The sequence below is a fragment of the Mesorhizobium japonicum MAFF 303099 genome, from assembly GCF_000009625.1.
In the GTDB taxonomy this organism is placed as follows: Bacteria; Pseudomonadota; Alphaproteobacteria; order Rhizobiales; family Rhizobiaceae; genus Mesorhizobium; species Mesorhizobium japonicum.
On sequence record NC_002678.2, the window covers coordinates 6,829,558 to 6,943,501 of the forward strand.

The window sequence follows — 113,944 nt, forward strand, 5'->3', positions numbered from 1 at the left end:
GCTGCTCAACACCGCGTCAGGCGCCACCTGGGTGTCGCTGCATCATGGCGGCGGCGTCGGCATGGGTTTTTCCCAGCATGCCGGCATGGTCATCGTCGCCGACGGCACGCCGGACGCCGCCAGGCGCCTGGAGCGCGTGCTGTGGAACGATCCGGCGACCGGCGTCATGCGCCATGCCGATGCCGGCTACGACATCGCCATCGACTGCGCCAAGGAGCATCAGCTCAATTTGCCCGGCATTCTCGGCTGATAGGCTGAAATCATGCGCATTCTTCGTGCCGCCGACTACCGCGTCATGCCGTGGAAGAACGGCGGCGGCACGACAACCGAGATCGCCGTCTTTCCCGACGGCGCCGGCCTCGACGAATTCGACTGGCGCGTGTCGATGGCCCGCGTCGAGGGCAGCGGGCCGTTCTCCAGCTTTGCCGGGATCGACCGGACGCTGTCGGTGCTGGAAGGCGAGGGGATCGTGCTCGATGTTGCCGGCCGTCCGGCGGCGCGGCTGACACCGGCTTCCCAGCCTTTTGCCTTTCCAGCCGACCTGCCGACCAGCGCCGCGCTGATCGCCGGCCCGATCACCGACCTCAACGTCATGACGCGCCGCGGCCGCACCCTGCATTCGGTCGAGCGCCTGGCGATTTCGCGGCCTGTGGACGTCGCGATCCGGGCCGGCTCGACCCTCATCCTTTGTCACAAGGGCGAAGCTGTCTTCCCCGAGGCTGGGTCAATTCGCCTCGGGCCGCTCGACACGCTGCTGATTGGGCCGGATACTCCCGTCCTGAAGATTGAGCCGGCTTGGGGTACGACGCTGTTCGTGGTCCGGATAACCGCCGCCGCCTGACGCTTTCGTGCCAACGGTTACCGCCTGTTTCCAAACATGATCGCGATGCCGGCGAAATATAGCGTAAGCTCCTGCCGGCATCACGAAAAAGCCCGAATCCTCGCCGTCGATCGATCCCGACGGGAGCGAGGGGCGCTCGTCATTGAGTTTGGTCGAAAGATGACGCCCTGTCGTGGTGCGGAAACAAACTTTCGGCATAGGGGTTGATGCAACCAATTGCATTTGAACCGGTTTTAGGGCCATTGCCGTGGCGGTGATGCCGCTGAGTGCCCGCTTACGGAATTTTCAATGAATATACAGACGAATCCTGCCCAGATCGAGAAGACAAGCGCGAGCTTCCCGGCCATTACGGAAGAGCCGATAAGGTCGACATTCCTGCCGGAGGAGCGCCTTCGGCTGCTCGGGGAAAGCCTGGCCAAAGGCGATCTCGCCGACCTGTTCGGCCTGATCCCGTTCGATTTCCAGGCCCGCATCCGCGACAGCGCCAAGAAGATCCTCGAAGTCTACCGTTCGACCAATGCGGCGCAGGCCAAGGGCGAAACGATCACGCCGGCCGCGCAATGGCTGCTCGATAACAACTATCTGGTCGAGGAGACCATTTTCCAGGTCAAGCGCGATCTGCCGCGCCGCTTCTATCGCCAGCTGCCGACGCTGAAACTGCCCGATGGCGGCACCGTGCCGCGCGCTCTAGCGCTGGCCTGGACCTATGTGGCGCATTCGGACAGTTCCGTCTCTGCGACCATGTTCAAGTCCATCGTCCAGGGTTTTCAGTCTGTCGAGCCGCTGAAGATCGGTGAACTCTGGGCGCTGCCGTCGCTTCTGCGCTTCGTGCTGATCGAAAATCTCCGCCGGCTGGCGGTCAGGGTCAATCGCACCCGCCAGATGCGCCAGATCGCCAACGATGTGGCCGACAAGGTGCTGGCGACCGACGAGAGTGCCGACCGGCAGGCGATACTGGCCAATTTCAGCGCTCACGCGCAGGACACCACCTTCGCCACCCAGCTTCTCTATCGCTTGCGCGATGGTTCGCAGAATGCCGGCAAGGCCCTGGAATGGCTGGAAGGCGAGCTTGAAAAGACCGGCTCCGATGCCGAGGAGATCATCATCTCCGAGCATCACACGCTGTCCAGCGGCAATGTGACGACCGGCAACATCATCCGCGGCCTGCGCCTCATCAACGACGTCGACTGGACGGTATGGTTCGAAGGCGTCAGCCGCATCGATACCGTGCTGCGCGAGCGCACCGATTTCGCCGCGCTCGACTTCTTCTCGCGCGACCAATACCGGACCGCGATCGAGGAACTGGCGCGCCGATCGAACCTGTCGGAATACCGCGTCGCCGAAAAGGCGATCGAACTGGCCGGCCAGGCCGTTGTTGAACGCGCCGCCAGCGAAGACGCATCGGCTGGCGATGGCGACGATTCCGCTCCGGCGCCGTCCGCGCATACCGATGTCGGCTTCTTCCTCGTCGGTCCGCGCCGTCTGGAGCTGGAAAAGGCGATCGGCTATCGGCCCACCGTCAGCCAGACGGTCAAGCGAACGTTCACCAAGACCGGATGGTTGGGCATTGTCCTGCCGGTTTTCGCGCTGACCGCCCTGCTTCTCGTCCTCACCGGCAATGCGTTGGCCAATCTCGGCCTGTCGGTGACTTCGATCGTCCTGATGCTGGCGCTGTTTGCCGTGCCGGCGAGCGAGGGCGCGCTGGCCTTCTTCAACACCGTTGTCTCGCTGTTCCTCAAGCCGACACGCCTGATCGGTTACGATTACAGGCACGGCGTGCCGCCCGAGGCGCGCACGCTGGTGGTTGTGCCGTCGCTCATCGGCTCGCGCGACGATGTCGAGGAGAACATCCGCAACCTCGAAGTCCACTACCTTGCCAATCTGGTGGACGAAATCCATTTCGCGCTGCTTTCGGACTGGCCCGACAGCAAGATCGAGATCGATGCGGCCGACACCGAGATTCTCGAATATGCCCGCGCCGAGATCGCTCGTCTCAACGCCCGCTATCCCACGGAAGGCGCGCCGCGCTTCTATATCCTGCACCGCCGCCGCCTCTTCAACGCCGCTCAAGGGGCCTGGATGGGCTGGGAGCGCAAGCGTGGCAAGCTGCATGAGCTTGACCTTTTGTTGCGCGGCGACAGCGACACCACTTTCCTGCCGCTCGACGTGCCGCTGCCGGAAAAAGTCGTCCATGTGATGACGCTCGACGCCGACACACGCACCACACGCGATGCGGTGGCGAGCCTCGTCGGTAAGCTCTGCCATCCGCTCAACCGCCCGCATTTCGACGCCGCCAGGCGTGTCGTCACCGCCGGCTACACGATCCTGCAGCCGCGCATCACCGCTTCGCTGACATCAGGCGACGAGGCTTCGTTCTTCCAGCGTGTGTTCTCGGCCAATCGCGGCCTCGACCCCTATGTCTTCGCCGTCTCCGACCTCTATCAGGATGTCTTCAGCGACGGGTCGTTCACCGGCAAGGGCCTCTATCATGTCGATGCCTTCGAAGCCGCCCTGCAAGGCCGCATCGAGGAAAACACCGTCCTCAGCCACGATCTGCTCGAAGGCGCGCTGGCGCGCGCAGCACTTGTCACCGACGTCGAACTGGTCGAGGACTATCCGACCCGCTACTCGGTCGACGCCTCCCGTCACCATCGCTGGGCACGCGGCGACTGGCAGCTTCTGGGCTTCATCCTCGATCCGCGCTCCGGCGTTCCGGCCCTGTCGCGCTGGAAGATGGTCGATAATCTGCGCCGCTCGCTGACGCCGATCTTCTGGGTGATGGCGGCGATCGCCGGCTGGACTTTGCTGCCCTTCACGCAGGCCGCGCAATGGCAGGCGCTGCTGATCCTCAGCCTGTTCATGGCGCCGACCTTCGATGTCGTCAACGCCATCCTGCCCAAGAGCGGCGACCAGACGCCGCGCGGCCATTTCTCGGCGCTGGCGCGCGACGTCGCCTTCGGCACCGCCATGGTGGCGCTGAAGATCGTGCTGATGGCGCACAACGCCTGGATGATGGGTGACGCCATCGTGCGCACGCTCTACCGGTTGTTCGTCAGCCGCCAGAATCTCCTGGAATGGCGCACCGCTTCGCAGGCGCACAAGGCCGGCGACAATGATGTCGGCTCCTATTACGGCATGATGTATGGCGCCGTGATCATCGGTTTCGTCGGCCTCGCCATTCCGGTGCTGGCCGATTCCACCGGTGCCTTCGTCGCTTTCTTCTTCGCCCTGTTCTGGATAGGCTCGCCGGCGATCGCCAGCTGGATCAGCCGCTCGGCCGAAACCGAGGACCGGCTGCGCATATCGCAGGCCGATATCCACACGCTGCGCACCATTGCGCGGCGCACCTGGCATTATTTCGAAAGCTTCGTCACGGCGGAGCACCACAATCTGCCGCCGGACAATTTCCAGGAAAGCCCGGCACCGGTCGTGGCGCCGCGCACGTCGCCGACCAATGTCGGCGTCTATCTCCTGTCGGTGGTCTCGGCGCGCGATTTCGGCTGGATCAGCCTGTCGGATGCCATCACCCGCATCGACGCCACCATGACGACCATAGAGAGCATGCCGCGCCACCGCGGCCATCTCTTCAACTGGTACGACACCACGACGCTGAAGCCGCTGTACCCGCTCTACATTTCGGCTGTCGACAGCGGCAATCTCGCCGGCCATCTGGTGGCGGTGGCGGCGGCCTGCGCCGAATGGGCGGAAGCGCCTTCTGTGCACCTCCAGGGTGATTTCGAAGGCATTCTCGACACGGTGACCATCCTGAGCGAGAGCCTCGATGAGTTGCCCGACGACCGCCGGCAGCTCAGGCCTCTTCGCCAGCGCCTTGTCGACCGTCTGGACGGCATGCGGCGCGCCGTCGAGACGATCAAGGCGCAGCCGGAAATGGCCTCGATCCGCACCATCAACCTCGCCGTCCTGGCGGGCGAGATCCGCAAGCTGGCCACCGCCATCCACACCGAGGCGGCCTCGGCCCCGAGCGACGTCATCGTCGACTGGGCGGCGAGGCTGGAAGCCACTTGCGAGGCGCATGTCCACGATGCCCACAGTGACGACAACGCCGTCGAAGCGCTGCGCGCCAAGCTGCTGACCTTGCGCGAGCGCACCCGCCGTTTCGCCTTCGAGATGGAATTCGCCTTCCTGATGCGGCCGGAGCGCAAGCTGCTGTCGATCGGCTACCGGGTCGAGGAGCACCAGCTTGACGAAAGCTGCTACGACCTTCTCGCCTCCGAGGCGCGGCTGACCAGCCTGTTCGCCATCGCCAAGGGCGATCTGCCGACCGAGCACTGGTTCCGGCTCGGCCGCCCGATCGTCGAGATCGGCTTCCAGGGCGCGCTGATGTCCTGGTCGGGCTCGATGTTCGAGTATCTGATGCCGCCGCTGGTGATGAAGGAGGCGCAAGGCTCGATCCTCAACCAGACCAGCAAGCTGATCATCAAGCGCCAGATCCAGTACGGACGCCAGAAAAACGTGCCCTGGGGAATATCGGAAGCGGCCTACAACGCCCGCGACCGCGAACTGACCTACCAGTACACCAATTTCGGCGTGCCCGGGCTTGGGCTGAAGCGCGGTCTTGGCCAGAACACGGTGATCGCGCCTTACGCCACCATATTGGCGGCGCAGTTCAACCCGCGCGAAGCCGTGCAAAATCTGGCGCGTCTGCGCGACATCGGTGCGCTTGGCCCGCATGGCTTTTACGATGCGGTCGATTTCACGCCGCAGCGCGTGCCTGAAGGGACCAACCACGCGGTCGTGCTGAATTACTATGCGCACCATTCGGGCATGTCGATCGCGGCAGTCGCCGACGCGATCTTCGAGGGTCGCCTGCGCGACCGTTTCCACAGCGACCCGGTCATTGAATCGGCTGAACTCCTGCTGCAGGAAAGGGCGCCGCGCGACATCCCGACCGCGACCGTCAGGACCGAGGCGGACGAGCGTGCCAAGGACGAGACCGAAACCGAGAGCCCCGACACCCGCATCGTGCTCGATCCCCTGCGGGCGCTGCGTTCGACCAATGTGATGTCGAACGGCCGTTATTCGGTGATGGTGACGGCAACCGGATCCGGCTACAGCCGCTGGGGCGATCTTTCCGTTACGCGCTGGCAGCCGGACCCGGTCGAGGACCGTCTGGGTTCCTACATCTTCCTGCGTGATGTCAGCACTGGAGACTGGTGGTCGGCAACGGCGGAGCCAAAGCGCGCGGCCGAGGAGAAGGCGCAGACCTTGTTCTCCGATGACAAGGCGAGCTTCGTCAAATTGGTCGGCACATTGCGCTCCGAGGTCGAATGCATCGTCGTTTCCGAAGGCAACGGCGAAGGCCGTCGCATCACGCTCTACAATGAAAGCACGTCGGATCGTTTCATCGAGGTGACGTCCTTTGCCGAACTGGTGCTGGGTTCGGAAGCCTCCGACAACGCGCATCCGGCCTTCTCGAAGATGTTCGTGGAGACTGAAATCGCCGCCAATAAAGGAGCGATCTTCGCCACGCGCCGCAAGCGCGAGACCAGCGAGCCCGATATCACGCTTGCGCATTTCGTCACCGATCCGTCCGGACCGGCGCGCGATGCCGAGGCCGAGACCGACAGGCGCGCCTTCATCGGCCGTGGCCGCTCGATCGTCGATGCCGCGGCTTTCGATCCGGGCGCCAAGCTCGGCGGCCATTCCGGCTTTACGCTCGATCCCATCGCCTCGCTGCGCCGCCAGGTGCGTGTGCCCGCCAACAAGAAGATATCGCTGACCTTCTGGACCGTGGTCGGGGCCAACCGCACCGAGCTGGAAGAAGCGATAAACCGCCTCGACCATCAGGAGAGCTTTGCCCGCCAGGCCATGCTTGCCTGGACGCGCAGCCAGGTGCAGACCCGCCATATGGGCCTCAGCCTGACCGATGCCGCCAATGTGCAGAAACTGGCGCGCTATCTGATCTACCCCGACGCGTTCCTGCGCTTGCCGGCCGAATCCCTCGCTTCGGGCCTAGGCAAACAGTCGAGCCTGTGGCCGACCAGCATTTCGGGCGATTTCCCGATCTTCCTGGTCAGGATCGGCGACGTCGCCGATCTGGAAATCGTCGCCCAGGCGCTGCGCTTCCAGGAATATATGCGCACCCGCGGCATGATGATCGACTTCGTCGTCGTCAACGAGCAGGCTTCGTCCTATGTCCAGGACCTGCAGCGCGCGGTGGAGACGCTGTGCGAAAACAGCCGTCTGCGCGGCAAGGAACTCGGTCCCCGCCAGCACATTTTCGCGGTGCGCCGCGACCTGATGGAAGAAACCACCTACAAGACGCTGCTCGCCGTCGCCCGGGTGGTGCTGCATACGCGCAACGGCACCATCTTCGATCAGATCGAACGGGCCGAGGCGGCTGCCTTGCAGGCGCGCGACGGCCTGCCGTCCACCGGATTGCCGGCTCCGCGCGAAATCCCGGCGGCGCATGCCTTTGCCTCGCAGTCAGTGGCGGATGTCAGCGCCGATGGCTCTGGCCTCAGCCAATGGAACGGCTTTGGCGGTTTCGACGGCGACGGACGGCACTATGTGGTGCGTCTGGCTGGCCGGCGTACCACGCCGCAGCCCTGGATCAATGTCGTCTCCAACGCCTCGTTCGGTTTCCATACGTCGGCCGAGGGTGCTGCCTTCACCTGGAGCCGCAACAGCCGCGACTACCAGTTGACGCCGTGGTCCAACGATCCGGTCTCGAATCGGCCGGGCGAGGGCATCTATATCTACGATCAGGCCAGCGGCAGGGCGTTCTCGCCGATCGCCGCCGTGGTACGCGATCCCTCGATGACCTACGAGGCCTGGCATGGCCAGGGCTTCTCCACCTTCCGCGCGAAGCGCGGGCCGCTGTCGATGGACCTGACACATGTGGTCGACCCCGTCGATCCGGTGAAGATCACGCGGCTGCGCATCCAGAATTCAGGCTCGGTGCCGGCGCGGCTGCGCGTCTATGCCTATGCCGAATGGGTGCTTGGCGGGCATCGGTCGCGCACGGCCGCTACCATCGTCCCGTCCCGCGACGGGGCGACCGGCGCATTGCTGGCGCAAAACCCCTATGGGCTCGATTTCAGCGAGCGCGTGGCCTTCCTTGCCGCCGACGCCGCTGTCCATTCGGTGACATCGGATCGTTCGGAGTTCCTCGGACGGCACGGGTCCAGCGAACTGCCGCAGGCGGTGCTGACCGGCGCGGCCCTGTCGGGCCGTGTCGAAGCCGGCGACGATCCCTGCGCAGCGATCGCCCGCGATGTCGAGATCCCGGCCGGCGGCGACGTCACGCTGCTCTGGCTGCTCGGCGACGCCGATACCCCGGCGCAGGCGAGCGCGCTGGTGCAGACGCACCGGGGCAAGGATTTCGACCAGCGCCTGGCCGACAATGAGCGCGAATGGCGCGGTTTCCTCGACACCATCCAGGTCGAGACCCCGGACAAGGCTCTCGATGCCATGGTCAATCACTGGCTGCCCTATCAGAGCCTGGCCTGCCGCATCCGCGCCCGCTCGGCCTTCTACCAGGCTAGCGGCGCCTTCGGCTTCCGCGACCAGTTGCAGGACACGCTGGCGCTGCTGGCGCATGATCCTACACTGGCGCGCGACCAGATCCTCAACGCCGCGCGGCGGCAGTTCCCGGAAGGCGACGTACAGCATTGGTGGCTGCCGCGCACCGGAGCCGGCGTGCGCACCTTGATCTCCGACGACGTGGTCTGGCTGGCCCACGCCACGGCGCGCTATCTCAGTGTGACCGGCGACGCCGCCATCCTCAAGGAGCAACTGCCCTTCATCGATGGGCAGGCGCTCGGCGAGGGCGAGCATGACGCCTTCTTCACCCCGGAAATCTCGAAGAAGACGGTGTCCCTCTACGACCATTGCGCGCGTGCGCTCGATCTGGCCATCAAGCGCAGCAGTCCTGCCGGCCTGCCGCTGATCCTGGGCGGCGACTGGAACGACGGCATGAACCGTGTCGGCGAGCACGGCAAGGGCGAGAGCGTGTGGCTGGGCTGGTTCCTGCTGAAGACGCTGGGCGACTTCGCCGCCGTCGCCAAGAGCGAGGGCGACATCAAGCGCGCGCAGGCCTGGGCGAAGCATGCCGAGGCGCTCAAGCGGGCGCTTGAGAGCACGGCATGGGACGGCGAATGGTACCGGCGGGGCAGTTTCGACGACGGCACGCCCTTAGGATCGCGGACATCCGAAGAGTGCAGGATCGACTCCATCGCCCAGTCCTGGAGCGTGCTTTCGGGCGAGGGCGATCCGGCGCGGTCGACGACGGCGATGCGGCAGGCGACCAGCCTGCTCGTCGACGACAAGCTCAAGATCGTCAAACTCTTCACGCCACCCTTCTCGAAGACGCAGAAGGACCCCGGCTACATCAAGAGCTATCCGCCCGGCGTGCGCGAGAATGGCGGCCAGTACACGCATGCGGCCACGTGGTTCGTCATCGCGCTGGCCGAGATGGGGCAGACCGACGAAGCCTATCGCTGCTTCTCGATGCTGAACCCGGTCAACCACGCATCCGACGAGGCCTCGGCCGAGCAATACCGCGTCGAACCCTATGTGGTGGCGGCCGATATCTATGCCGGAGACGACAAGGGCGGGCGCGGCGGCTGGACCTGGTACACCGGCTCGGCCGGTTGGCTCTACCGGGCGGCGGTCGAAGGTATTCTTGGTATCGAACGGCGCGGCAAGCAGATCACGTTCCGGCCGAAACTGCCCAGTCATTGGGATGGCTACCAGGCCTCACTCAAGATGCTGGGCGCCGAGATCAAGGTTCATGTCGTTCGCGACAAAAAGACCAAGACCATCTCGCTTGAAGTCGATGGTTCGAAAACAAAGTCCGCTTCCTTCGAACCCAAAGCTGGTACCAAGACCGAGGTCTTGGTCAAGATACCCGCGTAAAATCAATATCTTAGATCAATAGATCGCGCGTCCTTCGGGACGCGCGACGCCGCGAATGTTTACTTGCGCGCGATCGCTGACGGCCTCCGCCAGGCGTCGCCTGACAAGTCATGCAAGCCTGCTGTGATTAAAAATGTGGCAGCGCTTGCCTACTGCCATGATTTTGCCGCAAGGCTGGCATTTCACCTTTTATCTCAAACCGTTAGGTGATCACGTCAGATTTCGCATCGTCGTCATCTTTTGTTCGCTAAATGGGAACGGAAGCGATAGACGGGCATTGTTTTGCGACGCGTCAACCGTTACGTGTCAAACAATGGTGCAGTGCACAATATGGCATTGAGCACAGTAGAGAATTGGCGGAGTAGCTGAAGTGTCACTTCTGCAGATCTATTGGAGAGCGCTGGGCTATCTGGCCGCCGACAAGAGGCGCGTCGCGCTGATTTGCGGCGCCAATGTCGCACTGGCCGCTATCGCCATCCTGGAGCCGATCATGTTTGGCCGGGTGATCGATGCCATCTCCGAGCATGGTTCGGTATTCTCCACGCTTGCCGTGTGGGCCGGTTTGGGCGCCTTCAACGTCATCGCTTTCGTCCTGGTGGCGCGCGGCGCCGACCGCTTTGCTCACGCCCGGCGCAGCGAAGTGCTGTGCCAGTCCTTCGAGCGCGTCATCACCATGCCGCTCGCCTGGCATCATCAGCGCGGCACGTCCAATGCCCTGCACACCTTGCTGCGTGCCGTTGAGACGCTGTTCAGCCTGTGGCTCGAATTCATGCGCCAGCATCTGTCCACGGCTGTCGCGCTCGTGCTGCTCGTGCCGACGGCACTCAGCATGGATGTGCGTATGTCGATGGTGCTGCTGGGGCTCGGCGTGCTCTATGTCGGCATCGGCCGTCTGGTGATGAAGCGCACCAAGGCGGGCCAGGCAGCCGTCGAGCGCCATTACCACAAGGTGTTCGCGCATGTGACGGACTCCGTCAGCAACGTCGCCGTTCTCCAGAGCTACAACCGCCTTGGCCATGAGGCCGAGACGCTGCGTCGCTACGTCAAGAACCTGCTCGACGCGCAGAACCCGGTGCTCGACTGGTGGGCCATTGCCAATGCGCTCAATCGCCTGTCGTCGACCATCTCGATGATGGTGGTGCTTCTGATCGGCGCCTATCTGGTGACCCATGGCCAGCTGCGCGTCGGTGACGTCATCGCCTTCACCGGTTTCGCCACGCTGCTGATCTCGCGGCTGGACCAGATGTCGGCTTTCGCCAACCAGATTTCGGAGGCTCGCGCCAAGCTCGAGGAGTTCTACAAGCTTGAGGACTCGGCCGCCGATGCCGCCGAGCCGGATGGCCTGCGCGACCTCACCAACGTCACCGGCCATGTCCGCTTTGAGGATGTCGGCTTCGAATTCGCCAATTCAGGGCAGGGCGTCAGCGGCGTGTCCTTCGAGGTTCAGGCCGGCCAGACCGTCGCCATTGTCGGACCGACGGGTGCTGGCAAGACCACGCTCATCAATCTGCTGCAGCGCGTCTTCTCGCCGTCCACTGGCCGCATCCTGATCGACGGCATCGATACCCGCACCGTAACCCGCAAGTCGCTGCGCCATTCGATCGCCACGGTGTTCCAGGATGCCGGACTGCTCAACCGCTCGATCGAGGACAATATCCGCGTCGGCCGCGCCGATGCGAGCAATGTCGAGATCCATGCCGCGGCCGTCGCGGCTGCCGCGCAGGACTTCATTCTGGCCAAGAGCGGCGGCTACGACACGGTGGTCGGCGAACGTGGCGGCCAGCTGTCAGGCGGCGAGCGCCAGCGCATCGCCATTGCGCGTGCCGTGCTCAAGGATGCCCCGATACTGGTGCTCGACGAGGCGACCAGCGCGCTCGACGTCGAGACCGAGGACCGCGTCAAGGAAGCGATCGACGAGTTGCGGCGCGACCGCACCACCTTCATTATCGCCCACCGCCTGACCACCGTTCGCGACGCCGATCTGGTCGTGTTCATGGACAAGGGCAGGGTGGTCGAAATGGGTGGCTTTGCCGAACTGTCGCTACGCAACGGCCGCTTTGCCAGCCTGCTGCGCGCCGGCGGCCTGCTCAACGATGAGGAAGTCCGCCGCCTCAGCCGCTCCGTGCAGGGCGAGGCCGCGTAACTCTTCTCCTTCTCCCCCAAGGGGGAGAAGGGGGCGCTTCCGCGCCTGCGACACCGCCGCTCGATTGCCCCGATCGCGCCGGCGGTCTATGTAAAGCCGCATGAGCGACACGACTTCACGCCTGAGCGGCTGGATGGACCTTGCCAACCCGACGCGCTTCGTTGGGCTGGCCGACAAGGTCGTGCCATGGCTGGCGACGATCGCCGCGCTCATCCTTGCCGTCGGGCTTTATATGAGTTTTGCTGCGCCGGAGGACTTCCAGCAAGGCATCACAGTGCGCATCATGTACATCCATGTGCCCTTCGCCTGGCTTGCCATGATGTGTTACTCACTGATGGCCGTCTCAGCCCTTGGCACGCTGGTCTGGCGCCATCCGCTGGCCGATGTCGCGCTGAAATCGGCGGCCCCCATCGGCGCGGTCTTCACCGCACTGGCCCTGATCACCGGTTCGATCTGGGGCAAGCCGATGTGGGGCACCTGGTGGGTATGGGACGCGCGCCTGACCTCGGTCTTCGTGCTGTTCCTGATGTATCTCGGCATCATCGCGCTGACCCGTGCGCTCGACGATGCCAGCCGCGCCGCCTGGGCCGCCGCCATCATCACGTTGGTCGGCTTCATCAACATCCCGATCATCAAATTCTCGGTCGACTGGTGGAACACGCTGCACCAGCCGGCCTCGGTGTTCCGGCTCGGCGGCCCGACCATCGACCCAAGCCTGCTCTGGCCGCTGCTGGTCATGGCTGTCGGTTTCACGGCGCTGTTCTTCGCGCTGCACCTGATGGCGATGCGTACCGAAATCCGCCGTCGCCGGGTGATCGCCATGCGGCGTGTGGCGGCGCGGCAGGCTGAGCGGGCTTAACCTTCCCCCTTGTGAGAGAAGGGAAGGCCACTCATCCCATTTTCCCCCGCGCTGCCACCGGCAGCGTTTCCAGCACGGTCTCGCCGTCGATCAGATTGACCTCGTTGAACAGATTGGTGACGACGCAGCAATGGTCGGGCACCACGCGCACGCGCTCGCCGATGCGCAGCTTCGCATCACCGGAAAGCGTGACAGTGCCATGTTCTTCGCTGAGCCCGGTGACCCTTGCATCGGGAGCGCCGAGCAGTTCGCCAAAGTCTTTTAGCCCGAGCGTGTCGCTCGACAGCGCCTTGCTGCCGCTGTCGAGAATGGCGCGTGTTGCCGTTGGATGGCTGACGACGGTGGCGAGCACCGTGAGGGCGCAATCGTCGAGGGTGCCGACGCCTTTGGCGACCTGATAGCGGTCGAGATAGATGTAAGTGCCGGGCCGATATTCGGTGACAACGCTGTCCTCGCCGGAGCGCCACATGTCCGGGGTGCCGCCGCTGGAGATGCGTTCGCAAGCGAGACCGGAAGCGGCAAGCGCCTGCTTGGCATTAGCGAGCCAGGCTTCAGCCTCTGCCGCGCGGCCAGCCGCCGGATAGGTCATCAGCCCGCCGAAGGTTAGGCCACCGGCCTTATCGATCAGCCTTGCCAGCGCAACCGCTTGGTCAGCTGTCTGCACGCCGCAGCGGCCCATGCCGGTGTCGCATTCGACCAGAACCTGGAGAGGATGGCCGGCATCGGTGAAAGTGGCGGCCAGTCCTTCCAGCGTCTCCATGCTGTCGGAAGTGACCGACAGGGTCACGCGACCATGCAGCGTCTTCAGCCGTTGCAGCTTGGCGCGGCCGAGAATGTTGTAGGGCAGAAAAATATCGGACAGCCCGGCATCGGTCATCACCTCGGCCTCGCCGATCTTCTGGCAGGTGATGCCGACGGCACCCGCCGCCACCTGCTTCTTCGCCCAATAGGGCAATTTGTGCGTCTTGATATGCGGCCTGAGCTTCAGTCCGTTTTTGTCGGCATGGGCCTGTGCGCGGGCAATGTTGGCTTCGGCGCGCGCGGCGTCGATCAGGATCGACGGCGTATCGAGGTCATGGACGGTCGGCATCTTCTATCCCTGTAAGAATTCGCAGGGTTTATGAGCCTGAAAGTGCTTGATGTCACGCGGCCAGCGGACCGGATCGCTGGGCCATCCCTGCGTGGCGAAGGGCACGGCAGGCAGTGAGATGGATCGACACCGCAGCGGCGTTCGGCTATGCGATTTGTCGAAAAAAATGATACGAAGGGTTACGATCATGAAACGCTCCGCCATCAACGACATCATCCGCGAAGCCGACGCTTTCATCCGCTCGTTCGGCTACATCATGCCGCCCTTCGCCTATTGGTCGCCCGAGGAGATGAAGGCGCGCCAGGTTGATTCTTCGGCGATCTTCACCTCGCGGCTCGGCTGGGACATCACCGATTACGGCCAGGAGAAGTTCAACGAGCTCGGCCTGTTCCTGTTCACCGTGCGCAACGGCCGCTACGAGGACATGAAGAAGGGCATGGGCATGCTCTATGCCGAGAAGATCATGATCTCGCGCAAGGACCAGCTGTCGCCGATGCACCGCCACAACATCAAGGCCGAGGACATCATCAACCGCGGCGGCGGCAAGCTGGTGCTGGAACTGTTCATGCATGACCGCGACGGCGGCATCGACCCCAAGGCCGAGGTGTCGGTGCCGGTCGATGGAACCATCCACCGGCTGCCGGCGGGCGGCCTGCTGAAGCTCGACCCGGGCCAGAGCGTTACGCTGCTGCCTGGCGTCTGGCATGCGTTCTGGGCCGAGGGCAAGGACGTGCTGATCGGCGAGGTGTCGACCGTCAACGACGATCTCACCGACAATGTCTTCCGCGAGCCGATCGGCCGCTTCTCCAACATCGACGAGGATGTCGCCCCGGTGCATCTGCTGGTGGCCGACTATGAGAAGTGGCTGGGGTAGGGCAGGCCAAACTCGGTTTGGCTCCGTTCTACCGCGCGTACTTATCCGCCTTGCGATTGCCGAGCAGCAGCTTGCGCTCGAGATGCGCCCTCAGATCACCGTAGTAGGCGGTCAAAAAGGTCCTTGAATCGATCGGCTCGATCTTCGCGCCGATCTTGTGACCGATCGTCTCGGCAACAGCTTTCATCGCGAAATAGTCGTCACGGCGCAGCACTTCTTCCAGCTTGTGCAATTCGGCGATGCCATAGGCATCGAGCTGCGCCGGGCTGAAATGGAAGCGCCTGGCGACCGGATCCTTTCGCAGCGAAAGGTCCTCGACCAGCTTGAGTTTCGGCGTCTCCACCACCCAGGTACCGGCAAGCAGGTCGCCAATGCGCAGCCGGTCGCGGTTGAACAATAGAAACAGCGAAAACAGCAACGCCCACACCAGCCCGAAAATCGTCGACAGCGTGTCGGCGACGCCGGCGCCGCCGCGCGCGGCGATGATCGACAGCGGCAGGAAAACCTCGATCTCGCGCATCAGGTTGCGCGCGATGACCTGGTCGATGGTGAGGCCTGCGCCGCTGCGCGAGGCGACCCGCACGCCAACGATCCGCTTGCCGGGCGTCGCTGCCCGCCGCCCCGCCTCGAAGGCGATGAAATAGACGTTGCGCAGCAGGAAGATGAAGATGATCCAGACGATGAAGAGCGGCTCCGCCTCCTTCACGCCAAGGCCGCCGAGGCCGAAGATGACGACCAGGGTGACCGCAATAGCGGCAGCGACGATGATCACCACATCGAGCAGGAAGGCCGAAGCCCGCGTACCGGCGTCCGCCAGCTTGACCCTGAGGTCGACACCTTCCGGCGTGATCAGCGGTCTTATCAGCTCGGCAGGGTTCCTAGCCGTTGCCATGCCGCACCAACCGGAACAGATAGAAATAGGCGATCCATAACGCCAGCATGCCGCCACCAATGGCGTAGCGCGTCGCATCGCTGGTGATCGTCTGCCGGCCGATGCCTTCGAGCAGGCCTGCAAACAGAAGCATCACCATCACGCCGACCATCGCGGTCGCCGCCACCCGCCCGGCCTGGGCGGCGGCGGCCATCCGTGTCAGTTCGCCGGGGAAGGCGATGCGCGTGCCGATCCGCATGCCGGCTGCGCCCGCGAGCGCAATGGCGAACAGTTCGGTCGTGCCGTGGATCGAAAGCCAGCCGCCGAGCTCGAAGCCCAGCCCCTTGGCCGCATAGACCTGGAACAGTGCGCCCAGCATGCATCCGTTCATCAGGATGATCAGCACGCTCGGCACCGCGAAGGCGAAGCCGAGAGCAAAAGCCAGGATCGCCACCTGTGTGTTGTGGGTGAACAGATAGGCGGCGAAGCCCGACAGGAAGTGGCTGCTGCCGCCATCGTAGAGCACGCTGCGCAGCACTTCGACCGACGAATCCGGGTTGCGCCCGCCGGCAAGGGTGGGTGCGATGATGGCGTCGTACCAGCGCTTGTCGGACGCCACCAGCCAGTAGCCGGCAATGGCGCCGACGACAGTCAGTGCGACCGACACCGAGGTCTCGCGCCACAGATCGCGGACTGCCGCCGGCCAGTCACGCAGGAAGAAATCGCCGACGCGCTGCCTCAAGCCTCGTCGCGCACCATAGAGGTAGAAATAGCCGCGCAGGCTGAGCGCCTCCAGATAGGCGATCAGCGCGCTGTCGAGCGACGTCGCGCGGGCCACCGAGAGCGAGGACAGCGCCGAACGGTAGAGCAGGGGCAGCGCCAGCAGCTCGTCTTCCGAAAGCGTGCGGGGCGCGCGTTTTTCGACGCGCGAAAGCAGCGCCTCGAACGCCTTCCAGTCGGCCTCGCGCTCCTGGCGGAAGCTGGCCAGCGACTGGCGTACGGCATCGGTGCCGGCTTGCAGCGTCATAGGAGGTTCTCCTCCTTGAGCTGGATATAACGCTCGACCAGCGCCGGACCGAGCCGCTGATGGTCGGCCTCGATCACATGCGCGCCAAGCAGCCGCAGCCGCCCGATAACCACTTGCCGCTCCCGAAGCAGGCCGCCCGCGGTGACCGCGCGGGCCACATCCTCGGGTTTCGTGGGCTGCATGTCGGCCAGCGTCTCCAGTTCGACATCCTTCATCAGCATGAACAGCACCAGATGCCGCTCGGTCAGCCGGCCGACGGTGCGCAGCATCAGTTCCGCGCTGATCGGGTCGACGAAATCGGTGAAGACGATGACCAGCGAGCGTCGGTCGAGCTTGGCCGCCAATGTCGTCAGCGCCAGGGTGAAATTGGTCTCCGCGCTGGAATAGTCGATCTCGGCCGCGCGCTTCTGGATCATCGTGAAGCTCGGCGAGCCGCGCACCGCGCCGCTCGAGACGCGAGGCGTGGCATCGAAGGAGAACAGGCTGACAAGGTCGCCGCCCTTGAGCGCAATGAAGGCCGACAGAAGTGCTGCCGTTACCGCGCGGTCGACTTTCGGCACGCCGTCGACCGGCTCGCACATCAGCCGGCCGCTGTCGATCGCCAGCACGATGTTGTTGTTCTCCTCGACCCTGAACTCGCGCGCCAGAAGCTTGCCGTGGCGGGCGCTGCGCTTCCAGTCGATCATCCGCCGGCCCATGCCAGGCTGATAGTCCTTCAGCGCCTCGAACTCGCGGCCCTGGCCGGCGCGCCTCTGCGCGTGGCCGTCGGCGAGCGCGGAGCGCTGCAGCAAGGTGATCGCCTCATCGCGGGCGCTGCTGACATCGGGCAGCACCGCCACCTTGCGGTCCATCGGCAGCACGACCTGGTTCCAGGTCAGTCCGAACGGGCCGTTCCAGCGCAGCCAGACCCGGTCGAAACTGGCGATGCCGCGCCTGCGCGCGGTGAATTCGAGGTCGATCGTGCCGCCGTTGGCCGGCAACGCGCCGCCGGTGCGGCTGACCGGCTCCACACGCTGATCGTGGCCGACACGCGCTTGCAGCATGCGCGCCCGCTGGCCGAGGCTGGCCGCGACATGCACGGTAAAGCGCCCGCCGACGCCGACCTGCGGCGGCGCCGAGAGACTGGCGCTGAGCGAGGCGCGCCCGCGCCCGGCCGCCGCGTCGACCGCGAGAAATGCCAGAAGCGCGCAGATCCACAGCAGGCCCAGATACCAGACGTGCGGCAGCGCAAGCGCGATCAGGAAGGCAGGGATCGCCCCGGCCACCGCTGCCCACACCGCTCTGCCGGTCGGGTAGATCAACGCGGCGCCTCCGTCTGGTCGACGAGGTCGGAAACGATCTGCTCGACAAGCCGCCCATCGATCTGCGCGGCCGGGGACAGGATGACGCGGTGGCGCAGCGCCGGTATGGCGAGCGCTTTGACGTCGTCGGGGATGACATAGGCGCGGCCATCGAGTGCCGCCCTAGCGCGTGCGGCCCGCGCCAGCATGGCGCCCGCCCTTGGGCTGGCGCCAACCTCGAGGTCCGGACTTTCGCGCGTGCGGCGCACGAGGGCCGCGATATAGCCGACGACATCGTCGACCAGCGTCACGTCACCAACCGTGGCAAGTGCTGCTTCCAGTGTCTTGCGGTCCGTCTGCGCTTTGATGCCGTATTGCGCGATATCGTGCGAGGCGGTGCCGCCGCCGTGATGCACAATGATGGCGCGTTCCTCCTTGAGATCGGGATAGCTCACCCGGTGCTTGAACAGGAAACGGTCGAGTTGCGCCTCGGGCAGGGGGTAGACCCCCTGATGCTCGATTGGATTCTGCGTCGCCACCACCATGAAGTTCTGGCTGAGCGCATGCGTGGTGCCGTCGAAGGTGACGGCATGTTCCTGCATGGCCTCCAGAAGGGCGGCCTGCGTCTTCGGCGGCGTGCGGTTGATCTCGTCGGCAAGCAGAAGGTCGCAGAAGATCGGCCCGCGCGTCAGCGTGAACTGACCGCTCTGGAAATTGTAGATGTTTGAGCCGACGATATCGCCAGGCATCAGGTCGGGCGTGAACTGGATGCGGCCGTAGGCGACGCCAAGTGCTTGCGCGAAGCATCGCGCGGTCATGGTCTTGGCGGTTCCCGGCGGGCCTTCCAGCAATATGTGGCCGCCGGCGAACAATGCCGTCAGCATCAGATCGACCGTGTCGCGCTGCCCGGTGATCGCTTTCGCCACTTCTTCCCTGATCGCGGTCGCCAGGGCCTTCACATCATCGACGTTCACCGAGCCTCCTTATCGTCCAGTCATGCAGCGCTTCCGCTGCCTCATGCATTTGCGCCAGGGTCCTGGCTTCGCTCGCGGCCTTGAAGCGGCGGCTGAAGCCCTGCATTTCGCCTCGGTCGCGGGAATCGAGCCAGCGGTCCAGTGCTTCGCCCGGCAAGCCTTGCGGCGCGCCGAGCAATGCGCCGGCACGCGCACGCATCAGCGTCGCATACCGATCGCCGAGCTGCCCGAGCCGCCCGGCGCGCTTCAGGAGCATCGCTGTGGTGTCGACCAGCGCCCGCTTGCCGAAGGCAATCGCCCGGGCCTCGGTGCGCGGCGGTCCGAACCGGCCGAGCCCATGCAGGAAGGCGAGGACGGCCGCCGCCAGCACCGACAGCGTCAGCGCCAGGAAGGGCGGCTCGACCAAAAGCTTGGCGAGATCGTATTTCTGGCCGACGCCATGTAGCGTCAGGTCGAACATCACCGCGCCCTTGCCGGGCTCCAGCATCGCGATGATGTCGAGGGCCGCCGCCGCCTTTTGCGGATCCTTCAGCGCGGCGTTGTTGATCAGATCGGGGTCGGTCAGGATGTAGAACGGCTCGTCGTCGAGCTCGGTGAGAACGGCCTTGCCATTGCCCGCCGCGATCAGGGGGTGGTCATCCGCCACCCATTGCAGCTCCTCCGGCGCGGTGACCATGCGGCCTGCGACGTCGATCTGCCCGACCGAACTCTTGCCTTCGCCGAGCTTGGCCTTGGCGATGCGGCCGAGCCAGTCGTTGACGACCGTATCGGGCAGCCGTTCGATCTTCGTCTCCCAGCCTTCATGGTCCTGCAGCGGAAAGGTGAGCCATTTGGGCAGCACGAACAGCGTGGCCTTGCCCGAGCGGAGCTCGATGATTCTTGCCAGCGCAGCCGGATCGCTGTTTGGCGCGATGGTGACGATCAGCAGGAATTCGGACGCCAGGCCCGAGCCGAGAGCCTGCTCGCTGCGGGCCATGGGTGGCGCCTGCCCATTGGCGAGTTTCAGCCACTCGACGAGCCCGGCATAGCCGGAGCCGCCCTTGGAGAGGGGCGTGCCGCCGCCTTCCGGCTGGCGAAAGTCCGGCGCGTAGGTCGACAGCAGGAAAAATCCCGCCGCGGCCAGCAGACTGGCAAAAATGCCCCAGAACAGGGTTTTGCGGCTGAACGGTTCCTGCGCGGCCTCCGCCGCCGGCGCGCTCATGTCCAGGCATCCCGGAAGGCGAAGCGTTCATAGGCGCCGCGCGCCTGCCGCCAGCCTTCGGGGCCGACCGGCCGGCGGGCAAACAGCGCTGCCTCGACGATGCGCGCGATCTCGCTGAAGGCGCTGCGTGCCCGCGCCGGCAGCGATGTGGCGCCGGCGATATCGCGCGCGGTGAGCGACGGGCGCAGGAAGTCGGGCAGCCGCCCGGCAATGTCGGCGACGCTGCGGCGAAGCAGAAGATGCACCGCCTCGTCATAGGCGCCGCGCGCGGCGAGTGCGTCGGCCTCGGACAGCAGGATCTGCGCGGCACTCGCATCCGGACGCCATGCCTCTTCCGCCTCTGCCTGCTTGCGGGCGCGCCGCCACGGCAGGCGCCATGCGACGCCCTTGGCTTCGAGGGCAACGAGAACCGCGATGACCGCGACGCCGATGATCACCGCACCCCAGAACAGGTAGATCATATAGGGGCCGATCTTCGCCAGTGCGTGCAGAAAAGGCCGCAGCCATTCCGGTGGCTCGGGTTGCACCAGCGCCGGCAGGTCAAACTGGATAGAATCGTCCGCAAGCAACTGCTTGTGTATCTTTGCCAGCCATTCGGCGTCCTGCGGCTGTGCGACTGTCACCCGCTGCCCCTCTGCACCTGCGGTTCGGCGCCGACACTGGCAATACGCCTGGACAATTGCAAGTCCACTGGACGAAGCCTTTTAATCTTGGCAGATTTACTTTCGAGGTTGGCCGTTTGGATGTGGCGACGGCTCGGGGGGAAACATCATGACTACTGCGACACTGGGACAACCCGGCCGGTTCGAGATCGGCAGGGTGTTCAACAACACCTTTGCCGTCATCGGCCGCAACATCGGGCTTTGCCTTGGCCTTGCCGCGCTGTTCGCCGGCGTGCCGACGCTGCTTGTCCGGTTGTGGACCCAGCCGCAGATCGACGCGATCTTGCATGGCGATCCGGGCGCGATGGCGGATCCCCATGCGATGTTTCGCGATTCCTACCTCAGCCTTGTCGCCGGGCTGGTTTCCTTCGTTTTCACGCTGCTGCTTCAGTCATCGCTGGTGCGGGCAACCATTGAGGACCTGAACGGCAGGCGGCCGTCCTTCGGCGACTGCATTCAGATTGCGGTCCGCTTCCTGCTGCCGACGCTGGCGATTGGCTTCCTCGTCGCCCTTGGCGCCGGCCTTGCCATGCTGGCCCTGATCGTGCCCGGCATCATCCTCTGGCTCGGATGGTCGATGTCGGTGCCGGTCCTGATCCAGGAGCGGCGGGGCGTATTCGGCTCGATGTCGCGCAGCCGTGCCCTGACAAAGGGCAATCGCTGGTCGCTGTTTGGCTTGTTTCTCATATTGATGATCATAGCGATGGTCATCCAGTGGGGGATATTGCTGGTTTTCGTCCTGTTTGGCGGGATTCTGGCGCAGCTGGGCGCCGCACTGGTGCAGACCGTGGTCGCCATGGTGCTGTCGATCGCCGCCGCGGTCAGCTATGTCGAGTTGCGTCAGGTCAAGGAAGGCGCAAGCATCGACGAACTGGCGCAGATATTCTCATAGCGGACGGCGCAGTTCGTCTGAGGGTGGCAGCCCACTTCAACGATAGCGGCAAGAATCTGGTTTGCGCGCTCGTCCGGCACAGGCATGACGGACTGGGTCGGGGGCGGTCATTCTTGAGGATAGGTCTACCGAGTCCGATGCCAATTGCGACAGCTTCATCAAAATGGATGGCGACTTTCGTCCGCGCCTGTGGTGGCATCCAGCCCAAGTGGAGAGCGTCCTCCCGGAGCAACAGGTGATCCCATCTTCCGGAGTGGCCAACTCCCTCTTTAAGCGGGCCTCTTTATAGGCTCCGACCGAGGACAGTCGATATGTATGATCCTGCCGAGAGGAACAAATGGCCGCCTCGTACCCAACCAGCCGAAGATGAGCGCCTGGCGCGGCTCGAGAAAACAGCCAGGCTCAAGCGGCTTCGGTCCTACGCTTCCTGGCTTGCGCCTGATGCATACGCCCAATTTCATGATGAGATCGACTGCTCTGCGCTAATTGAGGAAAGCCGTTCATTGCGCTTGGCCTGATCGGCTGGTGCCGCCGCGCTGCAGCCACAAAATCCTGATCCAAGGCCGGTCTGTGCGGTGGCGGCTCGGGCTTCCATCTCCTGAAGGTCGGGGTTCGGATAGAAACATCCTCAGATCGGAATTTCAGTGACAGCAGCCGCGCTGCACGCTCGTCCGGCACAGGCACGATGAGCTGATCGCCACATCCGCCTTGGCCAGCGCGGTGGCGAGCCTTGCCTGCAGGGCCGGCAGCTCCCCGCTCTCGCCACGCCGTCTCAAACATTCGACCAGCCCGTGCAGCGCCCAGACATTGTCCGGGTGCTGTGCGCAGCGCTGCACCTTGCCGCTGAGGCCGAGGTCGTCGCGATAGACCTGCTCGGCCTCTTGCATGTGACCCTGGTCGAGAAGCAGCGCCGCCAGCGCATGGCGGGGCGGGTGCATCCACGCCCATGGCTCGGTGTAGGCGAGGTTATCATCCAGCTCGACTGCCTGGCGCAAATGGGCGTAGGCCACCTCGTGCCCGCCCTGATGGTAGGCAAGCTCGCCATCGAGCAAGGCGGCACCGACGGCGAGGGAGGCGCGGGTCGGGTTGCTGAGGAAACGCCGCTCGGCTGGAATGGTCTCCATATGCCGGTGGAACCGGTCGCGCTCGCGCTCGGCCTCGGCGAATTGGCCCAGCGTCGCATGCGCGACACCCTTGGCGTAATGCTGCATGGCCGCCGTCAGCACATAGAGGCCGGGCTCGTCGACCGCCGGTTCGGCGATGATCTCCTGCCAGCGGCCGAAGCGCACCTGCACATGCGATTTCATCGCATGATAGCCTTCCACCGTTTGCGTCAGCTTGGGCCGGTCCTGGATGGCGACCACGTCGCGCGTCACCAGGCTGCGCACCTTGTCTGCGGCCCACAGCGCCGGCCGATACTGGCCAAGGAACATGCAGGTGAACATCATCAGATGCAGATCGTGGCAGCAGCCGAGCAGGTAATAGGTCGGCTCGTCGGCATAGGCGAGATAGAGGTCGTTGGCGCGAACCGCCTTTTCGCTGGCGATCTTCGCCTTCTCATAGTCGCCGCACAGCACGTAGATATGCCCCGGCATGTGGTTCATGTGCCCGGCATCGGGGCACATTTCGCCGAGCCGGTCGGCCGAGCGCAAGCCGCGTTCCGGCATGGTGGACATTTCCAGGAGATGGATGTGCAGATGCAGGATCGCCGGATGTTGTGCGGCACCTGCCTCGTTGGCAAGCCGGATCGACCGCTCGCAAACCTCCAGGGCTTCAAGCACGTCCGAATTCGCTGCCGGTTCACCGGTCTTGAGGTTCCACAGTCGCCGCACCGTGCGCATCATCAGCGCCTCGACCAGCAGCGCCATCACATCATGGTCGTCGGGAAAATCCTGATAGACTCGCCGCATCGCGCCGGCATAGGCATCATCCCACTGTTCGAATTCCTGCGGGCTCACCCGCTGCGGCTTCTGAAAGCGAGAGGCCAACGCCTCGATCAACCGCCGCTCGACCTCGCCAGCGCCGGCCGCATGGGTGCGCGCCAGCTCGACATGCTCGAAACAGCGTTTCGTCGCGCTGTTGGCCTCGGCCTCGCCATGTTCCTTCCAGGTCAGATTGTAGAAAGGCCCGGCGGCATAGGCGATGCCCCAATGCACCATCGCGCAGCCCGGATCCGTCTCCAGCGCCTTCTCGAAGCACTTGATGCCTTCCTCATGGTTGAAGCCGTAGCACCAGTTGAGCCCGATATCGAACCAGCGCTGGGTCTCGGTGGAACGGGTGGAGATGGGGCGGCGGTAGCTGCCGAGGTTGAAGCGGTCCATGGGTTCTCATTCAAGGTCTGGGCGGCCGCGAGCCAAGCTCAAGGCCAGATTCCCTAGCCATCAAAGTGCGCCGAAATTTCCAGGCATGGCAAACGCCAGGACGCGCGGCCTTAGCCTGTCTCTTCGTTTAGCGCCTCGCTTTGCCAGCCGGCCAGCTCCGGCAGGTCGTCAAGCCAGCTTTTCTCGCTCACCAAGGCATCGCTGGCCTGCGGTACGGCCTCCGTGGCGTTTTGAATCAGCCAGTCCACCCACTTCCGATAGGCAACCGGATCAAGCTGGGGCGGCAGCACCTTGGCCTTGGCCAGCATGCGTTTGCGGAAACTGGTTTGCCTGCGCAGTTTGGTCGTCGTGAACTTGATGACCTTGCCTTGATAGTCAACCATCCAGCGGTCGCCTCCAAGACTGACAAGGCTGTCGATGGAGAAACCGGCATCAACCGGTCTATCCCGCCATGGAAGCTCGATGGCATTCTTCCTCAGATCGAGTGCCCATCGCCTATAATCGGACCCGGCGCGCTGCGGCGGCAGCACGCCGGCCTGTTCGAGCATCTTCCTTCGGAAGGTTGGCTGCTTCTTCAACTGGCCGGTTGTGAACTCGACGCGATGCCCACGGGACTCGACGTGCCAACGGATCCGTCCGTTGCCGACATACTTCACCAGCCTGTCGATAAGGAATTCGCCATCGGCAAGCGTCACGCAGCCCTGCTTGATGCCTTGGAGAATGAACTCGGTGTCAGTGACCACTACGCGGCCTCGTTGAGGAAACTTCTACGGAGCTTATCCATTGGAACGCACCAGCGGCCAATCTTTTTTACACTGAAAATCTCACCTGCTTCGGCTGCCACAAGCTCTTCCATCCTGACAAGAATGTGCAAACCGTCGTGTTACTGTCCGATGATGTCACGTCATCGATCTGATTGCGATCGAAGCAAAATGGGAGAGTTCGCCACGTCCAGGATCAACCGCCGCGCCTTGCTTTTCCACTCCGGCAGCGCAGCCGTCGCCTCGACGGTTGCGGCAACGGCACACGGCACAGGATCGCCGGGCCGAGACCAGGAACCGTCCGATAGATTGCGGGAGCTGATTGAGGCGCACAGGACGGCATACGCTGCGTTCGGCAAGGCGCTGCACGACACAGGCGGCGGCGACTCCGACAGAGCCAGCCGGGAGGAGGAAAAGGCGCTGCTCGCCATCTGCGGCTACGCCGCGGTCGAGGAAGGCGATCGCCTGGCCAAGGCCAGATATCTTTTGGAGATTGAGGCGCGCGGCGAACTCGACCTCCCGGAGCATATGCAGGCCGTCCTTCGATCGACGATGTGGAAGGGATGAGGCGACCCGCGCAATCACGACAATGTCATCGCGCTGATGCGCGCGGCGGTCCCGGGCTACATAAGTCATGTCGCGCCGGCAGCCTCGCGGTCCGACTCGAACCTTTTAGCCGGCAGGTTTGCAGCCTGCCCTACGCCGGCTTGGCGTATTGCTCGGCGCTCATGACCTCGATGCAGACGAAGCGTTCGTTGCCTTCCACCCAGGCGTCGTGGCCGGGCGGGATCGTATAGGACGTACCCTTCGTGAACGTTTTTTGAGTTCCGTCATTCATCTTGACGGTGATGGTTCCGGAAACGACGTAGCCGACATGCGATACCTGACAGCTATCCGTCTTGACGACCGGCTTCACGCATTCGGACCATTTCCATCCCGGCTCCATATTGAGCCGTCCGAGCGTAAAGCCTGGAAGCCGCACCACCTCGACGCGTGTCTTGTTGGGCGAGCGAACTTCATCCGGGTTGTCGTGAGATTTGGATTCAAATTTGGTGACATTCATTCCACCATCGGCCATGGCATCCTCCCATACGCGACGCGGAGCCCGATGCTGGCACCTTTCCATTATATTAGCAATTGCTTTTATATGTTGCGAAGGTCGACCACAGCTGCGCTCACCACCTAAACTGGTGCCTACAGCAGGACACTGAATTCTGTATAAGCGGCTGATATTAGTCGGAAATAAAGAATGGCTGGGGAACCTGGATTCGAACCAGGACTAACGGAGTCAGAGTCCGTGGGTCTACCGTTAACCTATTCCCCAGCAAGCGCGGTCATGAACCGCGCGGGCCGAACGGCTGAGCCGCTTGAGCGCTGCCTTGTAGCCGCCAGCGGAAAATAGTCAAGCCTGCTCTGCGGTTCAACGCTACGTTTTGACAGCTGGTTTCATACGTCGGGGTTCAGGTGCGCGGGCACAAAATCCGATCCGCGCCTCAGCTCTCCGTCCGGCTGAACTGCGAACGCTCGAAGAACAGCACCACGCCCAGCCCCAGAATCAGCGGGATGATCAGATAAAACAGCCGGAACACCACCAGCGCCGCCAGCACGCCGACCGGCTCCATGTCGGAAAGGCCGGCCAGGAACACCACCTCGAACACGCCGAGTCCGCCCGGTGCATGCGAGATCTGGGCGACCGAGAAGGAGACGAGGAAAACGCCGAGCACGACGAAATAGCCGGGATTGTGCGCCTCGGGCAGGGCGAAGAAGATGATCGCCGCTGCGGCAATCAGTTCGATCGGGCCGATCAGCAATTGCCTGGAGACGATCGGCAGTGCCGGATAGTGCAGCTGGAAGCTGGCGATCTTCAGCGGGCGCAGATGCAGCCAGCTGCCGAAGATGTAAGCGGCGACGAGGAGCAGCATCGCGATGCCCGCCGCTTCCGACAGGCCATGATGGGCGATGCCAGAAAAGCGGTCCATGATCTGAGGCTCGAACACCAGCACGAGGCCGGAGGCGAGAATCGTCGACAGCACGAAGGTGATCCAGCAGATCGCCACCAACACGCCGACATCCTGGCCGGTCAGGCCCCTTGTGCCATAGGCGCGGTAGCGGATGACGGCGCCAGAAAACACCGAGCCGCCAATATTGTGCGACAGCGCATAGGTGGTGAAGGAACACAGCGTCACGAACAGCCACGACACACGCTTGCCGATATGCAGCAGAGCGATGTGGTCGTAGCCGGCGAGCGCGGCATAGGCGATGACGGAACTCAGCGCCGCCAGCACCCAGCCGCGGCTAGGGATGGCAGCGAGCCCATCCCAGACATCGTCGAGCGAAATGCCGCGCAGTTCGTGCCAGAGCAGCAACAGCGAGAAGATCACCGCGGCGATGCCGACGACCGGCCAGAAATAGCGTCTCCAGTTCATTGCCTGACTGCCATGCGTTGCCTGTCCGCTTCCTTTTCGCTTGATGGTGGGAGGCCGGCTGTCCGGTGACTTCCATTCATTTCAGAAATGCCTCATTGAAGCCGGCTATTCAACAGCGAACACTTGTCGCGCCGGCCGCCGGCAAGATCTGCCCGCAGCGAAGGCGGCGCAAACGGCAGGGATGAGGCATCGGCTTCGACGAGACTCGTCTTCGCCGGCGTCCGCGCTACCAATCCAGCCTTGCGGGTACATTACGCGGTAGCGCAAAAAGGCCGTCCGCGCCCGGCCGGCAAAATTCGGCATGCGGCTCTTGGTGATCGGCCACGGCACTGTTAGTCTGGCGGCAACTTGAAACATGCCAAAGCGCCTGCTGCGTCCTTCACCGGTTCGCGCGGCGCCGGAAGGAACGACAGTGGAAGACCGCGACACCGGCGCAGGCGCGTCGGAGGTGGGCGCGTCCAGCGCTTCCCCAGGGCCACCAGGCTCGGGGACAGCCGGTTGGCAGCAACGCCGCCCGACGGAGCAGCGCTCCGCCGGTGGGCAGGCGGGTGGCGACGCGACCCCTCACCAGAAGGGCAAGCCCAAAAAGCGGCGCAAGCGAAGGCGCGGGCGCAAGGTTTTTGCGCGCGACGAGACGCAGGGCAATCGATCGCCGGTGCCAGGCCAGGCCGCTGTTCCGGCTTTGGAGGCGAAGCAGCCGACGGCGCCAGCAATCTCCGCCACCGCTCCCGCGCCACGCCCCGAACAGGGCACGCGCCGGCCGCCTGTGCATGAACTACCGGTCTTCGCGGCCCTCGACCTCGGCACCAACAATTGCCGGCTGCTGGTCGCCGTTCCCACACGGCATGGCCAGTTCCGCGTCATCGACGCCTTCTCACGCATCGTCAGGCTGGGCGAGGGGCTCACCGCCAATGGCCGGCTCGGCCAGCCGGCGATGGACCGCGCCGTCGAGGCGCTGAAGGTCTGCGGTGACAAATTACGCAGCCGCAAGATCAGGAAGGCCAGGCTGATCGCCACGGAAGCCTGCCGCTCGGCCGAGAACGGCGTCGAATTCCTCGAACGCGTCGAGCGCGAGGCCGGCCTGAAGCTCGAGATCATCGACCGCCAGACCGAGGCGCGGCTGGCGGTGTCAGGCTGCGGCTCGCTGGTCGAGCGCGACACGCAGGGCGTCGTCCTGTTCGACATCGGCGGCGGCTCTTCGGAGATCGCGCTGATCGATCTCACCGGCCGCCGCTCGCCGCGGCTCGCCAACCATATCGTCTCGTGGACGTCGCTGCCGGTCGGCGTCGTCTCCTTGGCCGAGCGCTTTGGTGGCCGTACCGTGACGCGCGAGATCTTCAACGCCATGGTCGACGACGTCGCCGGCCGTTTGGCGAGTTTTGACGGCCGCGACCGGCTGAGCCACCTCAAGGCCAGCCCGAATTTTCATCTGCTCGGCACGTCCGGCACGGTGACGACGCTGGCCGGCGTTCACCTCGATCTGGAGCGCTACGACCGGCGTCGGGTCGATGGGCTGTGGATGGACCGCGACAGCGTCGATCGCATGGTGGAGAGGCTGGTCGGCTGGGATTTCCAGCAGCGCTGCGCCAACCCTTGCATCGGTGCGGACCGCGCCGATCTGGTGCTGGCCGGCTGTGCGATCCTCGAAGCGATCCGCGCCGTCTGGCCGTCGGAGCGGCTGCGCGTCGCCGACCGTGGCCTGCGCGAAGGCATATTGAGCGAGCTGATGGCCGATGACGGCGTCTGGCGCAATGATGGGCGTGGCCGACAATGACCAAGAAACCGGAAAATCCAGGATCGGCCGGCATTCGCGTGCTGAAGACGCGGATCAAGAAAAAGAGTGGCCTGAAGGAATCGTCGCGCCGTTGGCTGCAGCGCCACATCAACGATCCCTATGTCCAGCGCTCGAAGGCTGACGGCTATCGCTCGCGCGCGGCCTACAAGCTGATCGAGATCGACGACAAGCACCATCTGCTGAAGCCCGGCATGAAGGTGATCGACCTGGGTGCCGCCCCCGGCGGCTGGTGCCAGGTCGCTGCCGCGCGCACGAAATCGACGGCGGAAAATCCGCATGTCGTCGGCATAGACTATCTGGAAATGGACGCCGTGCCCGGCGCGCCGGTGCTGTTGATGGATTTCCTCGATCCGGATGCGCCGCAAAAGCTCGCCGAGGCGTTGGGTGGGAACCCGGATGTCGTGTTGTCCGACATGGCGGCACCCACCACCGGCCACAAGCGAACCGACCACATCCGCACCATGCATCTGTGCGAAGTGGCGGCAGATTTCGCGCTGTCGGTCCTGAAACCGGGCGGCCATTTCCTCGCCAAGACTTTTCAGGGCGGCGCCGAGAACGAACTGCTCTCCATGCTCAAGAAGAATTTCCGCTCCGTCCACCACGTCAAGCCGCCGGCCTCGCGTGATGAATCGGTCGAGCTTTATCTGTTGGCGAAGGATTTTAAGGGGCGAGAGGCCGGTCCGCCGTCAGGCGGATCGGAACGTCCGGTGGACGTTTCGAAGGACTTGAGCGCCCGGAGCGATAGCGAAGGGCCGGGCGACGCCGAAGGCTGATCGGCCTGCCAACTTCCGATCCGCCGTCAGGCGGATCGGAACATCCAGTGGAACGTTCCGAAGGACTGGAGCGCCCGGAGCGATAGCGATGGGCCGGGGACGCCGAACCCTAAGCGGACCGCCTACTCGCCTGGCGACCTCGCCGGTTCCAGCGTCTTGGGCGTGGTCAACCGGCCATGGCCGGAGACGGCATTGCCGGCATCGGGCGCCAGCCGCATGAATGACAGCGACGCCGCTGCCGATACCGCCGCCACGATGAAGAAGGCGATGTGGAAATCGCCCAGCATCAGCGGGCCGCCATGGATCGACGTCGAGACTTCCAGAATGCCGCCGGCGAGCGCCACGCCGAGCGCGATCGACAGCTGCTGGAACACCGCCGTGATCGGCGTTGCCTTGCTGGTGTCTTCGGCCGACACTTCGGCATAGGAGAGAGCGTTGACGCCGGTGAAGAACATCGAGCGGATGAAGCCGCCGACCAGCAATATGGCCAGCATCAGCACATAGGGTGTTTCGGGGGTGAAGAGGCCGTAGATGGCGATCGATGCGGCGGCGACCAGCGAGCCGATGATCAGCACGCGGCGGAAGCCGGCAACGCGAAAAATCAGCGCGGTGACGAATTTCATGCCGATCGCGCCGACCGCCGAGACAAAGGTGATCATGCCGGACTGGAAGGGCGTCAGCCCGAAGCCGATCTGGAACATCAGCGGCAGCAGGAACGGCACCGCCCCGATGCCGATGCGAAACAGCGAGCCGCCAAGCACCGATGAGCGGAACACCTGGTTGCGGAACAGCTCGAGCGCCAGCAGCGGATTTTTGGCGCGGCGCGCGTGCATGAGGTAAAGCGCGCCCGACAGCAGCCCGACCCCAACGGTGATGAAGCCGGTCGCCGGCGGCAGATAGGGCAGGCTGACCACCGACAGGCCGAACACGACGCCGGATGCCGCAAGCCCGCTCAGCACGAAGCCAATGAAGTCGAGCGGCGGCGTCTCCATCGATTCGGTTTCCGGCAGGAAGCGCGTCGCCAGCCAGATGCCGACCAGGCCGATCGGCACATTGATCAGGAAGATCCAGTGCCAGGTGAAATAGGTGGTGATGAAGCCGCCGATCGGCGGGCCGACCAGCGGTCCGACCAATGCGGGAACGGTCAGCCAGGACATTGCGGCTACCAGATCGCTCTTGGGCGTGGCCCGCACCAGCACCAGGCGCCCGACCGGCGTCATCATGGCGCCGCCAATGCCTTGCAGGAAGCGCGACACCACGAAGGCCGGCAGCGAACCAGACAGGGCGCAGGCGACCGAACCGACGATAAAGACCGCAATCGCGGCGCGGAAAATGTTCTTGGCGCCGAAGCGGTCGGCCATCCAGCCGCTGATGGGAATGAAGATCGCCAGCGACACCAGATAGGCCGTCAGCGCCAGTTTGAGCGCGATCGGGCTGGTGTGAATGTCGATGGCGATCGCCGGCAGCGATGTCGCGATGACGGTCGAATCCATGTTTTCCATGAACAATGCGACCGCCAGGATCAGCGGAATGGTGCGATTCACGAGCGTGACCGTTTCAAATCTTCTCGTCGGTCGGGGGCGAACCGATATACGGGGCGGTTATCATGGCTGGACACCGATGTCGTGTTAAATTGCTGTCACTTTTGTGCGACCGCAACCACGGGTGGCACAATCAAATGGTCGAAGACGCTGTTGTGCAATGCAACGATCGGCTTTTCATCCGCGCCGCGACGTGTTACCAGCCAGCGCCAATCCTGAAAGGGAAGATGAGAGTCGGCGCTGTCCATTCCGGTCCAGCGCTTTTTCCGCATTCTAAAGGGCTGGCCATGGCAAAAATCATCGAAACGTCCACCGGCGCACTGGCGTTGACCTTTGACGACGTGCTTTTGCAGCCGGGTCACTCCGAGGTCATGCCCGGTGAAACCGATGTCCGCACCCGCATCGCCGGCGACATCGACCTCAACGTGCCGATCCTTTCCGCCGCGATGGACACCGTCACCGAGGCGCGTCTTGCCATCGCCATGGCCCAGGCCGGCGGCATAGGCGTCATCCACCGCAATTTCTCGCCGGCCGAACAGGCCGAGCAGGTGCGGCAGGTGAAGAAATTCGAATCCGGCATGGTGGTCAATCCGGTCACCATCGGTCCCGACGCAACGCTCGCCGATGCGCTGTCGCTGATGCGAACCTATTCGATCTCGGGCATTCCGGTCGTCGAGAATGGCGGCACTGGCGGCCACAAGACCGGCCGGCTGGTCGGTATCCTGACCAACCGCGACGTGCGCTTTGCCTCCGACCCGGCGCAGAAGGTCTACGAGTTGATGACCCGTGAGAACCTGATCACGGTCAAGGAGAATGTCGACCAGGACGAGGCCAAGCGGCTCCTGCACCAGCACCGCATCGAAAAGCTTGTCGTCGTCGACAAGCAGGGCAATTGCGTCGGCCTGATCACCGTCAAGGACATCGAGAAGTCGCAGCTCAACCCGCACGCCACCAAGGATGCGCAGGGCCGGCTGCGCGCAGCGGCCGCCACCAGCGTCGGCGACGACGGCTTCGAGCGCGCCGAGCGCTTGATCGACGCCGGCGTCGATCTCCTGGTCATCGACACTGCCCATGGCCACTCGCAGCGCGTGCTCGACGCTGTCACCCGGGCGAAAAAACTGTCCAATTCGGTTCGCATCCTGGCCGGCAATGTCGCCACCGCCGAAGGCACGCAGGCGCTGATCGATGCCGGCGCCGACGCCGTCAAGGTCGGTATCGGCCCAGGCTCGATCTGCACCACCCGCATCGTCGCCGGTGTCGGCGTGCCGCAGCTCTCAGCCATCATGTCGGCCGTCGAGACGGCGCACAAATCGGGTGTGTCGGTGATTGCCGATGGCGGCATCAAATATTCCGGCGATCTCGCCAAGGCGCTCGCCGCCGGCGCCAGCGCCGCCATGATCGGCTCGCTGCTGGCCGGAACCGATGAAAGCCCGGGCGAGGTCTATCTGCACCAGGGCCGCTCCTTCAAGGCTTATCGCGGCATGGGCTCGGTCGGCGCCATGGCGCGCGGCTCGGCCGATCGCTACTTCCAGGCCGAGGTGCGCGATACGCTCAAACTGGTGCCGGAAGGCATTGAAGGCCAGGTCCCGTACAAAGGACCTGTGTCTGGCGTGCTGCACCAGCTTGCGGGCGGGCTAAAAGCCGCTATGGGTTATGTCGGTGGCCGCGACCTTGCCGATTTCCGCGAGCGCGCCACTTTTGTGCGCATATCCAACGCCGGACTTCGTGAAAGCCACGCCCATGACGTCACGATTACCCGCGAAAGCCCGAACTATCCCGGCGGAGCCTGAACAATACGGGCTCGGGCGGAGCCTGACCGCGGCGATCCTGCGGCTGCCACGCCACGCGGCCGCGCTGTGTTTCCTGTCGGCGGCGGTCTTCGTCGCCATGACGGTGATGGAATTCTTCTATTTCCGCCAGTTGAGCGGCGGCCTGCCGTCGCTCGACATGCGCTATTTCGGTTTCACGCCCGACGAAGGCATGGCCTGGCTGACGGCGCTCGGCCGGCGCGGCGGCGAGATCATTCTGGTCTGGCACTATCTGACCTTCGATCTGTTGTTCCCGGCGCTGCTGTCGCTGACCCTGGTGAGCCTGATCCTGGCCACCGGCCGGCGCCTGCGGAACTTCCGCGAGCTTCCCGGGCAGGTACAGTCGATCTTCGCGCTGGTGCTGGTGCTGCCCTACACGCTCGCCGACTATGCCCAGAACATCGCCGTGGCGCGGCTTTTGTCCGATTTCCTGTCGGCCAACCCGGATTCGCTGTCTTTCGTTTCGGCTCTGATCGTCACCAAATTCGCGCTTCTCGCCATCCCGGCGGTCGTCATCGCCGGTTTCTGGCTGATGGGCCAAAGACGCCAGGCTTGATGCCGGACAGGGCAGGGGAAATGTCATGAACCAGACGACGATCTTCTGGCCGGTTCTGGCGCATGTGGCTCTGATCTACATCGTCTATGTCCAGATGGGCAGGCGCAGATACTTTGCCGTCAAGTCGGGCGAGGCCAGGGTCGGCCAATACAAGGTACGCTCGACCGAGCCGGCGTCCAGTCTCGCGGTCGCCAACAATCTGATCAACCAGTTCGAATTGCCGGTGCTTTTCTACACGCTGTGCCTGACGCTCCACGTCACCAACGGCGTCAACTATCTGACCTTGGCGTTGGCGTGGATTTTCGTCCTGACGCGCTATTTCCACGCCTGGGTCCACCTGACCAGCAACAATCTGCGGCTGCGCAGCCGTTCTTTCTTCGCCGGCGCGGTGGTGCTGGCGCTGGCCTGGATCTGGTTCGCGCTGCACCTCCTCGGCATCGTCTGAGCCAGGGTCACGCGGGGGTTGCAGCCCTCGACATCAAGCGTGCCGCATAGATTTCGATCCTCCGTCGAAACCTATGCTCGACCGTCCACGCGACGAATGCTGCAATTGCGACCACGGTGCAGAACGCTATGCCGATCCGAAGATACGGGGAGCCGATCCACGGAGCCAGCCATCGTATGATCGCAACACCGACATTCTGGTGCAGAAGATACAGAGGATAGCTGATCAAGCCGATGTAACTCACGCTTCGCCAGATCTTGATATCGCGCAGCTGGACCCCGATGACCCCAAGAATTGAAAGCGCGATGACCCAGGCACTGAATGCCGAGTCGCCCCACAGTTTGACAACAACCACCAGGCATCCGGCTGTCACGACCGTCTGCACGGTTCGGGTCGATCGCCTCGCCGCGATGCCCATCAAAAAGAAGAGGCTGTAGGGGAACAGAAAATACGGCATGGCGATCCCCTTGAAGGGAAAAATCAGAGCCTGATGGTCTCTCCACAACCCTGAAAACTGTGCAATTGCCCCCAGAACGGTAAAGCTGGTGAAAAGAACGAGAACGCGATTTGGCCAGAGATAGAAGATGAGGCCGAACACAAAGTAGAACTTTGCTTCGGCAAGCAGTGACCAATAGGCGCCGTCGACAAGCGGCGTTGGAGCAAACAGGGTTATCCAGCTTGCGTTTTTCAGGCCGTCGAGCGCTGAAACCTCTCTGCCCGGAAGACCCAGAGCCGCGACCACAATAAGCGTGATCGCGATACAGGCGATGAGCGCGGGCTCCAGCCGCGTAAATCTCTGCAGCCAGAACATCCACACGGTTCCAGACCGCTCGGCTGTCATCGCGATGCAGTAGCCACTGATAATGAAAAAGAGAAAGACGCCAACTATCCCTTGCCATGGCAGCGTCATCTGATGGTCGAACCCGATGTAATCGGCGGGAAAGCGGGACGTATAGTGGAAGATCAGAACCAGCATCACGGCGATCGCACGCAATGCGTCGATCGCCTCGTATCGCCGGTTCTCGTCCTGATCCGAACGCATCGGCTAGAAAGCCTCTAGAGGTCGAACACCGCTATTTTACGCTTGTCGAACTTTATGCCGATCTCGCCGCGCACCAGCTTCAGTGCCGCTTCGCCGAAGACGGCGCGCCGCCAACCCTGCAGCGCCGGCACGTCGGCATCCTCGCCCTCGGCCGCGATGCGGTCGATGTCGTCGCTGGAGGCCAGCACTTTCGAGGCCACACCCTGCTTTTCGGCGACAATCCTGAGCAGCACTTTCAACAGTTCCGCCGCGGCGCTCGAGCCTTCCGGCGGCTGGAAATTCTTCGGCAGTTTCGGCATCTGCTCCTTGGGCAAGGCCAGCGCGGTGTTGACCGCGCCAAGCAGGGCCGTCGCCGTCGAGGAGCGTTCCCAGCCCTTGGGCGTGGTGCGCAGCTTGGCAAGGGCGGCCGCGTCGCGTGGCGCCTGCTGTGCCACCTCGTAGATCGCGTCGTCCTTGAGCACGCGGCCGCGCGGCACGTCCCGCTCGCGCGCCTCGCGCTCGCGCCATGCCGCCACGGCCTGCACGATCGCCAGTTCCTGCGGCTTGCGCAGCCGCATCTTCAGCCGCTTCCAGGCGTCCTCGGGATGCGGATCGTAGGTCTCGCGCGAGGTCAGCACGTCCATCTCTTCGTTCAGCCAGTGGGCGCGGTTCTCCCGCGCCAGTTCGGCGCTCAAATGCTGATAGACCTCGATCAGATGGGTGACGTCGGCGAGCGCATAGTCGAGCTGCTTGTCGGACAGCGGCCGGTGGCGCCAGTCGGTGAAGCGCGACGACTTGTCGAGCCGCGCGCCGGTGATGCGCTGCACGAGCTGGTCGTAGGAAACGCTGTCGCCGAAGCCGCAGACCATGGCCGCGACCTGCGTGTCGAACACCGGGTGCGGCACGAGATCGCCGAGATGGACTATAATTTCGATGTCCTGGCGCGCCGCGTGGAAGACCTTGACCACGGCCTCGTTGGCCATCAGCCGGAAGAACGGGGCGAGGTTGATGTCGGGCGACAGCGGGTCGATCAGCGCGGTGACCCCAGGCGCCGCCATCTGGATCAGGCACAAGATCGGCCAGAAGGTCGTTTCGCGGATGAATTCGGTGTCGACGGTGACGAAGTCCGACTTTTCGAAAGCGGCGAGAACGGTCTCGAGTTCTTTCTGGGTGGTGATGACGTGCATCAAATCGCTTTTGGCAGGAGTAAGGTCTTCCTAGATTTCAGCCGGGAAGGCTTTCGTCAAGCTTTGGCGCCGCCATCATGCGCTTCCCGGGCCATCGGAATCGCCATTGCGCCTAGCCAGCCGCGCGAAAACGGTCGACGTGCGCAACAGCGCGATGAAGCGGCTGCGCTTGCCCACGGGCACGCCGGAGCGTGCCTGCATGCGGTAGAGGATGACGGCGATGAAGATCGCATAGACGGTTGCGCTGAACACGAACAACGCGCTCGGCCCGAAATGCTGCATCACTGTGGAGGCGGCGAAAGGGCCGCCAATGGCGCCGAAGGAGTAGAACAGCATCAGCGCCGCATTGATCAGCACGAACTCGCCCGAGTCGGCGCGGTCGTTGGAATGCGCTGCCGACAGCGAATAGAGCGGCATGGCGAAACAGCCGAAGATGAAGATGATGATGAAGTTGAGCAGCGGATTGCTGCCGGCGATGAACACCAGCGCCAGGGCCGAAACCATCGCGCAGCAGGTCGTCAGCAACAGCACCCGGCGCCGGTCCCAGCGGTCGGAGAGATAACCGAGCGGATACTGGATGACGGCCCCGCCAAAGATGCCGACGCTGACGAATGTGACGACATCGGCGACCGACATGCCGATCTGTTCGGCATAGACTGGCGACAGTGTGCGAAAGGCGCTGTTGGTGACGCCGACGGCGATGCAGCCGAAGCAGCCGAGCGGCGAAATGCGCCAGACGCGCGCCAGGTCTAGCTTGACCTCCTCGGGTGGCGTCGGGTTGGAGCGGTCGCCGAGCGAGACCGGCACCAACGACAGCGTGATCATGATCGACATGATGGCGAAGATGGTGAAGCCGCCGGCGCCGAAGACCGGAATCAGGAACTGGGCCGATGTCACCGAGCCGGTATCGACCATCCGGTAGATCGCCAGCACGCGGGCGCGATCCTTGTTGGTGACCCCGGAATTCAGCCAGCTCTCGACGATGGTGAACAGGCCGGCGAAACAGAAGCCGCCGGCAAAGCGCACGGCGCACCACATCACCGGATCGAGCACCAGCACCAAAAGCAAGGTGCCGACCGAGGCGATCGCGGCCAGTGCTGAAAACGCCCTGACATGGCCGACCGCCTTCATGATGCGGGTGATGGCCAGGCAGCCGAGCAGGAAGCCGGCGAAATAGAAGGTGCCCATCAGGCCGATGTCGGAAGCGGAAAACCCCTCCTGCGCGCCGCGCAGCGCGATCAGCGTGCTCTGCAGCCCATTGCCGCCGAGCAGAATGCCTGCGGCGAGAAGAAGCGGAATCAGCGGGCGGATGGAGGACATGAAAAGGCGATCACGTATCGGTGATCCCTTCTTGAACCATTACCCTCGTCAATGCCAGCGGCAAATCCAGGCCGGCATTGAGGGGGGCAGGCCATTGCATTCTATGGCGAATTCGTCACGGCTTGGAAGCAGTCGTTCAATCCATGCTGGAATTCAGCAGTTTCAGCGATGCAGCATGTGCGACGAATGTTTCAATCTCTTCCTTTGAGTAGCCGAGAAGAGTGCCTTCGAGTCTCGCCAGATCATTCGACGTGAAGACATCAAAGGCTTCCCCGCTGCGACACATCAGGGAGATCAGCAGGCTGAGCTTGCAGCGCCACTCCTCCGTCGGCAGACAATAGCGGCGCTCTTCCACCGAGGTTCCAGAATCAATGGTGGTGAACCTCAGGATACGGCCGTCTTTAACAAACGGTTCAAAGTCCGCATCGCCAATATCTTCGGTGTCCATGCCCGGTTCGGCCTGGAACAAGGCCATTGGCTTGTCGCCCTGAAGCATCAGTTCTAACTCGCGGCCATTATGTGGCCCAATGCCCGGTGGGAGAGTGCGTTTTGACACTGGGCGTCTCCAGGTCGCTTGATACCAGATCGCTTGATAAGTGCGTTGTCTCAGGAAGCACGTCTAGCGGCAATGCGTTAAGGCCGGCAAAGACTTAAACCCTGGCGGTCGAACCTGGATAAGGCCCGACGTCTCCTTGCCTTGACAAATCCGGCCTCCCATGCGCTTTTCGCGCAAATTTTGGGCCGGGCTTCGATGCTTTGGCCTGCCACCCAGCACCCCGGACTTTACCAATGACAATGCACCGTTACCGCAGCCATACCTGTGCCCAGTTGAGAAAGAGCGACGTCGGCTCTTCCGTCCGCCTGTCGGGCTGGGTGCATCGCGTGCGCGACCATGGCGGCCTGCTGTTCATCGACCTGCGCGACCACTACGGCCTGACCCAGATCGTCGCCGATCCCGACTCGCCGGCCTTCAAGGTCGCCGAGACCGTACGCGGCGAATGGGTCATCCGCGTCGACGGTGAGGTCAAGGCGCGCCTGTCGGAGACGGTCAACGCCAACCTGCCGACCGGCGAGATCGAGATTTTCGCCCGCGAGATCGAGGTGCTGTCGGCGGCCAAGGAATTGCCGCTGCCGGTGTTCGGCGAGCCGGACTATCCCGAGGACATCAGGCTGAAATACCGCTTCCTCGACCTGCGCCGCGACACGCTGCATAAGAACATCGTGGCGCGCACCAAGATCATTGCCGAGATGCGCAAGCGCATGGGCGATGTCGGCTTCACCGAATTCTCGACCCCGATCCTGACGGCTTCGTCGCCGGAAGGCGCGCGCGACTTCCTGGTGCCGTCGCGCATCCATCCCGGCACGTTCTACGCGCTGCCGCAGGCGCCGCAGCAGTACAAGCAGCTGATCATGGTGTCGGGCTTCGACCGCTATTTCCAGATCGCGCCGTGCTTCCGCGACGAGGATCCGCGTGCCGACCGTCTGCCCGGCGAATTCTACCAGCTCGACCTCGAAATGAGCTTCGTCGAGCAGGACGACGTGCTCAATACGATGGAGCCCGTCCTCCGCGGGGTCTTCGAGACCTTTGCCAATGGCAAGCCGGTGACGCAGAAGTTCCAGCGCATTCCCTACGATGTCGCCATGCGCAAATACGGCTCCGACAAGCCGGACCTGCGCAACCCGATCGAGATGCAGGCCGTCTCCGATCATTTCCGCGATTCCGGCTTCAAGGTGTTCGCCAACATCCTGGCCAACGATCCGAAGGCCGAAGTGTGGGGCATTCCGGCCAAGACCGGCGGCAGCCGCGCCTTCTGCGACCGCATGAATTCCTGGGCGCAGGGCGAGGGCCAGCCGGGGCTGGGCTACATCTTCTGGCGCAAGGAGGGCGACAAGCTCGAAGGCGCCGGCCCGCTCGCCAAGAACATCGGCGAGGAGCGCACCGAGGCGATCCGCCAGCAGCTCGGCCTTGCCGACGGCGACGCCGCCTTCTTCGTTGCGGGTGATCCGAAGAAATTCGTCTCCTTCGCTGGTGCCGCGCGCACGCGCGCCGGCGAGGAGCTGAATCTCGTCGACCGCGAGCGTTTCGAATTGTGCTGGATCGTCGACTTCCCGTTCTTCGAATGGAACGAGGAGGAGAAGAAGATCGACTTCGCCCACAACCCGTTCTCGATGCCGCAGGGCGGCATCGATGCGCTGAACGGCGAGGATCTGCTCGGCATCAAGGCCTTCCAGTACGACATGGTCTGCAACGGTTTCGAGATCGCCTCAGGCGGCATCCGCAACCATCTGCCCGAAACCATGGTCAAAGCGTTCGAGACGGTCGGACTGGACCGTGCAACGGTGGAAGAGCGCTTCGGCGGCCTCTACCGTGCCTTCCAGTACGGCGCGCCGCCGCATGGCGGCATGGCCGCCGGCATCGACCGCGTCGTCATGCTGCTGGTTGGCGCCAAGAACCTGCGTGAGGTCACCATGTTCCCGATGAACCAGCAGGCCTACGATCTGTTGATGAATGCGCCGTCCGAAGCTAGCCCGCAGCAGCTTCGCGAACTGGCACTGCGTGTCGCGCCGACCAAGAAAGACGCCTGATCGCGAGTTTCGAGCGGCACTTTAGACAACCACCAGAACCGATTCTTTCGATTCGATAATCCAACAAAAAAGCCCGGCATCGCTGCCGGGCTTTTTTGTAGATCCTGAGGGCGTTCGATCAGTCCTCGTTCGCCTTGACGCTGACGCCGAGCGTCTTCGGCAGGTCGAGCGGGTTGGACATGGCGCCCGCCATGATCAGCGCGAACGGCACCGATGCCGGCGGCTCGGCCGAGATTTCGAGGCTCTTCGGATCGTCGAGATATTTGCTGACTGCGGCCGTGACCTGCGCCGTCAGTTCCGGATTGTTGAGCTGCGCCATGCCGAACGGCACGATCGCCTTGGCCTGGTTGGCGATGTCCTTGGCCGACATGCCCTGTTGCTTGCCGACATATTCCAGCACCTTGCCGGTCAGCGAATCGTCGTCGAAGCGGATCGAGGCGCTGTTGAACGAAAGCTGCTGCAACAGGCCGAGCATGGCCATGCCTTGTGCCGAATTGTCGGCGCCTTCAGGCTGAGCGGCCATCTTCTTCTGCATTTCCTGCATCGACTTGATGAAGTCGATCGTGTAGCCGCCGAGGTCGAAGGTCATGCCGAGCGTACCGGCATTCTCGACGGAGATGTCGTATTTCGACAGTTCCATCTTGCCGTCCGAGGGCTGCCAGGTGCCGGCCATTGCGAGATTGCCCGAAATGTTCTGGTAGCCAAGCGCGTCGATGACTTCCTTGGATTTGGGGTCGTCGACCAGCGAGAGATCGGCCGTGAATTTTTCCGTATTGCCGGTGAATTCCATCGCCTTGCCGTCCGCGGGCGGCGTGATCTGGATCGCAAGCCCGTCCATCGAGAAGGCGGTCTTGTCGGCGACCTTGACCGTCATGCTGGCGAGTTCGGCGGATTTGTACATCATCAGCGAGCCCAGCGGGCCGGTGGCGCCATCGGCCGGAACCGTCATGTCGTGGATGACGAAGGGGCTGAGGTTGAGGGTGACGCCGTCCTTGGCGTGTTCGAAGGCCGAGGTCGAGACGGTGGCGATATCGAAGCCGCCATTGGCCGCGGTCACACCCTCGAGCGTGACGTCGCCGATGGTGAGGGCCTCCTTTTCCGCCGCCGGCTTGATGGCAACGCCCTGCAGCACCATGCTGGTGTTGTCGCCGGTCACCCCGGTCCAGGAGATGTTGACGCCCTGGGCCGCCAGCGCCGCCTTCAGCCGGTCGGCAACCGCCGCGTCCTGGGCAAGGGCCGCATTCAAGGGCAGGGTGAACAAGAAGGTCGAAAGAGCGAATTTCCGGAGAGTTGAGCGTTTGATTGTCATCGCAAGGTCCCTGAGAGTGTCCTGAAATTGTTTTTCAATTCTTCGCGCCATCACCACTCCGTGACGAACTGGACGGGAAAAAGGCGTGTCCCGGCACAATGGTCAAAAATCGCGGCGAAAGGCAAACCCGACCCGAACGCTATTGCAGAATGCAGTGAATTTGGCATGAAGGTCGGGCCATCGAGCATTATAGCGCTTCGCAATAGATGTGGCATGTAACAGATTGATGTTGGTCGGCAAGCGCGGCCTTGCGGTTTCCTGTTGCAGAAAAGCGCACAAGTCGACAGGCCCGATACGCGCCTCTTGCCGCGAATCACCCGCTCGGCTAGTCCCAGCCCATGGGAAAAAGGCTTTTGCCGCCTCAAGATGGCGGTGGCGATCACATTGAACCGGTCGATCTGAAGAAGGCGCTGGAAGAGCGCTATCTCGCCTATGCGCTGTCGACCATCATGCACCGGGCGCTGCCCGACGTTCGCGACGGGCTGAAGCCGGTCCATCGCCGCATCATGCACGCCATGCGGCTGCTCAGGCTCAACCCCGACCAGGGTTTTGCCAAATGCGCCCGCATCGTCGGCGAGGTGATGGGCAAGTTCCATCCGCATGGCGACCAGTCGATCTATGACGCGCTGGTGCGGTTGGCGCAGGATTTTTCCATGCGCTACCCCTTGGTCGACGGGCAAGGCAATTTCGGCAACATCGACGGCGATAACGCCGCCGCCATGCGCTACACCGAAGCGCGCATGACCGACGTGGCGACCGAACTGCTCGCCGGCATCACCGAGGACGCCGTCGACTACCGGCCGACCTACAATGAAGAGGACGAGGAGCCGGTGGTGCTCCCCGGCGCCTTCCCGAACCTCTTGGCCAACGGCTCGTCCGGCATCGCGGTCGGCATGGCGACATCGATCCCGCCGCACAACGCAGCCGAGCTTTGCGACGCGGCATTGCACCTGATCGAGCACCGGGATGCGCCGGTCTCGAAACTGATGGATTTCGTCCAAGGCCCGGATTTCCCGACCGGCGGCATCATCGTCGACAGCCGCGCCTCCATCCTCGAAGCCTATGAGACTGGCCGCGGCGGCTTCCGTGTCCGGTCGAAATGGAGCCAGGAGGACCAGGGCAGGGGCACCTGGAGCATCGTCGTCACCGAGATTCCCTATGGTGTGCAGAAGGCGCGGCTGATCGAGAAGATCGCCGAGCTGTTGATGGCGCGCAAGCTGCCGTTGCTCGAGGACATCAGGGACGAAAGCGCCGAGGATATCCGCGTCGTGCTGGTACCGAAGAGCCGTTCCGTCGATCCGGGCATCCTGATGGAATCGCTGTTCAAGCTAACCGAGCTTGAAAGCCGTTTCCCCCTCAACATGAATGTGCTGTCGCGCGGCAAGGTGCCCAACGTCCTGTCGCTCAAGGGCGTGCTGCAGGAATGGCTCGACCACCGCCGCGACGTGCTGATCCGCCGCTCGAGACATCGGCTCGGCGAAATCGAAAGACGGCTGGAGATCCTCGCCGGCTATTTGATCGCCTATCTGAACATCGACGAGGTGATCAAGATCATCCGTGAGGAGGACGAGCCCAAGCAAGTGATGATGGCCCGCTGGTCGCTCACCGACAACCAGGCCGAAGCCATCCTCAACATGCGCCTGCGCGCCTTGCGCAAACTGGAAGAGTTCGAGATCCGCAAGGAATTCGACGGCCTGAGCGCGGAGAAGAAGCAGATCGAGGCGCTGCTGGCGTCCGATGCCAAGCAATGGTCGACGATCAAGTGGGAAGTCACCAACATCCGCGACAAGTTCGGTCCGGAGACCGAGCTCGGCAAGCGCCGCACCCAGTTCGCCGATGCACCCGAGCACGACCTGACCGACATCGCGCATGCCATGATCGAGCGTGAGCCGGTCACCGTGGTGGTTTCGGAAAAAGGCTGGCTGCGGGCGATGAAGGGGCATCTGGCCGACCTCTCGACGCTGACCTTCAAGGAAGGCGACAGTCTCAAGCTCGCCTTCCACGCGCAGACCACCGACAAGGTGCTGGTCTTCACCACCGGCGGCAAGTTCTACACCATCGGCGCCGACCGGCTGCCGGGCGGGCGCGGCCATGGCGAGCCGATCCGCATCATCGTCGACATGGACAATGACCAGGACATCGTCACCGCCTTCGTCCACGATCCCAAGCGCAAGCTGCTGTTGGCCTCCTATGACGCCAACGGCTTCATCGTGCCGGAGGAGGAAGTGGTCGCCAACACCCGCAAGGGCAAGCAGGTGATGAACGTCAAGGCGCCGGACGAGGCCAAGCGCTGCGTGCCGCTCATTGGCGATCACCTGGCCATCGTCGGCGAGAACCGCAAAATGCTGGTCTTCGCGCTTTCGGAAATTCCGGAGATGGGCCGCGGCAAGGGCGTGCGGCTGCAGAAATACAAGGATGGCGGCCTGCTCGATCTCAAGCCGTTCACCCTGGAGACGGGCCTGTCCTGGCAGGATTCTGCCGATCGCACCTTCACAAGGTCGCGCGAGGAATTGGCCGAATGGATCGGCGCCCGGGCATCGGCCGGCCGCATGGTGCCGAAGGGCTTCCCGAGGACGGGGAAATTTGGTTGAAGCTGCGATCTCCCCCCTTGTGGGGAAGATGGACGGCAAGCCAGAGGGGGGCGCTGCCCCGCCAGCCTATCAAATAAGTCATGGCCCCCAACGCCTGTCTCGGTTCTTGGTCTCAGCATATCAACGTTGGTGCTCTACGGCGCCCTCCTCTGTCCTGCCGGACATCTCCCCACGAGGGGGGAGATTGGCAGCATCACCCAACTCATTTGGAGTATCGTCACGATTGCTGCACTATATCGGTGCATAACGGGGAAAGGTGTTTGGGAGAGACGGGCGTTTGAAGGAATCCAGGGTCCAGAAACCGGAACGGCAGCAGCGCCTGTTCGGCCTGTCGACGCCGCTGCGGTCGGCTGTCATTCCGCCGCTGTCGGCGGCGCGCTGGCTGCTGGTGCTGATCGTCGCCGCCGGCGTCTATTTCTTCCACGGTTTCCTGTTCCCGGTGCTGGCGGCACTGGTCATCGCGTTCGCCAGTTGGCCGCTTTACCAGCGGCTTCTGGCCGGCGTTGGTGGCAACCGCACCATCGCCGCCACTCTGGCCATCCTGTTCATCCTCGCCTTCCTGGTGATACCGATCGCGCTTGCCGGCACCTACGCCATCAACGAAGTGCGCGAGTGGGTCGGCTGGGCGATCGAGACCAACCGGCACGGGGCGGTGACGCCGCACTGGATCGCGACGATGCCTGTCGTGGGCGACTGGCTGAACGAGCAATGGACGACCAATTTTGGTCATCCCGGCGGCATTGGTGAACTGATCCAGCTGATCAGCGGCGCCAATATCGGCAGCATCTATCGCGGTGCGCTCGCCGCCGGCGGCAGTGCCTTTGGGCTGCTCCTTACGCTGCTGTTCATGATGATCGCCCTGTTCTTCGCCTATCGGGACGGCGAGCACTTTGCCGGCCAGGTCGACCGCTTGGGCGAACGCATCCTTCCGACGCGATGGGAGCGGATTTCGCGCGTCGTTCCGGCGACCATCTCCTCGACCGTGACCGGCATGACCGTTATCGCCATCGGCGAGGGGTTGGTGCTGGGCATCGCCTACTGGCTGGCCGGCGTGCCGTCGCCGGTGACGCTTGGCGCCCTGACCGGCGTCATGGCGCTTATCCCCGGCGGGGCACCATTGTCCTTCACCCTCGTCTCGATTTATCTCGCCGCCAGCGGCTCGCCCATGGCCGGTCTGGCGCTGTTTCTGTGGGGCGCGGTCGAACTGTTCATCGTCGACAAGACACTGCGCCCGAAGCTCGTCGGCGGGCCGATTAAACTGCCTTTCCTGCCGACCTTTTTCGGCCTGATCGGCGGCGTCAAGACCATGGGCTTTCTCGGCCTGTTCATCGGCCCGGTGCTGATGGCGCTGCTGGTCGCCATCTGGCGCGAGTGGCTGCGCGAGGTGGAATTGGTCGACGAGCTCGCCGCCGGCTCGGCAGCCGAAATCGAGGCCACCCCACAGATCGAGGTCCTGCCGGAGCCAGGCGTGGCGAAGAAAGCCAGGGCCTGATCCCTAGACCGGATGGTGCACCGCGAGGTCGCCGCGTTGCTTGCGGCCATCATGCAGCTGCCAGAGCGAATGGGCGACCAGCGTGACGATCAGGATCGCGCCACCGATCAGGCTGTTGCGGGTCGGCGTCTCGGCAAAGATCATCCACACCCAGACCGGCGCCAGTACGGTTTCGAGCAGATAGAACATCGCCACTTCCGGCCCCGAAATGTATTTCGGCCCGGCGGCGAGGCAGAAGAACGAGATCGGCATGATGACGGCGCCGTTGAAGATGATCCACCAGGGCGCGTTCACGTGAAAGCCTTCGCCTGACACCATGAAGGCGGCGAGCGCCATCGGCAGAAGCACGCCGACGAGTGAGGTGAAGCCCATGTCCTTGCCGCTGGCGCGCGAGATGGTGATGGCGACAGCGACGAAGAAGGCCGAGCACAGCGCCATGAAATCGCCGAACAGCTTGCCGGTGCCGACCGATCCGCCGACGATGACCAGCACGCCGAGGATCATGATCGCCATCGCCGCGATGGTCACCAGCCGAGGTCTTTCCCGCAGGAATATCCAGGACAATAGCCCTGCGAACACGGTGTTGAAGGCCAGGATGAACACCAGATCGGCGGTCGAGGTGTGATAGACGGCGGTGACGAAGGTGATCCCAGTCAGCCCATAGCATATCGCCACGATCAGGCCGGACCAGCCGGGGATGAGCGGCGGGGCGTTCCGGCTCAACGCTCGCCAGACCGACCAGATGAGCATGGCGGCGACGAATGTGGTGCCGGTGCGCAGCAGTATGATGGTCCATGCGCCGCCATCGGCGAGGCGGATCAACGGTATGTCGACGGTCAGCGTCAGCCCGCCGATGGCGGTTATCAAAAGGCCCTTCTGGTGATCGTGGTGAGGGGACATGCAGGAACTTTCGCAGGAAATGCAGGCCGACGGCTGACCGGTTCAATGGCGCACTCTCTCTCCAGCCGCCCGGCTGAAAGACCAGCATCCCCTGCCTTGAAACTGTTTAAGCGCGGATCGTGGAAAAACTCAGCGTGAAACCGCTTCGTTGGTGTAGCGCTCCCAGCCCTTGGGGCCGAGATGCTCCTGCGGCATGAAGCGCATCTTATAATTCATCTTGCGCGAGCCGTTGACCCAGTAGCCGAGGTAGACATGGGGCAGTCCCATCGCCCTGGCGCGGGCGATGTGATCGAGGATCATGAACGTGCCGAGCGAACGCTCCTCGAATTCGGGATTGAAGTAGGAATAGACCATCGACAGGCCGTCGGCCATTTTGTCGGTGAGCGCCACCGCGATGAGTTCGCCCTGACCCTTGCCGGTGATGAAAGTGTCGGGTCCGCGCCGCCGGTATTCGATCACCTTGGTGTCGACATGGGTATCCTCGACCATCATGGCGTAGTCCAGCACCGTCATGTCGGACATGCCGCCGCGGCGGTGGCGGGCATCGAGATAGCTGCGGAACAGCGAATATTGCTCGGTCGAGGGCTCCGCATTGTGCATGGCGCCGACGAGGTCGGAATTGTGCTGCAGCACACGCTTCATGTTGCGGCTGGCGGTGAATTCCTGGGCGAGGATGCGCACCGAAACGCAGGCGCGGCAGGTCTCGCAGGCCGGCCGGTAGGCAATGTTCTGTGACCGCCGGAAGCCGCCTTGCGTCAACAGGTCGTTCATCTCCGACGCCTTGTCGCCGACCAGATGCGTGAACACCTTCCGCTCGAACTGGCCGTCGAGATAGGGGCACGGCGACGGCGCGGTCAGGAAGAACTGCGGCGACTGGGTCGGATGCTGCGTCATCTAAGTCTTGGAAACGCTCCTTCGAGTCGCTCTACCTTTGGCGCGGAAAGCAAAAAATTCAACAGGATTGTGAAGATGCGGGCATGCCAACGCCTTCACATTTGCGCCGACAAGGTGGGAAAGCCCCCGGAAAACATCTTTAGCGGCCGCTACGGCTGACCACCGTGCCGAGCAGAAGATCGTGCAGCGTGCGCTTGCGGTCGGAGAACAAGGTCACCAGCAGGACCAGCGGCGACAGGATGACGTTGCCGGCCCAGAACAGCACGGAATGGACCACCGCGGTCAGCCCGTCGATCGGCCTTCCGTCGAGACGATCGAGGCGGATACCCATCATCTTCATGCCCGTGGTCGCCTGGTCGGCGCTGCCCAGCGTGTTCCAGATGTAGAGAATGGCGACGGCCGGCACCAGGACGCCGAACAGCATCCAGCCGAGACCGAGGGTCAAAAGCCCGAGGAAGAACACCAATATGGCGAAAGGAATGGTGAGCAGCGCGACGATGATGTAGTCGAGCACGAAGGCCAGGATGCGCCGTGTGCGCACGCCTTCATAGGCCCTGACATCGTCAAGCCGGGTGTTGATGATTTCGCCGTCGAGAACGCGCGCGTTCATGTCATTTCCTCGTAACAAGGCCCGACATAGGGTGCGGGCCGCTCGTAAATGAAATGGTAAAGGCCTGTGCCGGAATCAAGGTCGGGGTCCTCTCCCGGGCGCAAGGCAAGAGCGTCGTGGGACACAATCCGAATCGGTTGAATTTGCCGTGCGGATGGCATTAGCTTGCTGCGGCGCAACAAAGCGCTCAGGGGCAGAGGGACGGGGCACTATGGACTATGACATGCTGGTCATCGGCAGCGGCCCCTCCGGCCGCCGCGCAGCGGTGCAGTCGGCCAAGCTCGGCAAATCGGTGCTGGTGGTCGATCGCGGCCGGCGTCTTGGCGGCGTCTCCGTGCACACCGGCACCATCCCCTCGAAGACGCTGCGCGAAACCGTCCTCAATCTCTCCGGCTGGCGCGAGCGTGGCTTTTACGGGCGCGGCTACCGGGTCAAGCAGGACATTTCCGTAGGCGACCTGATCGAGCGCCTGCACAAGACACTCGACCACGAAGTCGAGGTGCTGCAGCACCAGTTCATGCGCAATACGGTCAAGAGCGCGCGCGCGGCGGTAAAATTTCTCGGCCCCAACAAGGTCAGCCTGACATCGGACAATGGCGACTACAGCGAAGTCGGCTTCGCCAACGCGCTGATCGCGGTCGGCACCAGGCCGCACCGGCCACGCGATGTGCCCTTCGACAAGACCCGCATCTTCGACAGCGACGAGATGCTGGAGATCGACCGCCTGCCGCGCACGCTCACGGTCATCGGAGGCGGTGTCATCGGCGTCGAATACGCTACGATCTTTTCGGCGCTCGACGTGCCGGTGACGCTGGTCGAGCCGCGCAACTCCATCCTCGATTTCGTCGACCGCGAGATTGTCGACGACTTCATCCACCAGATGCGCGATCGCGGCATGACGATAAGGCTTGGCAGCGCGGTCAAGGAAATCCGCTCCAAGCCCGAAGCGGCCGAAGTGGAACTGGCCGATGGCCGCACCATTCGGTCGGAAGTCGTGCTCTACGCCGCCGGCCGCACCGGCAATGTTGGCAGCCTTGGCCTCGACGTGGTCGGCATCGACGCCGACTCCCGCGGCCGCATCAAGGTCGATCCGCAGACGTTTCAGACCAACGTCCCCAACATCTACGCCGCCGGCGACGTCATTGGCTTTCCGAGCCTTGCCTCGACCTCGATGGAGCAGGGCAGGGTGGCCGCCTGCCACGCTTTCGGCGTGACGTTGCCGCCGCCGCCGGAAACGTTTCCCTATGGCATCTATGCGGTGCCGGAGATCTCGACCGTCGGCCAGTCCGAGGAACAGGTGCGTGAAAGTGGGGCCGCCTATGAGGTCGGCGTGGCGCGTTTCCGCGAGACCTCGCGCGGCCACATCATGGGCGTCAACACCGGCTTCCTCAAGCTGTTGTTCTCGATCGAAACGCGCCGCCTGCTCGGCGCGCACATCGTCGGCGAGGGCGCGACCGAGCTCATACACATCGGCCAGGCCGTCATCAATCTCGGCGGCACCGTCGACTTCTTCGTCAACAACACCTTCAACTACCCGACACTGGCGGAAGCCTACAAGATCGCCGGGCTCGATGCCTGGAACAGGATGGGGCGAGGCTGAACCGGCTTCTTTTCCTGGAATTGCTCAGCCGTCCATCTGGTCGGGCAGCGCCAGCATGACGTCGGCCGACGGCATGGCAGTACCGCCTCGATCTCCGCCGGTCTTACGCCGGCGATGGCGTCGGCATCGCCAGCCACGGTGCCGAGCGGCCCGCGAAATCCGTGCTTGGACCAGGCAAGCTTGCTGCAGCTTGGGGCTGGTCAGCGCCTCCAGCAGCCTGTCGACCGCCGGATCGATGACGATCAGCGGATGCGCCGAGTAGACGGTCGGCCGGGGTTAGAGGATTTCGGGCTTGGCGCCCAATGCCGGCCTGCACCCTTTGCCAGCGGGCTGGATCGGCGAGCGCCCATTCGCCAGCTGGTTTTCGTAGCCGATCACCATCGGCTCGGCGCCAAGGCCACCGGCGATATACTGGTCTAACAGTTTTCCCGAAGACGACGATTTCAGGCCCATGCTGCGGAAGATCGCCTTGGCCTGGTCGCCGCGCTGCGCCAGCAGCTCCTGCGTCGCCACGTCGCCGCTCATCAGGCTCGACACCAGGCCGGCGAACATGAAGCCGGAATTGGAGCGGTCGGGGTCGGTGGAGACTATGCGTGCCCGGCCATAAGGCTCATCGATGCCCCCGTCGCGGCCCTTCCCGCGCAAGGTCGGGGAAATCGTGTTGCGTCTCAAGCCGCGTCGTCCGCATCCACATCTTTCAGCCGGCTTACTGTTTCCAGTGGCTCGCTGGGGCGTTATGTGAATGGATAGGGTCGTGGAAGCGTGACGGGAGGTTGGACATGCTGGGCTGGTTCCGCAAGCTGCTGCCGCGCGAAGATCGCTTCTTCGACCTGTTCGAACGGCATTCCCGCACCGTGGTCGGTGGCGCCGAGGCGCTGGAACAGCTCCTCCAGGGCAAGGACATCGATCGCTGTGTCAGAAGATCATCGATCTCGAGGACGAGGCCGATCATATCACCGCCGAAGTCCTATTAGCGGTGCGGCGTTCCTTCATCACGCCCTTCGATCGCGGCGACATCAAGGATCTGATCCAGTCGATGGATGATGCCATCGACATGATGCACAAGACCGTCAAGACGGTGAAGCTGTTCGAGACGAAGGAATTCGATCCTCGGATGCAGGAGATGGGCGGCGTCATCGTCGCCGCCGCCAAGTTGGTCGCCGAGGCGATCCCGCTACTGAGCAAGGTCGGCACGCACACCGTGCGCCTCAACGCTATCGCCGAAGAGGTCATGCGCGTAGAAAGCCGCGCCGACGATTTGCACGAGCAAGGGCTGAAGGACTTATTCAAGCGGCATGGGCGCAGCGACCCGATGGCTTACCTGATCGGTGGCGAGATTTACGGTCAGCTGGAAAAGGTGGTCGACCGTTTCGAGGACGTCGCCAACGAGATCAGCGGCATCGTCATCGAGAATGTTTAGGTGATGGAAGCCACCATTGCCTTTCCTGTGCTGATCGCCCTTGTCGCCGTGGCGCTGTTCTTCGATTTTCTCAACGGACTGCACGACGCCGCCAATTCCATCGCAACCATCGTTTCCACCCGCGTACTGCGGCCGCAATACGCGGTGCTGTGGGCGGCTTTCTTCAATTTCATCGCCTTCATGTTCTTCGGCCTTCATGTTGCCGAGACAGTGGGGAAGGGCATCGTCGACGTCAGCATTGTCACGCCGGCGGTGATTTTCTCAGCCCTTGTCGGCGCCATTGTCTGGAACATCGTCACCTGGATTGCCGGCATTCCTTCGAGCAGCTCGCACGCGCTGATCGGCGGACTGGTTGGAGCCGGCGTTGCAAAGTCTGGGTTCGGCGCCATCGTCTGGACGGGCCTTGGCAAGACGGTCGCCGCAATCATCGTATCGCCGACAACCGGGTTTCTGCTGGCGCTGGTGTTGATCCTGGTCGTTTCGTGGCTATTCGTGCGCCAGACGCCGTTCGCCGTCGACAGCACATTCCGCGTAATGCAGTTCTTTTCCGCCTCGCTCTATTCGCTGGGACACGGCGGCAACGACGCGCAGAAAACCATGGGCATCATCGCGGTGCTGCTCTATTCGCAAGGCATGCTTGGCGAGAAATTCTACGTGCCGCTTTGGGTCGTCCTCACCTGCCAGTCTGCACTGGCGCTGGGCACACTGTTCGGCGGCTGGCGTATCGTCCACACCATGGGATCGAAGATCACCCGGCTGAACCCGATGCAGGGCTTTTGTGCCGAGACGGGTGGCGCGATCACTTTGTTTGCCGCCACCTGGCTTGGTGTTCCAGTGTCGACCACGCATACCATTACCGGCGCCATCATCGGCGTCGGTGCCGCCCGCCGTGTCTCGGCCGTACGCTGGGGCATCGCCGGGAACATCGTCATTGCCTGGATCGTCACTTTGCCGGCGGCGGCCGCCATTTCGGCCCTCACCTATTTTGTCACGCGCCAGTAGTAGGTCAGTTTGAAATTTGAAGCTTCGCTGGCGTCTCGAATTTCATGCATAGCTTCGATAACCAAATCCAATTCGCCGACGTCCATCGGGCAATATTGGTAGTTGCCAGGTGAGATCAGAGCCAAGACCACATATGGCCCATCACGCTCCGTTTTAGGCCGAAGTGAGATTTTCACAGCACCAAGGCTGGCAATGTCAGTGTCAATCTGCTGTGCAACCCGACCAGTGGTAGCCGCCGTATGCCGCGATAAAATCTCTTGAAGTCCATTTTGTGCCTATACGTTGCGCTTCTTATATAGCCGCGAGCGGTCGGTGATCCACTACCCGATCAGGAGCGGCCATTCAGCCAAGTAGCGAAATGTGCTGTGATTCGGCACATGGGAAAGAAAGCAAAGCAGAAGGCCATGCAGGCGATTGATGCGCCGTTAGAGGACGGGCTTGAAGGGGAAGCCGCCTACTATGCCCGCAAGGTCGGCATCACTAGAGATGAAGCCGCCAAGATCATCCGGGAAGCCAACGCGCCGAAGCTGTCTATCGTCCGCAAGGAAAAGGTTAGTTAGCCGCTTAGGCGGTCTTCTTTTTGTACGGGCCGCGCGCCACCGGCTTCTCGGCTTCCTTCGATTCGATCAGCGCAACGATGTCCTGCAATCTCCCTACGCTTTCCGGCGACGTGCCGTAAATCGTGACCAGCATGGCGTAGTCGATCTCGCCGCCGAGTGCTTTGAGGCCGTCGCCGCGCGCTGAGCGGTCAATCCGCCTGTGCAATGGCTATTGGGCCCGCCAGCCATTGCCTGACGATGGCGGCGTCCGGGTCGCCGATGTCATGGCCCGATGGAATGATCCGGGCGTCGACCTCGGCGCCATGCCGGCTGAGCAGCGTCACCAGCGCCGGCACGAACGGTCCGTAGGTCTCGTCGGCGGCGCCGGCGATGATCAGCGTCCGTATGCCCGCGAGATCGGTGGCCGGTACGTGGTCGAGCACCGGCATCGGCCTCAACAGCGCCGCCAGGCGGACGATGCCCGGATGAAGCAGCATCAGGCTGGAAACCAGATTGGCGCCGTTCGAATAGCCGAGAAAAGTTGCGTGATCGAGATTAAGCCCATGGCGCTTGGCGGCCTCGTTTGTGAAGGCCGCGAAAGCCGCCGTTTCGGCAAGGATGCTTTTCTGTTCGAAGCGCGTCGGGTCTATCCGCTCGAACCAGCGAAAGCCGTCTTCCTGGGGGATGCGGCCTCGCGCCGCGACCAGCGTGGCGGTAGGCGCGATCCGTCTTGCCAGCGGCACCAAAGTGGTCTCGTCCACACCCGATCCATGCAGCAGGAACAGGCACTCACGGCTCTCCTTGCCGGCTCCCAGGAGGCGATAGGGAAAGGCCAGATCCGTGAGCAGCGGGCTGTTTTCGATACCGTCGCCGATCATCCCGCATCCTCTTGATTATATGAGGTTCCGCTCAATTTGCCGGCTTCAAAACGCAATATTTTCATGCTCCGCGAAAGTTGATTGAACCAGGCGCATTCCGGCCCGTTTATGCGCCGATATACTCCACGTGGGAGGAATCGAAGCGGTGCGCCGGGGGTCGCATTGCTGGACATGAACAACCAGCTTTGAGGCCTTTTGTCGATGACTACCCCTGTTTTGTCGGATCGCAATTTGCGTATCCCCGATCGCGATACGCGTATCCCCGATCGCGATACGCGTATCCCCGATCGCGATACGCGTATCTCGGATCGCGATACGCGTATCGATGTGCTGCGCGCATTGGCGTTGATCGTCATTTTCATCGACCATGTGCCGGGCACCGCTTTCGAGGCACTGACATACAAGAATTTCGGTTTCTCGGATGCAGCCGAGGCTTTCGTGCTGATTTCCGGCATCTCGGTCGCGCTCGCCTACGGAACGAAGTTCCGGCCGGGTGGCAGGCTGCTCGCGACCTTGAAGATGTGGCGGCGGGCAGGCGTGCTCTACGTCGCCCATATCGTCACGACGATGGTGGTGATCGCCCTGTTCTGCACCGTGGCGGTTCTCACCAGGCGGCCGGAATTGCTGAAACTGATCAACATCGAGCCATTGATGAAAAACACGCCGGAAGTGCTGGTCGGCATCGTCACGCTCGGCCATCAGCTTGGCTACAACAACATCCTGCCGGTCTATGCCGCGCTGCTTCTTATGGCTCCGGCCTTCGTCCTGCTCATCAGCTACCGGCCTGCCGCGGCACTTGTCGCGTCCGGTGCGCTGTGGCTCGTCGCCGGCATCTGGCAGATCGCGCCGCCCAATTATCCCGAGCCCGGCTTCTGGTTCCTGAACCCTCTGTCCTGGCAGTTCCTGTTCAACATCGGCGTTGCCGCCATGCTGCATGTCAGGCGCGGCGGCGTCATTCCGGTCAACCGCTGGCTGGTCGGCGCGGCCGCGGCCTATGTGGCGACGGCGCTGGTCTGGGTGCATAGCCCGCTCTGGGGGCAGATAACCTGGTTCAAGCTTCCCGTGGTGATCGGTGGCTTTGACAAGACTTTCCTGTCGCTGCCGCGTCTGTTGCATATACTGGCGGTCAGCTACCTCATCGTCGCCTTGCCGGCGCTATCGAGCCTGTTCCGCACCAGCCCTGATCATCCCCTGGCGATACTGGGAAAACGCTCGCTGCCGGTCTTCATCGCCGGCACGGTGATCGCGATGGTCGCGCAGGTGATGAAACTGATCAATCCGGGCGGGCTTGCCTATGACAGTCTGCTGCTTTCGGCCGGCATCGCCATGCAGTTCGCGCTCGCCTTCTATCTCGAATGGCTGTCGACGATCGGCGGCTCGGGCAAGGTTCGCGCGCCGCAAAAGGATGTCACGCCGGTGCGTGCGTCTTTCGGCATCTCCGCGGTGGCGAGGGTCAATCGCTGAGGGGCGGTCGGTTCAGCCGCGCGGCGGAGCCGACGAGGCCCGCACGATCAGTTCGACAGGCAGTTGCCGGCGACTTGTCGTGCCGTCGTTTTCCAGGATCGCCTTGACGGCGAGACGGCCGATTTCGGCAATCGGTTGGGCGACGGTGGTCAATGGCGGCTCGGATACCTCAGCTTCCGGAACGCCATCGAACCCGACGACCGAAACATCGTTGGGGACGTTCAGTTTGCGCGCGCTCAGCCATTCGAGCGCCACCAGGGCCATCCTGTCCGACATCGCCAGGATCGCCGTAGGCGGTTCGGCGGCGCCGAAGATCGCCTCGAGTGCCGCGATTGTGCTGGTCGCATCGTTGGCTGTCTCGTAGACGGGCACTTTGGATGTGTCGACGCCAACCCGCGACAGCTCCTGGAAATAGCCGGTGAGCCGGTCTCGCGTTCCCGCATAAACCGCGGTCTGCACCTGCTCGGGGGAAACGGGGCCTGTCCTGTCGTCGACAAACTGCAGCGCCAGAACGGCAAAGCGGCGGTGCCCAAGGTCGGTGAGATGGCGCGCCGCCATGGCCGCGCCAGCGACATTGTCTATGCCGATTGTCGCGACCGACCCATCCTCGGAAGCGAGGTCGAGCGCCACGAAAGGCAATTTGCGCTCGCGTGCCAACTGCACCAGGCGCGAACCGCCTTCGATACAAAAGACGATGAAGCCGTCGACCAGGGCGCTCTGGATGTTCCAGGCAAGCTGCTCGTTGTTGGCGGCCGAGACCAGGGAGATGCCGGCCCCTGTCGCGTCGCAGGCCTGCGAGATGCCCGCCATCATGACGCGCGCGAAGGGGTCGTCGAAGAAGTAGGAGAGGGGTTCTGCCGTCGCGACGCCAATGGCGTTGACCTTGCCTGCCCGCAGCAGACGGCCCTTGGGGTCCGGTCCGCCATAGCCCATCGCTTCGGCCGCCGCCTTGACCCGTTCGCGGACTTCCTCGCGCACGATCTCCGGGCGGCTGAAGACATTGGATGCGGTGCCGTGCGAGACCCCGGCGGCCTTGGCGATGTCGGCCAGCCGGACGGGTCTTCTATTGCCTGCGGTGAGTGACGCCATTGTGCGTGCCTCCTGACATGCATTTAGCACGTTCCGGATGTGCATCTAGCACTTTCGTTGGATCGATTCAAATTTTGCTTGACCGGAAATGCCTGAAGACATACATTTGAATCGATCCAAGCTGCAGATTTGTTCTGCTGAATGTCAAGGGGAGGTGCGCTATGCATCCCGTCAATTATCTCTTCGAGGACATCTATCGCAACCACTGGAGTATCGGGCCGGGCGCCAGCAATTCCGGACGCCGGGGCAGGGCCGGACCTTGGATTCGCGACCTTCGCTTCCTTGTGGAGCGCAAGCGAAGCTGAGAGTTGCTTTTTTGCTCGCTGATTGGATCGATTCAATTCAAGGGGAGAAAAACCATGCATCCCATCAAGCATCTGTTCGAGGACATCTATCGCAACTACTGGGGCATTGCCCCGGCAGCCGAGCGGCCGAAGGTGCGGCGCCTGTCGAAGCCGGCCGCGCGCAATCGCGATCTTTGGGTTCGTACCGAACGTCCCAGGGATTGATGCCTCCGTATTTGGCCTCAGGAACGCGGTCGCAACAGGGCGGAAATCGCTACCCCCAGCCAGCCGGCGATGAGCAGCGTGCCTCCGGTCGGCGCCGACATCGGAAACAGTCTCGATCCGAGGAAATCGCGGGCGAGGAGATCGCCCGCGAAAAGCAGGAGCCCGACAAGCAGGACGAGGCTCGCGATCCGCAGGCAGCGATTCGCGCCGATGAGGCCGATGGCGAGGAAGACCGGCGCGTGCATCAAGAGGAACGACGCGGCCGTGCCGGTGAAGGCACCGCCGCGGTGCGCGGCCGCAGCCGACAGCGCCACGCCCGCCGCTCCGACGAGACCGCCGGCAAACACAAGGATACGGCTGGGTTCGGCGGAATTCATGTCGGCATCCCTCTAAAGCCTCTCAGGACTCTAGCGCTTCTAGCGCCATATGCCGTGTGCGCCGCGACTGGACGATCCAGTTGTAGACAGCGCCGCCGGCCATCAGCACCGATGTGCCGAGAAACACAGCCCTCATGCCGAAATGACCGCCGACGAAGCCCCCCGTCAACGGTCCCGCAACCTGCCCGACATACTGCGCCGAGATCGCCAGGCCAAGCACATTGCCGCCGACGCCGTCCGGAATGTTGTGGCGGATGACGCTGGTGATGCAAGGCAGCAAGCCGCCGAGCGCCAGACCCATCAGGAAGCGCAACCCGATCAGTTGCCAGCCATTGGTGACGAAGGCTTGGGGAATGAGCAGCAGGGCCGAGACGGCCAGCGCCCCGACGACGACGTTCCAGTGGCCGACGCGGTCAGCGAGCTTGCCGAGCCAGGACGCCGACAGGATGGTGCCCAGCGCTGCCGCCGACATCACGACGCCGGCGACCATCGTCACCCGGCTCTGATCCTCGATGAGCTGCTGCACATAGACGGTGATGATCGGCTCGATCGACATGTTGGCGAAGGCCAGCAGCATGCCGGTTATCAACATGGCCACGACCGGGCGCTTGTCCGGAATCCGTGACCAGCCGCTTTTCGGCCTGGCGCCCTTTTCCGCCTTTACCGGCTTGGGGCGCGGGGTCTCCTTGATGAGGAAGGTCGTTGCCAGGAAGGCCAGGAAAATGACCCCGCCGGACAGAAGGAAGGTGGCGCGAATGCCGATCACTGGGGGCAGCGCACCGCCCATCAGGGGGCCGACCAGCGAGCCGGCCGTTATCCCCGCCGACAGGACGCCCAGCGCCCAGCCGGAACGGTCCTTGGGCGTCTGCATGGCCACCAATATGGTCGACCCCGAGGAATAGCCGCCGGCAAAGCCGATCAGCAGGCGCAGCAGCACCAATTGCCAGACCGTCTCGACCATGCCGGTCAGCGACATGCAGATCGCCATGCCGAAGCTGGCGCGCACCAGCATCACCTTGCGGCCATAGCGGTCGCCCAGCCGCCCCCACAACGGCGCGACCAAGGCCGCGGCGAAGAAGGTGGCGCCATAGGCGATGCCGGACCATTGCACGATGGCGGCGTGACCCTGCGCGCCGAGCTGTTCCACATAAAGCGGCAGGAAGGGCAACAGCAGGGTCATGGCGATGAGCGTGCTGAACGAGCCAGCGAAACAGACGGCGAGATTGCGCCGCCAGTGGATGTTGTAGCCGCTCTGTTGCGTGTCTTCCTGTGTCATGCCCTGCCTGCTCGATATCAGCGCTTGTTGCGGATACCATTTTGGGATACCAAACTGGTATCCGTCATGAACTCCAACCCGGCTGCTGTCAATGCGGCTTCGGAACAAGGAAACGCTATGTCGCAGATGCAGAATGTCGAACGGCAGTTGCGCGAGATGATCCTGGGGCTCGAGATCGGCCCAGGCGAGAAATTGACCGAGCGTTGGATCGAAGGCCGCTTCGGCGCTTCGCGCACGCCGGTCAGGGCAGCGCTGCTGCGGCTGGAGACCGAGGGGCTGGTGGGCAGGGATGGCCGCGGCTGGACGGTATCGCCCATCAACCTTGCCGAGCTCGAGCAGATCGCGGTCTACCGCGAAGCGGTCGAGGTCGCGGCGGTGCGGCTGACATGCATGCATGCCGAAAGCAGCGCCATCGACGTCATCGAGGCGATGCTCGATTCCTGCGACCAGAATACGCCGCGCGAGGAGTGGCATCGTGTCGGCATGGATTTTCACATCGAGCTGGCGCGCCTGTCGGGCAACGAATTCCTGTTCAGGGCCGTGCGTGATGCCATGACGCGCCTGTCCCGCGCCCGCTGGCTGGAGGTGCGTGACGAAGCGGCCCTTGGTCGCGCCTGGGCCGAACACCGCGCCATTCTGGCCGCGGCACGCCTTGGCGATGCCGATGAGGCGGCCCGCCTGCTTTGTGCCCACATCGTCGGCAGCCGCGACCGGCTGGTGACGTCGCTCGCCAACGACCGACGCGGCCTTCGCGCCAGGGGATTTGCCGTCGTGGCTGCTTAGCACCTGTGTGGGGCAGGGCGCTCGCCGGCAAAAACCGGCGGCGCCTGATGCCAAGCGCACTTTCGGCCTCGCTTCACGGACGCCGATGGCGTAAGAGCGGCGATGGAAAACAACCGATTTGAAACACCCGTGACCGTCAAGTCCGTCACGGCGGGAAGCACTCAGCTCTTGCGCACGGCCCGCGAGGCATCCGAATACCTGCTCAACAGCTGGCCCGGCAAGCGCAGTCCCAAGCATCGCGCGGCGCTGCAGGCCTGCCACGATGCGCTGGCCGGCGACAAGCCGGCCATGAACGCGCGGCGCGCCTTTATCGCTGCGGCGCGCGAAGTGGACGTTTTTGTCAGCGACAAGGCCCCTGCCTGACGCAGAGCCATAGACTGGATTGAGGCAAGGCCCGCATATGCGGGCCTTTTGCCGTCATTCCGCCGTTTCGTTTTCGATCTCTGCCTCGGGCTTGGAACGTTCGCGCGCGGCAACCTTGGCCGCCAGCTTTTCGGCCTTCTTCGCCGCCTTTTGCCGGTCGCGTTCCTTGCGTTCCTGATCGTAGTTTGGTGCTCGCGCCATATCGGTTCCTTTTGACCTGCCTTGCGGCTCTGACCTTGCCTAGGAGCATTAGCCGTCAAACACAACAGCTGAAACGACAGTGCGCGTGCGCGGCCCCGGAGATCCGTGGGGGCTTGCCAGATCGGCGCCATAATGATGTAGGAAACGCGGGGCGCCAGCGTATTTGAGAGCTGCCCGTTTGTTTTTGACCAAGTGAGTCATGGCCACAATTGCGCGGACGTCGGCAAGGGTTTTCTACTATGCGCGAAACGTCGTGCGCGATGTCATTCCACAAGCCCTGTTCCGCCGCAGGCTGGCCACTCGCCTCGAACAGGCCATGCTTTCCGACGAGGCAGCGCGCCGGCGGCTGAATTACTACAACAAGCTGCAGGATGGTTTCGCGCCAAGCGCCAATGCGGTGCGCATCAGCAAACTGCCCTTCACGCCGACCATGTACTATTACGACCTGAAGGAATTCGCCCGCTATTTCGACCCCGGATTGCTCATCGACGTCGAATTCGGCGACGTCAGGGACGTGCCGAAGGTGCCGACGATCGTCAAGGATCGGCCGATCCGTGATGACGACCAGAACGCGGTCATCATGAAGCTCGACAAGTTCCGTCACTTCCAGATGCCGGCTGACACCATCCCGTTCGCCAACAAACTGCCTTTGGTGGTCTGGCGCGGCGACCTCAACAATCCGATCAGGACACGGTTTCTGCAAGCGGTGCGCGACCTGCCATTCTGCGATGCCGGCTCGCACAAGCCGAACGCACCGGCCGAATACGCCAAGCCCTTTCTCAGCATCAGCCAGCACCAGCGCTACCGCTACATCGTCTCGCTCGAGGGCAATGACGTGGCGACCAACCTTAAATGGATCCTGAACTCGAAGTCGCTTTGCCTGATGCCGCCGCCGACATACGAGACATGGTTCGCGGAGCAGCAGCTCGAGGCCAATGTCCACTATGTGCCGCTCGATCCGGATTTCGCCGATCTCGGCGAAAAGGTGCGCTATTTCGAACGCCATCCGGCGCAGGCAGAGCGCATCATTGCCGGGGCCAATGCCTATTGCCGGAAATTCTCCAATGAGCGAGCCGAGCAGGCGATCTCCCTGCTCGTGCTCTACAAATATTTCGTGCTCAGCGGCCAGATCGAACCGGATCCCGAACTCTGGCGCTTTATCGAGGGCTAGCGCGCCTCGGCCTGATGGTCAGATGACGCTGCGATCGAGAACCATGTCGGCAGGGCCGAAGCGATCCTTTGCCGTCAATTGCTGGTGCCAATACGGGTAGAGCACGGGCGGCCGGCTGACCGCGTCGAGGCGCTGGCGTTCCTCAGGGCTGAGCGCCAGGCTTGCGGCCGCGAGATTGTCCTTGAGCTGGGCATCGTTGCGGGCGCCGATCACCAGCGAGGAGACGGCGGGGCGGCCGAGCAGCCAGGCCAGTGCCACCTGAGCGGCCGATACGCCGCGAGCCTTGCCGATCTCGACCAGCACATCGACGATCCGCCAGAGCCGGTCCTCGTCGCGGATCGGCGGCTCGGACCAGCCAGCGAGTTGTCGTGCGGTCGGGCTGTCGCGGTGGTATTTGCCGGACAGCAGGCCGCCGGCGAGCGGGCTCCAGACCAGCACGCCCAGTCCCTGGTCGACCGAGATCGGCAGCAGTTCATATTCCGCCTCTCGCGCCTCCAGCGTGTAGTGGATTTGCTGGGTGACGAAGCGCTGCTGGTGGCGGCTGTCGCTGATCGAGAGCGCCTTCATCACCTGCCAGCCGGACCAGTTGGAGCAGCCGATATAGCGCACCTTGCCCTGGTTGACCAAAGTGTCGAGCGCCGCGACCGTTTCCTCCACCGGGGTAAGCCCGTCCCACTGGTGGACGAAATAGATGTCGATGACGTCGGTCTTCAGCCGCTTCAGGCTCTTCTCGCATTCGCGGATCAGGTGGTGGCGCGACAGGCCTTCGTCGTTCGGTCCACTGCCGATCCGCATGCGCGCCTTGGAGGCGATCAGCACGTCGTTCCTGCGCTTGCCGCCGAGCGCCTCGCCGATGATTTCCTCCGACAGGCCGTTGGAATAGACATTGGCGGTGTCGATGAGGTTGATGCCGGCGTCGATGCACATGTCGATCATGCGCCTGGCTTCGCCAAGATCGCTGTTGCCGACCGCGGCGAAGGGCCCGGTGCCGCCGAAGGTCATGGTGCCCAAAGTCAGTGTCGAAACCTTCAGGCCCGAACGGCCAAGGGTGCGGTATTCCATGTCAGTCCTCGCGATTGTGTTGAATTGGGGGCGGGGCCGAAGGGCAGCCCGCAATGCGACTGGGGATTTGTAGGACAATTCGGCCGGCTTGTCGCCATGCCATGGTGATGGATCGATTGGACAGAGCGGACGCCGCGCGGCCGCTATATCGCGCCCGGGCTGCAATAAAACCGTCACTGCCGGTCTATATTGAAGTCGGCTCAGGTGTTTCCCTTCCAGGCTGCTGGCCAGCAATTTGGGGCGCCGTATGGGAACCGACAGGGCTTGCAAGCGGAGCAGTGCAAATGACTGAGCTAAGACAGAATTCTCCCGCCAAGGACTGGCTCGAAGCCGAGCTCGCCGACACGCTCGACGAAGATTATGAGCTCGAAATGTCGGAGCCGGCGCTGTCGATGGAGATCGCCAAGATCTACAAGAACGCGCATCCGCCTTCGATCGACCGCATGCAATATTTTCGCGACCTGATCACCCTGCAGTCCGAATTGATCAAGCTGCAGTCCTGGGTCGCCTACCACAAGAAGAAGCTGGTGGTGATTTTCGAGGGTCGTGACTCCGCCGGCAAGGGCGGCGTCATCAAGCGCATAACCCAGCGGCTCAACCCGCGCATCTGCCGTGTCGTGGCGCTGCCGGCGCCGACCGAACGCGAGAAGTCGCAATGGTATTTCCAGCGCTATGTCCCGCATCTGCCGGCAGGCGGCGAGATCGTGCTGTTCGACCGCTCCTGGTACAACCGCTCCGGCGTCGAGCGGGTGATGGGCTTTGCCGATGCCGGCCAGGTCGAGGAATTTTTCCGCGACGTCCCCGAGTTCGAGCGCATGCTGGTGCGCTCAGGCATCACCGTGGTCAAATACTGGTTCTCGATCACCGACGAGGAACAACAGATGCGCTTCCTGATGCGCATCCATGACCCGATGAAGCAGTGGAAACTGTCGCCGATGGATCTGCAGTCGCGCGTGCGCTGGGAGCAGTACACCAAGGCCAAGGAAGAAACCTTCGCCCGTACCAACATTCCCGAGGCGCCCTGGTTCATCGTCGAGGGCAATGACAAGAAGCGGGCGCGGCTGAACTGCATCGATCATCTGCTCAAGCAGATGCCGTATGAAGAGGTGCCGCACGAGGAGATCACGCTGCCGGAACGCGTCTTCAATCCCGAATACGAGCGCCAGACGCTGCCGCGCGAACTGTACGTGCCGGAAAAGTATTGAGGCGGATGAAGCTGCGATCTCCCCCCACGTGGGGGGAGATTACGCTCCCCACCTAACCCCGCTTGATCACCACATGCGTGGCAAGCGCAGTCGCCACCTGCTCGCTGCATTGATATCCAAGCTTCAACATATCCAGGCCGGCGAAGAGGTGCTCGCCCTCGCCAAGCAGCACCGGCGAGATTGCCAGATGCATCTCGTCGATCAAGCTCTCCTGCAGATATTGCCGGATGGTGGCGACGCCGCCGCCGATCCGCACGTCCTTGCCGCCGGCGGCCGCCTTTGCCTGCTCGAGCGCCGAATGGATGCCGTCGGTCACAAAATAGAAGGTCGTGCCGCCTTCCATCGTGATGGGTGCCCGCGCGTGGTGCGTCAGCACGAAAACCGGCACATGGTAGGGAGGGTTGTCGCCCCACCAGCCTTTCCAGCTGTCGTCAGGCCATTCGCCGCGGATCGGCCCGAACATGTTGCGGCCGAGGATCCAGGCGCCGACATTTTCGAAACTGCGCGCGGCGAACGCCTCGTTGATGTCGGTGGTGCCGCCATCTTGCCCGAGCACCATCTTACGGAAAGTGCGGGTGCCGACAAACCACTTGTGCAAGGATTCCCCACCGATGCCGAGCGGATTTTGCAGATCCTGATCGGGGCCGGCGCCATAGCCGTCGAGCGATAGGGTGAATACGTTGACACGCAGCATGGACATAAAAGTCTCCTCGGTAACCAGTTGTATTTTGCAATCGGTTGTTGTTTAGCAAACCGATTGCGAATTGCAAGCGCTATTTTCCAAGGCGAAAGGACACGTGCCCGGACCTCGCCGCCAAGCGATGTCCGTATTGTTTCGTGGTGATCGGTTCGGATGATAACCGGCCGCTGGGACGGCCGCCGATCGCCCGACGGGTGAAGCGGGTCAGGAAGCATCCTCTGGAGGCATTCGCCATGCCTCCTGGCGACATGCGGGCTGCCGGCCGCCTCCGGCCGTGCGCGTATCATAGCCGCCGCTGCCTGTCTTTGTCTGCGGGAATTCGAAAGAACCGCCGACCGGTCGAAAGAGTGGTGACATCTACTGAAAGGCTTTGCCGGGGAGGCTACCCCTTCAGCATTTCGGCCACTTCGGGCGCGAAATAGGTCAAGATGCCGTCGCAGCCGGCGCGCTTGAAGGCGAGCAGCGATTCCAGCATCGCCTTCTCGCCGTCGATCCAGCCATTGGCGCCCGCCGCCTTGATCATCGAATATTCGCCCGACACCTGGTAGGCGAAGGTCGGCATCTGGAATTCGTCCTTCAGCCGGCGGATGATGTCGAGATAGGGCAGGCCGGGCTTGACCATCAGCATGTCGGCGCCCTCGGCGATGTCCTGCTCGGCCTCGCGCACCGCCTCGTCCGAATTGGCATGGTCGATGTAGTAGGTCTTCTTGTCGCCCTTGAGCAGGCCGGCGGTGCCGACGGCCTCGCGATAGGGGCCGTAGAAGGCCGAGGCGAACTTGGTCGCATAGGACATGATCGCCACGTCCTGAAAACCATTGGCGTCGAGCGCGTCGCGGATGGCGCCGATGCGGCCGTCCATCATGTCGGAAGGCGCGATGATGTCGGCGCCGGCCGCTGCCTGGATGACGGCCGCCGCCGCGACCTGTTCGACCGTTTCGTCGTTGACGATGATGCCGTCGCGCAGGATGCCGTCATGGCCGTGGCTGGTGAACGGGTCGAGCGCGGCGTCGGTGATGATGCCGATCCCGGGCACCGCGTCCTTGATCGCGCGCGTGGCGCGGTTGATGATGTTTTCCGGGTCGAGGATGTGCGAGCCGGTCTGGTCGCGTAAGGCCAGTTCGACATTGGGGAAGGTGGCGAGCGCCGGAATGCCGAGCTTGGCCGCGCGTTCAGCCTCCTTGACGGCAAGATCGACCGACAGGCGGAAGACGCCGGGCATGGCGGCGATCGGCTCGCGTACGTTCCTGCCCTCGACAACGAAAATCGGCCAGATCAGGTCGTCGACCGTAAGCCGGTTCTCCTGCACCAGGCGGCGCGACCAGTCGGCCTTGCGCATGCGGCGCAGGCGGCGGCTGCCGGTGACGTCGTCGACGCTGCGCGCGCCGGCCGGCTTTGTCGGGGTGAATTTGTTCATGGCCAATACTCCGGATCAGCGGGTTTTATCACGAGCCCCTGTCGCTGACCAATGCGACACGATTGTGCCAGGCCGAAGCCGCCAATCTCCTCCCTCGTGGGGCAGAGGCCCGGCAGGACAGAGGGGCGCTGTCCGGCCATGCCCATCCGGTCAAGGCTGGCCGTTACCCGAAAGAATCTGCGCAGCGCCTCCAATTGCCACACGGAACGCCTCGTCGAAGCTGACGCCACGCACCTGCCAGCGATAGGTCTTGCCGTGATCGGCGAGGCGCCAATCGGCGATCCAGCCGAGTTCCTTGTCGCTCCATACGATGCTGCCGGCGAGCGCTTGCGCGCCACCGGCTTGTTTGGCCAGCAGATCCAGCCTTGCCATATCGTCGTTGCGTAGCTCTTTTTCCCCCAGATCGGCCAACTGCTCCGCCTTCGGAAATACGACATGCATCAACAGCGGATCGGTGGCATTGGCGAAAGACTCGCGCATCGCCTTGCCTCGCTCTTCCTCGGTGCTGAGCGCGAAATGTCTCCCGCCCTGTTCGACGGTGAGAAAGACGGCGAGCGTTGGCCGCTCGCCAAGCCAGGGTTTGCTGCCAAGCTGCGCGAGCAGCTTGTCGACCGTGGTGGGCTTGTAGAGACAGGTCAGATCATGCGGCCGGTCATGCGTGCCTTGCTCGTCATGGATCGGAATGCCCTCCAGCCGGTCGTGGTAGCGGAAGGCGTCGACAAAATCGCCGGCCTTGTCGCGCATAGCCGCCATTTCGGGTTTCTCCAGCAGGCGTTGATCGCCTGAAACCCTGACCAGGACCCGGTCCAGGCAAGCCCTGAAGCCTATCCGGCGGTTCACCTCGCCCTGTCCGGTGACGATGGTCCGCGACTGGTAGAGATCGTCGGTCGTGATGGCGAATGCAGCACGCGGTGCAAAGCCGGTTGTCACAAGTACGACCGTCAAAAGCACGGCACGAAGAAATCCGGGCATGGCCAACTGTTCCCCGAAGCCGTCCACGCCGCAATATCGGCGTCGCTTGCGACGGCGGCGATCTTCGTAGCACCGGCCGCCGCTGGTCGCCAAGACCACGGCGCAGAGGCTGCTGCCATTGACGCACCCAAGCGCCGCCTTTAGCACTTCAGTCCCGCAGGCGCGGGGGAGGGATTCTCTGGCGATGGATTTTGATGGAGGCGACGAAATTCGCTTCGAGCGCTTGGGCAGGGCCGGCGTCGTCACGCTGACGCGGCCGCAGGCGCTCAATGCCGTCACCCATCGCATGGTCATGGCGCTGGGCGTGGCCCTGCGTGCCTGGGAGCGCGACGACGGCGTGGATGTCGTCGTCGTCAAGGCCGAGGGCAGGGCATTTTCGGCCGGAGGCGACATCCTGCACATCTACGAAGCCGGCCGGGCCGGAAAGCCGCCGGTCGAGTTCTTCGCCGACGAGTATCGGCTGAACGCCCGCATCAACAGCTTCAAGAAACCCTATGTGGCGCTCATCGACGGCATCGTCATGGGCGGCGGCGTCGGTATTTCCTTCCACGGCTCGCACCGGGTGATGACCGAGAATGCCCAGTTCGCCATGCCGGAGGTCGGCATCGGCTTTTTCCCGGATGTCGGCGCCAGCCATTTGCTGCCGGACCTTGGCGGTTCCTTCGGCATGTATCTGGCCTTGACCGGCAACCGCATCCGCTATGGCGATGCGCTGTGGTCGGGGCTGGCCACCCACACCATCAAGGCCGAAGACCAGGCAAGCTTTCTCGATCGGCTGGTGCTGACCGGCGATCCGGAAGCGGTGCTGCGCGGGTTCTTTGTCCAGGCAAAGCGGGAGACCGACAGGCCGACGCTGGAAGCGATCTCCCGCCATTTCGCTCAGCCTTCGCTGCAGGATGTCATCGACAGTCTGGATCGCGCGGCGGGCACCGATGAATTCGCGGCAAAGACCCTGGCGACGATGCGCACGCGCTCGCCCACCAGCCTTCGCGTCGCCTGGCGGCAGATCAGCGCCGGGCAGACCTTGTCGATGGACGAGTGCATGAAGATGGAGTTCCGCATCCTCAACCGCATGCTTGCGGGCCACGATTTCTACGAAGGCATCCGCGCCGCCATCATCGACAAGGGGTCGAAGCCGCAATGGCGGCCGGCAAGCCTCGACGCGGTCGGCGAGGCGGATGTCGAGGCCTATTTCGCTCCGCTCGGCGAACAGGAACTCCAGGTATGAGCGAGGTGACGTCGAGACGCGTCGTGCTGCAGCCCTCGACGATCGAGGTGATCTTCGCCTGGTTCCAGCGCGTCATCGCGGGTTACTGCCTGCTGTTCGGCATCCTGTACTGGATCAAGCTGATCGGCTTCTATCCAGGCCCGCTGTGGCGCTTCGACCTGATGCCGGTGCACTGGCAGGTGGCTGCGGTGGTGCTCGCCGTGTTTTTCCCCTTTGCCGCGGCGGGGTTGTGGATGCTGGCCTCGTGGGGTCCGGTTATCTGGTTCATCTGCGCGGTCACCGAGACCGTCATGTATGCCGGTTTCCCCGAGCTTTTCGGCCATCGGCTGCTGGTTGTCATCTCGCATGCGGCGGTGGCGCTGCTCTACATCGTCTTTCGCGTCGTCATCTGGCTGCAGAAACGCCCGGTTCGGCACTAAGCCGTTGAGGGCATTGACGACCTGGCGAACGCCCGGATCGAGGGCTGCGATGACTGCCTAAGCCTTTAGGTTAATTATCCTTACTCGGGTGACCGTTCGTTAAGCCTCTTCCGAAACCTCTTACCGGTAAGCTCTTGTTAGCCCTAGCGTTTAAGTCGAATTTTATGAGTATTCGATAGTGTCGCGATCAAGGTGAAAAACAAAAAATCACCAGGGCGACAAACGAGAGGCAAAGACAATGATCAATTCGCGTCCGGCGGCGAAGACCGCCAACGTTTCCGACGATCGCCGCGAGGCTATCCGTTCACTGTACATGGAATCGCTGCAGCTGGTCGAGCGGCTGCACCGCCGCCTGCTTGATGTCATCAAGGACGAATTCGACCGCAATGGCCGTTCCGACATCAACGCCATCCAGGCGCTGCTGCTCTTCAACATCGGCAATTCCGAGCTGACCGCCGGCGAGCTGCGTTCGCGTGGCTACTATCTCGGCTCGAACGTCTCCTACAATCTGAAGAAGCTGGTCGATCTCGGCTTCATCAACCACCAGCGCTCGCGCATCGACCGCCGTTCGGTCCGCGTTTCGCTGACGCCGAAGGGCAACGAGGTGGCCGAGGTCGTCGCCGGTCTCTATGAGCGCCATGTCGGCTCGATCGAGCAGGTCGGCGGCATCAACACCGATGAGTTCAAGCAGATGAACCGCGCCCTGCAGCGGCTCGACCGCTTCTGGAACGACACCATCGCGTATCGTATGTAAGCCATCCGCATCAGATCTGGCCCGCGCCATAGAAGCGCGGCCGAAATGTCGACCTCTGGTCAAGGCCGGTGCCGAAAGGCATCGGCCCTTTCTTTTGGGCCTACCGGCTACGGGCTCCGCCGGCTTCCCTGACGGTCTGGGCCACTAATCCCCCCTTAGCGGCGTAGCTCTGGCGGGATAGTCGAGAGCGTGGCGTTGGCCACCATGTCTTCGAGCTGCCGTTCAGTGATGTGAAGCATTGGGGATGGGTCGGCTTTCAGGCGCTCGTGCTCGGCCAGAGCCGCCTCAATATTCGTCGGTCGTGTAGCGATTTTGGCGCACATGATGGCCAATCGCCCACTTCGCGGGCCGCTCATCTTTGAAAAACTACAAGTGCGAGGCGTAGTAGCTGTAGAGCTTGTAAATCCGGCCATCCATGCTGTCCTCCATGTCCGCCGTGCGGAGTCCTATGGAGCCGCGAATCCCGGTGCAGCGGCAGATTTCTTCGGACCTACGGCTTCAGCGGGCAGAATTCCTCGTGGAAGTAGGCAAGCGCCTGTTCGGCCTGGCCTGGCTCGCCGAAGAACGGACCAATCGTTTCGGGCTCACGCGTCAGGTCGCAACTGCCCTCGGTGTCGGTCGTGCATATCTTCATTAGTCCCTTCAGCGCGATGGTTACCGGCGGATTGTCGAACGACAGGCCGGTTACGCCGCCAAGTCGCAGTTCGTAGGTCAGGCGGTAATAGATGGCGCCGTCCTCCTCGAACTGCTGTTCGGCTCTGTAGGTGCAATCGTCCAGCCGGGTGACGATGAACCTCAGCGTTTCAGTTCTGTCGCCAACCTCGTTCGGGCCGGTGCTGGTAAAGACCGCCGGCGATCTGGACACCTGCTTCAGCGGTTCATCGGCCTGCTGCCCGTATTTGGGGATCGCGCCCCGTTCCAGGCCGTGCACGAAATAGGCAACCGTTTCCTCCGGCGTTGGGCTGCTGCCGTTTGGACCTCCGGCCAAAGCGAAGGCCGCGACGACTGAAAGGACACCTGGCATGGTCTCATTCCTCGCGTTGGACTGGCTTGTCAGTGTATCATCATCATCGGCCAGCGGTTCATTGGTCGATGTCGCGGCCGCCGATCGCGCATCGGTACCGAAAAAGCACGGGCTCTTCATTTCGCTGCGTCGCCCGAAGCAAATCGCGGGCCAAGGCCACGTTGCCGCCATATTCCAATGGAACCGAGGATGCCGGTGAGGCTGTGGTCCAGGCCGTGTGTTCACCCGGAACCGGACGGTGCGTCACGCGTTTGTGGCCGAACCGATGCCGACATGGTTGGCTAATTGTTAAGATTGCCAACTTTAGAGTGCGGGCAAATCGCCCCTTGATCGAATGCTACAGGAATGTCTGGAACGTCCATGAGAACCAGCCGCCGCTTTTTCCTTTCCGGAGCCTCGTTGCTCGCCGCAGCCATGGTGGCCGGCCGTGCGAGCGCGCAGGATGTGATCGGGGATATCCTGAAATCCTCGGCCCGCGGCAATTGGGACGACCAGTTCGATGCCCGCGCCAGCGAAGGCGGCAAGGTGGCCTCGACGCTGCCGATCTTCAGCACGCAGACCGTTGCGTTTACCGAGCAGGCGGTCGCGCAGTATCAGAACATTGTCGGGCAGGGCGGCTGGGTAGAGGTTCCCGCGACCAAGAAACTGGAACTCGGCGTCGATGACCCGGACGTGGTGCCGTTGCGCAAGCGGCTGATGGTTTCCGGCGACCTGTCGCAGAGCGCTGGTATTTCGACGGCCTTCGATTCCTATGTCGATTCGGCCGTCAAGCGGTTCCAGTTGCGCCACGGCTTGCCGGCCGACGGCTCCATGGGCAAATACACCTATGCGGCGATGAATGTTTCAGCGCAGATCCGGCTCGGCCAGCTGCAGACCAATCTGCAGCGGCTGAAGGAGAAGGCCGGCACGCTCGGCAGCCGCTATGTGCTCGTCGACATTCCGGCCGCACAGATCGAAGCGGTTGAGAATGACCGTGTCGTACTGCGCCACACCGCTATTGTCGGCAAGATCGATCGCCAGACGCCGATCGTCAATTCCAAGATCAACGAAATCATCGTCAATCCATACTGGAACGCGCCGGTCTCGATTGTGCGCAAGGACATCATTCCGTTGATGCGGAAGGATCCCAACTATCTGAAGAACAGCCACATCCGGCTGTTCGCGCCGGATGGCAGCGAAGTCGATCCGATGAATGTGGACTGGTCGACGGATGATGCGGCCAAGTACCGGTTCCGCCAGGATCCCGGTTCGGAAAACGCCATGGCGTCGGTCAAGATCAACTTCCCGAGCCCGGACGGCGTCTACATGCACGACACGCCGCAGCAGAGCCTGTTCGGCAAGATGATGCGCTTCGATTCCTCGGGCTGCGTGCGCGTTCAGAACGTGCGCGATCTCGTCACCTGGATCCTGCGCGACACGCCCGGCTGGGACCGTCAGCATTTCGAGGCCGCGATCAAGACCGGCCAGAACACGCCGATCCAGGTCACCAACCCGGTGCCGGTGCACTTCCTCTATCTCTCGGCCTGGTCGACTGGACCCGGCGTCGTGCAATTCCGCGACGACGTTTACGCGTTGGACGGCGCCAGCGAACTGCAGATTACCTCTTCGCTCTAAGAGACTGATAGTTCTAACGAAAGGCCGCTCGAAAGGGCGGCCTTTTTGTTTGGGGGATCGTTGGTCGTTTCGACGCATCGGGAGGTTGATGCTGGACGATGCTCGATTATCCAGAAAAGGAGCAGCGCCGACATCCGGCATTCACGTCCGAATCCCTGGACACCGGCGCTGTGCATACGCTCGCCGGCCGTGGCGCGCGCGGTGTGCGGCCGGCCACCTGGTCCCCCTAGGCAGCCTTGCGTTGACGCCAGGTGCCGGCCTTTTTCTGTTATCAGCTCGATGCTGGCCATACAGTCTGCTGCCCGTCCGCCATTGCCGTCCGGCGCTGTCTGGACGCGACGCCGACGATTGCGCATGGTTCGCCAAACAGCCGGAATCGCGCCATGCAAGCCGCCATCTTCGTCCTCGTCGTGCTCGTTTTCGTCGCCGTTTCCGGCGCGCTGGTGCGGCTGGTGCGGGTGCCGCTGCCGGTCCTGCAGATCGCGATAGGCGCTGCCCTTGCCTGGCCGGTGCGCGGCATCCATGTCGAGATCGATCCGGAACTGTTCCTGCTGGTGTTCATTCCACCGCTGCTGTTCAGCGACGCCTTCGGCGCACCCAAGCGCGAGCTGATGGCGCTGCGCGGCCCGATCCTTGACCTCGCCATCGGCCTCGTCTTCTTCACCATAGTCGGTTTTGGCTATGCCTTGCATTGGCTGGTGCCGAGCATTCCGCTGGTCGTTGCCTTCGCGCTCGCGGCGGTGCTGTCGCCGACCGATGCGGTGGCCGTCTCCTCGATCGTCGACAGGAATGTCGTCCCGGCGCGGCTGATGCACATTCTGGAAGGCGAGTCCCTGCTCAACGATGCGTCGGGCCTGGTCATGTTCCGCTTTGCCGTCGCGGCGGCATTGACCGGCAGTTTTTCCTTTGCCGCCGCTTCGCTGAGTTTTCTCTACGCCGTGGCTGCCGGGATCGTAGCTGGAGTGGCCGCCTTGTTCGTTGCCGCCAAGGCACTGCAACTCTTGAACCGCATCGGCGGCGTACCGGCCGAGCCGCAGGTGCTGATCACCATCCTGCTTCCCTTCGTCGCCTATCTTGGCGCCGAGAATTTCGGGGCCTCGGGCATCCTGGCCGCTGTGACCGCCGGCCTGCTGACCGGGAGCACCGGCATATTCCGCTTTCTCGGCGTCTCTGCGCGCATGCAGACGATCTCCTTGTGGACGACGTTTTCCTTCGTCTTCAACGGCGCGCTGTTCATCGTGCTCGGCCTGCAACTCCCCGAAATCATTCGCAAGGTGCCGCCCGAGCTGTCCAGCCGCCATTGGCTTCTGGAGCCGGTGCTGACGGTTCTGCTGCTGACCCTTTGCCTGATCGCGCTCCGCTTCGTCTGGATCTGGATCGGCGACATCACAGCGGGTTTTGCGGCGCGGCTCGGCAAGCGCAAGGCCGAACCGTTCGGCCTGCGCGTGCGGCTCGCCGGATCGGTGGCTGGCGTGCGCGGCGCCATCACACTGGCCGGCATATTGTCGCTGCCGCTGGCCTTGCAGGACGGTTCGCCATTCCCCGCGCGCGACCTGGTCATCTTCCTCGCCGCCGGCGTCATCATCTGCTCCCTGCTGATCGCAAGCCTGGCCTTGCCGGTGATCGCGCGCGGCTTGGTCGAGCCCGGCGAAGACGCCGGTGCTGCCGAGGAACGCATGGCGCGTGTCGGCGCGGCGAAGGCGGCGATCGCTCACCTTGAGAGCCTTGCGCAGACGGATGAGGAGGAGGGCGATGTGCCCGGCCTCAAGCTCGCCGCCGCCAACGGCATCGTCGCTGCCTATCGGCGCCGCATCGCGGCGTCCGACGAGGCCGATGAGGCGCGCGCCGAGATGCGCGAGGCGGGAAGGCTGGAGACCGATCTGAGGCTCGCCGGTATCGCAGCCGAGCGTGACGCGTTGCGCGCCATGCTTCGCCGCGGCGAGATCAACGACCACACAGCGCGGGCGCTGTTCACCGAGATCACCCTCTCGGAGGCCCTTTTGAACGGCAGACAGACACGGAAATAGGACCGGTGATGCTCGGGGGCTGCGGATTTGCAGTCTCTGCCGCAAACCGGCCAGCAAATTTCGCGTCGCAAACGTGGCGGGTCGAAAACAACTGTGTTAATGGCGCGGCAATGCGTGTCGCCCAAAAGTGTGCAGCGGTTTTGGGGCAACGATAGGCATAAACAAATTGCCCCGAACCGGAGGATTTCAGGCCATGGCAACAGCAGCGGCAGCGTCGAACAAATTCGAGTCCTTCTTCGAAACCACGCTGGAAGACGCCGATCCGGAGATTTTCGGCGCCATCCGCAACGAGCTTGGCCGCCAGCGCCATGAGATCGAGCTGATCGCCTCGGAAAACATCGTTTCCCGCGCGGTGCTCGAGGCGCAGGGGTCGATCATGACCAACAAATACGCCGAGGGCTATCCGGGCAAGCGCTACTATGGCGGCTGCCAGTTCGTCGACGTGGCCGAGGAACTGGCCATCGAGCGGGCGAAGAAGCTGTTCGGATGCAATTTCGCCAACGTCCAGCCGAACTCCGGCAGCCAGATGAACCAGGCGGTGTTCCTGGCGCTGCTGCAGCCCGGCGACACCTTTATGGGCCTCGACCTCAATTCCGGTGGCCATCTCACCCACGGCTCGCCGGTCAACATGAGCGGCAAGTGGTTCAAGGTCGTCTCCTACGGCGTGCGCAAGGAAGACCATCTGCTCGACATGGATGCCATCGAAAAGACCGCGCATGAGACCAAGCCGAAGCTGATCCTGGCCGGCGGCACCGCCTATTCCCGCATCTGGGACTGGAAGCGCTTTCGCGAGATCGCGGATGCAGTCGGCGCCTATCTGATGGTCGACATGGCGCATATTGCTGGCCTCGTCGCCGGCGGCGTGCATCCCTCGCCATTGCCGCACGCCCATGTGGTGACGACCACCACGCACAAGTCGCTGCGCGGCCCGCGCGGAGGCATGATCCTGTGCAACGACGAAGACATTGCCAAGAAGATGAACTCGGCAGTGTTCCCCGGCCTGCAGGGCGGCCCGCTGATGCATGTCATCGCCGCCAAGGCGGTGGCCTTTGGCGAGGCGCTTAAGCCGAGCTTCAAGGTCTATGCCGAGAGCGTGGCCGCCAACGCCAAGGCGCTGGCTTCGAGCCTCAAGGAGACGGGCCTCGACATCGTCTCCGGCGGTACCGATAACCATTTGATGCTGGTCGATTTGCGCCCCAAGAACGCCACCGGCAAGCGCGCCGAGGCGGCCCTTGGCCGCGCCAACATCACTTGCAACAAGAACGGCATTCCCTTCGACCCGGAAAAGCCCTTCGTCACCTCTGGCGTGCGTCTCGGCACGCCGGCCGGTACCACGCGCGGCTTCGGCCAGGCCGAATTCCGCGAGATCGGCAAGCTGATCGCCGAAGTGCTGGATGGTCTCAAGATCGCCAATTCGGACGAGGGCAATGCCGCGGTCGAGGCGGCGGTCAAGGCCAAGGTCGTGGCGCTGACCGATCGTTTTCCGCTCTATCCTTATCTCGGCTGACCATCCTTATCGATTGACCAGGCGCGGAGCGTCATCTTTTATCCGCCGGCGGTGCGCCACCCCTGATCGGGTGGCGCATGGAACTGGAGAAACGATGATGCGCAATTTTCGTATCGCCTTGCTCGGCGCTGTCGGCTGGCTGGCCATTTGTGGACTTGCTTCGGCGCAGACACAGCCCGCTCCGGACATGCCTGCCACGAGCACCTTCGGCCGATGGACAACCATGGTCGATACACTCGACACCGGCCAGGATACGCACAAGACCTGCGCGGCTTCGACGGCGTTCTTCGATGCGAGCGGCAATTCTGGCACGCTGACCTTGTCGATCTCGACAGGCGATGCGCTGCCGCCTGATGCCTATCCGGCCATCATGCTCACCGTTGACAACAAGCAACTGCCGACCGGCACGAAGATCCCGGCGACGTTCGGCGATCCCGGCGTCAAGGTTTCGGCAACGGTCTATTCCAACGATGCGGGCATCGGCCGTCCGAGCTGGACGGTCGACAATCAGGCCAAGACCGGTCTCGCGCTGCTGCGAGCAATGCGCCAGGTCGTGTCGCTCGACGTGACTTTCGGCAAGCAGGCCTTCGCTAGCATCCCGATGGACGGCTTCACCAAGGCCTACCGCAACCTCGGGACGTCTTGCGGCTTCCCGACAAAGGACGTCGCGCCGTGACGGCCCGGTTCCACTAGGGACCGCGGATGGACATTGTCTGGAAGGGTGTGGTCGGCGGGCTGGTGACGGCGCTGATCGTCTGGGCGTCCAGGCGGGGCAATATCCTGCCAGGGATTTTGCCGCTGGCGCCGACCTTTGCCGTCATTGCCTTGCTCGCCGTCAGCGCTAAGGGCGATCCGGGCGGTTTTCGCGATGCCTGCCTTGCCGGGATGAAGACAATTCCCGCCTATCTTGCCTTCCTCGGCGCCTGCTGGTTGTTCATCGACAAGGTCGACTATCGCCTGGCCGTCGCCGGCGGCATCGCCGTCTGGCTGGTTGCCGCGCTGGCAATCTTCCTCGCGCCTCGCTATCTCTGATGCGGGCAGTCCGTTGAAGTGACGGAACGGCTTCAATCCCGGTCGGAAAGGCTCTAAGCCTTTCGCCTCACCAGATTCGCGAACCCAAGGCTCTCCATGCGCTGTCCCTATTGCCAGTCCGAAGATACGCAGGTGAAGGATTCGCGCCCCGCCGAGGATGGCGCGGCGATCCGCAGGCGGCGTGTCTGCCCCGATTGCGGCGGCCGGTTCACCACCTTCGAGCGCGTGCAGTTGCGCGATCTGGTCGTGGTCAAGAAGTCGGGTCGTAAAGTGCCGTTCGACCGCGACAAGCTGCTGCGCTCGGTCGAGATCGCGGTGCGCAAGCGCAATGTCGATCCCGAACGCATCGACCGCGCGGTGACCGGCATCGTGCGCCAGCTCGAAAGCTCCGGCGAGACGGAAGTGGCCTCCGGCGAGGTCGGCCGGCTGGTCATGGAGGCGCTGAAGTCGCTCGATGACGTCGCCTATGTGCGTTTTGCCTCGGTCTACCGCAATTTCCGCGAGGCCAAGGATTTCCACGAATTGCTGGGCGAGTTGAAGGGCGACGAAGACAAGAGTGAAGAGGACGCCGGCTGAGCATGGCAGCATCGCAACTGAGCGAGGCCGAACAAACGGCCCTTGATCGCCGTTTCATGGCCGCCGCCTTGCGGCTTTCGCGCAGGAATGCCGGCCGCACCTCGACCAATCCCTCCGTGGGCACGATCATCGTGCGCGACGATGGCGCTGGCCCGATGATCGTCGGCACCGGCGTCACCGCGGTCGGCGGCCGGCCGCATGCCGAGACCGAGGCGCTGGCCGAGGCCGGCGAGCTCGCGCGTGGTGCCACCGCCTATGTCACGCTAGAACCTTGCGCGCATCACGGCCGCACCCCGCCTTGCGCCAATGCGCTGGTCAATGCCGGCATTGCGCGCGTCGTGGGGGCTGCCAGCGATCCGGATCCGCGCGTCTCCGGCAAGGGCTATGCCATCCTGCGCGCCGCCGGCATCGTGGTGGTGGAGAAGGTCCTGGCCACGGAAGCCGCCGAGCAGATGGCGGGCTATTTGATTCGATCTCTGCGAAAACGCCCGGAAGTGACGCTGAAACTTGCGCTTTCGAGCGACGGCAAGATCGGCAGGAAAGGCGCCGGCCAGGTTGCGATCACCGGCGAGATCGCGCGCCGCGACGTCTATCTGATGCGCGCGGAGTCGGATGCCATCCTGATCGGCATCGGCACGGCGCTGGAGGATGATCCGGCGCTGACCGTGCGCTTGCCGGGGCTGGAAAACCGTTCGCCGGCACGCATCATCCTCGATCGCCAGATCCGGCTGCCGGAAGCCTCGAAGCTGGTTTCCGGTGTCGATCGCGTGCCGCTCTATGTTGCTGCCTGTCTTGAAGCCGATCCGCACCGGCGCTCGGCACTCGAACGCGCCGGCGTACGCTTCATCGGCACCGAAACCCATGACGGCGTCGTCGCCTTGCCGGAACTGCTAGAAGACCTGGCAGCACTCGGCATGGCAAGCGTGCTGGTCGAGGGCGGCGCCCAGGTCGCCAAGGCATTCCTCGACGAAGACCTGGTCGACCGCATCGTGTTATTCCAGGGGCCGGAGGCGATCGGCGAGGATGGCATTGCATCGCCGGTCGATGCGGACCATATCCCGGCAGGTTTCCGCAAGCTGCGCGAAATGCGCTTCGGCGAGGACAGCTACGCCGAGTGGGTAAGGGACCTCTAGAGCCGGATGATTTCAGGTCGAGTAGACCTGAAATCTGAATCCGGCTCTAAATCTAAAGAGATAGAGCATGATGTCGTCCGAAAACCGCTTCACACTTTTCGGCATCATGCTCTAGGGATCAGCATCGATGTTTACCGGAATTGTCACCGATATCGGCACCGTCGCGGCCGTTAGGCCGCTCAGCGAAGGCGTCGGCTTGCGCATCGATACCGCCTATGACCCCGAAACCATCGCCATTGGCGCCTCGATTTCCTGCGGCGGCGTCTGCCTGACGGTCACGGCGCTGCCCGAACATGGCTCGAACGCGCGCTGGTTCGAGGTCGAAGCCTGGGAAGAGGCCTTGCGGCTGACCACGGCTTCGAGCTGGAAATCCGGCAGCAAGGTCAATCTCGAACGGGCGCTGAAGATCGGCGACGAACTCGGCGGCCATATCGTGTCGGGCCATGTCGACGGCACCGCCGAGCTCGTCGAGCGCAAGGACGAGGGCGACGCGGTGCGCTTCACGCTGGAGGCGCCGCGCCATCTGGCCAAATTCATCGCGCCAAAGGGTTCCGTCGCGCTCGACGGCACCTCGCTCACCGTCAACAAGGTCGAGGGCACCCGCTTCGACGTGCTGTTGATCCACCACTCGCTGACCGTGACCACCTGGGGCGAGCGCAAGGTCGGCGACCGCGTCAATATCGAGATCGACACCATGGCCCGCTACGCCGCACGGCTGGCGGAGGCGGCGAAAGAGGGGCTCTAGCAAGTCTGCCGGGGATCAGCCGGTGCAACGCACCTGGCTCCTCCAGCAATCTTCCGCTTGCGATCAATCCGGCTTCGGCCTAAGTCACCGGCAACCCCCCGGAGACTTTTATGGCTGGTATATCCCAACACGGCAAAGCCTTCATTCGTCCGAAGGCGAAGGCGCATCTGCTGATTGTCGAAGCGCGCTTTCACGACGACCTTGCCGACGCGCTGCTCGACGGCGCGACGAGCGCGCTCGAGGAAGCGGGCGCGACTTACGACGTCGTCACCGTTCCAGGTTCGCTCGAAATTCCCGCAGTGATCACCTTCGCGCTGGATGGCGCGGCGGAAGGCGGCACAAATTACGATGGTTTTGTCGCGCTCGGCACGATCATCCGTGGCGACACCTATCACTTCGATATCGTCGCCAATGAATCCAGCCGCGCGCTGATGGACATGTCGGTGCAGGACTCTGTCTGCATCGGCAACGGCATCCTGACCACCGAGAACGATGCCCAGGCATGGACGCGGGCCAAGCGCTCGGAAGGCGACAAGGGCGGCTTTGCCGCGCGTGCGGCGCTGACCATGATCGCGCTGAAGGAACAATTGGGAGCCCGATCGTGAGCGAACCCGCTTCACCCGGACAGCCCGCTGTGCGCCACGCCAACAAGCGCGGCGCCGCCCGGCTGGCCGCCGTGCAGGCGCTCTATCAGATGGATGTCGCCGGCAGCGGCGTCTTCGAGATCACCGCCGAATATGAGGCGTTCCGCCTTGGCAAGGAAGTCGACGGCGCGCTCTATCGCGAGGCGGATGCCCAATGGTTTCGCGCCATCCTGACCGGTGTCGTCGAGGACCAGAAGACAATCGATCCGGTCATCCGCCAGGCGCTGACCGATGACTGGCCGCTGTCGCGGCTCGATTCGACACTGCGCGCCATCCTGCGTGCCGGTGTCTATGAATTGATGAAGCGTGAAGACGTGCCGGTGGCGGTCATCGTTTCGGAATATGTCGACATCGCCAAGGCCTTCTACGAGGAAGACGAGCCGAAGCTGGTCAATGCCGTGCTCGACCGCGTGTCACGCCGGGTGCGCGGCGAGGGGCGCGGCAAGGACGCATCGTGACGGCCATCGCCGTCGGGACGGGCAGGGAGGCGCGGCGGACCGCGCTGATACTTGCCGCCTCGCAGGCGATCATCGGCTCGGCGGCACCGATCGCCATTTCGATGGGCGCGCTGGCCGGCCAATACCTGCTCGGCGCCGACAAATCGCTGGCGACGGCGCCGATCACCGGCTTCAACATCGGCGTCGCGCTCGGCGCCTTGCCCGCCGCGGCCATCATCCGCCGGCTCGGCCAGCGCGGCGGCTTCATGACCGGAACCGTCGTCACCGCGCTTGGCGGCCTGATTGCCACGCTGGCGCTTTTCCACGGCAGTTTCTGGCTGTTCGCATTCGCGCTGCTGGTGATCGGTATCGGTGGCGCCTTCGTCCAGCAATTCCGCTTCGCCGCCGCCGATAACGCGCCGCCGCAGTTCAAGGCGCGCGCTATCTCCTTCGTGCTGGCAGGCGGCATCATCACCGCCATCCTTGGGCCGCAGATCGTCATCTTCACCCGGGAACTGCTCGCACCGGTAATGTTTGCCGGCTCGTTCGCGGCCATTCCGGTGCTGGCTGCGGTCGGCGCCGTTATCCTGTCGTTTCTACGCATCCCGGTGAGGGCCACCGGCCGCACGGAAGCGGCGTCCAGCGATGCCAGGCCCCTGTCCGAAATCGTCACCAGGCCGCGATTCGTCGCCGCGCTGTTCTGCGCCGTCGGCAGCTATGCGCTGATGAGCTTCGTCATGACCGGCGCGCCCCTGGCCATGGTCGGCTGCGGCCTGTCGGAGGACGATGCGACGCTCGGCATTTCCTGGCATGTAATGGCGATGTTCGCGCCGAGTTTTTTCACCGGCTCGCTGATCCATCGCTTCGGCGCCGAGCGCATCGTCGCCATCGGCCTGATCCTGCTTATCGGCTGTGCTGCCGTTGCCTTGTCGGGCCTGGCGCTGTGGCAATTCTGGACGTCCCTGATCCTGCTCGGCCTTGGCTGGAATTTCGGCTTCATCGGCGCCACCGCCATGGTCGCGGCCAGCTACCGGCCGTCGGAAAAGGGCAAGGTGCAGGGTTTCCACGACTTCGTCCTGTTCGGCTCCGTCGCCTGCGCGTCGCTGCTGTCTGGCATGGTCTACAACGCCTGGGGCTGGGAGATGCTGAACTGGATAATCTTTCCTGTCACAGTTCTGTGCTTCGTCGCCCTCGGCGCGCTCAAGTTGACGGCCCCGCGCAACGCGCGCACCTGATCCCCGAACTGTTGTCGAGCTGGCATGATGCTGTCAGGATTGCTTCGGTTGAATTTGCTGATCTGAAACAAAATTATTGCGTCTGTGCCTATTGTTATGAAACCGTGTGCCCCGACTGGCCGTTGAAGCCATGCTCATATGCGGCCGCCGCATTCCGGTTCACAGCAAAGGGTTTTCACGATGTTTTCAGTCAAGGTTTTCGCCGGCGCGGCATTGGCGCTGGCCATCACGGCAGCGTCCGCCAGTGCTCAGGTGGTCGTCTCCTCGAAGATCGATACCGAAGGTGGCGTGCTCGGCAACATCATCCAGCTCGTTCTCAACGCCAACAACATCAAGACATCAGACCGCATTCAGCTCGGCGGCACGCCGGTGGTGCGCAAGGCGATCACCGCTGGCGAGATCGACATCTATCCAGAATACACCGGCAACGCCGCCTTCTTCTTCGAGAAGGCCGATGATCCCGTGTGGAAGGACGCCGCCAAGGCCTATGAGACGGCCAAGAAGCTCGACTACGACGCCAACAAGATCGTCTGGCTGTCGCCGGCGCCGGCCAACAACACCTGGGCGATCGCGCTGCGCAAGGAGGTTTCGGACGCGAACAAGCTCGTCACGCTGTCGGACTTCGGCAAATACGTCGCCGGCGGCGGCAAGGTGGTGCTCGCGGCTTCCGCCGAGTTCGTCAATTCGGCAGCGGCCCTTCCAGCCTTCCAGACCACCTACGGCTTCACGCTGAAGCCGGACCAGCTGATCACGCTTTCGGGCGGCGACACGGCGGCGACCATCGCCGCGGCCGCCAACCAGACCAGCGGCGCCAACGCCGCCATGGTCTACGGCACCGATGGCGGCATCGCGCCGTCCGGCCTTGTCGTGCTCGAGGACGACAAGGGCGTGCAGCCGGTCTACCAACCGGCGCCCATCATCCGCGAATCCGTGCTCAAGCAACATCCCGAGATCGAGACGCTGCTGAAGCCGGTCTTCGCCAAGCTCGACCTCGTCACGCTGCAGGAGCTGAACGGTCGCGTGCAGGTTGGCGGCGAGCCGGTCAAGGGTGTCGCCGAGGACTTCCTGAAGAAGAACGGCTTTCTGAAGTAGGACGTTTCCGGCGCGCCGCTCGTGTGGTGCGCCGGAACGACCGACGGGGGAGGGCGTGAACATCCGTTTCGACAAGCTCGGCGTGGTCATTGCCGCGATCGCGGCCTATGCGGCGTTCCTCGCTCCCTTCGCCACGTTTCGCGCCAACCGCATCGTTCCAGGCCAGGCGCGCTCGATTCTCGAAGCGCTGCCGGCAACCGCCGGGTCATTGCTGATGGCTATCGTGATCGTGGCGGCGCTCATAGCGCTCTTCAGGACGCCGCTCGTGCCGCGCCTCGCGGCCAGTGTCGTGGCGCTTGCCGCGCTCGCGCTGCTCGTCGGCGTCGCCGGCACGTTCTTGACGCCGCCCGGCAATACCCTTGCCAGAGTATCGCCGGCCTCCGGTTTCTGGATACTCGTCTTCGCCTTCACGCTGTTGCTGGCGGACGTGCTGACGCGCCTGAATTTGTCGCCATGGGCCCGTGTCGGCGTGCTGGCCGCCGCTGCCGTGGCCATCGGCCTGCTTTTGGTGTCGGGAGCCTGGAACGACCTTTCCATCCTGAAGGAATACGCCAACCGCGCCGACAGTTTCTGGGCCGAAGGCTCCAAGCATGTGACGCTGGCGCTTGGCTCGCTGCTTGCCGCGGTCGTCGCCGGCCTGCCGCTCGGCATATTCTGCCATCGTGTCGAAAGGCTGCGGGCCGGTGTGCTCAACGTGCTCAACATCATCCAGACCATTCCCTCGATTGCGCTGTTCGGCCTGCTGATCGCGCCGCTCGGCTGGATCGCCACGCATGTGCCGGGAGCGGCCGCGCTCGGCATTCGCGGCATTGGCACGGCGCCGGCCTTCGTCGCCCTGTTCCTCTATTCGCTGCTGCCGGTTGTGGCCAACACCGTGGTCGGCCTCGCCGGCGTGCCGCGCGCCGCCAACGACGCGGCGCGTGGCATGGGCATGACCGACCGCCAGCGCCTGTTCGGCGTCGAATTCCCGCTGGCCTTTCCAGTGATCCTCACCGGCATTCGCATCGTGCTGGTGCAGAACATCGGCCTAGCCACCATCGCCGCACTCATCGGTGGCGGCGGCTTTGGCGTCTTCGTCTTCCAGGGCGTTGGCCAGACTGCGATGGACCTGGTGCTGCTCGGCGCGGTGCCGACCGTGGCGCTCGCCTTCGCCGCCGCCATCATCCTCGACGCAGTGATCGAAATGACCGCCACCAGGCGCAGGGTTGAAACGGCATGATCGAGATCGAAGGCATCACCAAGCGCTATGACGCGACCACGGTCGTCGACGACGTCTCGATGGTCATCGAACCACGTACCATCGCCGTCATCGTCGGCACTTCGGGCTCGGGCAAGACGACGCTGCTGCGCATGATCAACCGGCTGGTCGAGCCGACATCAGGTATCATCAAGCTCGACGGCGCCGACAATCGCTCGGTACCCGGCTACGAACTGCGCCGCAGCATCGGCTATGCCATCCAGGGCCACGGCCTGTTTCCACATCGCACCGTGGCGCAGAACATCGCCACCGTGCCGGTGCTGCTTGGCTGGGACAAGGACCGCATCAAGGTGCGCGTCGACGAGTTGATGACGCTCTACCAGCTCGACCCCCGGGAATTCGGACCGCGCTACCCGCACGAACTGTCCGGTGGCCAGCAGCAGCGGGTCGGCGTGGCCCGCGCGCTCGCCGCCGAACCCAACGTGTTGCTGATGGACGAACCGTTCGGCGCGCTCGATCCGATCATCCGCACCAAGGCGCAGGAAGATCTGCTGGCGATCCAGAAGCGCTTCGGCACCACCATCATCCTCGTCACCCACGACATGGAAGAGGCCGTGCACATGGGTGACAAGATCGCCGTCATGGATGCTGGCAAGCTCGTGCAATACGCCAAGCCCGCCGAGATCCTGGCAAATCCGGCCAGCAGCTTCGTCGAGACCCTGGTCGGCGCCAGCGAAAGGCCATTCCGGCTGCTGTCGCTCGGACGGGTGCGTGACGCGGTGGAGAACGGCGCCGCCGAGGGCGAAGCCATCCCCGGCGATGCCAGCCAACGCGATGCGCTGGCTGAACTCCTCTGGTCAGGCCGGCCGGCGCTGCCGGTCAAAGGCGCCGACGGCAAGCCGCTCGGCCGCGTCACGGTGGATGGGCTGGTCAAGCGGGCAGCGAGGCCGGCATGAAAGCCTGGCTGCCTTTGCTGCTCAGGCTTGCGCTGGTGGTGTTGCTCGTGGCGTTCGTCACCAGTCCGGGCTGGTTCGAGCCGCTGCTCAAGCCGCTGACCGAAAACAACGCGCCGGTGATCTACAATCAGGGCAGCCTGCTGACGCTGACGCTGCTGCATCTGCGCACCGTGCTGATCGCCACCGTCGCCGCGACCATCGTTGCGGTGGCTCTGGCCATCCTTGTCACCAGGCCGGCTGGCGCCGAATTCCTGCCGCTGTCACGCAGCCTGGTCAACATTGGCCAGACTTTCCCGCCGGTGGCGGTGCTGGCGCTCGCCGTACCGGCCGTCGGCTTCGGCGAGAAACCGACGCTGATCGCGCTGTTTCTCTATGGCCTGCTGCCGATCTTCGAGAATGCGCTGACCGGGCTGACGACGCTGCCCACCAATGTCGTCGAGGCGGCGCGCGGCGCTGGCATGACAGGCTGGCAAAGGCTCACCAAGGTCGAGCTGCCGCTCAGCGCGCCGATCATCCTTGGCGGCATCAGGCTTTCGGTGGTGATCAGCCTGGCCACCGCCACCATAGGCTCGACGGTTGCCGCCAAGACACTGGGCGAGGTGATCATCGCTGGTCTCTTGTCCAACAATCTTGCTTTCATCCTGCAGGGCGGCCTGATCGTGGCGGCCCTTGCCGTGCTGATCTATGACGGATTGTCGGCGGTCGAGCGCTATGCGGCGCGGCGGATGGGACGCGAGGCGGAGTAATCCGTTGCGACGCTGATGATCTGTCGGCATCATCCCCTTGCGCCATTTCAATCGATCTAAATGGACGACCCTGCCGGCAGGCTTGTCGCGGCTTTTGTCTTTTGGGCGAAAGCCGGGCAAAAACTGAACAATATCTTGACGTTCCGAGCCCTGTTTCGCATACACCGATGCGAAGAGGTGGATTCCGTGCGCGGATTCCGGTCTTTGTCTCAACGGCCCAGGGAGGGGTTCATTTGGGCCAACAATCGAGGAAAATTTGGCAATGACCATACTTTACGCCGTCATCGCCTGCGGCTTGCTTTCTGTCCTTTACGCCATCTGGGCGACACGTTCGGTCCTTGCGTCCGATCAGGGCAATGCACGCATGCAGGAAATCTCCGCCGCCATCCGCGAAGGTGCGCAAGCCTACCTGGCGCGCCAGTACACCACCATCGCCCTTGTCGGCGTGGTTGTGCTCTTGCTCGCCTGGTGGCTGCTTTCGATCACCGCCGCGATCGGCTTCCTGATCGGCGCCGTCCTGTCGGGCGCTGCCGGCTTCATCGGCATGCATGTTTCGGTGCGTGCCAATGTGCGCACGGCACAGGCGGCCTCCAACAGTCTGGCCGCCGGTCTCGACATCGCCTTCAAGTCGGGCGCCATCACCGGCATGCTGGTGGCGGGCCTGGCGCTGCTCGGCGTCTCGATCTACTACCTCATCCTGACCGGACCCATGGGCCTGCAGCCCAATGACCGCATCGTCATCGACTCGCTGGTCGCGCTCGGGTTCGGTGCCTCGCTGATCTCTATCTTCGCCCGTCTCGGCGGCGGCATCTTCACCAAGGGCGCCGATGTCGGCGGCGATCTAGTCGGCAAGGTCGAAGCCGGCATTCCCGAGGACGATCCGCGCAACCCGGCCACCATCGCCGACAATGTCGGCGACAATGTCGGTGACTGCGCCGGCATGGCCGCCGACCTGTTCGAGACCTATGCGGTGACGGTTGTCGCCACCATGGTGCTCGGCGCCATCTTCTTCGGCGGCACTGCGGTTCTGGGCGCCGCGATGCTCTATCCGCTCGCCATCTGCGGCGCCTGCATCCTGACCTCGATCGTCGGCACTTTCTTCGTCAAGCTCGGCGCCAACGGCTCGATCATGGGCGCGCTCTACAAGGGCCTGATCGTCACCGGCCTGTTGTCGATCGTCGGCCTTGCGGTCGCCACCTCGGTATGCTTTGGCTGGGGCGAGATCGGCACCGTCGCGGGCATGGTCATCACCGGCAAGAACCTGTTCATCTGCGGCCTGATCGGTCTCGCGGTGACCGGTTTGATCGTGGTGATCACCGAGTACTACACCGGCACCAACAAGCGCCCGGTCAACTCGATCGCCCAGGCATCGGTTACCGGCCACGGCACCAACGTCATCCAGGGCCTCGCGGTCTCGCTGGAATCGACGGCGCTGCCGGCCATCGTCATCGTCGGCGGCATCATCTCGACCTACCAGCTCGCCGGCCTTTACGGCACGGCGATCGCGGTCACGACGATGCTTGGCCTTGCCGGCATGATCGTTGCGCTCGACGCCTTCGGCCCAGTCACCGACAATGCCGGCGGCATTGCCGAAATGGCCGGACTGCCCAAGGAAGTGCGCCACTCCACCGACGCGCTCGACGCTGTCGGCAACACAACGAAAGCCGTGACCAAGGGCTATGCGATCGGCTCGGCCGGTCTCGGCGCGCTGGTGCTGTTCGCCGCCTATTCGAACGATTTGAAGTTCTTTGCCGCCAATGGCGACAAATATCCCTACTTCCAGGGCATGGGCGAGATCTCCTTCGATCTCTCCAACCCTTACGTCGTCGCCGGCCTGATCTTCGGCGGCCTGATCCCCTATCTGTTCGGCGGTATCGCCATGACGGCCGTCGGCCGTGCGGCGGGTGCCATCGTCGAGGAGGTTCGCAAGCAGTTCCGCGAGGATCCCGGCATCATGGCCGGCACCTCCAAGCCCAACTATGCGCGTGCCGTCGACCTTCTGACCAAGGCGGCGATCCGGGAAATGATCATCCCGTCGCTGTTGCCGGTGCTGGCGCCGCTCGTCGTCTATTTCGGCGTGCTCTTGATCTCGGGTTCGAAGGCCTCGGCCTTCGCCGCCCTCGGTGCCTCGCTGCTCGGCGTCATCGTCAACGGCCTGTTCGTCGCCATCTCGATGACTTCGGGCGGCGGCGCCTGGGACAACGCGAAAAAGTCGTTCGAGGACGGTTTCACCGACAAAGACGGCGTCAAGCATTTGAAGGGTTCCGAGGCGCACAAGGCCTCGGTGACCGGCGATACGGTCGGCGATCCCTACAAGGACACTGCCGGCCCGGCGGTCAACCCGGCGATCAAGATCACCAACATCGTCGCGCTACTGCTTCTGGCCGTGCTCGCGCACGGCTGAACGAAGCCTGGTCGTTAGCTAAAAACCCGCGGGGAGTGATCCCCGCGGGTTTTTGTTTGGCTCGGATCGGGCATCATTGCTTACTTCAAAACTCCAAGACCGCTAGATTTGACGCGGGCTCGCCCCTTGCTGGCAAGCTCGTCCTGCCAAACAAAAACCCGTGGGATCGCTCCCACGGGCTTTTGGTCGCCTGAGATGGTGCTGCCTTCCCAAGGGGAAGCAGGGTCTGATGATCAGGGAGTGCCGCCGCCGGGGATGCCGGGCGCCAGCTTGCTGGCGCCGTTGATGATCTGGCCGAGGAAGTTCTGGTCCTTGCCGCCAGTCGGCGTGGTGCGCGAGATGAAGTCGAAAATCTTGCCGTCCTTCATGCCGTAATTGGCGATCTGGGTGACGCGGCCATCGGCGCCGAAATAGACCGCCAGCACTTTCTGGTCGACGAGCCTGGGCTTGTCGAAGGCGACATAGCGCTTGCGCGTTTGCGAAATGTAATAAAATGCCTCGTTGTCGAAAGTCGCGGTGGTCGACGGCGTGCCAAGCGCCAGAAGCACCTGCTCGCGGCTGGAACCGACGGGCACCGAATCGACGGCCTGCTGATCGTAGACATAACCTTGCGTGAACGTCTCGCTCGGGCTGAGGTCGCCGATCATCTTGTTGGTGTGACACGCCGAAAGCGCCGAAACGACGAGCAGCAGCGAGATCGCGCCGGCGGGCCTGGACGAGAAGGTCGACTTGAAATTCAGCGCGCGCAACAACAATTCTCCATTATATCGCCGCAACTTGCGCTGGGCCGCAAAACCGGTAAACCAGCTTGCTTGCCGATGCAACAAGGCCAATTCAACAAACGGTCCCCGGGAGACCATCCCCATGTTCCAGCGCCTTTTTGGTCGCGAACGCCACGCCAACCGCGCCATCACGGACGCGCTTTACGCACAAATCGTGGCGGCGGCGCGGCAGACTGTATTTTATTCCCACTGGAATGTGCCGGACACGCCGCTCGGCCGTTTCGAGATGCTTTCGCTGCATATGTTCCTGTTCCAGCATCGCTTGCGTGGCGAGGGCGGCGTGGCGCAGGAGATCGCCCAGGTGCTGATCGACGAGTTCTTTCTCGATGTCGATCATTCGCTGCGGGAGCTGGGCATTGGCGATGTCGGCGTGCCCAAACGCATGAAGAAACTGGCGAAGATGTTCTATGGCCGTACCGCCGCCTATGATGATGCGCTGGACAGAAACGATCGCGACGGGTTGACCGCAGCACTTGCCCGCAATGTCCGACCCGATGCCGGCACGTGGCCGGAGGCGCCGCAATTGGCCGACTATGTCGCCGACGCTTGCCGGCAGCTGGCCGCGCAGCCGTCGCAATCGATCGTTTCCGGCACGGCGGTGTTTCCGCTCGCCAAGGGAGGTGCTTGATGAAACATGCTGATCCGCGAAGCCCGGTTTCCTTTTTCGCGAACGTCGCCCGGCTGCCGCAAAAGGGCCTGCCGGTGGTGATCGAGGCCGACGCCGCCCAGCGTGCCGCGCTCGCCGAGGAGCACGGGCTGCTGTCGGTCGAAGCCTATCGCGCCGAACTCCTTGTTGCTTCCTGGAAGCGCAATGGCGTCAAGGTCAGCGGCCGGGTCGAAGCCGATATCACGCAGGCCTGCATCGTCACGCTCGATCCCGTTGAAGCGCATATCGACGAGCCGGTCGAGGCGCTGCTGCTGCCCGAGGATTCCAAGCTTGGGCGGCAGGGTTTCGAAGGCGGCGGCGAGATCCTGCTCGATGCGGATGGCCCTGACGGCCCCGAAACATTCTCCGGCGATATGATCGATGTCGGCGCGCTCGCCGAGCAGTTCTTCGGACTGGCGATCAACCCCTATCCGCGCAAGTCGGGCGCGTCGCTGGATGCCGGCGGCGAGACCGAAGCGGTGGAGAATGAATTTCAGCAAAAACTGCGATCCTTGCTGGGAAAATCCTGAAAACCTCGCCCGCGATGGAAAAGTCGGTTGTGTGAAAACCCAAAACCGCTATTTTCGCCGAACCTTCGCGATCACTAAAGCGACCTGCCGCCTAACCGTGAGATAAATACCGCGTGATCAGGATTTCCATCGATGCCATGGGCGGCGATCACGGACCAGCCGTGGTTATCCCGGCGCTCATGACGGTCGCGACTCGCCGTCCCGACATCCGCTTCGTCATCTACGGGCGTGAGGAGCTTGTGCGCCCCGAACTGGCCAAGTTCCCCAAATTGGCCGAGGTGAGCGAATTCTTCCATTGCGAGATCGCGGTCAGGATGGACGACAAGCCCAGCCAGGCCTTGCGCCATGGCCGCTGGAAGTCGTCGATGTGGAAGGCGGTCGAGGCGGTCAAGTCGGGCGCCGCGGACGCCTGCATCTCCGCCGGTAACACCGGCGCGCTGATGGCGATGTCGAAGTTCTGCCTGCGCACCATGGCCACCATCGATCGCCCGGCGATCGCGGCATTGTGGCCGACATTGCGCGGCGAAAGCGTGGTTCTGGACGTCGGCGCCACCATTGGCGCCGATGCGCACCAGCTCATTGATTTTGCCATTCTGGGCACCGGCATGGCGCGCTCCGTATTCGGCGTGGCGCGGCCTACCGTCGGCCTGCTCAATGTCGGCGTTGAAGAGATCAAGGGCCAGGAAGAGGTCAAGGAGGCAGGGCGCATGCTGCGCGAGGCCAACATGGCCTCGATGAATTATCATGGCTTTGTCGAAGGCGACGATATCGGCAAGGGTACGGTCGACGTGGTGGTGACGGAGGGCTTCGCCGGCAACATCGCGTTGAAGACCGCGGAAGGCACCGCGCGCCAGATCGCAGGCTATCTGCGCGCCGCGATGAGCCGCACGCTGATGGCCAAGATCGGCTATGTCTTCGCCAAGAGCGCCTTTGATCGCCTGCGCGAAAAGATGGATGTCGGCCGCTCCAATGGCGGCGTCTTCCTGGGGCTGAACGGCATTGTCGTCAAAAGCCATGGCGGTGCCGATTCGGATGGTTTTGCCGCTGCGATCGAGCTCGGCTATGACATGGTGCGCAACAATCTGCTCGACCGCATCGAAGCCGACCTGGACCTGTTTCATGCGCGCAACCCGCATGCCCTGTCATCCCGGAAATCCGACGTCGTTACCGACGCGAAGGAATAGGAAAGAACTTTGATCAGATCAGTCGTGCGCGGCATGGGCGCCGCGCTGCCCCGCCGCATCATGAAGAATGCCGATTTCGAGGGCATGGTTGAAACATCGGATGAGTGGATCGTCCAGCGTACCGGCATTCGCCAGCGTCATATCGCGGCTGACGACGAGACGACTGCTTCCCTGGGAGAAGCCGCGGCCCGCGCTGCCCTTGCCAATGCCGGGCTGACGCCGGGCGATATCGACCTGATCGTGCTGGCGACATCGACGCCCAACAACACGTTCCCGGCGACCGCTGTCGAGATCCAGAACCGCCTCGGCATGCATCACGGCTTTGCCTTCGACATGCAGGCGGTGTGTTCGGGCTTCGTCTATGCGGTGACGACAGCCGACCTCTACATCCGTGGCGGGCTCGCCAAGCGAGTTCTGGTGATCGGCTCGGAAACGTTCTCGCGCATCCTCGACTGGAACGACCGCTCGACCTGTGTGCTGTTCGGCGACGGTGCCGGGGCACTCATCCTGGAGGCGGGCGAGGGGGCCGGCACGATTGCCGACCGTGGTGTCCTGGCGGCCAGCCTGCGCTCCGACGGCGTGCACAAGGACAAGCTTTTCGTCGACGGCGGACCGTCGACCACGGGAACGGTCGGTCACCTCAGGATGGAAGGCCGCGAAGTCTTCAAGCATGCGGTCGGCATGATCACCGACGTCATCGAAGCGACCTTCTCGGCCGCCGGCATATCGGCCGACGATCTCGACTGGTTCGTGCCGCACCAGGCCAATAAACGAATTATTGACGCATCCGCCAAGAAGCTCGGGATAGCAGAGCAAAAGGTGGTGGTTACGGTCGATTTGCACGGTAACACCTCGGCTGCTTCCGTGCCGCTGGCGCTGTCGGTGGCCGTTGCCGATGGTCGCATCAAGAAGGGCGACCTCGTCCTCCTGGAAGCGATGGGCGGCGGCTTTACCTGGGGCGCCGTTCTGGTTCGCTGGTAAGTGCCGAACGGCTCGGTTTCGGTCCTTGACCTTGCCGGATCAATTACTTAGGCTCTGCCGTTGTTGTGCCGATTTTACGTTTTGAACTGATGGGACGGTCGCATGGGGGGAAAGACACTTACGCGTGCCGACCTGGCGGAGGCCGTCTACCGCAAGGTCGGCCTGTCGCGCACTGAATCCGCCGAACTGGTCGAAGCCGTGCTGGACGAAATCTGCGAAGCCATCGTGCGTGGCGAGACGGTCAAGCTGTCGTCCTTCGCGACGTTCCATGTCCGCTCCAAGAACGAGCGCATCGGGCGCAATCCCAAGACCGGTGAAGAGGTGCCGATCCTGCCGCGCCGGGTGATGACGTTCAAATCGTCCAACGTGCTGAAGAACCGCATCTTGCGCTCTCACCAGAACAGCAAGGCCAAGGGCGGCAAATAGCCTCGATTGTACGGTTGAAAACCGGCGCCGCGATCACGCCGGGCTTGAATATTGCTTCACAAACCGCTGAAATAAGGTCCGATTCGGCAGCATGGCCGGATTGGTGTTCCGCGTATGATCCATTCCATATGGAATGAGCTTCTCTTTGTTGAGCCTGATCTCGCTGAAGACCGTTCCGGATCACGCTCCAGCGTGAGGATTTCGCCCATGGACAAGAGCCCTGACGCCTTCCGCACCATCAGCGAGGTCGCTGAAGATCTCGACCTTCCACAGCATGTGCTGCGCTTCTGGGAGACGCGCTTCAACCAGATCAAGCCGATGAAGCGCGGCGGCGGCCGTCGCTATTACCGGCCGCAGGACGTCGAACTGATCAAGGGCATCCGTCACATGCTCTACGACCAGGGTTACACCATCAAGGGCGTGCAGAAGCTGCTGCGCGAGAACGGCAATCATTTCTTGGTCGCCATCGGCAATGGCGACATGGCCGCCGTCGAGGCGATCTCGCAACGAAAGCAGGCCGATCAGGTGCCGCTGACGCCGGCGGCACAGCCGCGCGGCGGCGATGACGAGCTGGTCGGCCAGCCAAGGGTCAAACCGAGCCGCCGCTTTTTCGGCCTGGGCAAGAGCGATGAGGAAGGTCCGGTTCAGCCGGATTCATCGAAACTGTCGCGCGACAATCGCGCGCTGCTGCAGGAGGCGCTGTTCGACCTCCTGGAATGCAAGCGCCTGCTCGACCAGGTGCGCTGACACCAGCGCGAAGCGCTTTGAAGCCTCGGCGCCGGAACCCGCCCTGGGGTGAGGCGTTACGTTTCCTCTGCAAGACGTCGTTCAGCAAGACGACGTCTTATGGCAAGACAAGGAAACGCATGATGGCATCATTTTCGACCCTTTCGGACATCGACCTCGAAAAGCAGGTCGCGGCCCTCTCGAGGGAACTCGCGGCGTTGCGCAAGGCGGTGTCGAAGCGCGGTGGCGCCTACTACGAAGACGGCCGCGATGCCGCTCTCGACACATATTCGGATCTTGCCGAACGTCTGCGGGACGCCATGCCTGCAATCCGCAGACAGGGCAGGGTGATCGAGAAATCGGCCCGTGACCATCCGGCTGCGGCCGCCGTCGTTGGGCTTGTCGTGCTCGGCCTTGTCGCCAGCCTGCTGTTCAGCCGGCGCTGAGATACCCTCTGCCCTTGGATGATGGTGACCTGGCCCTGTTCGCGAACGCCTGATGTCGGACCTGGCATTACATGGGGAAGACCAGCCTTGAACAAGGAGCCAAGGCCGGTCTTCTCCTTGGAGGTCTGTATTTAGTAGGCCTTCTTCACGGGGTGGTGGCGGTGGTGAACGCGGTGATGCCGAACATGATGATGATGGACGCGGTGATGCCGATGGTGCTTTGCCATCGGGGCCGCATCGGCGCTCGTCGCGCCAATGACCGGCGCCGTGAAAGCGAGTGCAAATGCAAGCCCGAGGGCCGAGAGGAGGGACTTCTTCATGGATCGTTTCCTTCTTTCACCGGCGGATCTTAAAATTCGGGTCGATGGCCCGATCGCCGTGAGTGGAATTACGCTCCTGATTTTTTTCGTCAGTATTTCCCGATTGTAGAATTTTGTTTCCGGCGTGTTTCCAGGGAACCGGCTTCCCGACACTTTATTGTGAGGGCCGAAAAGCCGGCTCTTGCCGCTAATTTTGGCTACATCGGCGGGATCACGCCATTGTTTCCCACTACGACGCGGCTGGAACTCAGCGTCCCGTCAGCCTCGCGCTGGGCGGCAACGAAGACCGTCGCGCCCGGCTTGAGATCGGCCGGCGTGGCCGGGGCGACGGTCACGACGGGCGTGCTGTCGGGGATCGAAATCTTCTTGGTCTGCCCGTTGTCGTAGGTCAGCGTCACGGCGCGCCCGCTTATGTCGGTGACGTCGGCCACGGTGCCGTTGGTCATGCGGCTGTTCGGCTGCAGATCCCAGGGACGGTCGCCTTCGCCAGTGCCTTTCAGGGCGGCGGGGAAGATCACCACTTCCAGCGCGCCGCTGCCGCCATCCGCCTTCGAGACGGAAGCAATGCCGAGGAAATCGCCTTGCTTGATGTCCTTTTGCGAAGCGCTGGCGACGCCGGAAATCTTCCAGCCCGTATTGAGCTTGATCGCGGAGGTGTCGCCCTGGCGGGTTTTCACTGTCAGTAGGGATGGCTCGGAACTGACCACCGTGCCGCGCACGCGCAGCGCGTCCGCCGCCTGGGCGGTCGCCGCTCCGGCGATGAAAAGGCTGGAAATCGTGCCGAGCACGAGGAGGGACGTCTTGAAGTTCATTGCGGGGATCCTTCTGGGAACGGGCCGGCTGGAACCGGATGGTTTTCACGCCGGCGCATCAGAACAACGAACAGGTGGGCCTAAACCTCCGGGCAAAAAGGTGCTGGCCGTTCAAAAGAACTTGATGGCGGGTGTGAGACCGCCTCGCCGGTGTCAGGTTCACGATAGCGTGACGGTGTGTTTGGCTCTTGGCAAATCGCCGGCGAGCGGGCATGTTCCTGCTCGTCTCAGGCAACGCTCCATTTTGATCAAACTCTTTCAGCCAGCGGAGTTGCCAATGCCCAACAATGCAAAAAGCCACGCCCTCTCCGAACCGTTAGCCAGTGAGATCGGGCCGAATTACACCACCCTCAGAGCCATGCGGGAAGCCCGCGGCTACAGTGTGGAAGAGCTTTCCCTGACCTGCGGCCTGTCGGTCGGCGAGATCGAGGACATCGAGAACGGCCGGGCGGCCGATCCGTCGAAGCTGCGCCGTATTGCGTCCGCGCTTCGCATGTCCCAGGACGCCCTCATCGCTTCCGCCGCGTCGACGCCGGCCGCGCAAGGCAGACCGCTGGCATAGACCAGGACCAGGCATGCAAAAGAACCCGCCAAGGCCCGCCTGGCGGGTTTCTTGTTGATGTGACGGCGTTCTCCAGCAAGCCGGGCTTGCCGATCTACAGATCGCGCGTGTTTATACCTGCGGCATCCGAATCCGCGCCAATCGCGCCTGCCGCTTATCGAGGTTGAACCGTGGTTTTTTCGATATGAGCCTGGAATCCGTTCGTGCCTTCTTTGCCGCTCATGCGCCTGACATCGAGGTCATCGTCACGCAAGCGAGTTCGGCGACGGTGACGCTGGCGGCGGAGGCGCATGGCGTCCTGCCGGCGCAGATCGCCAAGACCATCTGCCTGCGCGTCGGCGAGCGCACCATGCTGGTCGTGACCAGCGGCATCGCCAGGCTGGACAATCGCAAGTTCAAGGACCAGTTCGGCGGCAAGCCGCGCATGCTGGACGCGGACGAAGTGGTTGCCGCCACCAGCCATCCGGTCGGCGGTGTCTGCCCCTTCGGCCTGCCGTCGCCGCTGCCGGTCTATTGTGATGCATCGCTGCGCGAATTCGACGAGGTGGTGCCTGCCGCCGGCGCTACTAACGCCGCGGTGCGGATTGCTCCGCAGCGGATGGTGGAGCTTACCGGCGCTGAGTGGGTGGATGTGTGCCAAGCTTTGAGTCTGGACCCAATCCGCAGCTGATCAGCAAGGGAAGGGGCGATTCGAGGATTGGCTGATCTGGCTGGGGCGGACTTCGGGGGCAAGTCCTGCTTCGAAATGGTCGGAGTGGCCGGATTCGAACCGACGACCCCTTGACCCCCAGTCAAGTGCGCTACCGGGCTGCGCTACACTCCGGACCGAGCGCGATGTATCGTGATAACCCTGCCCGGGTCAACCGAAATTCGGCGTTTATTACGCGGGTGTGGATGCGATCGCCGGTGCGCCCAAAAATGCCGGCCGCAACAGCCGCTGATGGCGGTATTCGAGCGCAATGGCACCCCACACCAGTCCGAGCAGCAGATACATATGGCGCCAGTGGTCGATGTCGATGAAGGTGCCGAGGCCGATATTGCCGATGAAGGCGACATAGGCGCACAACAGATAAGGCTGCCACGGCCGGTCGCGCAGCAGGATGCGGAACCCGGCCACCATGGTCCAGACGACGAGCGTCAGGAACGAAACGAAGCCGAGCCAGCCATAATCCATCAGCATTTTCAGCCAGATGTCGTGCGTGTCCTCGCCGAACATCTTGCCGAAGACCAGCGGCCCGATGCCGAACGGACGCTCCATCGCCATCTGGAAGCCGATTCCGTAGCGGGCGAAGCGGCCGAGGCGGGCGGTGTCATAGCTCTGTTCGAGATGCGCACGGCTGGAGAACATCTCCGCCACCCCGGGCAGTTGCAGGATGACGATGATGGCGACCGTCAGCAGTGACAGCGCGGCGATGGTCATGATCACCACGCGCAGCCGGAACTTACCGCTGGCGCTCTGCAGGAACAGGCAGCCGGTGAGCAGCACGGCAGAGACGGCAAACATGCCCCAGGCGCCGCGCGAGAAGGAGAAGAAGATGCCCAATGCGATGATCAGCAGCGGCACCGCCAGCAGCGGCATGCGCGAGACCGAACCTGTCAGGATCAGGTAGAGCAGATAGATGCCCGGCAGCACCAGGAACGGCCCGAAGACATTCGGATCCTGGAAGGCGCCGGCGGCGCGGTCGTATTTGGTGAACATCTCTGCGCCGGGGAAGGCATGGAAATAGCCTGCTATGCCGAGCAGCGAGGTCGCCACCGCCGAGACGACATAGGCATTGAAGATCGGCCGGTAGAGACCTGGCTGCGTGGCCGTCACCGAGGCGAAGAACACCGCGCTGAAGGCCAGAAACAGCGACACGGAGAGATAGAGCGGCGTGAAGGCGAGGTCCGCCATCTGCGTCATGGAAATCATGCCGCCGATATTCATCGTCACCAGCAGCACCAGCAGCGGCATGGCCGCGCGCGAAATCCGCAGGCCGAAGAGCGCCCAGATGGCGATCAGCCCGGTCATGTAGATTTCGTAAGGTGCCGGCTCGCTGATGACGAAGCCGGACAGAAGGATGCCGACCACCACCGCACTGGAGGAAATCAGGGCGGTCAGCTTGGCGTTGACCGCGGCCCGCGGCAGCTCATGGGAAATCGCGCTCAATAGGCGTTTTCCGTGTTGAGCAGCCGGATCGGCGTCAGGAACAGGATTCTGAGATCGAACAGCAGCGACCAGTTCTCGATGTAGTAGAGGTCGTACTCCGTCCGCATGCGGATCTTTTCATTGGTGTCCATCTCGCCGCGCCAGCCATTGATCTGCGCCCAGCCGGTGACGCCGGGCTTGACCTTGTGGCGGGCGAAATAGCCGTCGACCACCTCGTTGTAGAGCAGGTTGTGCGACTGCGCGGCGATGGCATGCGGGCGCGGGCCGATCAGCGACAGCGTACCCAGCAGCGAATTGACGAACTGCGGCAGTTCGTCGATCGAGGTCTTGCGGATGAAACGGCCGACGCGGGTGACGCGCGGATCGTTCTTGGTCACCGTCTGCTTGGCGGTCGGATCCGACCGGTCCGTGTACATCGAGCGGAACTTGTAGACCTCGATGATCTCATTGTTGAAGCCGTGGCGCTTTTGCTTGAACAGCACCGGTCCCTTGCTGTCGAGTTTTATGGCGATCGCGGTCGCCAGCATCACCGGCGAGAAGACGATGATGCCGATCACCGAGAAGACGATGTCGAAGGCGCGCTTGGCGACCGAATCCCAGTCGTTGATCGGCTTGTCGAAAATATCGAGCATCGGCACCGAGCCGATGAAGGAATAGGCGCGCGGACGGAACTGCAGCGCGTTGGAATGCGCCGAAAGCCGGATGTCGACGGGCAGCACCCACAGCTTCTTCAACAGCTGCAGCACGCGCGTTTCGGCGGTCAGCGGCAGCGACACGATCAGCATGTCGATCCGGGCGATGCGGGCGAACTCGATCAGTTCCGAAATGGTGCCGAGCTTGGGATAGCCGGCAACGATCGGCGGCGAGCGCTTGTCGGAGCGGTCATCGAAGATACCGCAGATGCGGATGTCGTTGTAGGGCTGCCTTTCGACTGAGCGGATCAGGATTTCCGCCGCCTTGCCACCGCCGACGATGACGGCGCGCCGCTCCATGCGGCCGTCGCGCGCCCAGCGCCGGATCAGCCTCGACATCACCAGCCTGAGGCCGAAGAGGAGGACGAAGCCGACAACGAACCAGGTGCCGAACAAAAGCCGCGAATAGTCTTCCGACATCTTCGTGGCGAAGGCCGTCAATGCCATCAGCGCGAAGGCGCCGGCCCAGACCAGCAGGATGCGGCCGAAATTGGCGACCGGCCGCATCAGCGAAACCACCTGGTAGCAGTCGGTGACGTCGAGCAGCACCACGGCGAGGAACGACGCGGAGGCGATCGTCACCGGATATTGCCAGGCGAGATAGTTGAAGAAACCGACAAAGTAGAAATAGACGCAGAGCCCCGAGAGGAACAGCACCCCGAATTCGACCATGCGCAGGACGCCGCTGACCATGATCGGCGACATCGTATCGCGCCGGTATTGCGAGGCGACCTGCCGGGCAACGTCATTCATGCCGCCGGGCGCATCGCCATCGGTCGGGCCATCAAACTTACGCACCGCTTCGGGTGAAAAGCGGTGCGCGGGATCGATCTCATTCATGGAACAGTCCGCAAGCTTCCCCAGGGTGATTAGCAAAAGAGAGCTAAGAAACCCTTGAAACAACGCGTGGCTTTGGAAAGGCTCAGGCGTTACCTGCCGAGCGCGGCGAAATAGGCCTTCTCGATTTCGGCGGCCATGACGTCGGCGCCGAAGCGTGCCCTGAGACCCGGGCCATCGGGCATCAGCCGGCCATAGGCGGCAAGGTCGGCGAGTGCCTCGCTCATCTTGTCGGCGAGTTCGGCCGGATCGGGGCGGATCAGGGCAGGGGAGCCGGAACCGAAAATTTCCGGAATGCCACCGACGGAGGTGGCGATCATCGGTCTCGCCGCGGCAAGGGTCTCCAGCACGATATAGGGCATGGCTTCCGCACGGGATGGAACGACCACCAGCGCCGCCAGCGCGAAGGCTTCCCTGGCCGGCATTGGCGGCAGGAAGCGGATATGGCTTTGCAGTCCCAGGCGCTTTACCTGCGCGTGGTAGCGCGGCAGGTCGTCGCCATCGCCGACCATCACCGCGCTCAGCGCGCGGCCGAGCCGCGGGCCAGCGGCGGCCATGGCGTCGATGAAGATGTCGGGTCCCTTCAGGTCCCGCATCATGCCGATATAGAGCAGATCCGCCGTGTCGGGTCCGATGGGTACCGGTTCGAATTCAGCGGCGCGCAGTCCGTTGTAGACCAGGATGTTCGGGATCGGCGGCTCGCCCACCTTCCTGCGATAGGTCCGCCGCTCATAGTCCGAGACGAACAGCAGGCAATCGGTGAAGTGCGCCATGGAGCGCTCGAGCGCGAAGAACAGCTTCCCCGTGGCTGTCGTTTCGTCATAGTGGAGGGAGCCGCCATGCGGCGAATAAAGGCGGGCTACGCGAGACCTTGATACCCGCAACAATGAGCCGAACAGACGGGCATAGGCGCCACCCTTGGCGCCGTGCCCGTGCAACACGTCCGGCCGCAATTCCTTGATGATCCTGTAGGTGCGCCGTGCCGAGGCGAGATCGCCCGGGCCGACATGGCGCTGCATTGGCGTGCGATGGATGCCGAGCGCCAGCATGTCCTTCATCTGCTCGAACAGGCGCTCCTCGAATTCGCCGCCCGTGGTCGAATCGCAGACGATGCCGACCACATGACCGGCGGCGACCTGCGCTTCGGTCAGGTCGCGCACATGCCGAAAAATTCCTCCGACCGGTGAACGAAAGCAGTGGACGATCCTGAGCTTGTCCGCCACGTGGTGTCTGTCAGAACAGGCGTTCGCGGACGTAGACGGTATCTCCGGGCAGCAGCGGGTCCGAGGTGACCACGCGGCCGGTCATCACCTTGCCGTTGATGTCGCGGGTGATGTCGACGCTTTCCTGGTTGGCGCGGGGCGAGAAGCCGCCGGCAATGGCGATGGCCTTCTGCACGGTCAGGCCGGGCACATAGGAATACTGGCCGGCGGCACCCACTTCGCCCATGACGAAGATCGGCCGGTAGCGATCGATCTCGACCGAGACGTCGGGGTCGCGCAGATAGCCTTGCCGCAATTTGTCGGCGATCTCCTTTTCCATCTGCTGCGCGGTGTGGCCACGCGCCGGTATGGCGCCGACAAGCGGGAAGGAGAGGTAGCCGGATTGGTCGACGCTGTAGGTGTTGGTCAGGCCCTCCTGCTCGAACACGGTGACGCGGACACGGTCGCCGGCACCGAGACGGTAGGGCTGATCAAGGACCTCGTGGAAGGCAGCCGGCGTCGGGCGGTAGCTGGAGCAGCCGGCAAGCATCGACACGGCAAGCAGAGCGTGAAAGAGGGAAGCAGTGCTTTTCATGACCGGATACGTACCTTCGACTGGCCGCTGCGGCGTCGCAGCAAACATCTGGGATCGGGTCCGTTATCATCCTGTTAGGGTTAATGGCCGGTAAAGGAGCTGGCCGATAGCGCTGCACGAAGCAGGGGTTTTGCCATTTTTATCGTTTTTCTTGGGGCACCCGCAGTAATCCCTAATGGAGCATTACCGCGATCTTAACGGCTGAGTTACCATAGTTGTTTACGGTGCATCCTGACCCAGTTTCGGAGTAGGGATGCATGTCCGTTCAGTCCGCGGCCGCAGATGTCGACGTTGACCTCAGGCAGCTCTTCGCCAGCCTGGCGAGGAACTGGCTGCGCATATTGCTCTTCGTTCTGGTGGTGACCGGTCTGGCGTTTGCGTTCGCTTCGTTCGCGACCAAGCATTACAAGGCCCAGACTCAGGTGGAAATCGCCCCGCGCGAATCCGTCTACACTCGTCCGGCCGGCAGCAACAATGACGGCGACAAGCCGATCCTCGACGAGCAGGGCGTTGCCACCCAGGTCCAGATCATTTCGTCCAACGAAATCCTCAAGCAGGTGGCGCAGAAACTTGGCCTGGCACGGCTGCCCGAGTTCGACGAAACAATCAACATGTCGGCGCTCAGCCGCGTGCTGATCCTGCTTGGGCTGAAGAACGACCCGATGGATGTTCCGGCCGACGAACGTGTGTTGAAGAAGATGCGCGAGAAGCTCAACGTCTTCGGCGTTGAAAAAACCCGCATCATTGCCATCGAGTTCTCTTCCGAGGATCCGAAGCTCGCCGCCGCAATCCCCGACGCCATTGCCGCTGCCTATATTGCCGGGCAGGGCGCGGCCAAGAGCGAATCGAACACCGCCGCCGCGGACTTTCTGGCACCCGAGATCGCCGACCTGTCGAAGCAGGTCAGGGATGCCGAGGCCAAGGTCGCGGCCTACCGCGCGCAGTCCGACCTGCTGATGGGCGGCAACAATGCCACCCTGGCCACCCAGCAGCTGGCCGAGCTGTCGACCGAATTGTCGCGGGTGCGGGCCAATCGCGCCGCGGCCGAAGGCACCGCCGACAGCGTTCGCAAGGCGCTGCAGAATGGCGGCTCGCTGGATTCGCTGCCGGAAGTGCTGTCGTCCGACCTGATCCAGCGGTTGAGGGAACGGCAGGCCGAGCTGCGCGCCACCATCGCCGATCTGTCGACGACGATGCTCGACAATCATCCGCGCGTTCGCGCCGCCAAATCACAGCTCGCCGATCTCGACGCGCAGATCCGCAGCGAAGCCCAGAAGATCATGAAGGGCCTGTTGATGCAGGCCGATGCCGCCAAGGCGCGCGAAAGCCAGCTCGTCTCCGACGTCAATCAACTGAAGGCGGCTTCGGCTCAGGCCGGCGAACAGCAGGTCGATCTCGACGCGCTGCAGCGCGACGCCGCCGCCAAGCGCCAACAGCTCGAGCTCTATCTGACCAATTACCGCGAGGCGGCTTCGCGTCAGGACCGCAACTATGTGCCGGTCGACGCCCGCGTCGCCTCACCGGCTTCGGTGCCCTCCGAGCCATACTTCCCCAAGGTTGGGCCGATCGTCGGCGCGGCCGCGGCGGCTTCGCTTCTGCTGGCGGCCATATTCACCTTGTTGCGGGAACTCTTCTCGGGCCGCGCCATGCGCCCGGCCCCAGGCGCCCGTTTTGCGCCGATCGACGAAGTGGCTATGCCGGCAACGGCTCGCCGGCAGCCGGACGCTCCTGAGCCATCTGCCCGCCCGGAGCCGGCTGTCGCCAGCGCGTTCGCCGATCGTGACGCCGAGACGCAATGGCCCGAAGCGGTCGCTGAACCCGAGATGGCGGCGCAGCCGCGGCCCGTTGCCGAGCCCGAGCTTGCCGTCAAGGAAGAGCCTGTCGCCGAGGCCAAGTCGGTCGCCGAGCCGGAGCCCGTGGTAGAGACCCAGAGACCGCGCTCGGTGCTCGGTGAGATCGACATCGAGAAGGCCGCGGAAAAGCTGATCGCCAGCGGGGCCGCCCGCGCCATATTCGTTTCGCCCGAAGGCGACGAGGCAGCCGCGTCGGCGATCCTGGTTGCGCGCGAAGTGTCCGACGCCGGCCTGCGCGTCCTGCTGCTCGACCTCACCGCCTCTGGCGCTGCTTCGCGGCCGATGCTGGACAGCGGGCTTTTCCCGGGGATCACCGATCTGCTCGCCTCGCAGGCGCAGTTCAGCGACGTGATCCACGCCGACCTCTATTCGGATTGCCATGTCATTCCGGTCGGCACCGCCGATCCGGTCCGCGCCATGCGCGCCGCCGACCGGCTGCCGATCATCATGCAGTCGCTGACCACCGCCTATGATCTGGTGGTGGTCGAATGCGGGCCGGCCGACGCGCAAGGCATCAGCCGACTGGGTGGCGAGGCCACAGAGGTGTTCCTGTCCATGCTCGAACCGGACGACGAGGTCACCAAGGCCGCGGTCAAGCTGATCGAAAGCGGTTATCCCGACCTGACGCTGGTGACGCCGATTGGCCACGAGCCGCCGGGCACTCCCGGACGGCGCTCAGCGGCCTGAAAGCTGCCGCTCGGCCTATCCCAGCTCCAGCGCCGTCACGCCGAATACCCTCTTGGCATCGAGCTTCGGCGGCGTGCCTTTGTACATGCGGGTGGTGCTGAAGGTCGGCGAGAAACCGGCCATCTCGAGCGCCGCGATGAAATCCATCTGGGTGGCCGGCACATCGATGTGCAAGTCGCCACCGCATGCGCCAGACAACTCCCCGAGCAGTTCTAGTGCGGTCCGCACGTTGTCGGCGAAGAGCGGGCCGATCTTGAAGCCGCTGCGGCAGGCTCGCGCCACCGCATAGCCGGCCGTGCCCCGCGATGTGATCGCCGCCACGGCATGGTTAGGCGGCAGCAGCCATCGCTGCAGGAAAGACTGCCGGGGCGCAGGAAAGCAAAGCGCATCGTAGGCGATGATGTCGGGCACCGGTTGCGCGGTCTCCATGTGAGGCCGCTCGGCGCCGGCGGGCAGGGCCACAGGGCGCCCGCTGTAGCGGATGGTCTCGTAGACCGGCATGAACCCCTTGCTCCGGTAGTTGGCCTGCTGTTCCTCGACGCCATCGAGGCCGATGGTGCGCCCGGCCAGCCTGTCCATGCCCGCGGTCCACACAGCCTTGCCGTGGCCCTTGCCGCGCATGTCCGGGCGACAGATGTAGAGGCCGATGAAACCGAACTCCTGCCCATAGGCCACCGCCGAGATCGCGGCGACCATGTCGTCCCCGACAAACGCACCGATGAAGCCCTCCGGATCCGCAGCCTGGAACATCACCGCATCTTCAAGGCCGGGATTCCAGCCCTCCGCCGCCGCCCAGTCGATGAGGTCGGCCAATTCCCCCAGCGACAGCGTGCGGATGGTTCGATTCATGGTGCTCACTCCGCGGCGACAGCTCCGGGCGAGAACGATTTCAGCATACCGCGATAGGACTTGGCCAGCGGGCTGGCATAGGCGCCGCGCTTCGATGTGGAGAGGCCGAGCGCAATCAGCGCTTCGGCTTGCTTGATCGCGGCGCCGACCCCGTCGATGACAGGCAGTCCGAAATCCGCCTGCAACTGGTGCGCAAGGTCCGCCATGCCGGCGCAGCCAAGCACGATGGCCTCGGCGCGATCCTCCTCCACGGCCCGGGCAATCTCGTCGCGCAGTTTGCCGGTTGCGCCTGACGCCGGATCCTCGAGCGCCAGCACAGGAATGTCGGCGGCTCGCACACGCGCCCGTCCCGCCATGCCGTAGCGCTGCACCAGCCCCTCTACCGGCACGCGGGAGCGTTCGGTGGTGGTCACGACGGTGAAGCGCTGGGCGATGAACGAGGCCATGCTGAGTGCCGCCTCACAGATGCCGATGACGGGGATGTTTGCCATGGCGCGGGCGGCGTCGAGGCCGGTGTCGTCGAAACAGGCGATGACCGCGGCCTGAGCGCCGCGGCGTTCGCCTGCGGCGATCTCCATCAGAAGGCCAGGCACGGCCAGCGCCTCGTCATAATAGCCCTCGATCGAGTCCGGTCCCGTGGACGAGGTGACGGCGATGATTTCGGTCCAGGCGCCGGCGACCGCGCGCGCCGCCGCGCCGATCGTCTCGGTCATGCTCGCCGTCGTGTTGGGGTTCACCACCAGGATCTGCACGGTCACGCTCTCGCCCGGCGGCGGCCGACATAGAGGATGGCGCCCAGCGTCGCCAGGATCACCAGGAAGGAAAACACGGTGGTCACCGTGCCCAGCGCGTAGAGCACCGGCGTCGTGACATTGGTGGTCATGCCATAGATCTCAAGCGGCAGCGTGTTGAAGGTTCCCGATGTCATCAGCGTGCGGGCGAACTCGTCATAGGAGAGCGTGAAGCCGAACAGGCCGACGCCGATCAGGCTCGGCGCGATCATCGGCAGCACGACATGGACGAAGGTCTGCCAGGAGGTGGCGCCGAGATCGCGCGCGGCCTCCTCATAGGCCGGCGAGAAGCGGTTGAAGACGGCGAACATGATGAGCACGCCGAACGGCAGGGTCCAGGTCAGATGCGCGCCGAAGGCCGACGTATACCAGGCCGGGCGCAAGCCGACCTGCTGGAAGACCACGCCGATGCCCAGCGAAATGATGATGGAGGGCACGACGAGACTGGCGACCGCCAGATAGAACAGGGCGGTGGCACCGCGAAACTTCCGGCGGAAGGCAAGGCCTGCCAGCAGCGACACGATGACGGTGACGACCATCACCATCAGGCCGAGCACCAGCGAGCGCTTGAAGCTGCCGCCGAAATCGCCGACCGACTGGCGCTCGAACAGATTGGCGAACCAGTGCAGCGACACACCGTTGAGCGGGAAGGTGAGGCCGCCGGTCTCGCCTTGGAACGACAGGATCAGGATCGCCGACAGCGGGCCGTAGAGGAACAGCACGAACAGCGCGAAGAAGGCCGCCAGCACGTAGAATTCGAGGGTGCGTTTTTCGTGACTCACGTCAAAGCTCCCGGCGGATATCGACGATGCGCAGGATGCCGGCGACCATCAAGAGTACCAGCACCAAAAGCACCACGGCGTTGGCGGCGGCAGCCGGGTATTGCAGCAGCGACATCTGGTTCTTCATCATCAGCGCCACGGAAGCGCTCTGGCCGCCCGACATCACCTGCACGGTGGAGAAATCGGCCATCACCAGCGTGACGACGAAGATGGTGCCGATCGCCATGCCGGGCTTGGCCAGCGGGATGATCACGTTCCAAAGCACCTGCCAGCCGGAGGCGCCGGCATCGCGCGCGGCCTCGACCAGCGAGCGGTCGATGCGCATCAGCGTGTTGAAGATCGGCGTCACCATGAACAGCGTGTAGAGGTGCACCATGGCGAGCACGACCGCGAATTCGGAATAGAGCAGCCATTCGATGGGTTTTGGCACCAGGCCCATATGCACCAGCGTCGAGTTGATCAGCCCGTTGCGGCCGAGCACCGGGATCCACGAGATCATGCGGATGATATTGGAGGTCAGGAACGGCACGGTGCAGACCAGGAACAGCACCATCTGCATGGCCGTGGTGCGGATGTGGAAGGCGAGGAAATAAGCGACCCAGAAGCCGATGAACAAGGTCAGCGCCCAGACGATGGCCGCGAATTTGATGGTGTTGAGATAGGTCTTCCAGGTGACCCAGGAGCCCAGCACGTCGGAATAGTTGGTGGTCAGGAAATCCGGATACATGGCGGCGAAGTCGTAATCCCAGAAGGACACGACGACGATCATGATGATGGGCAAAAGCAGGAAAGCGCCGAGGATCAGCGCCAGCGGAGCCGACTGCAGATAGGGCGTGACGACACCGAGCGAGAAGCGGCGGCGTCGCCTGGTGGGGCTGGCGGCGATGGTGGGGCGTTCGAGCGCGACTGTCATCAAGGCTCTCGGTGCAGATTTGCGGTGCCGGTGCGGCGGCCTTTCCTTCTCCCCTTGTGGGAGAAGGTGGCCTCGCGAAGCGAGGTCGGATGAGGGGTGTTCCAGGGAACACCAACGTCTCACTTCGCTGGAACGCCCCTCATCCGTCTCCGCGCTGCGCGCCGATCCACCTTCTCCCACAAGGGGAGAAGGAGAAGAGGAGGGGCGTTTGTTCCCTTACGCCGCGATGAACTCGTTCCAGCGCTTCACCATGTAGCGGTCCTCGTCCATGACCGAGTTCCAGCAGGCGACCTTGCCCATGCGTTCCTCGAAGGAGCCGCCATCGCGCACGGCGCCGGCTTTTTCCATGACGGTGCCGTCCGGCGCCTTGATCTCGCCCTTGGCCGGCTTGCCCTCGATCCAGTAGCCCCACTCGTCCTCGGTCATGAACTTCTTGGCCGAGACCATATTGGCGGAGTAGTAGCCCTGGCGGTTCAGGTAGCCGCCGACCCAGCCCGACGTGTACCAGTTGATGTATTCGTAGGCAGCGTCGAGCTCCGCGCCCTTGAGGTGGGCGGCAAGGCCGAGGCCGCCGCCCCATGAGCGGTAGCCTTCCTTGAGCGGCTGGAAGCGGCAAGGGATGCCCTTGGAGCGCACGGCGGCTACCGCCGGCGACCACATGGACTGAATGACCACTTCGCCCGATGCCATCAGATTGACGCTTTCGTCGAAGGACTTCCAGAAGGCGCGGAACTGGCCGCCCTGCTTGGCCTTGATCAGGAAGTCGATCGTCTTGTCGATCTCGTCCTTGGTCATGTTGCCCTTATCGGCATATTTGATGTTGCCCATGGCTTCCATGATCATGGCGGCATCCATGATGCCGATGGAGGGGATGTTGAGGATGGCGGTCTTGCCCTTGAAGGCCGGATCCATGATGTCGGCCCAGCTGGTGATATCGCGGCCGACGAGGTCGGGGCGGATGCCCAGCGTGTCGGCGTTGTAGATGGTGGGCACCATGGTGAACCAGTTGGTCGGCGCCTTGGCGAAGGTCTTGGAGTCTTGCGCCTCGACATAGCCCACCGTGTGCGGCGCGGTGCCCTGGGCGATCACGCTGTCTGGGGTGAGCTTGCCGGTTTTGAAGAGCGGCACCAGCTCATCGTAATATTTCAGTTTGCTGACATCCATCGGCTGCAGCACGCCGGTGGGGAACACTTTCTTGCAGATCCAGTATTCGATGTCGGCGATGTCGTAGCTGTCGGGCTGGGTCACGGCGCGCTGGGCGGCCGCGTCGGAATCCGTCGCCGTCATCTCCAGTGTGATGCCGAGGTCGGCCTTGCACTTGTCGGCGATGGCGTTGAGGTTCGACACGCCGGTGCCGAACTGGCGCAGCGTGATGTTGGACTGCGCCCAGATGGTCGGGAAGCCGGTGATGACGCCCGAGCCGGCGGCGAGGCCGACGGCGGCCGCACCCGTCTTGAGCAGCGAGCGGCGCGAGATGCCAGGCTTGGTTTGTATTGTGTCTGTCATGTCTATTCCCCTGTCTTGTTTTGCTTGGTTGATTTCATGAATGAAGGCGGCCGAGGACGATCGCATCCTCGGCATCCCAGGCGAGCGGTACGGCGTCGCCAATGGCGACGGGTTTGGCGAAGAAGTCGGAATCGTCGACAATGACGGTAAAGTCGTCGATGCCGGCACCAGTGACGGAGAGTTTCACAGTGGCGCCGCGATATTCGATGTTGGCGACGATGCCGGTGAAGCCCAGCCCGGGCGCGGGTGCCTCGCCGATGCGCACATGGTCGGTGCGGATGGCGATGTCGATCGGCGCGCCCGCCTGCTGCGGCTTGCCGCTGGCGGCGAGCGAACCGCCGCCGTTGACCTCGAAGACGACCATCGCGTCTCGGCTGCTGGTGACCCGGCCGGAGATGACATTGTGGTCGCCCATGAAGCGCGCGACGAAGGCCGTGGCCGGCCGCTCGAACACCTCGCGGGGCGGCGCCGCCTGTTCGATGCGGCCGTCATTCATCACCACGATCAGGTCGGCAAGCGCCATCGCTTCCTCCTGGCTGTGGGTGACGTGGACGAAGGTGATGCCGAGCGATGTCTGCAATTTCTTCAGCTCTGCACGCATGCGGATCTTCAGGAACGGATCGAGCGCCGAAAGCGGCTCGTCGAGCAGCAGCGCCTCGGGATCGGTGATCAGGGCGCGGGCGAGCGCGACGCGCTGCTGCTGGCCGCCGGAAAGCTGCGCCGGGCGGCGCTTCGCATAGGCCTCCATCTGCATCAGCTTCAGCATGTCGAGCGCCTTGGCGCGGCGCTTCTCCTTGTCGACACCCTTCATCTTCAGGCTGAAGGCGACATTGTCGATGAGGTCGAGATGCGGGAACAGCGCATAGGACTGGAACATCATCGCCGTGCCGCGCTTGGCCGGCGGTAGGTCGGTGACGACGGTGTTGCCGAGCCGGACGTCACCCGACGAGATGCTTTCGTGGCCGGCGATCATGCGCAGCGTCGAGGTCTTGCCGCAGCCGGAGGGGCCGAGCAGACAGCAATAGGTGCCCGCCGGTATCTTCAGGCTGATATCCTCGACGGCGGTCGTCGTTCCATAGACTTTCGAAACGGACACGATGTCGATCTCGGCGGCTTTGGACATTCAGGCTTCCCCGTTTGGTCGCATTAACCAATGCATCATGCGTGCCAATATCGGGGTGATCGGCCAAGCATTTGAATTGTCTGAAGAATCAGGGTTCTTGCCTGCTGCCTGCCTGGTAGGCTATCTTGTGCATTGCACAAATTATGGGCGATTGTGCGCGATCTGCACAAAAATCGTATGCAATCTTTTTTGGCTTTGTGTTCACTTTGCCTCTCGTGTGCCGACGGCGAGTCGCGTTAGAAGGGTGCGGGAACATCATCGCCATGAATATTGCCGATCAGATCTATTCCACCGACAGTGCCAACCAGGATCGCGCGCAGGCGATTCGCGATAATCTGCGCGACGCCATCGTCGACCGCCGGCTGGCGCCGGGCACCAAGCTGTCGGAGGGCGAGGTCGGCACGCTGTTCGATGTGTCTCGCACCGTGGCGCGCGCGGCCCTGCAGATGTTGTCCTTCGAAGGCCTGGTGCGCACGGAGCGCAACCGCGGCGCGTTCGTCGCCAACCCCTCGCCCGAGGAGGCGCGCCAGGTGTTCGCCTCGCGCCGGCTGATCGAGCCCAGCATTGCCATTGCCGCCTGCGGACGCGTCACATCAGCCGACATCGCCGCCTTCAGGGCTCAACTCGACGAGGAGGGCCGCTTCATCGCCGAGCGCGGTCCGACCGCGCGGCGTTCCGAGATCAAGGCGTCCGGCGATTTCCATCTGCTGCTTGCTTCCGTCGCCGGCAATGCCATCCTGCAGCGCTTCATGGAGGAACTGGTCGCGCGCTCCTCGCTTGTCATCGCGCTTTATGGGCGGTCTGGCGTGTCAGCCTGCGGGCACAGCGAGCATACGGAAATTGTCGGCGCGCTGGAGAGCAGCGATTGCGAACGGGCCAGCCAGTTGATGCTGCACCACATCGACCATATCGAGGCCGATCTCGATCTGCGCGTCAGGGCGGGCCCTGCGCTGCGCGAGGCACTCAATTTCTAGTTTTCGTCGTCCGTGGCAGCGGGCGCTGCCTGTCCGGCTGCCTTGCGGCGCAGCACCTTGGTCAGCTTCCAGATCGTCGGGCTGTTCTTGACGAACGTTTTCAGCCGCGCGCCCTGGCGAAGCGTCTGCGCCAGGGCGCGGCCCTTCAGCGTCAGCGGGACCAGCACCTCGAAATGCCGGGTTTCGATATCGCACCACTGCCGCTTGTAGGGCTCGTCGCCGACGGAGAAATCGTAGACCGCGAAACCCGCCTCGCAGGCTTCCAGGATGTTGTCGAAGAACAGGAAATCGCCGGGACTGCTGTAGGCGAGATCGTCCTCGGCGATCGCTCCGAACTCGCAGATCAGGCGTTTCCCCGAACGGCTCGACCCGGTGATGGCGCGTAGCTTGCCGGCGACTTCCAAGCCATGCAGCACGAAAGAGGGCGTGTCCTCGGCAAGGGCCTGCGTGAACAGCGCCCTGAAGAAGGCGCGTGTCTGGTCGCCGCCGAAGACATTGGCAATGCCCATCTTGCGAAAGCGGAGCTCCTTCATCTCGAAGAAGGCGTCGAGCAATCTCTCCACCTCGTCCGGGCTGCGCGCCTCGATGCGCCGATGGCTGCCAACGGCGTCGAATTTGCGCATCTGCGACCGATGTTTCTTGCGTTTGCGCTTGCCGCTGGCGCGAAGCAGCAGCGCATCGAAGCCACCGGCGAGGTCGACGGCCAGCGAAAGATTGGGGCTGGCGAAATGATCGAGCGATGCGAGCGGATTGGCGGTACCATCGAGATCGGGCAGCAATCGTTCCAGCGCGATGAGATCGATGTCGGGGCGGGCCTTGGCAATGGCTTCAAATATTGAGCGGACGGGCGCGCTACCCGCCGTGGCCAGCCATTGCGGGTCGGCGGCGGCGAAATTGCCATTGGCATGGCGGCCGCCCATGAAACGGGCGACCCGGAACGGGCCTTGGCTGGCAATCTCCAGGGCCAGCGCGAAGACCGGCTTGCCTCCGAGAGTGAGCGTCGCCACCAACAGATCGGGTTCGAGCAGCGCGGCCCAATTCAAGATCCATATTGCGCCCTGTGCCGGCGCATAAAGCGCCGAGCGGCAGAACCCCGCATAGGCGGCAAGCCCCTCTGCACCCGCGACGGAGACCGATGGCCCGGCGGCATCCTTCGGCAGGGCGCGTGGCGAAGCCTCGGTCGCCGCGAGCCGATTGCCGTCAAATGACGCCATTGCGTCAACCATACCTCAATCCTTAAGGCGTATTGATCCCGATTTGGGGGGCGCAGGCGTATTCCGTGCTTGGATCAGCCTAGGCGCAAAAGGTGAATGAATGATCGACGGCGGGGAGGCAATCCGGAAACTGGCACTCAACGTCGCCCGCTATACCGGCCTCGCACCGCTGGCCAGGCCGTTTGTCGGCGGCATCGGCGCCATCCTGATGTTGCACCGCGTGACTGCGACACCGGAAAAACCCGACAGCGTCAACCGGCACCTCAACATCGCGCCCAGTTTCCTTGACGCCGTGATCGCCGACATGAAGGCGGACGGCTATGTTTTCGTCTCGATGGACGAGGCCGTGGAGCGCATCAAGGCAGGCGGCAAGGGCGGCCGGTTCGCCACCATCACCGCCGACGATGCCTATCGTGACAACATGACCGAGGCCCTGCCAGTGCTGGAAAAGCACGGCGCGCCGATCACCATCTATGTCGCGCCGGGGCTGATCGACGGCACCGCCGATCTGTGGTGGGATGTGGCCGAGGATATCGTCAACGCGTCCGACCACCTGACTTTGTCGACCTCGAATGGCCCGGCGGTGATCGATTGCGCGACTCCGGCCAGGAAGAGCCAGGCTATAACCCGGTTGCACGCCTACCTCGCCAACGAGGTCCGCGAGGAAGATTTGCGCACCGTGCTGCGCGATCTTGCCAGCTCGAACGGCGTTGACGCGGATGCCTCGCGTTTACAGACCCTGATGAACTGGGATGAGATCCGCACCGTCGCCGCGCATCCGCTGGTGACGGTCGGCGCCCATACGATCAACCACAGCAATCTGAAGCGGCTTTCCGAAGCCGATGCGCGGCGCGAGATCGGCACCGTAAAGGACATGCTGCGAGCAGAGCTTGGCAGGGAACCGCTGCATTTCGCCTATCCCTATGGCTATGCAAGCGCGGTCGGCTGCCGTGAAGTCGGCTTTGCCCGTGACGCCGGCTATGTCTCCGCCGTGACGACCCGCCATGGCGTGCTGCGCGCCGAACATGCCGGCTATCTGCATGCCTTGCCGCGCATTTCGATCAATGGCCGCTACCAGAGCCTTGCCCACGTCCGGACCATGCTGTCGGGCGTGACGACGCCGCTCGCCAACGCTGGCAAGATGGTCGTCACCATCTGACCGGGGTTTGCCGGCAATCCGCCGTGCGCGTTGATCCAGCCGCGTATGCCGCTGCGAGCCGAGGCGGCCCGCTTCAGCGCTTCGCCCGCGGCTCCAGCATCAGCCACTTGATGATGCCCATCGCCGGCAGCACCCAGAGCAGGCCGCTGAGCAGGAAGAACAGGAAGTGCACCAGAGCGCCCGATTCCGACAGACGGGCGACGGCGAAGATCGATGCGACCAGCGCATAGATGATGACCAGTGCCACCAGCAGGAACATTCCGATCAGCTTTTTCAGGCGAATGGGCATGGCTTGGCCTCGTTGATCGCAATCGCTTAAGCCGAACGCAGGACACGCGCAACCCGCGACATCGGGCGCGACGGCGTGCCGCGCTGCATGGTCTTGCCAGCACGGATGCTATGGTTCACCAATCCGCGACATTCAACCGGACTGGACAGATCATGGCTGCCATATCAGCCTCCGCGCCATACGTCGCCCGCGACCGCGACCTGCGCAACCGTGCGCTTGTGCGCGGCTGGCTTTATGTGGTGCTTCTGGTGCTGTTTGCGCTGGTGCTGGTCGGCGGCGCCACGCGGTTGACCGAGTCCGGTCTTTCCATCACGCAATGGCAGCCGATCCACGGCGTCATCCCGCCGCTCAACGACGCCGAGTGGCAGGAGGAATTCCAGCGCTACCAGCAGATCCCGCAATACACCGAGCTCAATAAGGGCATGAGCATCGAGGCGTTCAAGTCGATCTTCTGGTGGGAGTGGGCGCACCGTCTGCTGGCGCGCAGCGTCGGCCTGGTTTTCGCCTTGCCGCTGCTGTTCTTCTGGGTGAGCCGCCGCATCGAGCGCGGCCTGGGGCCAAAGCTGGTCGGCATCCTTCTCCTCGGCGGCCTGCAGGGCGCCATTGGCTGGTGGATGGTGGCCTCCGGACTGGTCGACCGTGTGTCGGTGAGCCAGTACAGGCTGGCGACGCATCTAACGCTGGCGGCGCTGATCTTCACCGCCACCATGGTCGTCGCGCGTGGTCTGGCGCCGCATTCCGAACCGGCGGCCGATCGGTCGACGCAGCGACTCGCCGGCTTCATCGTGCTTCTGGCGTTGATCCAGATCTATCTCGGCGGCCTGGTTGCCGGCCTCGACGCCGGCTTGAGCTACAACACCTGGCCGCTGATGGACGGCAAGATCATCCCCGGCGACCTGCTGATCCTCGAGCCGGCATGGCGCAACTTTTTCGAAAGTCCGAAGACGGTGCAGTTCGTCCACCGGCTCGGCGCCTACACGGTCTTCGCCGTCGCGCTCTGGCACATGATCGCCACGCGTCGGCGGCTGCCCGGCTCGACCCATGCGCGGCGCGCGACGCTGTTGTTTGTGCTGGTGCTGGTGCAGGCCTCTATCGGCATCGGCACGCTGCTGATGCAGGTGCCGCTGCATATGGCGCTGACGCATCAGGGTTTTGCCCTGATCGTGCTGGGTTTCGCGGCCGCGCACTGGCGCGGCACCAAGGGCGCCTATCCCTTGCCGCAGGAGATCGTGCTCAGGAGTTGATGCGGAGCCTCTCGGCTCGTCCCTGAGGTCAGAAATTCGCCCGCATCGCCCGGATCGCCTTGGCGATCGACAGTTCGCGGTTTTCCTCAACCGCATTGTCGTCCTCGTGGTGCCAGGCCGCGGATAGGCAGCCATAGGCGATGGCATGGTCCAGTATCGCTGCCGGTGATTCACCAAGCGTCTTGGCAAAGACTTCGGCCATATGAGCAATCCGCTCCGGATCGAGGCAAAGATCGTCGCGGTCGAGCGGGTTGTAGAACATGTTGGCGGCGTCGAAGCCCGGGTTGCCAAGCACGCCCTTCGGGTCGATCACCAGCCAGCCGCGCGGCCCGTGCAGGATGTTGTCGTGGTGGAGATCGCCATGCAAGGGCCTGATGTCGTGCGGATTGTCCAGCAGCCGTTCGGCGATCGCCGCGGCCTCGACATAGATGCTGGCGTGACCCGCGCCTCGGTCGGTTGCGGCTTTCCTGAACAGGCTGGTGTACCGCTCCGTGAGCGGCTGAAGCTCGGGCGGGTAGGGATGTTGTGACGGCGAAAACAGTTTCGTCATCAGCTCGGCCGCGATGGCGGTTGCGGCATTGTCACCCTGTTCATCGAGAACCTGCGTAAGCAAGGTTTCGCCAGCATATTCCAGCAGCATGCTGTGGCCGTCGCGGCCAAGCAGGCGCACCGCGCCTTCGCCGCGCCGCCAGGCAAGAAAATGCTCGCCACGCAGCTCGTCGGCGACATCGTCGAAAGGTTTGAGCGCCTTGACGACGGCCGGCGAGCCGTCGTCGCGAACAACCTTCCAGATGCGGCTTGAAAAGGTCTCGGCAATCAGTTCGGGCGCGCTGACTTTCCAGCGCGCCGGCAAGGCTGGTGCGTCCATCAAAGCCCGAGCATCAGGTCCATGTTCTGGACGGCGGCGCCCGAAGCACCCTTGCCGAGATTGTCGTAGACCGCCA

General features: G+C 63.4%; 106 protein-coding genes, 2 tRNA genes and 2 pseudogenes (2 of these 110 running past the window's edge). 59 read left to right on the forward strand and 51 right to left on the reverse strand.

Annotated features, from left to right (window positions below):
- The 5 genes from hutU to MAFF_RS33840 all read left to right on the forward strand — a co-directional run.
- Positions 1–250, forward strand: the end of a protein-coding gene (gene hutU / locus MAFF_RS33820; RefSeq protein ID WP_010915529.1) for a urocanate hydratase. 1,424 nt of this gene lie to the left of the window's left edge; the window shows 250 of its 1,674 coding nt (coding positions 1,425–1,674); the start codon falls outside the window, past its left edge; the stop codon is at positions 248–250.
- Between the two features lie 12 nt (positions 251–262).
- Positions 263–841 carry a HutD/Ves family protein gene (locus MAFF_RS33825; protein ID WP_010915530.1) on the forward strand — a complete coding sequence of 193 codons (579 nt, stop codon included), beginning with the start codon at positions 263–265 and terminating at the stop codon, positions 839–841.
- A 288-nt stretch (positions 842–1,129) separates the two neighbouring features.
- Positions 1,130–9,721 carry a GH36-type glycosyl hydrolase domain-containing protein gene (locus tag MAFF_RS33830; RefSeq protein WP_010915531.1) on the forward strand — a complete coding sequence of 2,864 codons (8,592 nt, stop codon included), beginning with the start codon at positions 1,130–1,132 and terminating at the stop codon, positions 9,719–9,721.
- A 370-nt stretch (positions 9,722–10,091) separates the two neighbouring features.
- Complete coding sequence (locus MAFF_RS33835; RefSeq protein ID WP_010915532.1) at positions 10,092–11,864, forward strand: glucan ABC transporter ATP-binding protein/ permease; 1,773 nt, start codon at positions 10,092–10,094, stop codon at positions 11,862–11,864.
- 100 nt (positions 11,865–11,964) lie between these two features.
- Positions 11,965–12,723: a heme ABC transporter permease gene (locus MAFF_RS33840; RefSeq protein WP_010915533.1), complete on the forward strand. Its 759-nt coding sequence runs from the start codon at positions 11,965–11,967 to the stop codon at positions 12,721–12,723.
- A gap of 31 nt (positions 12,724–12,754) precedes the next feature.
- Here MAFF_RS33840 and MAFF_RS33845 read toward each other — a convergent pair whose 3' ends face one another.
- Positions 12,755–13,813: a D-TA family PLP-dependent enzyme gene (locus MAFF_RS33845; RefSeq protein WP_010915534.1), complete on the reverse strand. Its 1,059-nt coding sequence runs from the start codon at positions 13,811–13,813 to the stop codon at positions 12,755–12,757.
- A gap of 187 nt (positions 13,814–14,000) precedes the next feature.
- On the opposite strand from MAFF_RS33845, the gene MAFF_RS33850 reads away from it, so the two are divergent.
- A complete protein-coding gene (locus tag MAFF_RS33850) occupies positions 14,001–14,687 on the forward strand; it encodes a D-lyxose/D-mannose family sugar isomerase (protein WP_044550185.1) in 687 nt (228 codons plus the stop codon).
- 28 nt (positions 14,688–14,715) lie between these two features.
- Here MAFF_RS33850 and MAFF_RS33855 read toward each other — a convergent pair whose 3' ends face one another.
- The 6 genes from MAFF_RS33855 to MAFF_RS33880 are packed head-to-tail and all read right to left on the reverse strand — an operon-like array spanning position 14,716 to position 20,663.
- Positions 14,716–15,579: an RDD family protein gene (locus MAFF_RS33855; RefSeq protein ID WP_010915536.1), complete on the reverse strand. Its 864-nt coding sequence runs from the start codon at positions 15,577–15,579 to the stop codon at positions 14,716–14,718.
- Entirely contained in the window at positions 15,566–16,585 is a 1,020-nt protein-coding gene (locus MAFF_RS33860; RefSeq protein ID WP_010915537.1) for a stage II sporulation protein M, read from the reverse strand. The genes MAFF_RS33855 and MAFF_RS33860 overlap by 14 nt, the downstream gene beginning before the upstream one ends.
- Entirely contained in the window at positions 16,582–17,886 is a 1,305-nt protein-coding gene (locus tag MAFF_RS33865) for a DUF58 domain-containing protein (protein WP_010915538.1), read from the reverse strand. The genes MAFF_RS33860 and MAFF_RS33865 overlap by 4 nt, the downstream gene beginning before the upstream one ends.
- Positions 17,883–18,839, reverse strand: a complete 957-nt coding sequence (locus MAFF_RS33870) for an AAA family ATPase (RefSeq protein ID WP_010915539.1) — start codon at positions 18,837–18,839, stop codon at positions 17,883–17,885. Before MAFF_RS33870 ends, MAFF_RS33865 begins: the two co-directional genes overlap by 4 nt.
- A complete protein-coding gene (locus MAFF_RS33875; RefSeq protein ID WP_010915540.1) occupies positions 18,826–20,040 on the reverse strand; it encodes a DUF4350 domain-containing protein in 1,215 nt (404 codons plus the stop codon). The genes MAFF_RS33870 and MAFF_RS33875 overlap by 14 nt, the downstream gene beginning before the upstream one ends.
- On the reverse strand, positions 20,037–20,663 hold the full coding sequence (locus MAFF_RS33880) for a DUF4129 domain-containing protein (RefSeq protein ID WP_010915541.1): 627 nt from the start codon (positions 20,661–20,663) through the stop codon (positions 20,037–20,039). The genes MAFF_RS33875 and MAFF_RS33880 overlap by 4 nt, the downstream gene beginning before the upstream one ends.
- 148 nt (positions 20,664–20,811) lie before the next feature.
- Between MAFF_RS33880 and MAFF_RS33885 the strand changes: the two genes are divergently transcribed.
- A complete protein-coding gene (locus MAFF_RS33885) occupies positions 20,812–21,594 on the forward strand; it encodes a hypothetical protein (protein ID WP_010915542.1) in 783 nt (260 codons plus the stop codon).
- Between the two features lie 641 nt (positions 21,595–22,235).
- Here MAFF_RS33885 and MAFF_RS33890 read toward each other — a convergent pair.
- On the reverse strand, positions 22,236–23,915 hold the full coding sequence (locus MAFF_RS33890; RefSeq protein WP_010915543.1) for a hypothetical protein: 1,680 nt from the start codon (positions 23,913–23,915) through the stop codon (positions 22,236–22,238).
- Between the two features lie 110 nt (positions 23,916–24,025).
- Positions 24,026–24,658 (reverse strand): hypothetical protein, encoded by a 633-nt coding sequence (locus tag MAFF_RS33895; protein WP_044550191.1) that lies wholly within the window; start codon positions 24,656–24,658, stop codon positions 24,026–24,028.
- Between the two features lie 189 nt (positions 24,659–24,847).
- Between MAFF_RS33895 and MAFF_RS33900 the strand changes: the two genes are divergently transcribed.
- Complete coding sequence (locus tag MAFF_RS33900) at positions 24,848–25,243, forward strand: hypothetical protein (protein ID WP_044550195.1); 396 nt, start codon at positions 24,848–24,850, stop codon at positions 25,241–25,243.
- A gap of 130 nt (positions 25,244–25,373) precedes the next feature.
- Here MAFF_RS33900 and MAFF_RS33905 read toward each other — a convergent pair whose 3' ends face one another.
- The 3 genes from MAFF_RS33905 to MAFF_RS33915 all read right to left on the reverse strand — a co-directional run bounded on the left by MAFF_RS33905 (position 25,374) and on the right by MAFF_RS33915 (position 27,102).
- The gene (locus MAFF_RS33905) at positions 25,374–25,754 is read right to left on the reverse strand and encodes a cupin domain-containing protein (protein WP_032929843.1); all 381 of its coding nucleotides are present in this window, start codon (positions 25,752–25,754) and stop codon (positions 25,374–25,376) included.
- Between the two features lie 172 nt (positions 25,755–25,926).
- Positions 25,927–26,000 (reverse strand) — tRNA-Gln (locus MAFF_RS33910).
- Between the two features lie 169 nt (positions 26,001–26,169).
- Positions 26,170–27,102 carry a lysylphosphatidylglycerol synthase domain-containing protein gene (locus MAFF_RS33915; protein WP_010915547.1) on the reverse strand — a complete coding sequence of 311 codons (933 nt, stop codon included), beginning with the start codon at positions 27,100–27,102 and terminating at the stop codon, positions 26,170–26,172.
- Between the two features lie 355 nt (positions 27,103–27,457).
- Here MAFF_RS33915 and MAFF_RS33920 point away from each other — a divergent pair, with 355 nt between their 5' ends.
- Positions 27,458–28,876 (forward strand): Ppx/GppA phosphatase family protein, encoded by a 1,419-nt coding sequence (locus MAFF_RS33920; RefSeq protein WP_244420693.1) that lies wholly within the window; start codon positions 27,458–27,460, stop codon positions 28,874–28,876.
- A complete protein-coding gene (locus MAFF_RS33925) occupies positions 28,873–29,670 on the forward strand; it encodes an RlmE family RNA methyltransferase (protein WP_010915549.1) in 798 nt (265 codons plus the stop codon). Before MAFF_RS33920 ends, MAFF_RS33925 begins: the two co-directional genes overlap by 4 nt.
- Before the next feature lie 122 nt (positions 29,671–29,792).
- On the opposite strand, the gene MAFF_RS33930 is transcribed toward MAFF_RS33925, so the two are convergent.
- On the reverse strand, positions 29,793–31,214 hold the full coding sequence (locus MAFF_RS33930; protein WP_010915550.1) for an MFS transporter: 1,422 nt from the start codon (positions 31,212–31,214) through the stop codon (positions 29,793–29,795).
- 95 nt (positions 31,215–31,309) lie between these two features.
- Positions 31,310–31,459, reverse strand: coding sequence for a hypothetical protein (locus MAFF_RS39590; protein WP_155767004.1), 150 nt, complete (start codon positions 31,457–31,459; stop codon positions 31,310–31,312).
- Positions 31,460–31,498: 39 nt separating this feature from the next.
- Here MAFF_RS39590 and guaB point away from each other — a divergent pair, with 39 nt between their 5' ends.
- From guaB to MAFF_RS33945, 3 genes are read left to right on the forward strand one after another with little or no spacing between them, the layout of a single operon-like run.
- The gene (gene guaB / locus MAFF_RS33935) at positions 31,499–33,001 is read left to right on the forward strand and encodes an IMP dehydrogenase (RefSeq protein ID WP_010915551.1); all 1,503 of its coding nucleotides are present in this window, start codon (positions 31,499–31,501) and stop codon (positions 32,999–33,001) included.
- Complete coding sequence (locus MAFF_RS33940) at positions 32,952–33,575, forward strand: hypothetical protein (RefSeq protein WP_080512003.1); 624 nt, start codon at positions 32,952–32,954, stop codon at positions 33,573–33,575. Before guaB ends, MAFF_RS33940 begins: the two co-directional genes overlap by 50 nt.
- Positions 33,576–33,600: 25 nt before the next feature.
- On the forward strand, positions 33,601–34,020 hold the full coding sequence (locus MAFF_RS33945; RefSeq protein ID WP_010915553.1) for an MAPEG family protein: 420 nt from the start codon (positions 33,601–33,603) through the stop codon (positions 34,018–34,020).
- A 7-nt stretch (positions 34,021–34,027) separates the two neighbouring features.
- Here the strand turns inward: MAFF_RS33945 and MAFF_RS33950 are convergent, their stop codons facing one another.
- The 4 genes from MAFF_RS33950 to MAFF_RS33965 all read right to left on the reverse strand — a co-directional run bounded on the left by MAFF_RS33950 (position 34,028) and on the right by MAFF_RS33965 (position 38,104).
- Positions 34,028–35,062 carry an acyltransferase family protein gene (locus MAFF_RS33950; RefSeq protein WP_010915554.1) on the reverse strand — a complete coding sequence of 345 codons (1,035 nt, stop codon included), beginning with the start codon at positions 35,060–35,062 and terminating at the stop codon, positions 34,028–34,030.
- Between the two features lie 14 nt (positions 35,063–35,076).
- On the reverse strand, positions 35,077–36,228 hold the full coding sequence (gene rnd, locus MAFF_RS33955; RefSeq protein ID WP_010915555.1) for a ribonuclease D: 1,152 nt from the start codon (positions 36,226–36,228) through the stop codon (positions 35,077–35,079).
- A 75-nt stretch (positions 36,229–36,303) separates the two neighbouring features.
- A complete protein-coding gene (locus MAFF_RS33960) occupies positions 36,304–37,548 on the reverse strand; it encodes an MFS transporter (protein WP_010915556.1) in 1,245 nt (414 codons plus the stop codon).
- 136 nt (positions 37,549–37,684) lie between these two features.
- Complete coding sequence (locus MAFF_RS33965; RefSeq protein WP_010915557.1) at positions 37,685–38,104, reverse strand: hypothetical protein; 420 nt, start codon at positions 38,102–38,104, stop codon at positions 37,685–37,687.
- 233 nt (positions 38,105–38,337) lie between these two features.
- Here MAFF_RS33965 and aspS point away from each other — a divergent pair, with 233 nt between their 5' ends.
- A complete protein-coding gene (aspS, locus tag MAFF_RS33970) occupies positions 38,338–40,134 on the forward strand; it encodes an aspartate--tRNA ligase (protein WP_080512004.1) in 1,797 nt (598 codons plus the stop codon).
- Positions 40,135–40,252: 118 nt separating this feature from the next.
- Here the strand turns inward: aspS and MAFF_RS33975 are convergent, their stop codons facing one another.
- Positions 40,253–41,443 (reverse strand): hypothetical protein, encoded by a 1,191-nt coding sequence (locus MAFF_RS33975; RefSeq protein ID WP_044550200.1) that lies wholly within the window; start codon positions 41,441–41,443, stop codon positions 40,253–40,255.
- A 338-nt stretch (positions 41,444–41,781) separates the two neighbouring features.
- Between MAFF_RS33975 and parC the strand changes: the two genes are divergently transcribed.
- Positions 41,782–44,034: a DNA topoisomerase IV subunit A gene (gene parC, locus MAFF_RS33980; RefSeq protein WP_010915560.1), complete on the forward strand. Its 2,253-nt coding sequence runs from the start codon at positions 41,782–41,784 to the stop codon at positions 44,032–44,034.
- A 277-nt stretch (positions 44,035–44,311) separates the two neighbouring features.
- Positions 44,312–45,526 (forward strand): AI-2E family transporter, encoded by a 1,215-nt coding sequence (locus MAFF_RS33985; RefSeq protein WP_044550203.1) that lies wholly within the window; start codon positions 44,312–44,314, stop codon positions 45,524–45,526.
- A 3-nt stretch (positions 45,527–45,529) separates the two neighbouring features.
- Here the strand turns inward: MAFF_RS33985 and MAFF_RS33990 are convergent, their stop codons facing one another.
- From MAFF_RS33990 to MAFF_RS34000, 3 genes are all read right to left on the reverse strand, one after another.
- On the reverse strand, positions 45,530–46,426 hold the full coding sequence (locus MAFF_RS33990; RefSeq protein WP_010915562.1) for a DMT family transporter: 897 nt from the start codon (positions 46,424–46,426) through the stop codon (positions 45,530–45,532).
- Between the two features lie 129 nt (positions 46,427–46,555).
- Positions 46,556–47,320 carry an arginyltransferase gene (locus MAFF_RS33995; RefSeq protein WP_010915563.1) on the reverse strand — a complete coding sequence of 255 codons (765 nt, stop codon included), beginning with the start codon at positions 47,318–47,320 and terminating at the stop codon, positions 46,556–46,558.
- Positions 47,321–47,459: 139 nt separating this feature from the next.
- Entirely contained in the window at positions 47,460–47,930 is a 471-nt protein-coding gene (locus tag MAFF_RS34000; RefSeq protein WP_010915564.1) for an RDD family protein, read from the reverse strand.
- A 211-nt stretch (positions 47,931–48,141) separates the two neighbouring features.
- On the opposite strand from MAFF_RS34000, the gene sthA reads away from it, so the two are divergent.
- Entirely contained in the window at positions 48,142–49,530 is a 1,389-nt protein-coding gene (gene sthA, locus MAFF_RS34005; protein WP_032929858.1) for a Si-specific NAD(P)(+) transhydrogenase, read from the forward strand.
- A gap of 24 nt (positions 49,531–49,554) precedes the next feature.
- Here the strand turns inward: sthA and MAFF_RS41020 are convergent.
- Positions 49,555–50,151 (reverse strand): annotated as a pseudogene (locus MAFF_RS41020) (hypothetical protein); the annotation flags it as partial.
- Between the two features lie 158 nt (positions 50,152–50,309).
- Between MAFF_RS41020 and MAFF_RS34015 the strand changes: the two are divergent.
- The 3 genes and pseudogenes from MAFF_RS34015 to MAFF_RS34025 all read left to right on the forward strand — a co-directional run bounded on the left by MAFF_RS34015 (position 50,310) and on the right by MAFF_RS34025 (position 52,512).
- Positions 50,310–50,950: pseudogene (locus tag MAFF_RS34015) on the forward strand (DUF47 family protein).
- 3 nt (positions 50,951–50,953) lie between these two features.
- Positions 50,954–51,952, forward strand: a complete 999-nt coding sequence (locus MAFF_RS34020; RefSeq protein WP_010915569.1) for an inorganic phosphate transporter — start codon at positions 50,954–50,956, stop codon at positions 51,950–51,952.
- 377 nt (positions 51,953–52,329) lie between these two features.
- On the forward strand, positions 52,330–52,512 hold the full coding sequence (locus tag MAFF_RS34025) for a hypothetical protein (RefSeq protein ID WP_123167721.1): 183 nt from the start codon (positions 52,330–52,332) through the stop codon (positions 52,510–52,512).
- 4 nt (positions 52,513–52,516) lie between these two features.
- Here MAFF_RS34025 and MAFF_RS34030 read toward each other — a convergent pair whose 3' ends face one another.
- Together MAFF_RS34030 and MAFF_RS34035 are read right to left on the reverse strand one after the other, a co-directional pair.
- Positions 52,517–52,717, reverse strand: coding sequence for a hypothetical protein (locus MAFF_RS34030; RefSeq protein ID WP_044550206.1), 201 nt, complete (start codon positions 52,715–52,717; stop codon positions 52,517–52,519).
- Positions 52,701–53,369 (reverse strand): alpha/beta hydrolase, encoded by a 669-nt coding sequence (locus MAFF_RS34035; RefSeq protein ID WP_010915571.1) that lies wholly within the window; start codon positions 53,367–53,369, stop codon positions 52,701–52,703. Before MAFF_RS34035 ends, MAFF_RS34030 begins: the two co-directional genes overlap by 17 nt.
- 201 nt (positions 53,370–53,570) lie before the next feature.
- Here MAFF_RS34035 and MAFF_RS34040 point away from each other — a divergent pair, with 201 nt between their 5' ends.
- Complete coding sequence (locus MAFF_RS34040) at positions 53,571–54,833, forward strand: OpgC family protein (protein ID WP_010915572.1); 1,263 nt, start codon at positions 53,571–53,573, stop codon at positions 54,831–54,833.
- 12 nt (positions 54,834–54,845) lie between these two features.
- Here the strand turns inward: MAFF_RS34040 and MAFF_RS34045 are convergent, their stop codons facing one another.
- Positions 54,846–55,922, reverse strand: coding sequence for a LacI family DNA-binding transcriptional regulator (locus MAFF_RS34045; protein ID WP_010915573.1), 1,077 nt, complete (start codon positions 55,920–55,922; stop codon positions 54,846–54,848).
- Positions 55,923–56,281: 359 nt separating this feature from the next.
- On the opposite strand from MAFF_RS34045, the gene MAFF_RS40180 reads away from it, so the two are divergent.
- Positions 56,282–56,431 (forward strand): hypothetical protein, encoded by a 150-nt coding sequence (locus MAFF_RS40180; protein ID WP_080512006.1) that lies wholly within the window; start codon positions 56,282–56,284, stop codon positions 56,429–56,431.
- A gap of 17 nt (positions 56,432–56,448) precedes the next feature.
- Here the strand turns inward: MAFF_RS40180 and MAFF_RS34050 are convergent, their stop codons facing one another.
- The gene (locus MAFF_RS34050) at positions 56,449–56,808 is read right to left on the reverse strand and encodes a DUF423 domain-containing protein (protein WP_010915574.1); all 360 of its coding nucleotides are present in this window, start codon (positions 56,806–56,808) and stop codon (positions 56,449–56,451) included.
- Positions 56,809–56,830: 22 nt separating this feature from the next.
- Complete coding sequence (locus tag MAFF_RS34055) at positions 56,831–58,084, reverse strand: multidrug efflux MFS transporter (protein WP_010915575.1); 1,254 nt, start codon at positions 58,082–58,084, stop codon at positions 56,831–56,833.
- A gap of 117 nt (positions 58,085–58,201) precedes the next feature.
- Here MAFF_RS34055 and MAFF_RS34060 point away from each other — a divergent pair, with 117 nt between their 5' ends.
- Entirely contained in the window at positions 58,202–58,867 is a 666-nt protein-coding gene (locus tag MAFF_RS34060; RefSeq protein WP_032933350.1) for a GntR family transcriptional regulator, read from the forward strand.
- Positions 58,868–58,969: 102 nt separating this feature from the next.
- On the forward strand, positions 58,970–59,230 hold the full coding sequence (locus MAFF_RS34065) for a DUF982 domain-containing protein (protein ID WP_010915577.1): 261 nt from the start codon (positions 58,970–58,972) through the stop codon (positions 59,228–59,230).
- A gap of 54 nt (positions 59,231–59,284) precedes the next feature.
- Here MAFF_RS34065 and MAFF_RS40185 read toward each other — a convergent pair whose 3' ends face one another.
- Positions 59,285–59,431 (reverse strand): hypothetical protein, encoded by a 147-nt coding sequence (locus tag MAFF_RS40185; RefSeq protein ID WP_019857598.1) that lies wholly within the window; start codon positions 59,429–59,431, stop codon positions 59,285–59,287.
- 199 nt (positions 59,432–59,630) lie between these two features.
- Here MAFF_RS40185 and MAFF_RS34070 point away from each other — a divergent pair, with 199 nt between their 5' ends.
- Positions 59,631–60,602, forward strand: coding sequence for a glycosyl transferase family 90 (locus MAFF_RS34070; RefSeq protein ID WP_010915578.1), 972 nt, complete (start codon positions 59,631–59,633; stop codon positions 60,600–60,602).
- A gap of 18 nt (positions 60,603–60,620) precedes the next feature.
- Here the strand turns inward: MAFF_RS34070 and MAFF_RS34075 are convergent, their stop codons facing one another.
- A complete protein-coding gene (locus MAFF_RS34075) occupies positions 60,621–61,664 on the reverse strand; it encodes an aldo/keto reductase (protein WP_010915579.1) in 1,044 nt (347 codons plus the stop codon).
- Positions 61,665–61,948: 284 nt separating this feature from the next.
- Between MAFF_RS34075 and ppk2 the strand changes: the two genes are divergently transcribed.
- A complete protein-coding gene (gene ppk2, locus MAFF_RS34080; protein ID WP_044550210.1) occupies positions 61,949–62,869 on the forward strand; it encodes a polyphosphate kinase 2 in 921 nt (306 codons plus the stop codon).
- 52 nt (positions 62,870–62,921) lie between these two features.
- Here the strand turns inward: ppk2 and MAFF_RS34085 are convergent, their stop codons facing one another.
- The 3 genes from MAFF_RS34085 to MAFF_RS34095 all read right to left on the reverse strand — a co-directional run bounded on the left by MAFF_RS34085 (position 62,922) and on the right by MAFF_RS34095 (position 66,201).
- Positions 62,922–63,569 (reverse strand): dihydrofolate reductase family protein, encoded by a 648-nt coding sequence (locus tag MAFF_RS34085; RefSeq protein ID WP_010915581.1) that lies wholly within the window; start codon positions 63,567–63,569, stop codon positions 62,922–62,924.
- Positions 63,570–63,951: 382 nt separating this feature from the next.
- A complete protein-coding gene (hemB, locus tag MAFF_RS34090) occupies positions 63,952–64,983 on the reverse strand; it encodes a porphobilinogen synthase (RefSeq protein WP_010915582.1) in 1,032 nt (343 codons plus the stop codon).
- A 150-nt stretch (positions 64,984–65,133) separates the two neighbouring features.
- Positions 65,134–66,201 (reverse strand): DUF2066 domain-containing protein, encoded by a 1,068-nt coding sequence (locus tag MAFF_RS34095; RefSeq protein WP_244420694.1) that lies wholly within the window; start codon positions 66,199–66,201, stop codon positions 65,134–65,136.
- Here MAFF_RS34095 and MAFF_RS34100 point away from each other — a divergent pair.
- The 3 genes from MAFF_RS34100 (at position 66,140) to ldtR (ending at position 68,356) form a co-directional block, all read left to right on the forward strand.
- Entirely contained in the window at positions 66,140–67,183 is a 1,044-nt protein-coding gene (locus MAFF_RS34100; protein WP_010915584.1) for an enoyl-CoA hydratase/isomerase family protein, read from the forward strand. The two genes, MAFF_RS34095 and MAFF_RS34100, sit on opposite strands and share 62 nt — an antisense overlap.
- On the forward strand, positions 67,180–67,602 hold the full coding sequence (locus MAFF_RS34105; RefSeq protein ID WP_010915585.1) for a DUF6163 family protein: 423 nt from the start codon (positions 67,180–67,182) through the stop codon (positions 67,600–67,602). The genes MAFF_RS34100 and MAFF_RS34105 overlap by 4 nt, the downstream gene beginning before the upstream one ends.
- Positions 67,603–67,840: 238 nt before the next feature.
- Complete coding sequence (gene ldtR, locus MAFF_RS34110; RefSeq protein ID WP_008875359.1) at positions 67,841–68,356, forward strand: transcriptional regulator LdtR; 516 nt, start codon at positions 67,841–67,843, stop codon at positions 68,354–68,356.
- A 490-nt stretch (positions 68,357–68,846) separates the two neighbouring features.
- Here ldtR and MAFF_RS34115 read toward each other — a convergent pair whose 3' ends face one another.
- Entirely contained in the window at positions 68,847–69,380 is a 534-nt protein-coding gene (locus tag MAFF_RS34115; protein WP_010915586.1) for a hypothetical protein, read from the reverse strand.
- A gap of 360 nt (positions 69,381–69,740) precedes the next feature.
- Here MAFF_RS34115 and MAFF_RS34120 point away from each other — a divergent pair, with 360 nt between their 5' ends.
- The 16 genes from MAFF_RS34120 (at position 69,741) to MAFF_RS34195 (ending at position 86,726) form a co-directional block, all read left to right on the forward strand.
- A complete protein-coding gene (locus MAFF_RS34120; protein WP_032929885.1) occupies positions 69,741–70,994 on the forward strand; it encodes a L,D-transpeptidase family protein in 1,254 nt (417 codons plus the stop codon).
- Between the two features lie 383 nt (positions 70,995–71,377).
- Positions 71,378–73,021: a Na+/H+ antiporter gene (locus MAFF_RS34125; protein ID WP_044550223.1), complete on the forward strand. Its 1,644-nt coding sequence runs from the start codon at positions 71,378–71,380 to the stop codon at positions 73,019–73,021.
- 193 nt (positions 73,022–73,214) lie between these two features.
- Positions 73,215–74,528, forward strand: a complete 1,314-nt coding sequence (glyA, locus tag MAFF_RS34130) for a serine hydroxymethyltransferase (RefSeq protein WP_010915590.1) — start codon at positions 73,215–73,217, stop codon at positions 74,526–74,528.
- A 97-nt stretch (positions 74,529–74,625) separates the two neighbouring features.
- Positions 74,626–75,204 (forward strand): hypothetical protein, encoded by a 579-nt coding sequence (locus tag MAFF_RS34135; RefSeq protein WP_156315183.1) that lies wholly within the window; start codon positions 74,626–74,628, stop codon positions 75,202–75,204.
- A gap of 26 nt (positions 75,205–75,230) precedes the next feature.
- Entirely contained in the window at positions 75,231–75,560 is a 330-nt protein-coding gene (locus tag MAFF_RS34140) for a GlpM family protein (protein WP_010915592.1), read from the forward strand.
- A 96-nt stretch (positions 75,561–75,656) separates the two neighbouring features.
- Positions 75,657–76,136, forward strand: a complete 480-nt coding sequence (nrdR, locus tag MAFF_RS34145) for a transcriptional regulator NrdR (protein WP_010915593.1) — start codon at positions 75,657–75,659, stop codon at positions 76,134–76,136.
- 2 nt (positions 76,137–76,138) lie between these two features.
- Positions 76,139–77,269, forward strand: a complete 1,131-nt coding sequence (gene ribD / locus MAFF_RS34150; RefSeq protein ID WP_010915594.1) for a bifunctional diaminohydroxyphosphoribosylaminopyrimidine deaminase/5-amino-6-(5-phosphoribosylamino)uracil reductase RibD — start codon at positions 76,139–76,141, stop codon at positions 77,267–77,269.
- A 127-nt stretch (positions 77,270–77,396) separates the two neighbouring features.
- Positions 77,397–78,014 (forward strand): riboflavin synthase, encoded by a 618-nt coding sequence (locus MAFF_RS34155; protein WP_010915595.1) that lies wholly within the window; start codon positions 77,397–77,399, stop codon positions 78,012–78,014.
- A 110-nt stretch (positions 78,015–78,124) separates the two neighbouring features.
- On the forward strand, positions 78,125–78,619 hold the full coding sequence (gene ribH, locus MAFF_RS34160) for a 6,7-dimethyl-8-ribityllumazine synthase (RefSeq protein WP_010915596.1): 495 nt from the start codon (positions 78,125–78,127) through the stop codon (positions 78,617–78,619).
- Positions 78,616–79,116, forward strand: coding sequence for a transcription antitermination factor NusB (gene nusB, locus MAFF_RS34165; protein ID WP_032929891.1), 501 nt, complete (start codon positions 78,616–78,618; stop codon positions 79,114–79,116). The genes ribH and nusB overlap by 4 nt, the downstream gene beginning before the upstream one ends.
- A complete protein-coding gene (locus tag MAFF_RS34170; protein WP_010915598.1) occupies positions 79,113–80,330 on the forward strand; it encodes an MFS transporter in 1,218 nt (405 codons plus the stop codon). The genes nusB and MAFF_RS34170 overlap by 4 nt, the downstream gene beginning before the upstream one ends.
- Before the next feature lie 180 nt (positions 80,331–80,510).
- Complete coding sequence (gene osmF, locus MAFF_RS34175; RefSeq protein WP_044550230.1) at positions 80,511–81,422, forward strand: glycine betaine ABC transporter substrate-binding protein OsmF; 912 nt, start codon at positions 80,511–80,513, stop codon at positions 81,420–81,422.
- 55 nt (positions 81,423–81,477) lie between these two features.
- Positions 81,478–82,641 carry an ABC transporter permease gene (locus MAFF_RS34180; RefSeq protein ID WP_010915600.1) on the forward strand — a complete coding sequence of 388 codons (1,164 nt, stop codon included), beginning with the start codon at positions 81,478–81,480 and terminating at the stop codon, positions 82,639–82,641.
- Complete coding sequence (locus MAFF_RS34185) at positions 82,638–83,576, forward strand: ABC transporter ATP-binding protein (RefSeq protein ID WP_010915601.1); 939 nt, start codon at positions 82,638–82,640, stop codon at positions 83,574–83,576. The genes MAFF_RS34180 and MAFF_RS34185 overlap by 4 nt, the downstream gene beginning before the upstream one ends.
- Positions 83,573–84,322, forward strand: a complete 750-nt coding sequence (locus MAFF_RS34190; RefSeq protein WP_010915602.1) for an ABC transporter permease — start codon at positions 83,573–83,575, stop codon at positions 84,320–84,322. The genes MAFF_RS34185 and MAFF_RS34190 overlap by 4 nt, the downstream gene beginning before the upstream one ends.
- A 262-nt stretch (positions 84,323–84,584) precedes the next feature.
- Complete coding sequence (locus MAFF_RS34195) at positions 84,585–86,726, forward strand: sodium-translocating pyrophosphatase (protein ID WP_010915603.1); 2,142 nt, start codon at positions 84,585–84,587, stop codon at positions 86,724–86,726.
- Between the two features lie 233 nt (positions 86,727–86,959).
- Here MAFF_RS34195 and MAFF_RS34200 read toward each other — a convergent pair whose 3' ends face one another.
- Positions 86,960–87,475, reverse strand: coding sequence for an outer membrane protein assembly factor BamE (locus MAFF_RS34200; RefSeq protein WP_044550233.1), 516 nt, complete (start codon positions 87,473–87,475; stop codon positions 86,960–86,962).
- Between the two features lie 115 nt (positions 87,476–87,590).
- Between MAFF_RS34200 and MAFF_RS34205 the strand changes: the two genes are divergently transcribed.
- From MAFF_RS34205 to MAFF_RS39595, 8 genes are all read left to right on the forward strand, one after another.
- Positions 87,591–88,136: a ubiquinol-cytochrome C chaperone family protein gene (locus MAFF_RS34205; RefSeq protein WP_010915605.1), complete on the forward strand. Its 546-nt coding sequence runs from the start codon at positions 87,591–87,593 to the stop codon at positions 88,134–88,136.
- Entirely contained in the window at positions 88,136–88,684 is a 549-nt protein-coding gene (locus tag MAFF_RS34210) for a YceD family protein (protein WP_010915606.1), read from the forward strand. Before MAFF_RS34205 ends, MAFF_RS34210 begins: the two co-directional genes overlap by 1 nt.
- A gap of 113 nt (positions 88,685–88,797) precedes the next feature.
- Positions 88,798–89,868, forward strand: coding sequence for a phosphate acyltransferase PlsX (gene plsX, locus MAFF_RS34215; protein WP_010915607.1), 1,071 nt, complete (start codon positions 88,798–88,800; stop codon positions 89,866–89,868).
- A 9-nt stretch (positions 89,869–89,877) separates the two neighbouring features.
- On the forward strand, positions 89,878–90,849 hold the full coding sequence (locus MAFF_RS34220; protein ID WP_010915608.1) for a beta-ketoacyl-ACP synthase III: 972 nt from the start codon (positions 89,878–89,880) through the stop codon (positions 90,847–90,849).
- A 102-nt stretch (positions 90,850–90,951) separates the two neighbouring features.
- Positions 90,952–91,275, forward strand: a complete 324-nt coding sequence (locus tag MAFF_RS34225; RefSeq protein WP_010915609.1) for an integration host factor subunit alpha — start codon at positions 90,952–90,954, stop codon at positions 91,273–91,275.
- A 207-nt stretch (positions 91,276–91,482) separates the two neighbouring features.
- Positions 91,483–92,022 (forward strand): MerR family transcriptional regulator, encoded by a 540-nt coding sequence (locus MAFF_RS34230; protein ID WP_027046741.1) that lies wholly within the window; start codon positions 91,483–91,485, stop codon positions 92,020–92,022.
- A 119-nt stretch (positions 92,023–92,141) separates the two neighbouring features.
- On the forward strand, positions 92,142–92,447 hold the full coding sequence (locus tag MAFF_RS34235; RefSeq protein WP_425280327.1) for a hypothetical protein: 306 nt from the start codon (positions 92,142–92,144) through the stop codon (positions 92,445–92,447).
- A 71-nt stretch (positions 92,448–92,518) separates the two neighbouring features.
- The gene (locus MAFF_RS39595) at positions 92,519–92,800 is read left to right on the forward strand and encodes a hypothetical protein (RefSeq protein WP_010915612.1); all 282 of its coding nucleotides are present in this window, start codon (positions 92,519–92,521) and stop codon (positions 92,798–92,800) included.
- A gap of 164 nt (positions 92,801–92,964) precedes the next feature.
- Here the strand turns inward: MAFF_RS39595 and MAFF_RS34240 are convergent, their stop codons facing one another.
- Entirely contained in the window at positions 92,965–93,579 is a 615-nt protein-coding gene (locus tag MAFF_RS34240; RefSeq protein ID WP_010915613.1) for a hypothetical protein, read from the reverse strand.
- A 277-nt stretch (positions 93,580–93,856) separates the two neighbouring features.
- Between MAFF_RS34240 and MAFF_RS34245 the strand changes: the two genes are divergently transcribed.
- Positions 93,857–94,141: a helix-turn-helix domain-containing protein gene (locus MAFF_RS34245; protein ID WP_010915614.1), complete on the forward strand. Its 285-nt coding sequence runs from the start codon at positions 93,857–93,859 to the stop codon at positions 94,139–94,141.
- A gap of 184 nt (positions 94,142–94,325) precedes the next feature.
- Positions 94,326–94,811, forward strand: coding sequence for a YbaK/EbsC family protein (locus tag MAFF_RS34250; RefSeq protein ID WP_010915615.1), 486 nt, complete (start codon positions 94,326–94,328; stop codon positions 94,809–94,811).
- Between the two features lie 76 nt (positions 94,812–94,887).
- Here MAFF_RS34250 and MAFF_RS34255 read toward each other — a convergent pair.
- The 5 genes from MAFF_RS34255 to MAFF_RS34275 all read right to left on the reverse strand — a co-directional run bounded on the left by MAFF_RS34255 (position 94,888) and on the right by MAFF_RS34275 (position 99,616).
- Positions 94,888–94,964, reverse strand: a tRNA-Pro gene (locus tag MAFF_RS34255).
- 57 nt (positions 94,965–95,021) lie between these two features.
- Positions 95,022–96,290: an O-antigen ligase family protein gene (locus MAFF_RS34260; protein WP_044550248.1), complete on the reverse strand. Its 1,269-nt coding sequence runs from the start codon at positions 96,288–96,290 to the stop codon at positions 95,022–95,024.
- Positions 96,287–97,822, reverse strand: coding sequence for an undecaprenyl-phosphate glucose phosphotransferase (locus MAFF_RS34265; RefSeq protein ID WP_044550251.1), 1,536 nt, complete (start codon positions 97,820–97,822; stop codon positions 96,287–96,289). Before MAFF_RS34265 ends, MAFF_RS34260 begins: the two co-directional genes overlap by 4 nt.
- 89 nt (positions 97,823–97,911) lie before the next feature.
- Positions 97,912–99,042 carry a glycosyltransferase family 4 protein gene (locus tag MAFF_RS34270; protein WP_010915618.1) on the reverse strand — a complete coding sequence of 377 codons (1,131 nt, stop codon included), beginning with the start codon at positions 99,040–99,042 and terminating at the stop codon, positions 97,912–97,914.
- A gap of 10 nt (positions 99,043–99,052) precedes the next feature.
- The gene (locus MAFF_RS34275; RefSeq protein ID WP_032933354.1) at positions 99,053–99,616 is read right to left on the reverse strand and encodes a polysaccharide biosynthesis/export family protein; all 564 of its coding nucleotides are present in this window, start codon (positions 99,614–99,616) and stop codon (positions 99,053–99,055) included.
- A 257-nt stretch (positions 99,617–99,873) separates the two neighbouring features.
- Here MAFF_RS34275 and MAFF_RS34280 point away from each other — a divergent pair, with 257 nt between their 5' ends.
- Positions 99,874–102,156 (forward strand): GumC family protein, encoded by a 2,283-nt coding sequence (locus MAFF_RS34280; protein ID WP_010915620.1) that lies wholly within the window; start codon positions 99,874–99,876, stop codon positions 102,154–102,156.
- Between the two features lie 15 nt (positions 102,157–102,171).
- On the opposite strand, the gene MAFF_RS34285 is transcribed toward MAFF_RS34280, so the two are convergent.
- The 6 genes from MAFF_RS34285 to MAFF_RS34310 all read right to left on the reverse strand — a co-directional run bounded on the left by MAFF_RS34285 (position 102,172) and on the right by MAFF_RS34310 (position 108,120).
- A complete protein-coding gene (locus MAFF_RS34285; protein WP_044551713.1) occupies positions 102,172–103,005 on the reverse strand; it encodes a GNAT family N-acetyltransferase in 834 nt (277 codons plus the stop codon).
- Between the two features lie 5 nt (positions 103,006–103,010).
- The gene (locus MAFF_RS34290) at positions 103,011–103,757 is read right to left on the reverse strand and encodes an aspartate/glutamate racemase family protein (RefSeq protein WP_044551715.1); all 747 of its coding nucleotides are present in this window, start codon (positions 103,755–103,757) and stop codon (positions 103,011–103,013) included.
- Between the two features lie 2 nt (positions 103,758–103,759).
- Positions 103,760–104,578, reverse strand: coding sequence for an ABC transporter permease (locus tag MAFF_RS34295; RefSeq protein WP_010915623.1), 819 nt, complete (start codon positions 104,576–104,578; stop codon positions 103,760–103,762).
- Between the two features lies 1 nt (position 104,579).
- Positions 104,580–105,491 (reverse strand): ABC transporter permease, encoded by a 912-nt coding sequence (locus tag MAFF_RS34300; RefSeq protein WP_010915624.1) that lies wholly within the window; start codon positions 105,489–105,491, stop codon positions 104,580–104,582.
- A 216-nt stretch (positions 105,492–105,707) separates the two neighbouring features.
- A complete protein-coding gene (locus MAFF_RS34305; protein ID WP_010915625.1) occupies positions 105,708–106,997 on the reverse strand; it encodes an ABC transporter substrate-binding protein in 1,290 nt (429 codons plus the stop codon).
- A gap of 34 nt (positions 106,998–107,031) precedes the next feature.
- On the reverse strand, positions 107,032–108,120 hold the full coding sequence (locus tag MAFF_RS34310) for an ABC transporter ATP-binding protein (protein WP_010915626.1): 1,089 nt from the start codon (positions 108,118–108,120) through the stop codon (positions 107,032–107,034).
- Positions 108,121–108,383: 263 nt separating this feature from the next.
- Between MAFF_RS34310 and MAFF_RS34315 the strand changes: the two genes are divergently transcribed.
- A complete protein-coding gene (locus MAFF_RS34315) occupies positions 108,384–109,094 on the forward strand; it encodes a GntR family transcriptional regulator (RefSeq protein ID WP_044550254.1) in 711 nt (236 codons plus the stop codon).
- Here MAFF_RS34315 and MAFF_RS34320 read toward each other — a convergent pair.
- Positions 109,091–110,320, reverse strand: coding sequence for a GNAT family N-acetyltransferase (locus MAFF_RS34320; protein ID WP_010915628.1), 1,230 nt, complete (start codon positions 110,318–110,320; stop codon positions 109,091–109,093). The genes MAFF_RS34315 and MAFF_RS34320 overlap by 4 nt on opposite strands.
- 88 nt (positions 110,321–110,408) lie before the next feature.
- Between MAFF_RS34320 and MAFF_RS34325 the strand changes: the two genes are divergently transcribed.
- Positions 110,409–111,467, forward strand: a complete 1,059-nt coding sequence (locus MAFF_RS34325; protein WP_010915629.1) for a polysaccharide deacetylase family protein — start codon at positions 110,409–110,411, stop codon at positions 111,465–111,467.
- Between the two features lie 73 nt (positions 111,468–111,540).
- Here MAFF_RS34325 and MAFF_RS34330 read toward each other — a convergent pair whose 3' ends face one another.
- Positions 111,541–111,756, reverse strand: a complete 216-nt coding sequence (locus tag MAFF_RS34330) for a DUF2842 domain-containing protein (protein WP_010915630.1) — start codon at positions 111,754–111,756, stop codon at positions 111,541–111,543.
- A gap of 152 nt (positions 111,757–111,908) precedes the next feature.
- Here MAFF_RS34330 and MAFF_RS34335 point away from each other — a divergent pair, with 152 nt between their 5' ends.
- Entirely contained in the window at positions 111,909–113,000 is a 1,092-nt protein-coding gene (locus MAFF_RS34335) for a COX15/CtaA family protein (protein ID WP_080512007.1), read from the forward strand.
- Positions 113,001–113,028: 28 nt separating this feature from the next.
- On the opposite strand, the gene MAFF_RS34340 is transcribed toward MAFF_RS34335, so the two are convergent.
- Complete coding sequence (locus MAFF_RS34340) at positions 113,029–113,871, reverse strand: aminoglycoside phosphotransferase family protein (RefSeq protein ID WP_425280328.1); 843 nt, start codon at positions 113,869–113,871, stop codon at positions 113,029–113,031.
- Positions 113,868–113,944, reverse strand: partial view of an N-acetyl-gamma-glutamyl-phosphate reductase gene (argC, locus tag MAFF_RS34345; RefSeq protein WP_010915633.1) — the 3' end only. The gene runs 850 nt beyond the window's last position; the window shows 77 of its 927 coding nt (coding positions 851–927); its start codon lies beyond the right edge, outside the window — the gene reads right to left on this strand; its stop codon occupies positions 113,868–113,870. The genes MAFF_RS34340 and argC overlap by 4 nt, the downstream gene beginning before the upstream one ends.

Coding starts and splice junctions, on each gene's coding strand:
- MAFF_RS33825 (WP_010915530.1), top strand. CDS start 263: ATGCGCATTCTTCGTGCCGCCGACTACCGCGTCATGCCGTGGAAGAAC.
- MAFF_RS33830 (WP_010915531.1), top strand. CDS start 1,130: ATGAATATACAGACGAATCCTGCCCAGATCGAGAAGACAAGCGCGAGC.
- MAFF_RS33840 (WP_010915533.1), top strand. CDS start 11,965: ATGAGCGACACGACTTCACGCCTGAGCGGCTGGATGGACCTTGCCAAC.
- MAFF_RS33845 (WP_010915534.1), bottom strand. CDS start 13,813: ATGCCGACCGTCCATGACCTCGATACGCCGTCGATCCTGATCGACGCC.
- MAFF_RS33850 (WP_044550185.1), top strand. CDS start 14,001: ATGAAACGCTCCGCCATCAACGACATCATCCGCGAAGCCGACGCTTTC.
- MAFF_RS33855 (WP_010915536.1), bottom strand. CDS start 15,579: ATGGCAACGGCTAGGAACCCTGCCGAGCTGATAAGACCGCTGATCACG.
- MAFF_RS33860 (WP_010915537.1), bottom strand. CDS start 16,585: ATGACGCTGCAAGCCGGCACCGATGCCGTACGCCAGTCGCTGGCCAGC.
- MAFF_RS33875 (WP_010915540.1), bottom strand. CDS start 20,040: ATGAGCGCGCCGGCGGCGGAGGCCGCGCAGGAACCGTTCAGCCGCAAA.
- MAFF_RS33885 (WP_010915542.1), top strand. CDS start 20,812: ATGACTACTGCGACACTGGGACAACCCGGCCGGTTCGAGATCGGCAGG.
- MAFF_RS33890 (WP_010915543.1), bottom strand. CDS start 23,915: ATGGACCGCTTCAACCTCGGCAGCTACCGCCGCCCCATCTCCACCCGT.
- MAFF_RS33900 (WP_044550195.1), top strand. CDS start 24,848: ATGGGAGAGTTCGCCACGTCCAGGATCAACCGCCGCGCCTTGCTTTTC.
- MAFF_RS33905 (WP_032929843.1), bottom strand. CDS start 25,754: ATGGCCGATGGTGGAATGAATGTCACCAAATTTGAATCCAAATCTCAC.
- MAFF_RS33915 (WP_010915547.1), bottom strand. CDS start 27,102: ATGAACTGGAGACGCTATTTCTGGCCGGTCGTCGGCATCGCCGCGGTG.
- MAFF_RS33920 (WP_244420693.1), top strand. CDS start 27,458: ATGCCAAAGCGCCTGCTGCGTCCTTCACCGGTTCGCGCGGCGCCGGAA.
- MAFF_RS33925 (WP_010915549.1), top strand. CDS start 28,873: ATGACCAAGAAACCGGAAAATCCAGGATCGGCCGGCATTCGCGTGCTG.
- MAFF_RS39590 (WP_155767004.1), bottom strand. CDS start 31,459: ATGGACAGCGCCGACTCTCATCTTCCCTTTCAGGATTGGCGCTGGCTG.
- guaB (WP_010915551.1), top strand. CDS start 31,499: ATGGCAAAAATCATCGAAACGTCCACCGGCGCACTGGCGTTGACCTTT.
- MAFF_RS33940 (WP_080512003.1), top strand. CDS start 32,952: ATGACGTCACGATTACCCGCGAAAGCCCGAACTATCCCGGCGGAGCCT.
- MAFF_RS33945 (WP_010915553.1), top strand. CDS start 33,601: ATGAACCAGACGACGATCTTCTGGCCGGTTCTGGCGCATGTGGCTCTG.
- MAFF_RS33950 (WP_010915554.1), bottom strand. CDS start 35,062: ATGCGTTCGGATCAGGACGAGAACCGGCGATACGAGGCGATCGACGCA.
- rnd (WP_010915555.1), bottom strand. CDS start 36,228: ATGCACGTCATCACCACCCAGAAAGAACTCGAGACCGTTCTCGCCGCT.
- MAFF_RS33960 (WP_010915556.1), bottom strand. CDS start 37,548: ATGTCCTCCATCCGCCCGCTGATTCCGCTTCTTCTCGCCGCAGGCATT.
- aspS (WP_080512004.1), top strand. CDS start 38,338: ATGACAATGCACCGTTACCGCAGCCATACCTGTGCCCAGTTGAGAAAG.
- MAFF_RS33975 (WP_044550200.1), bottom strand. CDS start 41,443: ATGACAATCAAACGCTCAACTCTCCGGAAATTCGCTCTTTCGACCTTC.
- parC (WP_010915560.1), top strand. CDS start 41,782: ATGGGAAAAAGGCTTTTGCCGCCTCAAGATGGCGGTGGCGATCACATT.
- MAFF_RS33990 (WP_010915562.1), bottom strand. CDS start 46,426: ATGTCCCCTCACCACGATCACCAGAAGGGCCTTTTGATAACCGCCATC.
- MAFF_RS33995 (WP_010915563.1), bottom strand. CDS start 47,320: ATGACGCAGCATCCGACCCAGTCGCCGCAGTTCTTCCTGACCGCGCCG.
- MAFF_RS34000 (WP_010915564.1), bottom strand. CDS start 47,930: ATGAACGCGCGCGTTCTCGACGGCGAAATCATCAACACCCGGCTTGAC.
- sthA (WP_032929858.1), top strand. CDS start 48,142: ATGGACTATGACATGCTGGTCATCGGCAGCGGCCCCTCCGGCCGCCGC.
- MAFF_RS34020 (WP_010915569.1), top strand. CDS start 50,954: ATGGAAGCCACCATTGCCTTTCCTGTGCTGATCGCCCTTGTCGCCGTG.
- MAFF_RS34025 (WP_123167721.1), top strand. CDS start 52,330: ATGGGAAAGAAAGCAAAGCAGAAGGCCATGCAGGCGATTGATGCGCCG.
- MAFF_RS34035 (WP_010915571.1), bottom strand. CDS start 53,369: ATGATCGGCGACGGTATCGAAAACAGCCCGCTGCTCACGGATCTGGCC.
- MAFF_RS34040 (WP_010915572.1), top strand. CDS start 53,571: ATGACTACCCCTGTTTTGTCGGATCGCAATTTGCGTATCCCCGATCGC.
- MAFF_RS34045 (WP_010915573.1), bottom strand. CDS start 55,922: ATGGCGTCACTCACCGCAGGCAATAGAAGACCCGTCCGGCTGGCCGAC.
- MAFF_RS40180 (WP_080512006.1), top strand. CDS start 56,282: ATGCATCCCATCAAGCATCTGTTCGAGGACATCTATCGCAACTACTGG.
- MAFF_RS34050 (WP_010915574.1), bottom strand. CDS start 56,808: ATGAATTCCGCCGAACCCAGCCGTATCCTTGTGTTTGCCGGCGGTCTC.
- MAFF_RS34055 (WP_010915575.1), bottom strand. CDS start 58,084: ATGACACAGGAAGACACGCAACAGAGCGGCTACAACATCCACTGGCGG.
- MAFF_RS34060 (WP_032933350.1), top strand. CDS start 58,202: ATGTCGCAGATGCAGAATGTCGAACGGCAGTTGCGCGAGATGATCCTG.
- MAFF_RS34065 (WP_010915577.1), top strand. CDS start 58,970: ATGGAAAACAACCGATTTGAAACACCCGTGACCGTCAAGTCCGTCACG.
- MAFF_RS40185 (WP_019857598.1), bottom strand. CDS start 59,431: ATGGCGCGAGCACCAAACTACGATCAGGAACGCAAGGAACGCGACCGG.
- MAFF_RS34070 (WP_010915578.1), top strand. CDS start 59,631: ATGGCCACAATTGCGCGGACGTCGGCAAGGGTTTTCTACTATGCGCGA.
- MAFF_RS34075 (WP_010915579.1), bottom strand. CDS start 61,664: ATGGAATACCGCACCCTTGGCCGTTCGGGCCTGAAGGTTTCGACACTG.
- ppk2 (WP_044550210.1), top strand. CDS start 61,949: ATGACTGAGCTAAGACAGAATTCTCCCGCCAAGGACTGGCTCGAAGCC.
- MAFF_RS34085 (WP_010915581.1), bottom strand. CDS start 63,569: ATGTCCATGCTGCGTGTCAACGTATTCACCCTATCGCTCGACGGCTAT.
- hemB (WP_010915582.1), bottom strand. CDS start 64,983: ATGAACAAATTCACCCCGACAAAGCCGGCCGGCGCGCGCAGCGTCGAC.
- MAFF_RS34100 (WP_010915584.1), top strand. CDS start 66,140: ATGGATTTTGATGGAGGCGACGAAATTCGCTTCGAGCGCTTGGGCAGG.
- MAFF_RS34105 (WP_010915585.1), top strand. CDS start 67,180: ATGAGCGAGGTGACGTCGAGACGCGTCGTGCTGCAGCCCTCGACGATC.
- ldtR (WP_008875359.1), top strand. CDS start 67,841: ATGATCAATTCGCGTCCGGCGGCGAAGACCGCCAACGTTTCCGACGAT.
- MAFF_RS34115 (WP_010915586.1), bottom strand. CDS start 69,380: ATGCCAGGTGTCCTTTCAGTCGTCGCGGCCTTCGCTTTGGCCGGAGGT.
- MAFF_RS34120 (WP_032929885.1), top strand. CDS start 69,741: ATGAGAACCAGCCGCCGCTTTTTCCTTTCCGGAGCCTCGTTGCTCGCC.
- MAFF_RS34125 (WP_044550223.1), top strand. CDS start 71,378: ATGCAAGCCGCCATCTTCGTCCTCGTCGTGCTCGTTTTCGTCGCCGTT.
- glyA (WP_010915590.1), top strand. CDS start 73,215: ATGGCAACAGCAGCGGCAGCGTCGAACAAATTCGAGTCCTTCTTCGAA.
- MAFF_RS34135 (WP_156315183.1), top strand. CDS start 74,626: ATGCGCAATTTTCGTATCGCCTTGCTCGGCGCTGTCGGCTGGCTGGCC.
- MAFF_RS34140 (WP_010915592.1), top strand. CDS start 75,231: ATGGACATTGTCTGGAAGGGTGTGGTCGGCGGGCTGGTGACGGCGCTG.
- nrdR (WP_010915593.1), top strand. CDS start 75,657: ATGCGCTGTCCCTATTGCCAGTCCGAAGATACGCAGGTGAAGGATTCG.
- ribD (WP_010915594.1), top strand. CDS start 76,139: ATGGCAGCATCGCAACTGAGCGAGGCCGAACAAACGGCCCTTGATCGC.
- MAFF_RS34155 (WP_010915595.1), top strand. CDS start 77,397: ATGTTTACCGGAATTGTCACCGATATCGGCACCGTCGCGGCCGTTAGG.
- ribH (WP_010915596.1), top strand. CDS start 78,125: ATGGCTGGTATATCCCAACACGGCAAAGCCTTCATTCGTCCGAAGGCG.
- osmF (WP_044550230.1), top strand. CDS start 80,511: ATGTTTTCAGTCAAGGTTTTCGCCGGCGCGGCATTGGCGCTGGCCATC.
- MAFF_RS34185 (WP_010915601.1), top strand. CDS start 82,638: ATGATCGAGATCGAAGGCATCACCAAGCGCTATGACGCGACCACGGTC.
- MAFF_RS34190 (WP_010915602.1), top strand. CDS start 83,573: ATGAAAGCCTGGCTGCCTTTGCTGCTCAGGCTTGCGCTGGTGGTGTTG.
- MAFF_RS34195 (WP_010915603.1), top strand. CDS start 84,585: ATGACCATACTTTACGCCGTCATCGCCTGCGGCTTGCTTTCTGTCCTT.
- MAFF_RS34205 (WP_010915605.1), top strand. CDS start 87,591: ATGTTCCAGCGCCTTTTTGGTCGCGAACGCCACGCCAACCGCGCCATC.
- MAFF_RS34210 (WP_010915606.1), top strand. CDS start 88,136: ATGAAACATGCTGATCCGCGAAGCCCGGTTTCCTTTTTCGCGAACGTC.
- MAFF_RS34225 (WP_010915609.1), top strand. CDS start 90,952: ATGGGGGGAAAGACACTTACGCGTGCCGACCTGGCGGAGGCCGTCTAC.
- MAFF_RS34230 (WP_027046741.1), top strand. CDS start 91,483: ATGGACAAGAGCCCTGACGCCTTCCGCACCATCAGCGAGGTCGCTGAA.
- MAFF_RS34235 (WP_425280327.1), top strand. CDS start 92,142: ATGATGGCATCATTTTCGACCCTTTCGGACATCGACCTCGAAAAGCAG.
- MAFF_RS39595 (WP_010915612.1), top strand. CDS start 92,519: ATGGGGAAGACCAGCCTTGAACAAGGAGCCAAGGCCGGTCTTCTCCTT.
- MAFF_RS34240 (WP_010915613.1), bottom strand. CDS start 93,579: ATGAACTTCAAGACGTCCCTCCTCGTGCTCGGCACGATTTCCAGCCTT.
- MAFF_RS34245 (WP_010915614.1), top strand. CDS start 93,857: ATGCCCAACAATGCAAAAAGCCACGCCCTCTCCGAACCGTTAGCCAGT.
- MAFF_RS34250 (WP_010915615.1), top strand. CDS start 94,326: ATGAGCCTGGAATCCGTTCGTGCCTTCTTTGCCGCTCATGCGCCTGAC.
- MAFF_RS34265 (WP_044550251.1), bottom strand. CDS start 97,822: ATGAATGAGATCGATCCCGCGCACCGCTTTTCACCCGAAGCGGTGCGT.
- MAFF_RS34275 (WP_032933354.1), bottom strand. CDS start 99,616: ATGAAAAGCACTGCTTCCCTCTTTCACGCTCTGCTTGCCGTGTCGATG.
- MAFF_RS34280 (WP_010915620.1), top strand. CDS start 99,874: ATGTCCGTTCAGTCCGCGGCCGCAGATGTCGACGTTGACCTCAGGCAG.
- MAFF_RS34285 (WP_044551713.1), bottom strand. CDS start 103,005: ATGAATCGAACCATCCGCACGCTGTCGCTGGGGGAATTGGCCGACCTC.
- MAFF_RS34300 (WP_010915624.1), bottom strand. CDS start 105,491: ATGACAGTCGCGCTCGAACGCCCCACCATCGCCGCCAGCCCCACCAGG.
- MAFF_RS34305 (WP_010915625.1), bottom strand. CDS start 106,997: ATGACAGACACAATACAAACCAAGCCTGGCATCTCGCGCCGCTCGCTG.
- MAFF_RS34310 (WP_010915626.1), bottom strand. CDS start 108,120: ATGTCCAAAGCCGCCGAGATCGACATCGTGTCCGTTTCGAAAGTCTAT.
- MAFF_RS34315 (WP_044550254.1), top strand. CDS start 108,384: ATGAATATTGCCGATCAGATCTATTCCACCGACAGTGCCAACCAGGAT.
- MAFF_RS34320 (WP_010915628.1), bottom strand. CDS start 110,320: ATGGTTGACGCAATGGCGTCATTTGACGGCAATCGGCTCGCGGCGACC.
- MAFF_RS34325 (WP_010915629.1), top strand. CDS start 110,409: ATGATCGACGGCGGGGAGGCAATCCGGAAACTGGCACTCAACGTCGCC.
- MAFF_RS34330 (WP_010915630.1), bottom strand. CDS start 111,756: ATGCCCATTCGCCTGAAAAAGCTGATCGGAATGTTCCTGCTGGTGGCA.
- MAFF_RS34335 (WP_080512007.1), top strand. CDS start 111,909: ATGGCTGCCATATCAGCCTCCGCGCCATACGTCGCCCGCGACCGCGAC.